The sequence below is a fragment of the Micromonospora hortensis genome, from assembly GCF_022230935.1.
GTDB classification, from domain to species: domain Bacteria; phylum Actinomycetota; class Actinomycetes; order Mycobacteriales; family Micromonosporaceae; genus Micromonospora; species Micromonospora hortensis.
In genome coordinates, this window is sequence record NZ_JAKKFE010000012.1 from 115344 (window position 1) to 230686 (window position 115343).

Below are 115343 nucleotides of genomic sequence, written 5' to 3' on the forward strand. Positions count from 1 at the left end.
CGCGGCGTCGGCTACCGCACCCGGGTGGCACGGGTCGGCGCGCACCGGTTCCGGGTCGGCATCGAGACCGGCCCCGTCGTGCGCACCGCCGACGTCGAGCTCGACCGCTTCGACCGGCACACCGGTCAGATCGTCGTCAACGGCATCCGCTACCGCCTGCTCACCGGCACGTACGGGCCGACCCACCTGGTCGAGGTCGATGGAGTGACGCACCGGGTCAGCCGGGACGAGGGTGGCGTCCTGCGCTCCCCGATGCCCGCGCTGGTCGTCGCCACGCCGCTGGAGGTCGGCGCGGAGGTCGAGGCGGGCGCGCCGGTGCTGGTGCTCGAAGCGATGAAGATGGAGACGGTGTTGCGGGCGCCGTTCAAGGCGCGGCTCAAGGAGTGCGCCGTGTCGGTGGGAAGCCAGGTGGAGGCCGGTTCGCCGCTGCTGCGCCTGGAGCCGCTCGCCGACGACGCCGAGGAGACCCCTGACGACCCGAGCACCGAAACCGTCGAACTGGACCTGCCCACCGCCGCCGCGGACATCCCGGCGTACGAGCGCAGCCGGCGCGGTCAGGAGGACCTGCGGGGTCTGCTGCTCGGCTTCGACGTCGACCCCCACGACGACCGCCGGGTGCTCGACGACTACCTCACTGCGCGACGGACGGCCACCGAAGCCGGCCAGCGGCCCCTGGCCGCCGAACTCGACCTCATCGAGGTGTTCGCCGATCTCGCCGAACTGAGCCGCAACCGGCCGACGGGCGAGGACGGCGGCGCCGCGCACGTGCACAGCGCCCGGGAGTACTTCCACACCTACCTGCAGAGCCTCGACGTCGAGCGGGCCGGGCTGCCGGACGCCTTCCAGACGAGGCTCGGCAAGGCCCTCGGCCGGTACGGCGTCACCGACCTGGACCGCACCCCCGCCCTCGAAGCCGCCGTCTTCCGGATCTTCCTCGCCCAGCAGCGCGCCTCCGCTGACGCGCAGGTCATCGCGGCGCTGCTGCGCGCGTGGCTGCGCGAGACCCCGCCGGACGAGACGCTGCGCGAGCCGGCCGGCCTCGCGCTGGAGCGGCTGATCGCCGCGACGCAGGTCCGCTTCCCGGTGGTCGCGGACCTCGCCCGCGGCGTGGTGTTCGCCTGGTTCGCCCAGCCGCTGCTGCGCCGCAACCGCGCCCGCGTCTACGCCGAGGTCCGTGGGCACCTGCGGCACCTCGACGCGCACCCGGACGCGCCGGACCGCGCCGAGCGCATCGCCGAGATGGTACGCAGCACCGAGCCGCTGGTCCGGCTGCTCGGTCAGCGGCTCGTCCGCGACCACCTCGACAACGCGGTCATGTTGGAGGTGCTGACCCGGCGCTACTACGGCAACCGGTCGCTCACCAGCGTGCGCACCCGCGAGGTCGCGGGCTGCACGTTCGTGGTCGCCGAGCGCGCCGACTCCAGCGTGGTCTCCGCCGCGGTCAGCTTCGACGCGCTGGGCAGCGCCCTGCGCGGGCTGGCCGAGCTGGCCACCGGCGAGGAGGCCGTGGACGCCGACATCTACCTCGGCTGGGAGAACCAGCCGGAGGACTTCGACGCGATGGCTGCCGCGCTGGCCGAGGTCATCGCCGCGCACCCGCTGCCGCCCCAGGTCCGAAGGGTCACCACCACCGTCGCGGGTCGCGGCGGGGCGGTCATGCACCACCACTTCACCTTCCGCCCGTCGGGCGCCCAGTTGACCGAGGACCGTCTGATCCGTGGGCTGCACCCGTACATCGCGCAGCGGATGCAGCTGGAGCGGCTGCACAAGTTCGACCTGACCCGGCTGCCGTCGTCGGACGAGGAGGTCTACCTCTTCCAGTGCGTGGCGCGGGAGAACCGGGCCGACGAGCGCCTCGTCGCGTTCGCGCAGGTGCGTGACCTGACCGAGCTTCGCGAGCAGGACGGCCGCCTGGTCGCGCTGCCGACGGCCGAGGACGCCATCGCCACCTGCCTCGACTCGATCCGCCGCGCCCAGTCGCGGCGGCCGTCGAAGACGCGCTTCAACACCAACCGCATCGTGGTCTACGTGTGGCCGCCGAGCGAGCTGACCCGCGAGGAGATGGAGATGATCGCCGGGCGGGTCCGCCCGACGACCGCGGGCGCCGGCCTGGAGGAGATCCTGTTCATCGCGCGCCAGCGCGACCGCCGGACCGGCGAGCTGACCAAGATCGCCGTACGGATCTCGTTCGACGCCGCGGGCGGCGCCGAACTGGCCGTCGGGGAGCCGCCGGTCGAGCCGATCGAGCCGCTCGACGAGTACCGGCTCAAGGTGCTGCGGGCCAGCAGCCGCAACACCGTGTATCCGTACGAGCTGACCGGCCGCCTCGGTGACTTCGTCGAGCACGACCTCGACGACGACCACGTGTTGGTGCCGGTGGACCGGCCGAAGGGGCGCAACAGCGCCGCCATCGTCGCCGGGGTCGTGACGACGCCGACCGAGCGCTACCCGCAGGGTGTCACCCGGGTGGTGTTGCTCGGCGACCCGACGAAGTCGCTGGGCGCCCTGTCGGAGCCGGAGTGCCGGCGCGTGATCGCCGCACTGGACCTGGCCGAGCGGATGCAGGTGCCGCTGGAGTGGTGGGCGTTGTCCGCCGGGGCCCGGATCTCGATGACCTCCGGCACGGAGAACATGGACTGGGTGGCCGCCGCACTCAAGCGGATCGTCGAGTTCACCCAGGCCGGCGGTGAGATCAACATCGTGGTCGCGGGCATCAACGTCGGCGCGCAGCCGTACTGGAACGCCGAGGCGACGATGCTCATGCACACCAAGGGCATCCTGGTGATGACGCCCGACTCGGCGATGGTGCTCACCGGCAAGCAGTCGCTCGACTTCTCCGGTGGCGTGTCGGCTGAGGACAACTTCGGCATCGGCGGCTACGACCGGGTGATGGGGCCGAACGGGCAGGCGCAGTACTGGGCGCCGAACCTGACGGCCGCACGGGACGTGGTGATGGCGCACTACGACCACACGTACGTCGCGCCCGGCGAGGACGCGCCCCGGCGGGCGGTCACCACCGACCCGGCCGACCGCGACATCTCCGGCTTCCCGCACGACGTCGCGGGCAGCTCCTTCGCCACCGTCGGGGAGATCTTCTCCGTCGAGTCCAACCCGGACCGCAAGAAGCCGTTCGACATCCGAACGGTGATGCGGGCCCTCTCCGACCAGGACCACCCGGTGCTGGAGCGCTGGGCCGGCATGGCGGACGCTGACACCGCTGTCGTGCAGGACGTCCACCTCGGTGGCATCCCGGTCTGCCTGCTCGGCATCGAGTCCCGGTCGGTGCCCCGGCACGGCTTCCCGCCCACCGACGGTCCCGACACCTACACGGCGGGCACGCTGTTCCCCCGCTCGTCGAAGAAGGCCGCGCGGGCGATCAACGCGGCCAGCGGCAACCGGCCGCTCGTCGTGCTGGCGAACCTGTCCGGCTTCGACGGCTCACCGGAGTCGATGCGCAAGCTGCAACTCGAGTACGGTGCCGAGATCGGCCGGGCGATCGTGAACTTCCGGGGGCCCATCGTCTTCTGCGTGATCTCGCGCTACCACGGTGGTGCGTTCGTGGTGTTCTCGAAGGCGCTGAACCCGAACATGACGGTGCTGGCGTTGGAGGGCTCGTTCGCCTCGGTGCTCGGTGGCGCACCCGCCGCCGCTGTGGTGTTCTCCGCCGACGTCAACGCTCGTACTGCTGCCGACCCGCGGGTGCGGGACCTGGAGGCCCGCACCGCCGCCTCGGCCGGCACCGAACGCGCCGCGCTGACAGCGGAACTCGACGAGCTGCGCTCGTCGGTGCGCGCGGAGAAACTCAGCGAGGTGGCCGCGGAGTTCGACCGGGTGCACAACATCCACCGCGCCGTCGAGGTCGGCTCGGTGGACGCCGTCATCCGCGCCGCCGAGTTGCGTCCGCGCATCATCGAGACCATCGAGGCCCGCCTGGGATGACATCAGGGTGGCGCTGACCAGGGACCAGCCTAATCAGGCGTCGCACGTACCGCTGAACGGGAACCCAATACGCCCAGAGTTGAGCCGTCAGTTCCGCTAGTTCCGGTTGAGGGGAGCATGCACAACGTCAGCAACACCATTCGGTAGAACGGTGGTGCAGACCGTACGAGGGTTATGTGCTGCGCGCTCTCAGCTGAGCGCTGCGTTCAGCACGACAGCGACGGCGAGCCAGACGATGACAGTGCCGATACCGACGCCGACCATGGCGAGCGCCTTGACGGCGGTTGTCATCCGGGTGTGGGCAACCGTCAGGTTCGCCCAGACGCCCAACGCCCCTACCAGCGCGCCCAGGATGCCGCCGACGGTGAACAGCAGGATCGGCAGCATAACCAGGATGCGCAGGAAGATCGGCATGGAGGGCCCGGTCCGGTGCTTGACACCGTTGACCTCAACGGTCGGGTACGGGTCGGCGAGAACGTTGCGGACCGTGGCCTGGACGAGACCACCGTCCACAGCGGGCAACGAGTAACGTCTGCCCGTCCTGGGGGCCTGCACTCCGCCGACGGTGACGGCAGGGTGGCCAAAGAATGCCTTGGTGGCGATGACTATCGGGCCAGCCACGCCGGCGACGTTGAGGGGTTCGGTGTTCACCGGCGTGATCTTAGGAAGCCCGGTACGCCCCGTCCATTCCGCTGACCTAACGGGGAGGGCCGCCCGCAGACGAGCACCGGTCCGGAGCCGGCGCGGAGCGTACGCGGCCGAACAGCTTCACCCCGTCGGCGGCGAGCAGGGCGTCGGCGGCCCGCATCGCGGCGTCCGGGCCGGTGGGAAGGTGGACGTGGAACAGGGGCGTCTGTGGTGGGTCAGGGAGGGCGCGGGCCACCCCACCGACGCCCTGAAGTCCCCTTGTAGAACGGGGCGTACCCAATGTCGAACAGCGCGGCGATCCACCCTCAGCCGGTTCGTCGCCCGTGGCCCGGGTCGCTGTCGGCCTGCCAGGCGCCGACGAGATCCTCGCGCGCTCGGGCGACCCGGGAACGAATCGTGCCGACGGGGCACTGGCAGACGTCCGCCGCCTCGGCGTAGGACAGGCCGAGCACCTGGGTGGCGACGAACGCCTCACGGCGCTCCGGGGTCAGTCCGGCGATCAACTGGTGCAGGGTCACGCCCTCGTCGGCACCGGCGGTGATCGCGCCGGCGGCCTCGGCCGCCGCCTGCCAGTCCGGAACCGACGCCAGCCTCGGCCGGGCCACCGCCGTCCGGACGTGATCCACGGCAACACGCCGGGCGATGGTGAAGACCCAGGTACGGGCCGACGAGCGGCCGGCGAAGCCGGGCAGGTTGCGAATTGCCCGCAGGAACGTCTCCTGGGTCAGGTCGTCGGCCTCGCCCGGCCCGGCCAGGTGCGACAGGAACCGCCAGACCTGGTCCTGCAGTGCCCTGACGAACGCCGTGGCGGCCTGCCGGTCGCCCCGGCCCGCCTCCCGCGCCCACCGGGTCACCTGGTCGTCGTCAGCGACGCCGTTCCGCACAGACCACCGTCCTGTGTGCCACGGGCGCTCCTTCATGCCGAGATGCCGTCGTCGGAACGCCGCCGGTCGGCCGCGCACTCTGGTGGTCGCCGGCCGGTCCGGAAAAGTTCCCGAGGTTCCCCCGTTCGACTGATCTCGCGCATGTTCGAGGTGACGGGAACCGGTGCCGCTCAGCTCGGCACGGGCTGGTCCGCGCACTCGCGTTCTCGCGGGACCACGGGGTCGGGCATGCTCCACGAGCGCCACAGCTGGCTGTACCCGCCCCCGGCACCGAGCAGTTCGGCGTGCGTGCCGTGTTCGGCGACGCGTCCCTGGTCGAGGACGACGATGCGGTCCGCGGTGGCCGCCTGGCTGAGTCGGTGGGCGACGATCAGCGTGGTACGACCCTCGGTGGCCGCCACGGCGGCGCGGTCGAGGTCGCGTGCGCCGGCGCTGCCCGCCTCGGCGGTGGCCTCGTCGAGGACCGCGACGGCCGGATCGGCGAGGATGAGGCGGGCCAGTGCGAGCTGCTGGGCCTGGGCCGAGGTGAGTTGTCGCCCACCCTCCCCCACCGCCGTGGCGAGGCCGTCCGGCAGGGTCCGCACCCACTCGGTGGCGCCGACGAGGTCGAGGGCGGTGGCGATCTCGGCGTCGGTGGCGTCCGGGTCGGCGAGGCGCAGATCGTCGGCGAGCGGGCCGGCGAAGACGTGCACCTCCTGACTGATCAGGGCGATCTCCCGACGGAGGCGGTGCTCGCCGAGTTGGGTCAGCGGCACGCCGCGCAGGGTCACCGCACCGTCGGTGGGCGCGATGATGCCGGCGATGATGCCGGCGAGGGTGCTCTTGCCCGCACCGCTCGCGCCGACCAGGGCGACGCGCTCCCCGGGGGCGAGACGCAGGCTGATGTTCCGCAGCACCACCGGCCCGTCGTCGTAGCGGTGCTGCCCGACGGTCACCTCCAGTGCCGCCGGTACGCCCCGATCGTGGCGGGTGGGCTCGGTGCCGGAGGGGGCCGCGGTGTCCGGCAGGGTGGTGACCCCGACGAGTCGAGCCAGACTTGCCCCGGCCTGCAACACCGAGTCCGACTCGAACAGCAGCAGGCCGATGGGGTTGAAGAGGCGGTGGAAGTAGAGGGCGGCAGTGGTGGCGGCGCCGACGGTGGCCAGGTCACCGCGTACCAGCAGGAAGCCGGCGAGCAGCACGGCGGCGAGCCCCACGAACTCGGAGCGGTTGATGCGCAGCCCGAAGCGGGTGTAGAGACCGAAGATCTCCAGCGACAGGTCGCGGGCGACGCCGGAGCGCTCCGCGATCCGTGCGACGTGGGCGTCCTCCATCCGGTAGGCGCGCACTGTCGCCGCGCCCCGCAGCGCCTCGGCCGTCGCCTGCGCGCGCTCGCCCGTCGCTACCCGCTCGCGGGCGTAGTACGGCACCGACCGCTTCAGGTACCAGCGCAGCGCCACCGCGTACGCCGGGGCCGCGACCAACCCGGCGATGCCGAGCCGCCAGTCGAGAGCGAAGAGCCCCGCCGCGGTCAGCACGACGGACAGCAGCGCGCCGAGGAAGGCGGGGCCGCTGGTGGCGATCACATTCGTCACCACTGCCACGTCGTCGCCGGCACGGGCCACCAGGTCCCCGGTCCCGGCCCGCTCCAGAGTGGCCGAGGGCAGGTGCAGGGCCCGGTCGAGGACCCGCTCCCGGAGTCGGGCCAGCACCGTCTCGCCGAGACGCGCGGCGACCGCCGCTCCGACCGCGGTGAGGAGCCCCGCGAGCACGGCGGCGCCCGCGATCACGGCGGCCCAGGCCACCACCCGAGGTGTGTCGGTCCCGGCGATGACGTCGTCGACGAGGCGCCCGAGGACCCAGGGGGCGACCAGCCCGGTCGCGGCGGCGGCGATCAGCAACGTGCCGGCGACGGCGCTGAGCCCCGGCAGGAGCGCCAGCTCGGTACGGAGGGCGGCCCAGGTCTGCCGGCCGGTGGCCGTCGGCAGCAGGTGCCGGGTGATCGGCTCGGACGTCATCGCAGGGTTTCCTCCCGGTAGCGGGCGTCGCTGGCGAGCAACCGCTCGTGCGGACCCTCGGCGACGACCCGTCCCCGGTCGATCACCGCGACCCTGTCGGTGACCCGCAGCAGTGCCGGGCTGGTGGTGATCAGCACCGTGCCGCGAGAGCCCGTCCCGCGAGCCTCGGCCAGCCTGGTGGCGAGCAACCCCTCGGTCACCGCGTCGACAGCCGTGGTGGGGTTGTGCAGCACCAGCACCGGCGGGTCGGCGACCAGCGCCCTCGCCAGCCCGATCCGCTGCCGCTGGCCACCGGAGAGGTTCGCGCCGCGTTCGGTGAGCAGACGGTCGAACCCGTGCGGGTGCGCGGCGAGCACGTCCTCGGCCGCGGCAGCCCGTACGGCGGCACGCAGCACCTCGTCGTCGACGGAGGCGCCGGCGCTGAGGTTGGCGCGCAGCGTCCCCTCGAACAGCGCCACGTCGTGCTGTTCGACCAGGACCACGGCACGCGCGGCGTCGATGTGCAGCTCGTCGGCGGACACGCCGTCGATGCGGACCGTGCCCCGATGGTCCGCGCGCGGCACGCGGCCGGCCAGCAGAGCGACCAGCGCCTCGCCCTCGCTCGGGTCGTAGGCGAGCACGCCCAGGATCTCACCGGCGCGAACGCGCAGGCTGACGTCGTCGAGGCCCGCGTACGAGACGCCGTCGAGGGCGAGCCGGGACGGGCTCGGTGCGGGCGGCCCGGCGTCGCCCGGCTGGACTATCGGCGCGGCGCCGAGGACCCGGGCGACCCGCCCGGCGGAGGCTCGGGCCATGGCGAACAACTGGACGCAGTACCCGAGCGTCTGCACCGGCTCGGCGATGAACTGGGCCAGCCCGACCACTGCGACGAGCTCGCCGATGGTGAGCCGGCCCTGAAGCGCGAGCCACCCGGCGACTCCGGCGACCGTCGCGAGGAAGAGGCCGTTGACAGTGGTGGTGAGTCCGAGGTGCAGACCCTTTGTGGTGGCGGCGCGCAGGGTGACGTCGAGCGCGTGGCGGCTGGCTCTCGCGTACCGGCGGGCGGCGTGGTCCTGCGCGCCGATGCCGCGCAGCACGCGCAGGCCGCTGACGAGGTCGACGGCGAGGGCGGTCGTGGCGGCGAGCGCCTCCTGCTGCGACGTGCTGCGCCGGGTGAGCAGCGGCGCCATCCGTTGGAGGGCGACGACCAGCAGGGGTACGCCGATGAGCACCCCGAGGCCGAGAGGGACGTCGACGACGAGCAGCGCGACGGCCGCGACCACGATGGCGGTGAGTGCCGCGGCGGTGAGTCCCGCGACCCGCACGACGAGCGCGGACAGCTCGGCGTCGGAGGCCGTCACCGACAGCAGTTCGCCGTCGCGCATGCCCGACCGGCGTCCGCGCGGGTCGAGGGCGCTGCGGACGATCTCGACCCGCGTGGCGTGCGCCTCGTGTTCGACGGCGGCGAACGCCAGTCGTGCGCCGGCCCGGTAGGCGAAGGCGAGCACTGTGAACAGGGCGGCCAGGCCGGCCAGCGAGAGCAGCAGGGCGCTGACGTCCCCGGTGGCCACCGCACGGTCGATGACCACGCCGATGGCCACCGGGACGAGGGCTTCGGTGGCCTGGTGGGTGCAGAGCAGCGCGATGCCGGCGGCCACCCGGGCGCGCTGTCGACGCAGCGCGCGACGGAGCACCACACCACCGGTGGTCTCGGCGACTGTCATGCTCGGATCGATGAGGGCACGGCGACGGACTCCACTACGATTAGGGCAGGCTAACCTAACATGCCCCCGAAGTGGGATTGGACGCGCGGTCCCGGTGCTCCCCGACCGGCACCGAGGCGGGCAGACCGAGACCCTTCATGGCCGCCGCGACCAGGGCCTCCGGGGGCAGTGAGACATCGAGTACGAGCACCGACTCGTCCGGCTCGGCCGGTTCCAGCGTGGCGAGCTGCGACTCCAGCAGGCTGGCCGGCATGTAGTGGCCTTCGCGCCGGGCCAATCGGGCTCGGATGACCTCCGTCGGCCCGTCCAGGTGCACGAAGTCCACACGGAACGGACCCTGGCGGAGCACGTCCCGGTACGACCGCTTCAACGCCGAGCAGGCCAGCACCGTCGAGCGGCCCTCCGCGCCGCGATCGGCGATCCACCCGGCGATGTCGCGCAGCCAGGGCCACCGGGTGGTGTCGTCCAGCGGTACGCCGGAGCGCATCCGCGCCACGTTCTGCGGGGAGTGGAACTCGTCGGCCTCGGCGAACGTCAGCCCCGCCGCCGTGGCGATCCCGCGCGCCACTGTCGTCTTGCCGGCTCCGGAGACGCCCATCACCACGACATGCCGGGTGGGCCGGGCGCCACGCCGCTCACCAGTCATGAACCGTGCCGTCCTTGAGCCGGTTGAACGGCAGGTACGCCGGCTCGTACGGGAACCGGGCCGCCGCCTCCTCGTCGAGCTCCACCCCGAGCCCCGGTTGGTCGCCCGGGTGCAGGTAGCCGTCGGTGAAGGTGAACGACTGCCGGAACACCTCGTTGGCCAGCGGGGTGTGCTTCATGTACTCCTGGATCCCGAAGTTGTGGATGGCCAGGTCCAGGTGCAGCGCCGCGGCCATGCCCACCGGGGAGATGTCGGTGGGGCCGTGGATGCCGGACTTGATCTGGTACTGGGCGGCGAAGTCGAGCAGCTTGCGCATCGCCGTGATGCCGCCGGTGTGGGTGACAGCGGACCGGACGTAGTCGATCAGCTGTTCGCGGATCAGGGTCTGGTAGTCCCAGACCGTGTTGAAGACCTCACCGATGGCCAGCGGGGTGGTGGTGTGCTGGCGGACCAGCCGCAGCGCCTCCTGGTTCTCGGCCGGGGTGCAGTCCTCCAGCCAGAACAGGTCGTACGGTTCGAGGGCCTTGCCGAGCTTGGCGGCCTGGATCGGGGTCATCCGGTGGTGACCGTCGTGCAGCAGCGGCAACTCCGGGCCGAACTCGCCGCGCACCGCCTCGAAGACCGACGGCAGGTGGCGCAGGTACGCGCGGGTGTCCCAGTCCTCCTCGGCGGGCAGCGGGGTGCGCTGCGCGGGCTCGTAGTCGTAGCGCTGGCCGGTGGCGCTGGGCTGCGCGGCCACGCCGTAGACCGCGTTGATCCCCGGCACCGCGGTCTGCACCCGGATCGACTTGAAGCCCTCGTCGAGGTGGCGACGGATCGAGTCGAACAGCTCGGGGATGTCCCGCCCCGACGCGTGCCCGTACGCCATGATGCCGGTGCGCGACGCGCCGCCCAGCAGTTGGTACAGCGGCATGCCGGCGGCCTTGGCCTTGATGTCCCACAGCGCGACGTCCACCGCGGCGATGGCCGCCATGGTGACCGGGCCGCGCCGCCAGTACGCCGAGCGGTACAGGAACTGCCAGGTGTCCTCGATCCGGTGCGGGTCCCGGCCCATCAGCAGCGGGGCGACGTGGTCACGCAGGTACGAGGCGACGGAGAGCTCGCGGCCGTTGAGCGTGGCGTCGCCCAGACCGGTGATGCCCTCATCAGTTGTGATCTTGAGGGTGACGAAGTTCCGGTCGGGGCTGGTCACGATGATGTCTGCTGCGACGATCTTCACGGGGTGCCTTTCGTTCTCGACGGTCGGGGTCTCACCACTCCGCGTAGGAGCCGTCGGGGTGCCGCCAGGTCGGGCTGCGCCAGGCGTGCCCGCGCTTGTCAGCGGTCCGCACGGCGTGTTCGTCGATCTCGATGCCGAGGCCGGGCGCCGTCAACCGCCGCACGTACCCGTCGACGAAGGTCAGCGGGGTCTGGTCGAGGCAGTAGTCGAGCACCTCGGCGCCCAGGTTGTAGTGGATGCCGATGCTCTGCTCCTGGATCAGGAAGTTGGGTGTGGCGAAGCCGACCTGGAGGCAGGCGGCGAGGGCGATCGGCCCGAGCGGGCAGTGCGGGGCGAGCTGCACGTCGTACACCTCGGCCAACGTGGCGATCTTGCGAACCTCGGTGATGCCGCCGGCGTGCGCGAGGTCCGGCTGGGCCACGGCGATGCCGGCCTGCAACACGGGCAAGAACTCCTGCCGGCTGTAGAGCCGCTCCCCCGTCGAGACGGGGGTGGTGGTGCAGCGGACGACCTCACCGATCAGGTGCGAGTTCTCCGGCACCACCGGCTCTTCCAGGAAGAACGGCCGGTACGGCTCCAGCAGCGGGGCGACCCTCCGGACGTTGGCGAGGGTGAACCGACCGTGGAAGTCGACAGCGACGTCGCGGTCGTCGCCGAGGACCTCGCGGGCGACGGCCACCCGCTGCACGACCGCGTCGAGTTCGGCAACCGAGGCGAGCGCGCCCATCCGCCCCGACGCGTTCATCTTCACGGCGGTCAGGCCCGCCTCGACCTGGGCGCTGATCTGGTCGCGGATCTCGGCGGGCTCGTCACCACCGACCCAGCCGTAGACCCGGATCCGGTCCCGGACCGGCCCGCCGAGCAGTTGGTGCACGGGGGCGCCGTAGTGCTTACCGGCGATGTCCCAGAGCGCCTGGTCCAGACCGGACACCGCGCTGGCCAGGATCGGGCCACCCCGGTAGAAGGAGCCCTTGGTCATCACCTGCCAGTGGTCCTCGATGCGCAACGCGTCCCGACCGGTCAGCAGCTCGCTGAGCTGGTGGACGGCCGTGCGTACGGTCTCGGACCGGCCCTCGCAGGTCGCCTCGCCCCAGCCGACGATGCCGGACTCCGTCTCGACCCGGACGAACAGCCAGCGCGGCGCGACCAGGAACGTCTCCACCTTCGCGATAGTCGTCATGTCCCGGTCAGCCCTTCGTGGCACCGGCGGTGAGGCCGGAGACGACGTACTTCTGCACGAACAGGGCGATCAGCATGATCGGCAGGGTGACCACTGTCGCGGCGGCCATCAGGCCACCCCAGTCGATGCTGGCGTACCCGACGAAGTCGAAGATCGCCACGGGCAGCGTCTTCGTGTCGGAGCCGGAGAGCACCAGGGCGAACATGAAGTTGTTCCAGGAGAAGATGAAGGAGAGGATACCGGCGGTCGCGACGCCGGGCACCGACAGCGGGAGGGTGATCCGCCGGAACGCGCCGATGTGGGTCAGCCCGTCGACCAGCGCGGCCTCTTCCAACTCGGTCGGCAGGCCGTCGAAGTACCCCATCATGATGTAGACGATCAGCGGCAGCGACACGAACATGTGGCTGAGGATCAGCACCGTGAAGCCGCCGACCATCTTCAGGTTCGAGAAGACGTAGTACCAGGGCACCAGGAGCGAGACGCCGGGGATGACCCGGGCCATGAGCACGACGAGCGCGGACTTCTTCATGCTGAACCGGCTCATCGAGTACGCGGCGGGCACCCCGAGCAGGAGCGACAGCGTGGTGGCCGCGAACGCCACCCAGAGACTGTTGCCGATGAACTCGAGGTAGTTCGCCTGCTGGAGGACGGTCTCGTAGTTCTTCAGGCTGGGCGAGAAGACGAACGCCTTGGCCGTGTCGTAGATGTCCACGTTGGTCTTGAAGGACGCGGCGATCATCCAGAGCAGGGGTGCCATCAGCGCGAACACCACGACGACGAGAGCCGAGTTGCGGAACACCCGGTACGGCTTGCTCGGCTTCATCGGCCCAGCCCCTTCTTGCGATAGGTGAGGGCCCACATCACCCCGATGATGATCAGGAAGAAGATGATGAGGACTGTGGACGAGACGCCGTAGTCGTTGTAGTCGAAGCTGAGCCCGTACGCGTACACGTTGAGGGTCTCGACCTCGTGGAAGGAACCGCCGCCGCGCCCCTTGGTGGCGTAGAGGATGTCGAACGTCTTCAGCGCGTCGATGCCGCGCAGCAGGATGGCGACGATCACCGTGGGCATCAGCAGCGGGAGGGTGACGTGCCGGAACCGCTGCCAGCTGCTGGCGCCGTCGATCCGGGCCGCCTCCTGGGGCTCGTCGGAGAGCGAGGTGAGCCCGGCGAGCAGGATCAGCACGACCATCGGCGTCCACTGCCAGATGTCGATGAACATCGTCGTCGGCAGGGCCGAGTGCTGCCCGGCCAGCCAGGGTTGGGGGCCGATCCCGATCCAGCCGAGCAGTTGGTTCGCCATCCCGATGTTGGGGTCGAAGATCAGGCGCCACATCATGCCGACGGCCACCGGAGTGGCCACCAGCGGCAGGAGGATCGCGACGCGGACCCACTTCTCACCGCGGAAGGGCCGCCACAGCAGCAGGGCGATCGCCATGCCGAGAATGACCTCGAAGAACAGCACGACGCCGGTGAAGAGGACAGTGCGCCAGACCGCCGGCCAGAACCGGTCGGTGTCGGTGAGCACGTCGAGGTAGTTCTGGAAGCCGATGAACTCGGACTCGGCGCGTACCGAACCCTCGGCGTCGGTCAGGCTCAGGTAACCGGTCCACGCCACCGGAAAGATGATCAGCACGGCGACGAACGCCATGGCGGGTGCCGCGAAGAGCCACTTGCGGTGTTCGTTGGCCCAACGCGACCAGGCCGACGTCGTGTCCGCTGACGCCGCGGGGGCCTCGGGCGAATCGGTACGGGGGGTGAGTACGGCTGACATTGAGATCTCCGGGTTGGAGGGGTCAGGTCCCGGCGAGGCGGCGGAGCCGGTCGGCCCCGCCGCCCTGCGCGTGGGTTACTTCGCCTCGTCGTCGAGGAACTTCTGGAACGCCGCGTTCGCCGCGTCCGCCGAACTGGCGGCGTCCTTGCCGGTGATCGCGTCGACGATCGGCTGGCCGACGATTTCCCGCGCCTGGGCCACCTTGACCACCAGCGGACGGTCGTGCCCGACCCCATTGGCGGTGCTGACCGTGTTGGCCTCGGCGAGGTCCTTCGGGTAGGAGGCGGTACCCGCCGGGTTCGCCCAGACCGAGGCGCGCGCGCCGGGCACGCCGGCCGTCTGCTGCGCCAGCGCCTGCTCCTTGCCGGCGGCCCACTGGATGAACTTCCAGGCGTTGTCCTTGTTCTCCGAGCTGTCGTTCACACCGAGGGCCCAGGACGGGATGTTGTACGGCTTCGATCCAGCCGGGCCGGCCGGGAAGGCGGCGAAGCCGACGGAGTCGACGACCTTGGACTTGGTCGGGTCGGTGGCGTTCTTGTAGAGCGAGTTGGCCTCTGTGTAGAAGGCGGCCTTGCCCTGCGTGAAGATCGCCATCGCCTCCGACCAGCTCATGTCGGTGCTGATGTTCTCCGGGCCGTGGTCCTTGAGCAGACCGCCGTAGTAGGCGTACGCCTGCTTGGCCTGCGCGGTGTTGACAGTGGCCTTCCCGCTGGCGTCCACGAAGTCGCCGCCGAAGCTGAAGAGGAAGCTGGAGAACTGAGTGACGGCGGCGGCCTTGCCGGTACGAGCGACGAAGCCGGCGACGCCCGGGTTGTCGGCCTCGATCTTCGCGGCCTGCGCCTTGAGCTCGTCGAGGGTCTTGGGCGGGGCGGTGAAGCCGGACTTCGTCAGCAGGTCCTTGCGGTAGTAGAGGACCTCCTGCTCGGTGATGATCGGCAGCCCGACGACCTTGTCCTCGTAGGTCGTCGCCTGCACCGGCCCGGCCTGGAAGTCACCGAACTCGAAGGCGCTGTCGGACTTGACCTTCTCGCTCAGGTCGGCGAGGTACTTGTTCTTGCCGAACAGCTTCCCCTCCTGAAGGGGCCGGTACATCATCACGTCGAGGTCGTCGGACCCGGCGTTCAGCTTGACGTTGTACTGGTCGGAGAGCTGGTCCTCACCGAGCTGGGTAACTTCGACAGTCAGGCCGGACTGCTTCTCGAACTCCGGCAGGACCTTCTTGATGTTCTCTGTCCACACGTGGTTGACCAGTGTCACGCGAACGGTCTTCGAGCCCTCGCCGCCGTCGTCGCCGCCGCAGGCGGTCAGGCCCATGGCGGCAACCACAGCCAGAGAAGTGCCGATTATCGATCGACGTCGCACGCTTGTCTCTCCTTCTGTCGTGGCCGCCGCCCCCGAGAGAGCCGCTACCTCGGCGTTACATCCGCTTAACATCCGGATGCTAGGCCGAAAAAGCTGATTATCTCAAGAGGTAGATGTAAATGATATGATCTTTGAGTGGAACCGTCCTCATCAGAGGTTGCAGCCGCTCCGGCCCGCCCCGCCGAGTCCGGGCTGCACGCGCGCGTCCTCGAACACCTCGGCACCGCCATCTGCGGCGGCGAGCTGGCACCCGGATCGGTCCTCAACATCGACGAGCTGGTCGACCGGTACGCCGTGTCCCGCTCGGTCGTCCGGGAGGTGCTACGGGTGCTGGCCTCGATCGGATTCATCGAGGCGCGCCGACGGGTAGGTGTGATGATCCGGCCGGCGAGCGCGTGGAACGTCTTCGATCCGCAGGTGATCCGTTGGCGTCTCGCCTCGGCCGGCCGGATGGCCCAGCTCCGCTCGATCACCGAGCTGCGCACCGCCGTCGAGCCGCACGCCGCCTACCTGGCCGCCAGCCGGATCGGCCGTGACGAGGCGAGCGACCTCGTCGGGTTGGCGGCGAAGATGTGGGCCGCCGGCGAGGCCGGCGACGAGGAGCGCTTCCTGCACCTCGACATCGAGTTTCACCGGCGCGTCCTGCTCGCCTCCGGAAACGAGATGTTCGTCCGGCTGCAGGAGCTGGTCGCGGAGGTGCTCACCGGCCGGCACAAGCACCACCTCATGCCGCACCACCCGCACGAGCAGGCTCTCCAGATGCACGCCGACGTCGCCCAGGCGATCCAGCGGCGCGACGGGGAGCGTGCCCGGCAGGCGATGGTGCAGCTGATGGAGCAGGCGTTCGACGAGATGAAGTCGCTGTGGGAGCAGACCGGCGAGCCCGACGGCGGGGCGATCAGACGCTGACCGGGCCCCTCGATCGTCTCAGCGGACCACGCCGATACCCGTGAACGACCTGTCGTACTCGGTGAACGACCGGTTCGTGTACGGCGCGTAGATCCAGGTCCGCAGCGAGTTGGCGGCGGTGTCGACCTCGACCAGGCGTACCGGGTTGGTGCTGTTGGAGTGGAACGTCTGGAGGAACGAGTAGATCTTGTTTCCGTTGACCCCGGTGTCGACCCGGTTGGCGGCGATGCCCGTGTGACCGGAGAAGACGAACCGGATGTTGGCGTACTGCTTGACCAGGTTGTCGAAGAGGTACTGCGGGCTCGTCGCGCCGTACCCGGCACTCTGCTCGATGGCGCCGTTACCGTCGATGTAGTCGTGGGTGACCACTATGACGTTGTGCCGGGGGTTGGCGGCGACGACGCTTCTGGCCCAGTTCACGGCCGCGACCCGGGGCCAGAGTTCCAGGGTCAGCACCATCCACTGCACGCCACCGGCCGTGAAGGTCGAGTACGAGTTGTCGACCTTGCCGGCCTCGAACTGCCCAGTGACCGCGCGGTACTGGCTGACTGTGAAGTACTGGTTGAACACGCTGGTGTCGCGGATGAGTTCACGGGTGCGGGCGGGGTCGCGGGCGGAGCCGCCGACGCCGGTGGCCTGGGTGTCATGGTTGCCGAGAGCCAGCGCGTACGGGATTGCGGCGTTCTCGATCGGCCGCATCGCGTTACGGGCGATGACGTACTGCGCGTGGTCCGGGGTGTCCCAGTTGACCACGTCTCCGGAGGATGTCACGAAGCGCAGGTCCAACGCGGACCGGTTCTGCACCAACCAGTTCGTGCGGTTGAGGAACCGGGGGTCCGAGCTGCCCAGCACCTCCTGCTGGGTGTCCGGCAGGACGGCGAAGCTGAACTTCGGGTCGGTGGTGCCCGCGGTCTCCATCCGCGCGGACGCGATGTGGACGTTGCGGTCGCAGGAGTCGGCCCGGAAGTCGTTGACGAGCTGGATCCGCACTGTGTGCTGGCCGGCGCCGACCGCCGCGCCGACCGGATAGGTGCCGTAACTGGTCGCGCTGACGATCGTGGTCTGGCCGACGTTGACGCCGTCGACCGTCACCTGGACGGTGGGCCAGCCCTGACAGTTGTCACCGATGGCCCCGATCACCACTCGCCCGGAGCCGCTGATGCTGGTGCTGGCGTAGCTGGAGTTGCCCCAGAGCGAGGCGTGCGTGCCGGACGCGGGTACCGGGGTGCCGGTCGCCGTACGGATCGCACCGTCCACGACGGTGAACGGGGAAGCCTCGGCGGCGCTCGCCGTGCTGCCGACGAACGCTCCCCCCGCGATGACGACCACGGTCGCCACGGCCATCGCCACGATCGTGGACCCTGATCTCCTGATTCGCACCGCTGATCCTCCCTTGTCGACGTACGCCCAGAAGCTGGGCATTCGTAGCCTAGGACGAATCGGGACGACACATGTGAATGCTTAACGGCCATCCTGCGTACCCGAGTTGTACTGCATCAGTCGGTCCGGGCACGGAGGCTCCGTACCAGGACGGGGATCATCACCGCCGCGGCGACGAGGTGCAGCCCGAGGAGGGCGGTGATGGTGGCCGCGTTCGCCCCGGAGATGAGGGGCGGGACCAGCGAGAGCGCTGTCAGCGCCAGCGCCGTCCACCCGAACCGGTCGGCGGGCCGGGCACTCCACCGCGGCAGGGCCGCGGCGATGACGACGCCCACGAACGAGAAGAAGCCGGTCACCACCGTGACACCGGACAGCGGAATCGTCTCGCCATCATCGGGGATCTCGAAGTCGACGCCAGCGGACCGGGCCAGCGCGGCGGCGAGGGTGGTGCCCGCCATCGCCGCGAGCGTGGCAGTCACGCCGGCGCCGGCGAGCCCGCGGAATCGGTGGATGTGACTGGGTCGGCCCGATGCCGGGCCGGCGACGAGCTCGGTGTCCTTCGTGCTGTTCATGTCGTCTCCCTCGTCTGGAGGCTGACGTACCGGATGTGTCGACTGGCGTGTGACACTCCGCCGTCACCACGGCGGCACGCGCGCCACGGCGCAGCGTGAGCGTCCACACCGGACTACTCCGTGCCGTCCGCCGGCAGGCGCTCCGGCAGCCCGAGCCGCGGGAACTGGTCGTCGTGGAAGGTGAATATCTCAGTGATTCTGCCGCCGGTGACGCGCAGGACGTCGATCGTCAGCGGCAGGTACGCGCCCTCCTGCTTGCGCCAGTGGTAGAAGGCGACGGCGGGCTGGCGGTTCACCGAGGTGGGGACCGCGCGCAGGCCCGTCATGCCATCGAAGCCGTCCTCGACCCAGCTGTCCACCACGGCGTCGCGGCCGACGTGGAGGCCCGGCGTGGGCGGCATCGAGCAGCGGACGTCGTCCCGCAGCAGGCCGGCGAGCACCTCGACGTTCGTGGCGACGCTGGCGTCGGTGAAGCGGCGCACCAGCTCGCGCGTGCCGGCGTCCTCCTCGCCGCCGGTCCAGTCCTGCCGCTCGGAGGGCAGGTGCTCCCGCATCCCGGCGCGCGCCCGCTGCAGGGCGCTGTTGACCGAGTTGACCGAGTCTCCGAGCAGCTCCGCGACGTCCTTCGCCGGCCAGCCGAGCACGTCCCGCAGGATCAGCACGGCCCGCGGACGCGGCGCGAGATGCTGGACCGCTACCAGGTACGCCAGCTCGATCGTCTCTCGCGCGACGGCGACGGTCTCCGGCTCGTCCGCGTCGCCCGCTGGCAGCTCGTCGAGCAGCCGGTCCGGGTAGGGCTGCAACCACAGCACCTCGCCGCCGGTCGCCGGCTCCGGGCGGCGCCTGGCGAGCAGATCGAGGCAGGCGTTGGTGGCGATCCGGTACAGCCAGGCCCGGAACGTCGACCGCCCCTCGAACGTCTCCCGCCGCCGCCAGGCACGCAGGAACGTCTCCTGCACGGTGTCCTCGGCGTCCTCGAACGACCCGAGCATCCGGTAGCAGTGCACGTGCAATTCCCGCCGATGCCGCTGCGCCAGCCCCGAGAACGCCGGCTCGTCGACCTCGCTCAGACCGCTCACGCCCAGCTCCTCCAGCCGCGTGTTCGCACTCATCGCGTCATCCTTCCGCCTCGTCATGTCCTGTCGTAGGTATGACGGGCGCGGCCGCGACAACTCATCACTCGGGCCTGAATCGAGATGGTGAGCGGTGCTGGAATCATGCTCGGCGGAGCGAGGGTCCTACTGGGCGGTGCCGCCACCCGATCGGCCCGCGCCGGCGGAGGGCCGGTGCGCGATGCGGGGCGCCCGCACGGCGGAGGCGTTGCCGGCGCCGGGGCGGTAGTCCCGTGCCGCGCTGGCCACCATCTCGTCGGCGTCGCGAGCGAGCGCCTGCCGGATGTGCGGCGGAACGAACTCGGACGTCGCCATCGCCAGTCGGACCTGCACCGAACGGTCGTCGACCAGGCGGGCCAGATCCTTCTCGCTCAGCTCGACGGCCCGCACCAGCGCGGCACGGACGTCGACCACGGGGTCCGCGGCGAGCGCGCTGCGTTGTTCGGCGGTGGTCCGCGGGTTGCGGGCAACCCCCTTGCGTACGCGTGCGGTGCGATCTGCCAGCAAAGCGGTGATCACGTCGGGGTCGTGGGTGTGCGTGGCGAGTCGTTCCCGTACCTCGGGTGACACGTCGTCGATCAGTCTGGCGGCCAGCTCCGGCTCCAGCTCACGGCTCTCCGCGAGGAGACCGCGAAGCTCCTTGTCCGAGGTCTGCGACATGACCTGGCGGATCGACTCGTCACAGGCCGGGTTGCCGGCGACCGCCCAGCGGACCCAGCGGTCGGCGTCCTTCACCAGGCGCATGAGGTTGGCGATCGAGGTGGAGGGGTTCCGCGCCACGGCCTCCCGGACCTGACGATCATGGTCGCGGGTGAGCGGCCGCAGGGCCTGCGCTGGTGCGTCGGCCCGGGAGGCGACCGCCTTGCGGACCAGCTCCGACGGGTCGGACGCCAGGTCGATGAGGGTCATTTGTGGCGTTGTGGGGTCCTGAGCGAGGGCGAGCCGAGCGTCAGCGCTGCCACCGATCGGACGGTGGGCGGTGGTGCCGGACCCGCTGTGACGGTCGGCCTCGCCGACGTCCTGCTGTTTCCCCATGGCGCAATCATGTCACGCGCCCGGTTCGGCAGTACCAGCCGCGGGCGGCACCGGGGCGGGCAGGCGCAGGCCGGACATGCCGCCGTCGACGGCCAGCGAGGTACCGGTCACCGACCTGGTCACGGGCGAGGCGAGGTAGACGACGGCGGCGGCCACCTCGTCGGCTGTCACCAGGCGGCCGGTCGGCTGGCGGGCGGCCAACTGCCGCTTCTCGGCCGTCGGGTCGGCCGCGCCGGCGAGCAGGCGGGCCACCCAGGGCGTGTCGACGGTGCCGGGGGCGACACAGTTGACCCGGACGCCCTCCGTCACCAGGTCGGCTGCCATGGCGAGGGTGAGGGCGTGCACGGCACCCTTCGACGCCGAGTACAGGGCGCGTCGGGGCAGGCCGACTGTCGCCGCGATCGAGGAGATGTTGACGATCGCCGCTGACGACGACCGGCGCAGGTACGGCAGGGCGACGGCGCTGGTTCGGGCCACGCCGGAGACGTTGACGTCGAGGACCCGGCTCCACTGCTCGTCGTCGTCCTCCTCCACAGTGCCCACGGCCGAGATGGCGGCGTTGTTCACCAGGATGTCGATGCCGCCGAACGCTGCCGCGACCGAGGCGACGGCCGCGCTGAGGGAGGACCGGTCGGCCACGTCCGCCCGAACGCCGAGTACGCCGGGATCCTCCGGCAGGCCGGACAGCTCCAGGTCCAGGACACCCACCCGGGCGCCGGCGGCGGCGAACGCCCGCACGCAGGCAAGACCGATCCCCGATCCGCCTCCGGTCACCACCGCCACGAGACCGTCACACCGCATCAGGCGTCCCGGAGCGTGTTGCGCTGCCGGCCGAGGCCGTCGATCTCGACCTCCATCACGTCGCCCGCGGCCAGGTACGGGAACCGGCCGGAGAGCGCCACTCCCTGCGGGGTGCCGGTGTTGATGACGTCGCCCGGGTCCAGGACGGTGAACTGGGACAGGTGCCAGACCAGGTACGCCACGTCGAAGATCATGTCTTTGGTGCTGGAGTCCTGGCGGGGCTCGCCGTTGACCCAGGAGCGCAGCCGCAGCGCCTGCGGGTCGCCGATCTCGTCGGCGGTGACCAGCCATGGGCCGAACGGTTGGAACGTCTCGCAGGACTTGCCCTTCGACCACTGGCCGCCGGAGACGGCGAGTTGGAAGTCCCGTTCGGAGACGTCGTTGGAGAGCACGTACCCGGCGATGTGCCCGAGGGCTTCGGCCGGTGAGGCGAGGTAGCGGGCCGGTCGGCCGATCACCACCGCCAGCTCCACCTCCCAGTCGGTCTTCGTCGATCCGCGCGGGATCAGGACCTCGTCGTACGGGCCGACGACGGTGTTGGGCGCCTTATAGAAGATGATCGGGTCGGTCGGTGGCGCGGCGCCCGACTCGGCGGCGTGCGCGGCGTAGTTCTGCCCCACGCAGAGCACCACCCCGGGCCGGGCGATCGGTGCGCCGACCCGCTGACCGGTGACGTCGATCTCGGGCAGGTCGGTGGCCTCGCGGACCCGCCGGACGCCGTCGCTGGCGAGGAACTCGCCGTCGATGTCGGCGGTGAGTGACGAGAGGTTGAAGTGCCGACCGTCGACGTACAGCACGGGGCGTTCCCGCCCCACCGGCCCGACGCGCATGAATCTCACGAACCCGACCTCCAGTGCATAGGACGCAAAGCCCCTATTTCCTATAGGATGTTGCCTTGCTAGTGTGTACTCGCTCACACCGGCACAGTCAAGGGGTGGCTGAGGAGACGAGATGGCCCAGCAGGAACCTCGCGAGGGTCGACTCCGTCCCGCCCGTCGACTCACCCTCACCGAGGACGTCTACGAGTCGATAAAGACGCTGGTGATGGACCACATCCTTCCCCCCGGCGAGCGGGTCAACATCGACGCGCTGGCCCGGGAGCTGGACGTCTCCCCCACCCCGGTCCGCGAGGCCCTCGCCCGGCTGGAGGCCGACGGCCTGGTCCGTAAACGCCCGCTCTCCGGCTACACCACCACGCCGCTGCTCAGTCGCGCCGAGTTCGACGACCTGTTCGACGTCCGTCAACTGCTGGAGGGCGCCACCGCCGGACGCGCCGCCACGCACGCCTCCGCCGAAGCCCGCCAACGGATCAGCGTCGAGGCGGCGGCGAGCATCGACGTGGAGGCCGGCGACGGCTATCGCCGACACGCCGCCTTCACCGCGCTGGACGCGAAGTTCCACGACCTGATCGCCGAAGTCTCCGGCAGCCCGCTGCTGCGGGACACCATCACCCGGCTGCACTCACACCTGCACCTGCACCGCCTCTACTTCCCGGTCGCCGGCGCACCGGACACCAACACCGAGCACCAGCGCATCGCCGCCGCCATCGTCGCCGGCGACGCGGCAGCCGCCACCGAGGCGATGCGCGCCCACCTCAGCGCCGCCCGGGAGCGTCACCTGCCCGCCTTCGACCAGCTCGCCACCCCCGGAACACCGCGCGACTCGGCGTGACCCACCCCCACACCTCCGAGGAGCCGCCATGCGGATCGCCCTCTTCATCACCTGCGTCAACGACCTCGCGTTCCCGGCCACCGGCATCGCTGTCACCCGCATCCTGCGGCGACTCGGCCACACCGTCGACTTCCCCGCCGACCAGACCTGCTGCGGGCAGATGCACGCGAACACGGGCTACCGGGCCGAGGCCCTGCCGATGGTGCGCAACTACGTCGACGTCTTCGACTCCTACGACGCCATCGTCGCGCCATCCGGCTCGTGCACCGCGATGATCCGCGACCAGTACCCGCACCTGCACCCGCCCGCCACCTCGGTGGCCGCCCGCACGTACGAGCTGTCCGAGTTGCTCGTCGACGTTCTCGGCGTCACCGACGTCGGCGCCGAGTTCCCGGAGACTGTCACCTACCACCCGACCTGCCACGGCCTGCGCATGCTGCGCCTCGGCGACCGGCCGCTGACCCTGCTGCGTCAGGTCCGCGGGATCAAGCTGGTCGAGCTGGGCGACGCCGAGGAGTGCTGTGGTTTCGGCGGCACCTTCGCCCTGAAGAACCCGGACGTCTCCACCGCGATGCTCACCGACAAGTGCGCCCGGGTCCGCGACACCGGCGCACGGGTGCTCGCCGCCGCCGACAACTCCTGCCTGGCGCACATCGGCGGGGGCCTCGACCGCCACCGCTCGGGCGTACGGGCCGTGCACTACGCCGAGATTCTCGCCGAGACGGGAGCCACCTCATGAACCCACCGGTCGCACCCGCCACCGGGGGCGGGCGAATCCGCACGCCGCTGCCGTTCCCCACCGCCGCCAAGCCGGCCGTCGCCGACACGCAACTCCGGGCCAACCTGCATCGGGCCACCCGCACCATCCGGGCCAAGCGAGCACGCGTCGTCGACGAGGTACCCGACTGGGAGGCCCTGCGCGACGCCGGCTCGGCGATCAAGGCGGACGTCCAACGTCGCCTGCCGGAGCTGCTGGAGCAGTTCGAGGCGTCCGCCACCACTGCCGGCGCCACAGTGCACTGGGCCCGCGACGCGGCCGAGGCGTGCCGGATCGTCGTCGCGTTGACCCGGGCCACCGGGGCCGACGAGGTCGTGAAGGTCAAGTCGATGGCGACCCAGGAGATCGAACTCAACGAGGCGCTGGAGGCCGCCGGGATCGCCGCGTACGAGACCGACCTGGCGGAACTGATCGTGCAGCTCGGCGACGACACCCCCTCGCACATCCTGGTGCCGGCGATCCACTACAACCGGGCCCAGATCCGGGAGATCTTCCAGCGTCGCATGGCCGACGCGCCGGCCGACCTGAGCGACGAACCGGCCGCGCTGGCCGAGGCGGCCCGCGCCCACCTGCGACGGCGTTTCCTCTCGGCCCGGGTCGCCGTCTCCGGCGCCAACTTCGCCGTCGCCGACACCGGCACGCTCGTGGTGGTGGAGTCCGAGGGCAACGGCCGGATGTGCCTCACCCTCCCCGAGACGCTGATCAGCGTCGTCGGCGTCGAGAAGCTGCTGCCGACCTTCACCGACCTGGAAGTCTTCCTGCAACTGCTGCCGCGATCCTCGACCGGCGAGCGGATGAACCCGTACACCTCGATGTGGACCGGCGTCACCCCCGGCGACGGCCCGCAGGACGTGCACATCGTGCTCGTCGACAACGGCCGGTCCGCGGTGCTCGCCGACCCGGTCGGGCGGCCGGCGTTGTCGTGCATCCGCTGCTCCGCGTGCCTCAACGTCTGCCCGGTGTACGAACGGGCCGGCGGGCACGCGTACGGCTCGGTGTACCCGGGGCCGATCGGGGCGATCCTGTCGCCGCAGCTGACCGGCGTGGCCGACAACGCCTCGTTGCCGTACGCGTCGACCCTCTGCGGCGCCTGCTACGACGTGTGCCCCGTGAAGATCAATATTCCGGAGATCCTGGTCCATCTCCGCCAGCAGGCACCGCACCCACCGGTCGAACGGGCCACCATGCGCGTCCTGTCCTGGGCGATGCGCAGCCCTCGACGGTGGGCCGCCGCCCTGCGCCTGGCCCGGGCCGGCGCGGGGCCGCTCGGGGCGTACCGTGAGCGGCGCACCGGCGCTCGGACGCTGCGGCGACTGCCCTGGCCCGCCTCGGCGTGGACCCGGTCGCGCGACCTGCCGCTGCCCGCGCCGCAGACCTTCCGGGAATGGTGGGGTAAGCAGTGAGCGCACGTGACGAGATCCTGGCGCGGCTCCGGACGGCGCTGGCCGACAGCCCGCCGCCGGTGCAGGTGCCCCGCGGGTACCGCCGGGTCGACGACCGCTCCGACGTGATCGAAACCCTTGTCGATCGCCTGGAGGATTACCGGGCCATCGTCCACATTGGCATCGACGCCCTCCCCCGACTGCTCGATGGGGTCGACCGGCTCGCCGTCCCCACCGACGTCCCCGCCGACTGGCTGGCCGGCTACGCCGGAGAGCTGCACCGCGACGCTCCCCCGCTGTCACCGGCCGCGCTCGACGAGTTGGACGCGGTCCTGACCGGCTGCGCCGTCGTGGTCGCCGACACCGGCACCATCATCCTGGACGCCGGCCCGGCGCAGGGGCGGCGCGCGCTCACCCTGGTGCCCGATCGGCACATCTGCGTCGTGCGCACCGACCAGGTCGTCGGTCTGCTGCCGGAGGCGCTCACCCGACTGGACCCGCGCGCCCCGCTGACCTGGATCTCCGGCCCGTCCGCCACCAGCGACATCGAGCTCAACCGCGTCGAGGGAGTGCACGGTCCACGCCGGCTGGAGGTCGTCCTGATCAGCCCGCCGGGCGGCTCAAGAGCCTGACGACGGCACCTGCTCGTCGCTGCGGGGCTCGCTCGCCGTCGCGCGCAGCGGAACGCCGCGCACGTTGAGCAGCATGACGATGCCCACGCCGACCACCAGGGCGATGTCGGCGACGTTGCCGACGAAGAACCCGGCGTAGTCGATGAAGTCCACCACGTGCCCGCGAGCGAACCCCGGCTCCCGGAAGAGGCGGTCCAGCAGGTGCGTCGTCGCGCCGCCGAGCACCAGGCCCAACGCCACCGCCCAGGCGCGCGACGTGACCCGCCACGCGACGACAGTCACCGCGACCACCGCCGCCGCCGCGAACACCGCGAAGATCCAGGTGTACGCGGAGCCGATCGAGAAGGCGGCGCCCGGGTTGTACAAGAGCCGCAGTTGCAGCAGGTCGCCGACGACGGTGATGGTCTGCCCGCCGGCGAGCGCGGACTCTGCCCAGTACTTGGTGAGCTGATCCGCGGCGAGCACCACAGCAGCGATCAACACGACGGCGCGGAACATCAGGGAACCCTAGCCGGTCACCGGTGACCGTCACCACCGACGGACGACTCCTGATCAACCACATGATGCATAGCTCTGGTAATTGCCAAAGACTTGCAACTGTGCCACCGTGTTGATCAACGGTTGCGGCGCTGCGCCCACCCGAACAACGATCCTCCCCACACCACAGGAGCCCTCTGTGACCCGGATGCGTCCGACCTTCCGACGCCTCGTGGCGTCGACCGCGGCGGCGGGGATGCTCGTCCTCGTCGGGTGCTCGGCCCCGGCCGACCCCGACGGCTCAGCCGGCGGCGCGACGCTTGTCGTCGCCACCTCCGACGAGCCGGACGCGTTGAACCCGGTGCTCAACTACGGCGTCGACGGCGCCTCGCTGATCTTCGACGGCCTCGTCAGCCGGGACGCCGACAACCGCCTCGTCGCCGGTCTGGCCACGGCGTTGCCGGAGCTGTCCCCCGACGGACGCACAGTGACCGCGAAGCTCCGCGACGGCGTGCAGTTCCACGACGGCACCGCGCTGACCGCCCAGGACGTCGTCTTCACGTACCAGGCCGTGCTCGATCCGACTGTCGACTCGACGCTCCGCTCCGACCTGGACATGGTCGAGTCGGTGACCGCGCCCGACGCGGCCACTGTGGTGTTCCGGCTGCGCTACCCGTACGCGCCGTTCCTGCAGAGGCTCACCCTCGGCATCGTGCCGGCGAAGCTGCTCAGCGGGCAGGACATCAACACCGCCGGGTTCAACCGCAAGCCGATCGGGACCGGGCCGTACCGGGTCGACTCCTGGACGCCGGGCGACCGACTGGTGCTCACCGCCAACGAGCGCTACTTCGGTGGTCGGCCGAAGAACAACCGGGTGGTGGTCGCGTTCGTCGCCGACGACAACGTCCGCGCCCAGCGGATGCGGGCCGGCGAGTTCGACGCCGCCGAGTTGCCGCCGAAGCTGGCCTCCGGTTTCGACGCCGACGCCACGTACCGGGTGCAGCGGGTGCCGACCGCCGACTACCGCGGCGTGATGCTGCCGACGGGCAACGCCGTCCTCGCCGACCCGGCGGTCCGTCGGGCGCTCAACCTGGCCGTCGACCGGGCCGCGATGGTGACCGGGCTCCTCGGTGGCGCCGGCGAACCGGCGTTCGGGCCGATTCCGCCGACCTCCGAGTTCGCCGACCCGTCGATCGTCGGCAAGCCGACCGCCGACCCGACGGCGGCGGGAGCGCTGCTCGACGCGGCCGGCTGGGCCCCCGGCCCCGGCGGAGTACGCGTCAAGGACGGCCGACCGGCCCGGTTCACGCTGATGTACCCGGCGAGCGACACGCTGCGCAAGGACCTGGCCCTCGCCGTCACCGCCGACGCGAAGAAGGTCGGCATCGCTGTCACCCCGGCGGGGCTGACCTGGGACGCCATCGACCCCCGGATGAAGTCCGACGCCCTGCTGATGGGCTACGGCACCCCGTACGACCCGGACTTCGTCTCGTACAAGCTGTTCGGCTCGTCGTTCGCGGGGCAGGGCTACTTCAACCCCGGCTCGTACCGCTCCGAGGTGACCGACCGGGCCCTGCAGGAGGGTCGCGACCAGATCGACCCTGCCCTTCGCACTGCCGCGTACGCGCAGTTCCAGAAGCAGTTGGCCGCCGACGTACCGTGGCTGTTCCTCACCTACCTACGGCACACCTACGTGCTGAAGTCCTCGGTGCGGGGCGTGGCGCCTCGGGTCGAGGCGCACGAGCACGGGGTGGCGAACAGCCTCTGGTGGAACATCGACACCTGGACCCGGTCGTGAGCCGCTCCGGTCGCCTGGCCGGGGCCGGTGCGGTGGTCCGGCGTCGGCTCCTCGTCGCCGTGCCGGTGCTCGCCGCGACCAGCGTCGGGATGTTCGCCCTCGGTGCCGCCTCGCCGGTCGACCCCGCCAAGCAGTACGCGGGCGCGGCGGCCTTCACCGCCAGCGAGGAGAACCTGGCCCAGCTGCGCGCGAACTGGGGCGTCGACGACCCCCTGCCGGTGCAGTACCTGCGCTGGATCAGCAACCTGGTCCAGGGCGACCTGGGGTGGTCGACCAGCCGCCACGAGCCGGTCGCCTCGGTGCTCGCCGCCCGGGCCGGCTGGACGTTGCTCCTGATCGGTGTGGCCCTCGCCCTGGTCCTGGTCGCGAGCCTGCTGCTGGGCGCGCTGGCGGCGTACCGTCGGGGTGGGTTGTTCGACCGCGCGTTGCGGGCGGCCGCGTACGCGGTGCAGTCGATGCCGGTGTTCTGGCTGGGCCTGGCCGCGATCGCCGTGTTCGCGCTGGCCCTGGGCTGGTTGCCGGCGGGCGGGCTCACCGACGTCACAGCGACCAGCACGTCCTGGTCCGATGTGGCGCACCACCTGATCCTGCCGGTCGCGGTGTTGGCCGTGTCCCAGGCGCCGTGGTTCGTGCTGTTCGTCAGGGACGCGGTGGCGGAGAGCATGCGCGACGACCACGTTCTCGCGGCGCGCGCACGCGGGTTGCCCGGTCGGACGGTGCTGTTCGGGCACGCGCTGCGGACCGCGCTGCTGCCGTTCCTCACCCTTGTCGGCACCCACCTGCCCGAACTGGTCGGCGGGGCGGTGCTGGTCGAGACGGTCTTCTCGCTGCCGGGCCTCGGCGCCGTCACTGTCGCGGCCGCGCTGGGCAGCGACTTCCCGCTGCTGGCGGCGATCACGCTGGTCACCACGGCAGTGGTGCTGGCCGCGAACCTCGCGACCGACCTCGCCTACGCCGCCGCCGACCCGAGGGTACGACTCGATGGCTGACCTCGCTGCCCGACCGCCGCTGCTGCGGGTGGCCCGGTCACGGCTGCGGCTACGGCCCGGCCGCGCCGGTGCCCTCGCGGCCGGCCTGGTCCTGCTCGTGGCCATCGCCGGCTCGCTGCTCGCTCCGCTGGTCTGGCCGCTGGACCAGAGCGCTGTAGCGCTGGACCAGACCCGGTTGGCGCCGTCCTGGACCCACCTCGCCGGCACCGACGACCTGGGCCGCGACGTGGCCCACCGCGCGGTCTACGGGCTGCGGGTCTCGCTGCTCGTCGGCGCGGTCGCCGCGCTCGTCGCCACAGTCCTCGGCGGCGTGGTCGGTGGGATCGCCGGCACGCTCGGCGGCCGGGTGGACCGGATCCTGATGCGGATCGTGGACACCATCGCCGCGATGCCGCACCTGCTGCTGGGCATCTTCATCGTCGCCATGCTGCGTCCCAGCCTCGGTGCCGTGATCGCCTCCGTCGGGCTCACCCACTGGCTCTCCACCGCCCGCATCGTCCGATCCGAGTTGTTGAGCCTCCGGACCCGACCGTTCATCGACGCCGCCATCAGCGGCGGAGCCGGTCGACTCCGGGTCCTCACCCGGCACCTGCTTCCGCACGTCCTGCCACGGCTGGCCCTGGCGACCACCCTGATGATCCCGCACGCGGTGTGGCACGAGACCGCCCTGTCGTTCCTCGGTCTGGGTCTGCCGCCGCACCTCGCCTCGCTGGGCAACATGATCAACGACGGCCAGGGGTCGCTGTTGACCGGTGCCTGGTGGGCCAGCCTGGCACCGGGCGCGGTCATCGTCGTCGTCACCCTCGCCATCGCGGTCCTCGCCGCCCGCTGGCGCGACCGCCTCGATCCCCGCGTCCGAGCGGAGCTGCACCTGTGACCACCACCGAACGCCTCACCGCGCCGGCACCCGGCCGCAGGGCCGTGCGTCGGCCGCTGCTCACCGTGGACGGTCTCGGCGTCCAGTTCCGGCTCCGGGACACGAGCGTGCACGCCGTCACCGACCTCAACCTCACAGTACGGGCCGGCGAACTCCTGGCCGTCGTCGGCGAGTCCGGCTGCGGCAAGTCCGTGCTCGCCCACGCCCTGCTCGGCCTGTTGCCGGGCAACGCCACGATCACCGGCCACGCCGTCCTGCACCACCCGGACGCCGACCCGGTCGACCTGGTCACCTGCGGTCAGCGCCACCTGGCCCGCCGGGTACGCGGTCGCCGGGTCGGCCTGGTCCCGCAGAGCCCGGCCACCGCGCTCAACCCGGTCCGCACCGGGCGACGACTGCTCACCGAGACGCTGCGGGCGCACGGCCGGGGCCGCGAGGACGGCGATCGGCTCGCGGTCGACGTCGGGCTCGACCCGGCCGACCTGGACCGCTACCCGCACGAACTCTCCGGCGGCATGGCGCAGCGCCTGGTCACCGCGCTCGCGCTGGCACCGGACCCGTCGCTGCTCATCGCCGACGAGCCCACCACCGGCCTCGACCGCCCGCTGGTGGACCACACCCTCGACCTGCTGCGCCGCCGCTGCGACGAGGGCTCGGCCGTCGTGCTCATCACGCACGACCTAGCCGCCGCGCAGCGGGTCGCCGACACCGTCGCCGTCATGTACGCCAGTCGCATCGTGGAGCACCGGGACGCCGACCAACTCTTCACCGCACCAACCCACCCGTACGCGGCGGCGCTGCTCGACGCCCTGCCGGACCGCGCCTTCCGACCGGTGCCGGGCGACCCGCCGATGCTCACCGCGCTGCCCCCCGGGTGTGCGTTCGCGCCCCGCTGCCCACGCCGCACCGACATCTGCGCGAGCCAGCCACCGCCGACACCGGTCACCGGCGGCGGCACGGTCGCCTGCCACCACCCGATCACCACCGGAGCCGTCACGTGACCAGCTCGCCGCATCTGCTCGCCGACGACGTGACCGTCGGGTACGGCCGGCAGGTCGTGCTCGACGGCGTCACTCTGCGCATCGACCAGGGCGAGACGGTCGGCCTTCGCGGCCCGTCCGGCTGCGGCAAGTCGACACTGGTCCGGGTCCTGGCGCTCCTGCACCGCCCCGACCGCGGACGGGTCAGCATCGACGGCACCCCTGTCGACGGCGTGCGCTACGCCGTGCCGGTCGGCCTGCGGACCCGCGTCGCCGTGCTCTTCCAGAGCCCACGCGCCGCCGCCGACCCTCGACTGAGCCTCACCGATCTGATCGCCGAACCGCTGCGCGCCACCCGGACGCCCGAGTCGGTTGTCCGGGAACGGGTGGCCGAACTCGCCGACCTCGTCGGCCTCACCGCGGACCTGCGCAGCCGTCGTCCGCACGCGGTGTCCGACGGGCAACTGCAACGCGCCTGCCTCGCCCGGGCCCTCGTCCACCGCCCCGACTACCTGCTTTGCGACGAGGCCACCGCGATGCTCGACGCCTCGACCCAGGCGCACGTCGCCGCCGTCATCCGCGACTACCAGCGAACCCAGCGTGCCGGTGTCCTGGTCATCACTCACGACCAGACCCTGCTGGACCGCTGGAGCGACCGGATCGTCGACCTGGCCGCCACAGCGGGGGTACGCGCCTGACCCTCGATGCGGTGCGGTGCGCCTGCCGGGGGCAACCGACGATCGGCATCGGAGGTCCGCCGCCGCCACTCGGGCGCGGCAGCGTCAGCCGACGTCGAGGGGCACCCGCCGAGCGCGGGAGTCGGGGCGGCCGGCGAGGATGCCGGCGAGGATCTCCGCGCCGTCGACGACCCTCGGGCCGGGACGGTTGAAGTAGGCAGGCCCGTCGACCACCCACACCTGCCCGGCACGCACCGCGGGCAGGTCCGCCCAACCGGGTTGCGCGGTCGCCACGGACAACTCGTCGACGGTTCGCTCGGGCGTGAACCCGCACGGCCCGAACACCACCACGTCGGGGGCCAGGTCGGCGACCACCGACCACAGGTGCGGGGTGCTGTGCGCGCCCGGCCCGAGCAGCAGCGACCGCCCGCCCGCGTAGGCGATCTGCTCCGGCACCCAGTGCCCGCCGGGCATCAACGGGTCGAGCCACTCGACGAACAGCACCGTCGGCGCGCCGGGCACCGACCCCGGCAACGCGGCGAGGCGACGCTCGGCGTCAGCTCGGATCTCCGCCGCCCTGCCTTCGGCGCCGGTCAGCGCGGCCACGGCATCGACAGTGTCCAGGATCCCGTCGATGGTCCTCGCCTCCAGGGACATCACACTGGTGTCGAGATCGATCAGACCAACCGCGTCGTTGACCCGCTCGTAGGAGACCGCACACACGTCGCACAGATCCTGGGTCAGGATCAGATCCGGCTTCAACCCCTCCAGCATGGCGACGTCGAGCTGGTACACCGACGAGCCTCGGTGCGCGTCACCGGCGATCGCCGCCGAGATCTCCCGGCTCGTCAACGTCTCCGGCAGGGACGTCGCGGTCACCGCCGGGATGTCGGCCAGGGCCCCCGACGGCCAGTCACACTCGTGGGTACGGCCGACCAGGTGCCCGGTCAGGCCGAGCATGGCCACGATGTCCGTGGCCGCCGGCAGCAGGGAGACGATTCGCACGTCCGCCTGCCTACCAGGCGCGACCGAGCCACGTCCACTCACAGATGACCCCACCGGCCAGGCAGTCTTCGTCAGGCCAGTCGTGTCCATGACGATGCGTTCGAGTACCTCGCCCTGTCACATTGGCTCGTCGTCTGGGCTCATAAGCACGAGTGCAAACACACGAGGAGGACACAGTGCAGTTTGAAGAAGCCGCCGAGGCCGCCGACGAAGCGACGATGCGGTCGATGCTGTCCGCCGACCCTGGGCTGTGCGATCGGCATGCAGACCTGGTTACGCGGATGGCCGAGGCGCGCAACTGGCCAACGGTCCGGCTGCTCATCGATCTTGGCTTCGGCGTCAACGGTGTCACCGCCGTCGGCGCCACCGCCTTGCACCATGCGGCGGCAGCGGGTGAGCTGTCGATCGCGCGCCTGCTGGTCGAGCACGGTGCCGACCACACCGCCCGCGAACCGGGGTTCAACGCGCAGCCGGCGGGCTGGGCGCAGTACTTCAAGAAGCGGGAAACCCAGAGATATCTCGAGTCGTTGGCCTGATGCTGCGCCGTCCGGTCACGCGGCATCAGACCCACCGCTCGTGGAAGTGGGGCTCGGCATTCACCCCATTGGTCGCTCCGCCTGATTCAGGAGGGCGGACGCGAGGCGGTGGACGCGGTCGGGGTCGCGGACAACGTCGATCCTGACGATCTTGTCACCCGCGACAGTGAAGGCCATGACAGAAAACGGCTGCCCGTCGCGGGTGATCAACGTTCCGATCGCGCCGTTGACCAGGGCGGGGCGCAGTTGGCCACCGCGTGGGGCGCGGGCCTGCTTGGCCACGGCCGCCGCGCCGCGAACGACGGTCGCCGGCCTGGCAGTGCCGAAGTCGGTGCGCAGGACGACGTCGGGGTCGAGGACCTGCACGAGGGCGTCGAAGTCACCGGTCCACGCAGCCGCGTAGAAAGCACGGACGACCCGCCGCTGGCGCGCTAGATCCGGACCGGGTGACGGGATCTCGGCACCGTGCAGCCGGCGCCGTGCCCGGCTGGCGAGTTGTCGCGCGGCGGCCGGGGTGCGGCCCGCGATGCCGGCGATCTCCTCGAAGGGCAGGTCGAACATGTCGTGCAGCACGAACGCCAACCGCTCAGCAGGAGTGAGCTGGTCGAGCACGACGAGCAGGGCCAAGCTCACCGAGTCGGCCAGCAACGCCTCCTGCTCGGGGTCGGGGTCCCCGTCCGGGATGACAACCAGGTCGGGCAGGTGCGTGGCGAACGGATCCTCCCGGCGGCGTCGGCGAGAGCGCAACATGTGCAGGCACTCCCGGGCGACGACAGTGGTCAACCATCCGCCGAGGTTGTCGATCTGATTCGCGTCGGACCGGCTCAGCCGTAGCCAGGCATCCTGAACAGCGTCGTCCGCGTCAGCCAGCGAGCCGAGCATTCGATAAGCCACCGCCCGCAGCCGGGGTCGGTGCTGCTCGAAGCGCGCGGCCAACCAGTCATTCTCGTCCATCGGTCACACCATCCCATCGCCAAGGCTCACAGAGATGAACCCTCAGACACAGCGAACGTGACACCGCCGAACCCGGGACGCGGCACCCCGACGACGCCTGCGAGCGAGCAACACCTGGTCCATCGCCTCGATCCAGGGCACCCCTTCGTCGACCTCAACATCCACAACATCTGGGCATTGCTGGCCGCACGACGCGGTCTCGCTCTCGACAATCCCGCCGCGACTCAAGCGATGAACGTCATCTTCGAGGCTGGCGTCCTCAAGCGCGCCGCCCGGACATTGCCGCCCGTGACGCCGACAAGCTGGAATGCCTCGTCCAAGCCGTCGAGTACCGCCACCAGGGCGTCGACACCGTGCAGCGCTGGATCGACAGCTCACGAGCGGCACTCAAGACCGCCAGCGCCCACCGCCTTGCCGACGCCGCCCTCAGCGGGCAACCCCCTGGCCTGGCTCACTCACCCGCCGCAGGAGTAAGCGTCATCACTTGGCGTGGTATTGATCTCGGTGATGGGCGTAGTCGATCAAACTGGACGAGACGCCCTACGACCTGGGCTTAAGAGGTCATAGACGGTCATCGGTGGTCACTGCTAGTTGACCTCAGACAGCCTGGAGGCGGCCTGATCTTGACGCCATCTCCAGGGTCTCCGCCGAGGGATGCGGAGGCGAGCTGCCGGCTCTTGCCACCTTGATGCCTGACGTCTCGCGCACAAGTCCTGTGCACGTTATCCGGTTGCTCAAGCGCGTTACCGTGTCCCGTGATCGTATGGCTCAACGGCACCCACGGCGTGGGCAAGACGACGACCAGCGCGCTCGTGCAGCATCTGATACCGGATTCACGGGTGTTCGACGCCGAGAAGGTCGGCGAAACACTCATGGACATCACACCCGGGCTACCCGCCACGGACAACTTCCAGCACTGGCCGCCATGGCGGCAACTCGTCGTCGAGACCGCCCGCCGCGTGCTCGACTACACCGGCGGCACTCTGGTGATGCCCATGACCGTCCTGGTCGAGCAGTACTGGCGCGAAATCAGCACAGGCCTTGACCACCATGCCATCCCGGTACGGCACTTCGTTCTCCACGCTGACGAAGCCACCCTCCGCGGGCGTATCGAGGGGGAACACCCCGTCCCCTCCCCGTTCCGCCTCAAGTACCTCAAGCCCTACGCCGAGGCGGCCCGCACGTGGCTACATGCCGAGGCCGAGGTCGTCGACACTACGAACCTGACTCCCGCCCAGGCCGCCGTGCAGATCGTCCGAGCCACCACGGAAGGCTCACACGTCTAACCTGAGGAATGCGGTTGAGTCAGGGCGGACGAGCTTAGCGCCTGCTGGCGGTGGAGCGGCAGACGACCGAGTCAACTGGCGGGGCGGGCCACTGCTGGCCGATGTTGACCGCCGCATCGGCTCGGCTCGCCCCCGGGTCGCTACCGTCAGCGGCGGCCCCGGACTTCCCGCTCTCCGCGCCAGCCGCCGGGTGTTCTGCATGGCCGGAGTCGGAGCGCCAGCGGAGCAACGGACGCGTGCCGAGGCGGCGGCGCTTGCGGCCCGTTCAGGGCCGCCTGAAGACGTACAGAAACTGCTGTACGCGACCAGAAAGGCCGCCTCCCGAACTCGGGAAACGGCCTCTGACTCGCGGAACTGAGAGTGGGTGATGCTGGTATCCGAACCAGGGACCTCTTCGGTGCGACACACGACGGATGGCAGACCGGCGACCACCGCTACCTTGCCGAAGGCACCATGGCACTGATCGCCACGCCCGCCCTCACCATCGCAACGACCGAACTGGCAGCAGCATGACCACCATCGCCTGGCCCGACCGCAGGGCCGACATCATCAACGCCCTGTCCATCCTCGCGGCGCTGCGCCCACATGAGCCCATCCCCTGGCCCGGCCTGACCGAAGCCGTCCACTGGCTCATCGACGACACCTTCTGGGACCAGCGTCATCCCCGCGACGACATCGGCACCATCCTCGCCAGCACCAGCGAGGCCAACGCGATCCGCGCAACACTCGAACCCTTGACGGCCATCCTCGACGAACTCGGACCCACCGCCCCCGACGACGACTACTTCACCCACCCGCGATGGCATGAAGTCACCAACGCCGCAACCAACACCCTCCACCTCATGCCCGGCAAAACCCCAACTCGACCCCGAGACTGAACGGGCGAGCAGAGACTCACGGCTCTACACCACTCCGCGGGGGACGTGGCCGTCACCGCATGCAATTGATACCGACTCGACGGCTCCTGCCCCCGCCGCACGAGAGGCCACGTCCGTCCCTCTGGCCAAGCAGCGCGACCGCCGCCGAACGCCTCCTCGACAACGAGCCCTGGCCGTCCGATCTTGGGCGTCCCGGTCGGCGAAGCTAACGACTCAGCTATAGCGAGTTGCCACAGCCGAACGCCAGCGGCGTCGCGGACGCCCGCGCTATGCCTTGACGGTGACCTGGTGGTTCCCGCAGGCAGCGATCATCGCCGGAATGGCTTGACCCAACCGGGAACGCAGGAAGTCCCCTCCCGGACCCGCACTGCGAGGATCTTGCACACGCTGCACCATTCCCACCGCTGTCACGCCCGCAGACTTCAGGTCCTCGTAAGCCGACCGTTGGAACAGCTCACCCATCCGCCGCAGCTCGTCAGCGGGCGCTATCTCCCCCTGCTCGGCGCGAACCAACATCCCCGCCGACCGGCATCCCGTCACTCCCGGGTCTTCATCCCCACGGTCGGCTAGCTGCCAGTACACCGCGGCGCCACCCACCAGAGCGAGCAGGACAACCGACGCCGCCGCCAGGCCGATCCACCGACGCCGAAGTCTCGAACCAGCAGAGGGACCGAGGGCGGCCTGGGAGTCATGCATTCTTAAGTCTCACTCTTCCTGATCAAGGGAGCCGTAAGCTAACACCCCATACGCGCAGGCTGCGAACAAGCCCACGTGAGCGGACGGGATCGGCACGAGACATCCGGCGCGGCGGTAGTGCCTCAGCAGCCCTCAACGTTTGCTCCCATAACGGCGCTCCCGTCTGGGGGTCCAGTCGAACCAGACGCGAGTGTCGCTCCGCTACAAGAAGGGCACCGGACGCCGCCGCCAACGCCGCCGCGCTCGAACGCAGGTGCAGAAGCCGTGACCACAGCACCTTCAGCCGGCAATACGCACTCCGAATCCGCTCGGATGTTCGACGCCCCCGGGGTCCTCCCGGAGCGTCGGTGCAGATTCAGCCCATGCCTTGGTCGTTGGTGCCTGCGTCATTCGGCTGGACGCGGGTGGTCGTCCAGACGATCAGCGACGCGATCAGCAGGAGGATCGAGCCGACCAGGAAGGCGTGGGTGACTCCTTCGGTGAAGGTCGCCTGCAACAGTGCCCGCCCCACGGCGTCGGGGTCGCCAGGAAGTGCTGTGGTGATCGGGCCGAGCACCTGCTCGGTGCGCTGCCCGGCGAAGTACAGGGACACGCTGCTGAGTACGGCGAGGCCGACTGATCCACCGAGTTGCTGGGCGGCGTTGAACAGGCCGGAGCCTACGCCAGTGTCCTGCGGTGCCAACCGGTAGAGCGAGGCCGGGGTGAGGCCGGCCAGCACCATTCCCATGCCCACGGCCATGGTGATCAGGTACGGGAACACCTGGCCCCAGTAGCTGACACTCCCGCCGACCGTGGTGCCGCCGGTGGCGGCCAGCGCCGCGGCGACCGGGCTGTCGTCCACCGAAAGCCGTGAGAACATCGCCATCGAGAAGGCAGCTAGCAGGCTGCCGATGCCGGCGATGATCCGCGGCTGGATCCGCGTCATCGCCCTGCCCGCCACGGTCGCCGTCACTACGATCCCGAGCGCGAACGGCAGAAAGGCAATGCCGGTCCGCAGCGGCGAGTAGCCGAGGATCTGCTGAACGAACAGGGTCAGGAAGTAGAACATGGCGAACATCGAAGCCATGGCCAGCGTCAGGGCCAGGTAGCCACCGGCCCGGACCCGGTTGCGGAAGATCCGCAGTGGCAGCAACGGATGGGCTGCGCGCCGCTCGATCAGCACGAAGATGACGAGCATGGCCACGCTGACGGCCAGGGTCCCTATCGTCGCCGGGTCGTCCCAGCCATGCCCCTCACCGGGCCTGGTGAGCCCGTAGACCAGACCGACGATGCCCAGCGAACCGGTGACGGTTCCCGGAACGTCGACGAGCCCGCGCTGGCGGGGCGACTCATGCAGCAGCTTCGGGGCCAACACGGCGATTGCCAGCGCGATCGGGACGTTCAGCAAGAAGGTCAGGCGCCAGCCGTCCAGCTCGATTCCCACGAAGCTGTCCATGCTGGTCAGCCAGCCGCCGATGATCAGGCCGATCCCGGCACCGGCGCCGGACATCGCGGCGTAGACGCCGAAGGCGCGGTTGCGCGCCGCACCCAGCGGGAAGGTGGTGGTGACCAGGGCCAGGGCGGCGGGGGCGATGAGCGCGGCGCTGCTTCCCTGCAGGATGCGCACGGCGAGCAGGAGTGGTCCGTTCGCGGCGAGACCGCCGAGCACCGATGCGACAGCGAAGCCCACCATGCCGGTGACGAGCATCCGCCGATAGCCGAACATGTCACCGAGCCGGCCACCGAGCAGGAGCAGCCCACCGAAGAACAGCGCGTAGCCGATGGTGAGCCAGGTGAGACTGGCGCCGGACATGTCGAGGTCCGCGCCGATGAAGGGCAGCGCGATGGTGACGATCGAGCCGTCCAGCACGATCAGCAGCTGGGTGACCGAGATGAGCGCGAGCGCCCAGCCAAGGTGCCGTGTCACCGGCACCTGCGGCGCCTCGGCGACCTCAGTGGGGTTCGTGTTGGCCATGGTTCCTTCCTTGTGGTGCCCGCCGAAGATTGGCCCTGCGCGGCGCGGCGAGGGCCGCCGGCTGCGCGCTGGGCCAACCCCGGCTTCGGGTCGGACAGTGGTGCCGACCTTCGGTCAGCTTCGGGTCGTGCTGGTCACGAGGCACCTGCGCTCACGGGGCGGTGGCGCTCGACCGCCGTGCGGGTGTCCTCCGCGACGAGGTCGGCGTTGAGGTGTTGACCGGCGGTCGCTCCGGCGGCCGCGGCCGCTCCGACCTGAGCGGTCAGGTCGGTGACGTTTCCGGCCAGCCACACTCCGGGCACCGGGCTGCGGCCGAACTGGTCGGCGGGCAGATGGTGCCCCATACCGCTGGGGTGTTCGACGGCGCGCAGTCCGAGTTCGCTGAGGAAGCCGGCGCGCGCTTCCATCCGGGTCGCGACCGCGATGACCTCTCGCGGTACCACGCGGCCGTCGGCCATCCGCAGCCCGGTCAGATTCCCATCGACGGCCTCGGCGGCCGCCACCTCCCCGGTCACCACGTCAATGCCGAGGGCAGCGAACTGCTCCTGCTGCTCCTCGGTGAGTTCGCTGCGGTGGGTGAAGTAGACCAGGTTGTCGCTGAGCTGGCGGAACAACAGGGCGTGGTGCACCGACGGCGCGCCGGTGGCCAGGATTCCGATGGCCCGTCCGCGTACCTCGTAGCCGTGGCAATAGGGGCAGTGCACGACGTCGTGCCCCCATTGCGGTGCCAGCCCGGCCACGTCGGGCAGCACGTCGACCAGGCCGGTCGCGACCAGCAGACGACGGGCATGCAACTGCGTTCCGTCGGCGAGGGTGACGGCGAACCTGTCGTCGTCACGACGGGCGCCACTGACCTCTCCGGTGAGAATCTCCCCGCCGTAGCCGCGGACCTCGTCGCGGCCCGCCGCCAGCAACTCGCCGGGCGCGGTGCCCTCCCTGGCGAGCAGTCCGTGCACTCCGGCCGCAGGGGCGTTGCGCGGCTGACCTGCGTCGATGACGACAACCGAGCGCAGGGAGCGGGCGAGAATCAGCGCTCCGCTCAGGCCGGCGGCACCACCACCGATGATCACAACATCAACCGCTCGCGCGGCCCGTTCTCCGTGGTTCTTCACGTCGATCACCTCCGGGCACGACAGTGCGCCGCAACCGGCGGAACGACAACTTCCTTCCCAGTTATGGCAACATCGGGGGATGTCCGATGAATTGGAAGAGGCCATCGCCGCCGCCGGCCCCCGGCTGCAACAGCTGCGGCGCAGCCACCGCCTCACCCTCACCGACGTGGCCGAGAGAACCGGCATCTCGAAGAGCACCCTGTCGCGGCTGGAATCGGGCCAACGACGTGCCAGCCTCGAACTGCTGCTCCCGCTCGCGAAGATCTACCAAGTCACGTTGGACGACCTCGTCAATGCCCCCGCGAGCGGCGACCCGCGGATCAACCTGCGTCCGGTCAGGCGCGACGGGGCGACCCTGCTCCCGCTCACACGCCGGCCGGGTGGCATCCAGGCGTTCAAGATTGTCCTCGGGGCAGGCGGATCGGACACGCCGGACCTCCGCACGCATGAGGGTTACGAGTGGCTCTACGTCCTTAACGGGCGCTTACGCCTCATGCTCGGCAGTCACGACCTCGTCCTCCTTCCCGGCGAGGCCGCCGAGTTCGACACCCGTACTCCTCACTGGTTCGGGACGCTCGAGGGTGCAGGGGCCGAGTTCCTCAGCCTGTTCGGCCAGCAGGGTGAGCAGGTCCACTTCCGGGCGAGACCGAAGACGCCACGACGCCAGGACAGCGCCGCCTAACGGAGGATGGCCAGCCTTCGGCCGCTACTGCCGCCGCCCTCCAGACGCCGCGTTGCTTGTGCAGGGCACCGGCTGAGCAACGCCGTGCGTAGGGGTACCCGCGCCAGCCGGAAGACCGACGCAACCGGGTGCGGTGGCCGTGCATGTCGTACATATGTACGATGTGCGACTTTTGAAATCTCCGCCTAGCCTGCGTGGTGACCGCCGCCGCGCCATTGGCCGTGGATTCGCGGCGGCGGTCTATTGCCCCACTCCAGGTATTCGAGAAGGAGCAACGTGACAATCCTAGTAACCGGAGCGACCGGAAACGTGGGTCGCCAGGTGGTGGCCCAACTGGTCCGGGCCGGGCAACCGGTGCGGGCGATGACCCGCCGGCCGCAGACAAGCCGGCTGCCGGACAGCGCCGAGGTAGTCCAGGGAGACTTCGAACGTCCCGACACCTGGCCGGCGGCGCTGGACGGAGTGCAGTCGGTGTACCTGTTCCCCTTCGTGTACGCCGCGCCCGACCATGGGTTCGTCGATGAGGCGGTCAAGGCCGGCGTCACCCGGTTCGTCGTGCACTCCGCAGCGGCGGCCGGGTTCCCAGCCGGAACCGGAGGCGACGGCGCCCTCGGCCGGCACCTGACCGAAGAGCGGGAAGCGCACCGCGGGTTGGAACTGCTGGTGGAGGCCTCCGGCGCTGAATGGACCCATGTGCGGCCGGGCCTGTTGGCCGCCAACGCTCTGCAGTGGGCCGACCAGATCCGGGCCGGACGGGTGGTGCGCGGGCCGTACGCGTCCGCTGGCTATCCGGTGGTCCACGAGGCCGACGTCGCCGATGTGGCGGTCGCGGCCTTGCTGACCGACGACCATGTCGGTGCCGCGTACACCGTCACCGGCCCGGTGAAGGTCTCGCAGGCGGAGCAGGTCACCGCGATCGGCGCCGCCATCGGCGTGCAGGTGCGATTCGAGGAGCTCGATCCGGCCGAGGCGCGCAGGCAATGGCTGCGCGACGGCTTCGATGAGGAGACCGTCGACTGGATGATTGCGCTGCTCGCCGACGCGGTCGACGGGACGGGAGCGTTGCCGCCGACGGACACCTACCTGCGGGTGACGGAGCGACCACCGCGCACGTTCGCCCGGTGGGCCAACGATCACGCCGCCGACTTCCGGCCGGAGGTGACACGATGACGATTCTGGTCACGGGTGCCACCGGCATGGTGGGCCGACACGTCGTCGCCGAACTGGTGAAGACCGGTCATCGGGTCCGCGCACTGACGCGGACGCCGTCGGCGTCGAGCCTTCCGGACGGGGTGGAGGTCGTCGGCGGCGATCTGACCGACCCGCCGTCCCTGGAGCCGTCGTTGAACGGTGTGGAGCGGATGTACCTGTTCCCGGTCGGACGGACAGCGCGTGACGTTGTTGCTGCTGCGAAGCGGGCCAGCGTGCGGCGCATCGTCGTGCTGTCCGGGGCGCTGGCCGACACCGATGACAGTGAGGACGGATACCTGGCGGTCGAGCGTGCGGTCGAGGATTCCGGTCTGGAGTGGACGCATGTGCGACCTGGAGAGCTCGCCGCGAACTGGCTGGACTGGGCTCCAACCATCAAGGAAGGTCGGGTGGTCCGCCGGCCGTACGGGGCTGCGGTGACCCAGCCCACCCATGAGGCGGACATCGCCGCGGTCGCCGCGAGGGTGCTCGTCGAGGACGGCCACACCGGCCGGACCTACACCGTTGCCGGCCCCGAGGCGCTCACCACCGTCTCGCAGGTCGACGCGATCGGCACTGCGATCGGTGCCACGGTGCGATTCGACGAACTCGATCCGGCCCAGGCCCGAGTCGAGTGGATCAGCAACGGCTATCCGGAGGCGTTCGTCGACTGGATCTTCGCCATGTGGGCGGAATCCGCGCGTGCCCCCGCCCGGACGAACCAGGAGTGGGCAGACATCGTCCCGCGCCTGACCGGCCGACCCGCGCGGACATTCGCGCAATGGGCCACCGACCACGCGACCGACTTCCGGTAGACCGTTCATAGTGGGGCATGGCGACCCTTCTGGGCCACCATGCCCCACACGACCGCCAACCCAGCACGACGCGCGACGAACGCTCCGCGCAAACATCCTCATCTCGGCATGAGCGGACACCGCCCTCGCCTCTACAGAGAACGCCGACGCCGACTCGTTCGGGTCCGCCGAAGAGGTCACCAGCCTGAAGTGGCTGGTGAGGGCCGTTGCCCGTGGGGTCGATGTCTCAGATGACGGAACCCCTGCGGATTCCTGATGCAAGCGATCGGATACCTTTCATCGATGTTCAGGGGCGAACGCGCCGAGGGCGACCTCGAGCGGGCGCTCGGACAATCTCGCCGTGCTGAGGGACTGCGCGAGCCGGTCAAACAGCCGAGCATCGTCTGGATGGCCGGCGACAGCACTCCCTACACCTATCCGACGCCCAGGGGCCAGGTCCTCGACTTCGTACTGGTGACCTCGTCGGGCCTGCTTGCCGAGGGCATCGGGGCGAACGTGCCCTACGAGAAGGTAGCGGGGGTGTTGCGTAGGTTCCAGACGTCCGTACGCAAAGCGACTCCATCGTTTCGCGCCTCTCACGATCTCGCAGAGCCCGACAAGGTCATCGCGACGGCCGTTGTCGCCGCCATCGTCGCCACGTCCGGCGAGCGAGGCTTCGCCGCACCGGCGGCTGAAGGGCTGTTGCTCCTCGACCGCGCCGTCGTCTGGACGCACAGACGAGCCTTCTACGCATACTTAGTGACAGGGCTAGGCGATCAATCCTTCTTTGCCGACGTCGTCGTGCCTTTGGAGGGCATCTCTGACACAGGCATTCAGACCAAGCTTTATACGAATATCTGAAACCTTGGGAATTCCAGTACGGTTTCACCTTCGATCGAATGCATCGTCATTGACATGTACGGACGTCGCCCTGCCGTCTCCGCGAGTCGCCGGGCAGATCCGGATGTCTTGAGGGGTGCTCATCCAACGAGCCGCCGGCACGCTCCGGCTACGCGGTAGTCCAGCCCGCTTGACGACGAGCCCGCACCTTCTGATCCGTAGCTTCGGCGAGGCGGTCCGAGCTCGTGCGTTGCAATGTCGGCACCGACCTTTCCTCGTCTATGGCTGGACGTCGTTGGAAAGGTTGATCCGGATCCCCGTGTTGCGGTATCCGGCGCGACCGAAAGCGGCCGCCATAGGCGTGTTGCCCATGTCGGTGGTGGCGGTGATGCGCGACTCGCCGTTGGTCGCGTGAAGGCGGGTGATCTCGGCGAGCACCTCGTCCACGTAGCCGCGCCCGCGGAACTCCGGCACCACCCCGAGATAGCCGACGTTCACGTTGTACGGGGTCGCGGAGGGAATCGCCATGCCCGCCACCTCGCCCTCGCGTGTGTAGGCGATCCGCCACCACTCCCGCTTGCCGGGCGCCCTGAGATAGAAGTCCATATCTTCGCGGGCGGTCGCGTCCACGCCCTTGGCGGCCAGGTTCGCACGGGTCTGGGCATCCAGGCTGCCCTCGGCGATTCTCCTGAACACCGCGAGGAACTCCTCGTCGGAGGCTTCGGTGAACCGTAGCCTGCCGGCTGCGGGGGGCACCCCGTCGGCGGGTGCCCACTCGAACTGCAGCCGCTCCACCTCGCGGGTGAGGCCCGCCGCGTGCGCCGCCGCCCGACGCCACTCCACGGCCGCCAAGGCGGCCGGATCGTCACGCCAGCCGCCGGTGACCTCGATGCTGTACTCCACCGGCTCTGGGAACCCGGCCAGCGCGGCCTTGATCAGCTCGGCGGCGACGGCGGCACGGTCGCCCAGGGCTGGATCCACGTCGAGGCAGTCGAGCGCGACCGGATGCGGGCTGCCCTTCGGCCCCCACCACAATGCCCGTCCCACGACCTGGCCGTCGTGCTCGGCGATCCATGTCCATTCCGGCCGGTACATGTCCTCGGCCAGATCGGCCAGGTAACGGTCGGCGGGTATCCACCCAACGGGCTCGGTCACGATCCACGGCGTCACGCGGTCGATGTCCGCGGGGGCGGTAGCGCGGTAGGAGATCACGTGCAGAGGCTAGCGAAGCTCAGAGGATGATTCGCGCGGACGGAAGGGCTCCTCTCGCTCGGCTAGAGCAAGGCTCCAGTGCCTGCGGCTCAAGTCCCTGCGGACTCAAGCGGATCTCCTCGTTGGGCAGTCGTAGACCGTCCAGCTCCTCCGGACGGAGACAAAAGGGAGCGCCCTACCGGACGAACGACCTTGTTCCCGTCTGGGCAAACGTTCCGACGGTGGCAGGTTCCTCACCTACCGGCTCAACGAGATGTGGTCATCGCAACCATCGGCCTGATGGGTTAGAGCAAGAGTTCGTTCCTGCACCGCCGCGGGTGGTTCCTTACAACCCTGCTTGGGGCCGGCGCCAGCCATCCCGGAACAACACGCCTGACCACTTCGCCAACCTGCACCCAATCTGCTCCCAGTTGCGGGGCCAGGCCCACCAACAGCTCCTTACCGCCTTGACCTGCGCACACTCCCCTGCAAGGCCACCTAGAACCTTGTCGACCGCTGGCAGAACCACAGAGCACTCCGCGGTGAACGAACGGCTCGGCTCAACCGGCGACGTCCACGACGACCTTGCCCTCGGCGGTGCCGCCGGCAACCAGGTCGTGGGCGTCCATGACCGTGTCGAGCGTGAACGCTCGCGGGTCCAGTCGCGGGCGCAACGCGCCGGCATCGGCCAGCGCCGCGATCTCGCGCAGGATGTCGCCGTGGTGTTCGCGGCCCCGGCCGGTGAGCATCGGCAAGAGAGTGAACACGCCGGAGTAGGTCGCGCCCCGGAACGACAGCGGAGCCAGCGAGTGTGAGCCCCAGCCCAGCGCGCTGACGACGTGCCCGTGATAGGTGCGTACCGCCGCGAACGACGCGTCGAGCGTCGCGCCGCCGACGTTGTCCACGATGATGTCGAACCCCTCGCCGCCGGTGTACCTCTCGACGTACTCCTCGACCTTGCTCGCCGTGTAGTCGATCGGCACCGCGCCCAGGCTCTCGATCACCCGCATGCTCGCCGGCCCGCCCGTGGCGTACGCCTCGGCGCCGCGCGCCTGGGCGAGTTGCACACCCACGTATCCGACCCCGCCGGCACCGCCGTGCACCAGCACCTTCTGGCCGGCGTGGACCCCAGCCCGGTCGACGAGCCCCTCCCAGGAGGTGATCGCCGCCAGGGGCAGCACGGCGGCCTCCCGCATCGAGAGGCTCCTCGGCTTGTGGGCAAGCAGCCGGGCGTCCACGGCGGCGTACTCGGCCAGCGAGCCCTGAAGGCCGCCGACGCCCCCGCACAACCCGTACACCTCGTCTCCCGGCGCGAAGCCGGTCACGTCCGCGCCGACCGCCGCGACGACACCGGCGAGGTCCAGGCCGAGCACCGCGGGCAGCTCGACACGCGCGTGCGCGGCCTTTCCAGCCTGGATCTTCGTGTCGAGCGGGTTGACCCCGCTGGCGACGATCCGCACCAGCACCTGCCCGCGCTCGGGGGTGGGTTGATCGATCTCCTCGACCGTCAGCGGAACGTCGAACTCCCGCAACACCGCAGCGCGCATAACCATCCACACTCTCCGTGATCGAGGCTTCACGTGGACGCTATCCGACCGGATAGGTGGCGGGGCGGGTTCCTCGGACCGCGCCAGCGCCGCCACGGGCGGGCCCGAGCGCGGGTCAGTCGTCTTCGGCACCGTCGAGCAACGCGCGTCGCAGCGCCAGTCGGTGCTTCCGGCGGATCTCCGCCTCCCGGTACCGACGCCGGTCCCCGTCGGTCTCCGGTAGCAGCGGCGGCACCGTCCGAGGCTGACCGTCGTCGTCGATGGCGACCATGACCAGGTGGGCGGTGGCCACGTCGGTGGGCGGCACCGCCCGGTCCCACCGGTCGGCGGTCACCTTGACGGCCACCTCCATCGAGCTGCGGCCGGCCCAGGTGATCCGGGCGTCGACGTGCACGACGTCGCCGACCCGCACCGCGCGGAGAAACGCCGTCTCGTCGATGGCGGCGGTCACCGCCGGTCCGTCGGAGTGCCGGGCGGCGACCACACCGGCGACGGAGTCGATGAGGTTGAGGATCCGGCCGCCGTGCACCGTACCCATCAGGTTGGTGTGGTGCTGGTCCATGATCTGCGAAAGGGTCAGGTGCGACGCCGACGGCGCTCGGCCGGCGATGGTGGTGGTGGTGGTGTCATGCACAGCGGCAGTCCGTCCCTCGGGAAACCACACCGCCGGGTCGCGGACACACGCTGACGAGGACCTGGCCGTGCACCACGCGCACGGCCCGTCACCCGCTCAGCCCACCCGCGAGGCCGACGGCAGCGCACACGGTTGTGTACGCGGCGCCGGCAGGTCTTCGGACTCGCGGGCCTGACCGGTCGCGCCGGTCCCCTACTGGCCGTCGCTTCCCAGGCCGTTGGCCCAGTGCTGATGACGGCGGTCGTTCCCACTCACCGCTGCGGGGCAGCCCCGGATTTTCACCGGGTTCCCTCTTACGACGCCCAGCCGGTCACGACGGGGCGAACCAGCGCCGTCGGCGAGCATAGCTGGCCAGGGAATGTGTCCACCCGGGGCGTCCCGCCGCGGCAACGGAGGGCCTGATCGTCAACTTTTGTCGTCTGAGGAAGAAGATCGCCAGCTATTGAAAAAAGTCTCGCGAGGGTGAGGATATCCAGATGCGTCGTCTCCCCCAGACTTGCGGGCGGGTGGTCTCGGGCCTCCTCGCGTTCCTCCTCGCCTCGGCGGTCGCCCTCCTCGCGTCCGCCCAACCCGCCGCCGCGCACGGGACCCTCGCCATGTCCACACCGGCGAGCGGCGCCACGGTGCGCGAGCCGTTGACGGAGGTGCGGCTGTACTTCACCGAGAAGGCCGCCGCCAACGCGTTCTTCACGATCACCGCCCCGGGCGGCGTCCGTGTCGACAACGGCTGGTCGTATGGGGAGCCGAAGCCACTGGACAAGCCGGTACGCGAGTATTTCCTGGTCAACGGTCAGTTCGAGCCACGGGAGTACACGACGGGGTTCCCCGCGGTGGTGTCCGTCGCCCACCTGCCCGCCAAGGGCCAGTACTCGGTGAGCTACCTGTCGGTCGCCTCGGACGGCGACACCGTGCGGGGCACCCTGACCTTCCGCTACGACGGTCGGGTGACGGCAGCGCCGAAGGGGTGGAGCCCGCCGTCGACCCAACCGGACCCGGCGCTGGTGGCCGCCACCGAGCAGCACAACTCGTCCGGGCAGGCCTCGGCGGTGCCGACCACCGCCGACGATCCGTCGACCCCGCCGGCTGCGGCGGCCCCGTCGACCGGGTCGACCGAGGAGAGCGGTCCCGGGGCACCGGCCTGGGCCGGCTGGGCGGCGGCGGTCGCGGCGGTCGGGGCGGCGGTCGGGTTCGTCGTCTGGCGTCGCCGATCCGCCGGCACACCCACCGGCCGGGGCCGTGCCTCGGCGGCGACCTCCGGTCGACGCGGCGGTGGCGCCCGTACCACGAATAGGGCCGGCACTGGCAATACCGTCGGCGGCAAGGCCGCCGGGGACAAAACCGCCGGGGGCAAGACCGTCGGCGGCAAGACCGCCGCTGGCAAGACCGTCGGGGGCAAGGCCGGTGCGGCGACCGGCGTCGTCGCGCGTACCGCGAGCGACAAACGGCGGCCCGCCACAGTGCCGGCGGCGCGCAAGGGCACCACGGTCGTCACGGCCCGCACGGGCGTTGCGGTCGATCCGACGCCTACCGATCAGGTGACCACGGCCCTCGCCAGCACGGACGACGAGCTGACGGTCGACACCGGACCACGGCCCGACACGGACCTCGCCGCCGCGACGCCTGGGTCCCGGTTGAGCAACACCCACCTGGCGCTGTTCGTCGGTGGCCTGGTGGCGGCCCTGTTGGCCGGGTTCGGGTTGGCCCGTATCGGCACCGCCGACGAGAGTCCGGCGACCAGCAACGCACGACCGTCAGCCGGCGGATCGCCCGCCTCGGGACAGGTGGGCTCCGCGACCGACGGGCACCAACACCCGGCGGGCACCGGGCCGCACACGCATCGGGGTGACGACGCGACAGGCGCGACGCTGGCGACCGGCACGACGGTCAGCGCCGGTGGGTACACCCTGCAACCGCTGGAGCGGTCCCAACCCCCTGGTGTACGCGCCGACTACCGGTTCCGCATCGTCGGGACCGACAGGCAGCCGGCAACGACCTTCGCTGTCGTCCACGACAAGCCATTGCACCTGATCGTGGTCGGCCGCGACCTGTCCGGCTACCAGCACCTGCACCCGACGATGGCACCCGACGGCACCTGGAGTGTCCCCCTGACGCTGGCCCGGCCCGGGGGCTACCGCGTCTACGCCGACTTCTCCGTCACCGCGGCCGACGGCAAGCAGCAGCCCCTCGTGCTCGGCGTCGACCACACGGTGCCCGGCGCGCACAACCCGACCGTGCTGCCGCCCGCGGCGGCACAGGCGACGGCTGGCCCGTACACGGTCTCGATGACCGGCGCCCCGACGGTGGGGGTGACGGCGCCGATGCACTTCCAGGTCAGCGCCGACCCGACCGTACCGGCGCAGTTGGAGCGGTACCTGGGCTCGTACGGGCACCTGGTCGTCGTCCGTGAGGGCGACCTCGGCTACGTGCACGTCCACCCCGAGCAGGAACTGGTCGACGGGACCGTCAAGTTCTGGCTGACCGCGCCGAGTTCAGGCCGGTACCGGGCCTTCTTCGACTTCCAGGTCGCCGGCACTGTGCACACCGGGGAGTTCACGATCAACGTTCCCTGAGTCCGGAACTTTCTCCGAGCTGCGGCCGACCAACCTCCCAGCAGCAACCATCGGAGGAAGAACACATGCGCACCACCAGCCCGAACGCTTCACGCCGCCGCTCGGCCGCCATCCTCGCCGCCGCGATCCTGACGGTGGGCGTCGCCGGTTGCGGCTCGTCCGACTCTCCGTCGACAGCGCAGGCGAGCCCGCCCGCGTCGGCCTCGGCCAACCCGGACGCTGGTGTGCTCGGCATTCGTGACCCGTGGGTGAAGGCCGCCGACAAGGGCATGACGGCGGCCTTCGGGACCCTGGTCAACGACGGCGACACCGATGTCACGGTGACGAGTGCCGCGACCTCGCTGTCGCCGATGGAGCTGCACGAGATGGCGATGAAGGACGGCAAGATGGTGATGCGGCAGAAGCAGGGCGGCATCGTGATCAAGGCCAAGAGCACGCACGCCTTGGAGCCCGGGGGCGACCACCTCATGCTGATGAACCTCGCCAAGCCCGTTCAGGCCGGCGACGAGTTGACAGTCACCCTCACCTTCGCCGACGGCAAGACCCAGCAGTTCCGCGCCGTGGCCAAGCCGTTCACCGGCGCGCAGGAGAGCTACGCCCCCGGGCACGGCGAGCCGATGCCCAGCATGAGCGCCACGCCGGAGATGAGCATGAGCCCGGCATCGTGACGCGGACACCACAGGTCCGGCCGGTGAGCAGGCGCGGCCTGCTCACCGGCGGAGCACTGGCCGCCGGCGGAGCCCTGGCCGGTGGTGCCGCGATCGCCGGCACCCGCGCGGGGAGAACCGCGCCGCCGACGGCGACCGCCGCCGACACGACGCCCGTGGCGACCGTCGGAAGGCTGGTCGAGCCGTTCCACGGCGCCCGGCAGGCCGGGGTGGCCACCGAACCGCAGGCGCACGCGTCGTTCGTGGCGCTCACACTGCGGGCCGGCGTCGACCGGGCCGCGCTGGGCCGAATGTTGCGGTTGCTCACCGACGACGCCGCGCGGCTCACCCAGGGCCGACCCGCGCTGGCCGACACCGAGGCCGAACTCGGGCTGCTGCCGGCACGGTTGACAGTGACCTTCGGCTTCGGGCCGGGCCTCTACCGGGCGGCCGCCGTCGACGACCGCCGGCCGGCATCGGTCACCGAACTGCCGTCGTTCCGCATCGACCGGCTTCAGCCGGCCTGGTCCGGCGGCGACCTGCTGCTGCAGATCTGCGCTGACGACGCGATCTCCGTCGCCCACGCCCAGCGGGTCCTGATCAAGGACAGCCGACCGTTCGCCACTGTGCGGTGGGTCCAGCAGGGCTTCCGGCGCAGCCCCGGTGTCGAGCCGGGCGGCCACACCCAACGCAACCTGTTCGGTCAGCTCGACGGCACCGCCAACCCTCGACCCGGCGCGCCCATGGACACCGCCCTCTGGGTCCCGGACGGCCCGGCGTGGCTGCGTGACAGCACGACAGTGGTCCTCCGGCGGATCAGCATGAACATGGAAACGTGGGACCTGCTCGGCCGGACCGACCGCGAACTCGCTGTCGGCCGACGGCTCGACACCGGCGCCCCGCTCACCGGCACCGCCGAACACGACGAACCCGACTTCGCCGCCACCGACGCCGACGGCCTCACCGTCATCCCCGACTTCTCGCACATGACCCGCGCTCACATCACCGACGACCGGCTGAAGATCCTGCGCCGGCCCTACAACTACGACGGGGTGCCGACGGTGGAGGGCCACGCGGACAGCGGCCTGATCTTCACCTCGTACCAGGCCGACATCGCCCGACAGTTCCTGCCCATCCAGCGCCGGCTGGCCGATCGGGACCTACTCAACGAGTGGACCACGCCGATCGGGTCCGCTGTCTTCGCCATCCCGCCCGGATGTCAACCGGGCGGGTGGATCGGCGAGCAGGTGCTCGGATGACCACGCCCACCGTCATGACCGTACCGTCGTCCCGCCCCACCGCCGTCCGGCTGGGCGCGGCGGTCCTCGCCGTCCTCGTGGCGGTGCTCATCCCGGCCGGCCCGGCCTGGGCGCACAACTCGCTCAAGACGGCCACGCCCGCCCGGGACGCGACGGTGCAGAGCGCACCGACCGAGGTCACGCTCGAATTCATGCAGCGACTCGACCCGGCGTTCACCACCATCGTGCTCACCGACGCCGGCAAGCGGAAGCTTCCTATCGGCGAACCGGTGGTCACCGGCGCGAAGAGCACGGTCCAGGTGACCGACACCCTGCCGAACGGGACCTACACGGTCGCCTACCGGGTCGTCTCCGTCGACGGGCACCCGGTGCAGGGGTCCTATCCGTTCACTGTGGCCGATCCGACCTCCAGCGCCGCGCCGGTTTCCAACGTCAGCGCGTCGGTACCCGCCCCGTCCGCCGCCGCCGCTAAGTCCGGCGGCGGTCCGAGCGCCGGCGTACTCGTCGCGGCTGCCGCGTTGGCCCTTCTCGTCCTGGTGACGGCTGGGCTGCTGTGGCGGCGGGCGGCCCGGCGCTGATCCGACCCTCCCTCGTGCGGTCGGCTCGCCCCATCACCTCACCAAGCAAGGTCATCACGTGTCCGACACAGAACCACGGCAGTCCTCCATCGACGATCCGAGCGGTGCCCGCACCGTCGCGGTAACCCCGACCGGTCCAGCCCCGTCCGCCGTCCGAGACAAAGGTCTTCCGGGATCCGGCTGGTTGGTCACTGTCGTCGCCGTCGCGTCGGGGGTCACAGTGTTGGTGCTCGGCCTGCGGGTCGGGGGTGCGCTCACGGCCGCGATTCCGGGCCTCCCTGACGCGGGACCGATCACGACCAGGGCGCTACCCGTGTTCCGGCTGCTGTCCGACGGTCTGGCCACCGTCACCGTCGGCATGCTGGTGACCGCCGCGTTCCTGCTGCCCGGCGACGGACGCAGCGTCTCGCCGCACGGCTACCTGCTGCTGCGGCGGGCCGGTGTCGCCGCGCTCGGTTGGTCGGCGGCGGCGCTGTCCCTGCTGGCACTGACCGCCTCGGACCTGCTCGGCCAACCACTGACGACACTCGGGCCCGCGACCGTCGTCAGTTTCGCCACCACCATCTCGCAGGGCCAGTCGCTCACACTCCAGGCCGCACTGGCAATGACCGTGGCTCTGCTGGCCAGATTCGGGGTGTCCCGTGGGCTCGCCGCTACCGTCGCGGTCCTGGCCCTGGTGGCGGTGCTGCCCCCGGCCTTCACCGGGCACTCCGCCGGGGCCGGTAACCACCAGATCGCCGTCACCAGCCTGGCCCTGCACATCCTCGCTGCCGCGGTGTGGATCGGCGCCCTCATCGCCCTGCTGGTGGTACGACGCAGTCGGCTGCTGGCCGACGCCGCCGCCCGGTACAGCCGCCTCGCCCTGGGCTGCTTCGTCGCCGTGACTGTCAGCGGGGCAGCCAACGCCGCGGTTCGCCTCGGTCCGGTCGACCAACTCTGGCACTCCCGCTACGGCTGGTTGGTGCTCGGCAAGCTCGCCGCCCTGCTGATCCTCGGCACGCTCGGCGCGGTACACCGCTCCCGCACCCTGCCGGCGTTGCGCGCTGGACGACGATGGGCGTTCGGCCGACTCGCCGCCGGTGAACTGATCGTGTTCGCCGCCACGGTGGGGCTGGCCGTGGCGCTCTCCCGCAGCCCCACCCCGGTCGCCGAAGCCGGCACCGACGCCGACGCGATCACCGAGCTGCTCGGCTTCCCGATGCCCACCGCACCCACCGCTGGCGACCTGCTCGGACAGCCGCTGCCGGACATGTTCTTCCTGACCCTCTGCGCTCTCGGCATCGGCGCTTACCTGGCCGGCGTGCGACGGATGCACGTCGGCGGACACCGCTGGCCGGTCGCCCGGACGGCAAGCTGGGTGGGCGGGCTGCTGCTGCTCGCCGCGACCACCAACCTCGGTGTCGCCCGCTACGCGTACGTGCTGTTCAGCGCGCACATGGCCCAGCACATGGCGCTGTCGATGCTGGTGCCGATCCTGCTGGTCGGCGGCGCGCCGATCACCCTCGCCCTCCGCACCCTGCGTCGACCAACCGACCCGGGGGTACGCGGTGCCCGGGAGTGGCTGCTGATCGCGGTGCACAGCCGGCTCACGAAACTGCTCACCCATCCGCTCGTCGCGCTGGGCATCTACACCGCCAGCCTGTTCGGCCTGTACTTCAGCGACCTGCTCGGTGTGCTGATGCGCTCCCACCTCGGTCACCTCGCGATGCTCACCCACTTCGTGGTCGCCGGCTATCTGCTGTTCTGGGTGCTCATCGGGGTCGACCCGGGCCGCCGACGCCTCCCCCATCCCCTGCTGGTGATCATCCACCTGGCGTCGATGATGGCGCACGGCATCTTCGGCCTGGTCCTCATGCAGACGACCACAGTCATCGCCCCCGACTGGTACCTCGCCGTGCACCCGAGCTGGGCGTCGTCGCTGCTGGCCGATCAGAAGCTCGGCGCCGGCATCGCCTGGGCGTTCGGCGAGCTGCCCGCCGTCGTCGTCATGATCGTCCTGATTCGCCAGTGGATCCGTGCCGACCGATCTTCGGGAACCGCCGACGGCTCTCCCCCGACTACCAGTCAGGGCCGGCGCGACACCCCACCGGGCGACCAGACCAGTACGGGAACAGCTTCGTGCTTCCCGACTCTTCCGATCGGATCACCATGTCTCTCACCGAACTGTCCGGCACGCCGACGGCGGAGCCCGCCACTACCACCGAGAAACCGGCCCGACCCGTCCGGCGCCCGTCAGCGTTCGGCGCGCTGCTGCTGCGGCTGCACTTCTACGCCGGCATCCTCGTCGCCCCGTTCCTGGTGGTCGCCGCACTGACCGGCCTGGCCTTCACCACCACCCCGCAACTCGACACCATCCTCTACGGCGACCAGCTGACCGTCGCCCAGGTGGGTGAGCGTCAACTGCCGCTGGCCGAGCAGATCGGGGCCGCGCGCAACGCGCACCCCGACGGCAGCATCGCCACTGTGCAACCCGGTGACGGCGACCGGACCACGAAGGTGGTGTTCTCCCTGCCCGAGCTCGGCGAGAACCAGCACACCGTCTACATCAACCCGTACACCGGCGAGTCCCAGGGGCAACTCACCACCTGGTTCGGGTCCACACCGGTCACCACCTGGCTGGACGACCTGCACCGCCACCTGCACCTGGGCGCCGTGGGCGAAAACTACTCCGAACTGGCCGCGAGCTGGCTGTGGGTGATGGCGCTCGGCGGGGTCATCCTCTGGTGGCGTCGACGCGGCGCCGCCCGAGCCGCCGCTCGGCACCTGCTCGTGCCGGACCTGTCCACCGGCAAGGGGGTCCGCCGTACCCGGGGATGGCACGCCACCACCGGCATCTGGCTCACCGTCGGACTGCTCTTCCTCTCGGTCACCGGCCTGACCTGGTCCCGCTACGCCGGCGCGAACTTCACCGCAGGCCTCGACGCGCTGAGCGCCCGCACCCCGGAGATCTCCACCAGCCTCACCGCCGGTCCCCCCGCCCCTGCCGAGACCGGCGGGGGCCACGAGCACGGCGCCGCCGGGGCGGGCGGCGTCGTCGAGTCGGCGGCCTTCGATCGGGTCCTGACGGTCGCTCGCGGCGCGGGCCTCTCCGGGCCGGTCGAGATCAGCCCCGCGCCGGAGCCGGGCTCCGCCTGGACCGTCACGCAGGTCGACAACACCTGGCCGGTCAAGAAGGACCGCATCGCCGTCGACCCGGCCTCCAACACGGTCACCGCCCGCAGCGACTTCGCCGACTGGCCCCTGCTGGCCAAACTGAGCGGTCTCGGCATCCAGGCCCACATGGGGATCCTCTTCGGTCTGGTCAACCAGATCCTGCTCGCCGCGCTCGCCCTCGGCCTGCTCTGTGTCATCTTCTGGGGCTACCGCATGTGGTGGCAACGCCGGCCCATCCGCGCCGACCGCCGTGCGATCGCCGGCACCCCGCCGGCCCGCGGCGGCGTACGCGGTCTGCCGTTCTGGGCGCTGCTGATCGGCGTTCCGGTGACAGTGGCGATCGGCTGGACGCTGCCCCTGTTCGGGCTCACCCTGCTCGCTTTCCTCGTCATCGACGTGGTGGTGGGTGCGGTGTCTCGACGCCGGCGACCTGCTGCGGCCCCCACCTCCCCGGCACCCGCGGGGAGCTGATCCACCGGACCGGCCGTCCGTCCTCCGACGGACGGCCGGACGCTTCGCTCAGATCACTACCTGTTTGGTGTTCGGCAGGCTGTCGACTATCGACTTCTGCACGTTGATCGTGTCGGCGATGACCTCGTGGGGCGTGTTGGCCATCCACTGCATCACCGAGATGTCCTCGAACCGGGGATGGCGGAACATCTCCAGGAACACCAGTGGCTCGTCGCCGGTGTTCTCGATGTAGTGGCCGTACGCGAACGGGACGTAGCCCACGTCGCCGGCCTGGAAGTCGAACGTCCGGGCCGCGGCCTGGGAGGCGAAGACGCCCATCCGCCCGGTGCCGGAGATGTAGTACTGCCACTCGTCGGTGGTGGGATGCCAGTGCAGTTCGCGCATCCCTCCCGGCTCGACCTCGACCAGGGCCGCGGCGGTGGTCACGGAGGCGGCGAAGTTGGTCGAGTCGGTGATCCGGACCGTTCCGCCCCGGAATCGCTGCGGGGTCTGCGCGAGCATCCGGTGCTTGAAGCTTCGTGGGATGTCACCGGTCGGGCTGACCACCCGATCCTGCTGCAGGGGCGGTGGGACGTCGCCCTGGAAGATGTACTTCTCCCGTTCGGGCAGGTTCTCCATCTGTTCCAGCGTCCAGCCGAAGTTCTTGGCCAGGACGTGTCGAGGGGTGTGGGCGAAGAAGTCGCTGAGGAGGAACGTGTTGTTCTCCGAGAACGCGCCGTCGTCGAAGACCAGCAGGAACTGCGCGCCGTCGTCCAACGCCTGGATGTTGTGCGGCACGCCCTGCGGAAAGAACCACAGATCGCCCGCCTTCACGTCCTCGATGAAGTTGCGGCCCTCGTGGTCGACGGCGCTGATCCGGCAGCTGCCGCTGAGCATGTACGCCCACTCCGACTGCTGGTGCCAGTGGATTTCCCGGTACGCGCCCGGCTCGAGACCGAATTGGACGCCGGACAACTGGCTGGCGATCGGGAGGTCTCGGTTGGTGACCTCGCGGGTCCAGCCACCCTTCTCCACGCGGGTGTGCGCCTGGGAGAACGAGAACTTGAGGTTGGGCACCAGCCGGCTGTCGGTCGTTGGTGGAACCAGGAGATCCGGGTTCTGCCGCTCGACCTCCACGTTGCGGCCTGCGAAGGGCGGGGCGCCCTGGTCGCCGCGCCGCGGCTCGGGATCGCTGTTCGCCATGATCGCTGTCTCCTCACTCGGGTTGGATCGGGTGGGGCGCGGAAACGGACCCGCCCCGCAGCCGTAGCCGGGACGAGATCCCCAGCAGCGCGCGCAGTCCGGGCCAGCCGTACTGGACCGCGATCGCGACCGGAATCGCCGCGGCGGTCGCCATCAGCACCAGGCGGGTCCACGCCGGAGCATGACCACCCGCCCCGGTGCCGGCGTAGAGGACGAACATCAGCAGTACGACCCGGAGCCGATGCAGACCGGGAAGTTCGGTGAGCTGGGCCATGATTCGATGATCGGCGCCGAACGCCGCCCGTCGCATCACGTGATCGCGCCATTACCGCAGGTCAAATCCCGGACGGCGGGGGCCATTCGGCGCAATCCCGCCGGTTCGTCGATCTGCTCGCCCGTACCTGCCACCATGGCTAGGCTCGGTCGCAGGACGGCCTTTCGACACGCCTGGTAACAACCGGGGAGAACGCCATTGTCCGAATCACCCTTCAACGCCGGAACGCTCCCGGCCGACGACATCACCAGCGACGCCGAGCAACGACGGCATCGGCTGTTCGCCACAGCGGATCAGCTCCGGCTGGCCGGACGCGGGATGGAGGCGCTGCACGTCCTGGCGGCGGAGATCGCCACGAGTCGCGACGGCGAGCGCCACCGCGCCCACCTGCTCGGGCGGGTGGCGCAGATCGTGGCACTGGAGCAGCCGACCATCGCCCTCGCCGGCCTGCGGGAGGCGTTGAACCTCCGACTGGACGCCCGCAGCCGCGGCACCCTGCTCGCCCTGATCGCCACGATCGCGGCCCGCACGGGACATCCGGACACCGATGCCCTGCTGCGCGACGCGGGCACGGCGCACGCCGCGTCGGGTGATCAGGCGTCCGCTCGCCAGCTCGCGCTCGGCCGGGCCGCCCGCTCGCTCGCGCACGGTGATCTGCCGGGCGCCCAGGCTGTGCTGGCGGCCCTCGACCCGGATTCCTGGACGGCACGCGCCGACGCCCCGTCCATCCGGGCGGAACGGATCCTCGTGCAGCTCGGCCTGGGCCGGCACCAGGACGCGCGCGCCGCGACCCGCCAGGCGCCCGACGTCTCCCTCACCGGGCTGACCGCGCTCGACTGCCTACGCATGGTGGCAGTGGGAGAGCTGCCCGAGGCGGCCGCGCTGGCCGTGACGACGCTCAGCTCCGGCACTGCGGACCTCAGCAGGGAGGTGCGTGCCCTGTTGGTAGCGGTGATCGGCGAGGTGCGCTACCGCCGGGGCGAGCACGACGACGCCCGCGCCATCCTCCGCGCCTGCCTCGCCGAGGACCGATGGCCCGACCGTACGATGTGGACATTCGCGTTCTGTGTGGCGGTACGCGATCCCGCCCTCAGCGCGCCGGCCGGCCTGCTCACCACTGTCGTCGCCGACCTGCACCGGTCGGTCCGGTCCCTCCTGCCCGTGCCGCACTTCGGCCCCCGACTGGTACGCGCGGCGGTGGCGGCCGACGACACCCGGGCCGCACACCGGGTCACCGAACTGGTCGAGATGGTCTCCACCCGCACCCCGGTGCCGCTGTGGCACGCGCTGGCCGACCAGAGCCGAGGGTTGCGCGACGGCGACCCGGACGCCCTCCGGTCGGCTGTCGACCGGCTGCGCACCACCGCCGCGCGGCCGGCGCTGGCCGACGCGTTGCTCGACCTGGCGAACAATCCCCGGGTACGGCCAGCCGAGGCGCAAGACGCCGCGCACGAGGCGGCTGCCCTCTACGCCCGGATCGGCGCTCCTGGTGACCAGGCGATCGCGGACCGGCGCTGCGCCGACCTCGCCACCGCCCCGCGCCACCGGCCGTCGATCGACGAGCTGCCAAGCCGGGGCATCGGCGCGCTCACCCCCGCCGAGGAGCGGGTGGCCGAGATGCTCGCCGCCGGCGCCACGAAGAAGGAGGCGGCCAGGAGCCTCTTCGTCTCCTTCCACACCGTGGACACCCAACTCCGCTCCATATATCACAAGCTGGGCATTCACAATCGGATGCAGTTGGTGCGGGCCTGGGAACGAACCAGACGATAATCAGCCGATGACCGCGCCAGCCGACCTGACCCCGCTCGCCGAGGCCGTGGAGTGCGAATTCATGCACTCCTACGAGTCGCAGGCGCCCGAGCCCGCGTACACCGATCTCGGGATCGCGACCACCCGCGTCGGCGGCGGTGTCGCCCTGGCCATGCGCAACGATCCCTCCGGCGGGTACTGGAACAAGGCCCTCGGCTTCGGCACCACCGAGCCGTTCACGGTGCGGACCCTGGACGCCGTCCTCGACTTCTACCGGGAGCAGGGCGTCGACCAGGCGGTCCTCCAGCTCGTTCCGTCGGTGCTGCCGGCGGGCTTCGACGAGGTCGCTGCCGCACGCGGGCTCGAGCCGGGCAGCACCTGGGTCAAGCTCGCCGCCCGACCCGGCGACGTCGCCGCGGCGCACACCCGTCTGCGCGTCGCCCCGGTGCCGGCCGCCGAGGCGCGTCGCTGGGCCGACGTGCTGCTCACCGGGTTCGGCATGCCGACCGGTGGGCTCACCGACATGCTGGCCGCGACCGTCGGCCGGCCGGCGTGGCGACCGTACGCGGCCTGGGACGACGAGGAACTCGTCGCGGGCGGCAACCTGTTCCTGCACGGCGAGGCCGCGTCGCTCAACGCCGCCGCGACGGCCTCCGGGCACCGCGGCCTCGGGGCGCAGTCGGCGCTGATCGCCGCCCGCGCCCGAGCCGCGGCCGAGGCGGGATGCCGGTGGCTGTTCGCCGAGACCGGCAAGCCCGCGCCCGGCCAGCAGAACCCGTCGCTGAACAACATGCGCCGGGCCGGTCTGGTGCCGCTCTACGAACGCCGCAACTGGGTCTGGCGGGCAACTGCCTGAGGTTCACTTCTCGCTGTCGAGCAGCGACATCATGGCGGTCGCGTACCGCTGGCCGGACGCGGCGCCGGCCGGCACGGCACGCTCGATCTCGTCCAGCGTGTCCTGGTCGAGCACCAGGTCGACAGCGGCCAGCGACTCGGTCAGCCGGTCGCGTCGCCGCGCCCCGACCAACGGCACGATCTGTTCGCCCTGTGCCGCCACCCAGGCGATCGCCACCTGGCTGGTGGTCGCCCCCAGCCGCTGTGCGACCCGGCCGAGCGCGTCCACCAGGCGCAGGTTGGCGGCCAGGTGCTCGCCCTGGAAGCGTGGGCTGTTGGCCCGGAAGTCCGTGCCGGTCAGCGCACGGTCGGCAGACCAGTGGCCGCTGAGCAGACCTCGGGACAGCACCCCGTAGGCGGTCAACCCGATGCCCAGCTCCCGCAGCGCCGGCAGGATGGTGGCCTCCGGGCCCCGGGAGAGCAGTGAGTACTCGATCTGGACGTCGCTGATCGGCGCCACCGCCGCGGCCCTGCGGATGCTGTCCGCGCCCACCTCGGAGAGCCCGATGTGCCGGATGTAGCCGGCCTGCCGCATCTCCAGCAGCGCGCCCACCGTCTCCTCGATCGGCACCTGCGGGTTCAGCCGCGACGGCCGGTAGATGTCGATGTGATCGGTGCCCAACCGGCGCAGCGAGTACGCGAGCCGGTCCTTCACGGCCGCCGCCGACACGTCGTACGGTGCCGCCTGGAAGCCGCCGTCGGGTGTCCGGCGTGCGCCGAACTTCACGCTGAGCACCACCTCGTCCCGGCGACGCTCCCGCAGCACGCGGCCGATCAGCATCTCGTTGTGACCCGACCCGTAGAAGTCCGCGGTGTCGATCAGGTTCACACCGGCGTCGATCGCCGCGTGCAGCGTCGCGACGCTCTCCGCCTCGTCGGCCGGCCCGTACAGGTCGGACATGCCCATCGCGCCGAGCCCGATGATCGACACCTCCGGCCCGGAGGCACCCAACCGTCGCCGTCGTAGACCCGTCATGTCCATCGTCTCCTTCGGTCGTCGTCGCGGTGCGTCGTGGTGTGCGGGCACCGCTGTGTACGCTGTGTCCATATAACCAGCCAGTAGACAGCGTGTCCATATAATCGGGAGGACCAGTGGCCGAGCTCACCCCGGATGCCCAGACGCCAGCGCGCCGTGGTCGCGGCCGTCGCCCCGCCGACCAGGTACGCGCGGAGATCCTCACGGCGGCCGGTGACCTCCTGCTGGCCGAGGGCATGGCCGGCTTCACCATCGAGAAGGTCGCGGCCCACGCCGGAGCCAGCCGGATGACCATCTACAAGTGGTGGCCCTCCAAGGGAGCGCTCGCCCTGGACGGCTACTTCACAGTCGTCGCGCCCACCCTGGCCTTCGCCGACACCGCCGACATCGTCGCCGACCTGACCAACCAGCTCGTGGCCTTCGTCCACCTGGTGCGGGACACCACCGCCGGGCGGGTCATCAGCCAACTCATCGGACAGGCGCAGACCGATCCGGAACTGGCCGCCGCCTACCGCGAGCGCTACTCCGCACCCCGCCGGGCCCTCGCCGTCGAAACCCTCAGCAGGGCAATGGCCCGGGGGCAGCTACGGCCCGACATCGACCCCGAATCGGTCGTCGACCAACTCTGGGGCGCCTGCTACCACCGGCTGCTCATCGCCGACCTGCCGCTCACCGAGGACTTCGCCCGCACCCTTGTCGACAACCTCATCCGTGGACTGCGCTGACCGACCAGCGGGCAGGCCACCACGCCACGCCACAGATCGAACCGGGCCCCGCGGGCGACCACCCGACCAACATGAAGATCATGTTCAATCGATGCTAACGTCATTGATCGATGCTCATACGATCGTCAGTCTCGCCCGGCCGGCACCGCAACCTGAGGTGAGGATGCCCCTCCACTTCGACCTGCTCGGGCCGCTGACAGTGTCACGGGACGGCCGGCCGGTCGCCCTCGGGTCGACGAAACAGCAGCTGGTGCTTGCCGCTCTGCTCCTACGCCCGGGTGAGGCGATCTCCGCCAACGAGCTGATGACGCTGGTGTGGGGCGACCAGCCCCCCGCCTCGGCCGCCGCGAACCTACGCACCTACCTGCGAGGGCTGCGCCAGGCACTCGACTGCGCCGCGGGCGAGCGCCGCCGGATCCTCACCACACCGGGCGGCTACCTGCTTCGCGTCGACGCGGACGAGCGGGACGTGGACCGGTTCGACGCGGCGGCGGCGCGCGGACGGGCAGCGCTGGCCGCCGGCGACCCGGCGGCGGCGCAGCCGGAGCTGGCCCTCGCGCTCGGCATGTGGCGGGGGCCCGCCCTCGCCGGGCTGCCGCTGCCCCGGCTCCTCACCGGCCGAGTCGCGCGGATCACGGAGCGGCGGCTGCTGACCGAGGAGGACCACGCCGCGGCGCGACTCGCGCTCGGCGAGGCAGCCCAGGTGATCCCCCGGTTGCGGGCGCTGCTCGATCGTCACCCACTGCGGCAACGGGCCTGGTCCCAACTCATGACCGGCCTCTACCAGATCGGCGACATCGCCGGGGCTCTGGCAGCCTTCCAGCAGGCCAGGCGCGCGCTGGCCGAGGAGACCGGGATGGACCCCGGCCCCGAGCTGACCCGGTTGCACGACGACATCCTGCACCACCGCCTCGGCCAGCAGGGCGCGACGACCGGGCCGGCGGACGACGCGTCGCCGGGCCGCCCTCAGCAGCTGCCACTGGCCCTGCCCGGTTTCGTCGGGCGCAACGCCGAACTCGACCTCCTCGACGCGACCCTCGGCGCCCGACCCGAACGGCCCGCCACAGTGGACATCGTCACCATCAGCGGCATGGCCGGCGTGGGGAAGACGACGCTCGCGCTGCACTGGGCCCATCGCGCCGCCGAACGCTTTCCCGACGGCCAGCTGTACGTCAACCTCCGGGGCTACGACGACGCGGACGCGGTGTCCCCCGCCGATGCCCTTGTCGACTTCCTCGAGGCGCTCGGCGTACCCGTCGGCCGCATCCCCAGCAGCGTCGACGCTCGGGCCGGGCTGTACCGCAGCCTGCTGGCCTCACGTCGGATGCTCGTCGTCCTCGACAACTCGCGCGACGCCGACCAGGTACGGCCGCTGCTGCCCGGCGTGGGTCGGTGCGCGGTCCTGGTGACCAGCCGCGACCAGCTCAGCAGCCTCGCCGTGGCCGAGGGCGCCCGACCGTTGACGCTGGAGGTGCTGACGGCCGCCGAGTCGACGAGGCTGCTCCGCAGCCGGCTGGGTGACGACCGGGTGGCGGCGGAACCGGCGGCGACCAGCGAGCTGATCGAGTCGACCGGCCGCCTCCCGCTCGCCCTGTCCATCGTGGCGGCCCGGCTGACCGCCCGGTCCACCTTCCCGATCGACGCCGTCGCGGCCCAACTACGCCCGTCAGAGTCCCGGCTGGAGCAGCTGGCCGACGGGGACGTCCGCCGGATCTTCTCCTGGTCCTACCGAGCACTGAGCACCGAGGCGGCCCGCCTGCTGCGCCTGCTGGGCCTGCACCCGGGCCCCGACCTGACCGGAGATGCCGCCGCCGCGCTGCTCGGCCGCCCCCGGGCGGCCGTCACCCCGCTGCTGAAGGAGCTGACCCGGCTGCACCTGCTGACCGAGCACCTACCCGAGCGGTACGCCCTGCACGACCTGCTCCGCTCGTACGCGGCCGAACTGGCCCAGGCATCCGACCTGGCCGAGGAGCGACAGGCCGCCGCGCGCCGGATGTACGACCACTACCTGCACAGCGCGCACCCCGGCGCGGTGTCGCTCCAGCCGACCTGGGCACCCATCGAGCTGGAAGCGCCGATGCCGGCGAACGTGCACGTGCCGATGCCCGATCGGGTCGTCGCGGCGGCCTGGTTCCACGCCGAGCACCCCGTCCTGCTGCGGGTGCTGCGTCAGGCCGCCGAGACCGGCTTCGAGCGGTACGCCTGCCAGCTCGCCTGGGCCCTGGCCGCGTACCTCGCGCCTCGGGGCATGTTCCAGGAGCAGCTCGCGGCCCAGCAGGCGGCGCTCGCGGCGGCGCAGCGGATCGGCGACGTCCGGGCGCAGGCGCAGGCCAGCCGGATGCTCGCGCGCGCGCTCATGCGGCTCGGCGACCAGCACGCGGCCGAGCACCACGTACAGCGGGCGCTCGAACTGTACGAGCAGCTTGAGGACCTGGACAGCCTGGCGCTGATCCTGCGCCAGTACACCGAGCACTGCACCCAGTACGGCCGACTGGACGAGGCTCTCAAGCACAGCGCCGAGGCGCTGCGGGTCTCGCAGCTCATCGGCAACCGGTACGCCGAGGCGCGCGCGCTGAACGTCAAGGGTTACCTGCACGCCCTGACCGGCGACTACCACCAGGCCGTCGTCGACTGCGCCGAGGCGTTGGCCCAGCAGGAGGCGATCGACGATCGCGTCGGGCAGGCCGCGACGTTGGACAGTCTGGGCTTCGCGTACCACCGGCTCGGTGACCCGGCCAGGGCGGCGGTCTGTTACGAGCAGTCCGTCCAACGCTTCCAGGAATCGGCCAACCGCTATCACGAAGGGCTGACCCTCGTCCGGCTCGGCGAGGCGCGCGAGGCGATGGCGGACCCTCCGGCCGCCGCAGAAGCATGGCAGCGGGCCATCCGGATCTACGACGACCTGGGCGACCCGGCCGCCGACGTGGTGCGGCAGCTGCTGGCACGCGTCGTACCCGGCCACTCCGGCCCGGTGACCCCGCCCGAGTGAGACGCCCGGCTACAGCGGCCGGGCCGTCTGGAGCTGGTCGCGGATCAGCGCCTCGTAGTAGCGCCCGTGCGCGATCAACTCGTCGTGCGTGCCCTGCTCCACCAGGGAACCCTCCTCCATCACACCGATCAGGTCCGCGTTGAGCACTGTGCTCAACCGGTGCGCGATGACGATCCTGGTGCACGACAGCGCCGAGAGGATGTCGTCCACCCGACGCTCGGTGACCACGTCCAGGTGGCTGGTCGCCTCGTCGAGCAGGAGCAGCGGCGGGTTGTGCACGAGGGCACGGGCGAGGGCCAGCCGTTGTCGTTGACCGCCGGAGAGCCCTCCACCGCCCTCGGTGAGTCGGGTCTCGTACGCCATCGGCATCGCCATGATCTCGTCGTGGATCTGCGCGCGCTCGGCGGCGAGGACGACCTCGTCGTAGCTCGCCGACGGGTGCCCGAGGGAGATGTTGTCGCGGACGGATCCGGCGAACAGGGCGGGCTCCTGGGTGACCATGCCACACCAACGGCGCAGCTCGCGGAAGTCGAGGTCCTGGAGGAGACGGCCGTCGAAGCGGACCTCGCCCTCACTGGGCACGTACAGTCCGATGATCGTCTTGGCGAGCGTCGTCTTACCCGAACCGGTCCGTCCGACCAGCGCCACCTTCGCGCCGGCCGGAATGGAGAGGTCGACCCCGCGTACGGCCCAGGCGGCGTTGGCGCTGTAGCGCATGCCGACTCCGCTGAGCGTCACCTGCCCGGAGATGCGGCCCGGTGGCTCAGACGTGGACCGGTCCTGCTCGGCGGCCTCGTCCATCACGTCCCGGATCCGTTCCAGGTGGGTGCCGACCGTCTGTAGTTGACGGGCCGTGTTGACCAGGCCCATCAGCGGGGTGAGCACGGCAGCGGCGAGAGCGTTGAGCGCCAGCATGGTGCCCAGCGACATCGCGCCGGCGACGACCTGGTGCGCGCCGACCCACAGCAGGAGCAGCGGCGAGCCCATGCGGAACACCCCGAGCGTCGCCTCCAACCCGGTCTCCAGCTGACGGCGGTGCAGCGAGGCGAACTGCCGGGTCTGGAACAGCCCGGACCAGCGGCCGAGGACCTGCTGCTCGGCGCCCATCGCCTTCACCGTCTCGGCGCCGGCCAGCACCTCGACCGCGTAGTTCTGCTCCTCGGCCTGGGCGGCGATGTCCCGATGTGTGCGTTCGCGCATGGCCCGGTACGTCGCCACGATCGCGCCGAGTTGCAGCAGACCCAGGCCGAGCACCAGCCAGGCGTAGAGCGGTGTGAACGCCAGGAGCATGCCGATGTAGACGACGACGAACAGTCCGTCGAGGACGAGCGACATCGTCTGGCTGGTCACCAGGTCGCGGATGACTGTGTTGCTGGACATCCGCATCAGCAGGTCGCCGCTGCTGCGCAGCTGGAAGTACGAGTACGGCAGGGCGAGCAGGTGGTCGAAGAAACGCCGCATCATGGTGTCGTCCATGCGGGCGTGCAGCACGTTGAGAGCGACACCTCGGGCGTAGGTACCGACGCCCTGGGTGGCCAACAACAGGAGCATGCCGAGGCCGAGGACGGTCAGGGCCTCGACCTGCCCCTTCCCGATCACCGTGTCGACAGCGAACTTGGTGATCAGTGCCGGCAGCAGCACCGCCAGTTGGAGCAGCAGCGAGACGACCAGGACCAGGCCGAGCAGCGGACGGGAGAAGGTCAGCATGCTGCGGGCGAACCGCAGCGAGGCCAGCCGTCCCGGGCTGGGACGGCGCTCGAACTCCTCACCGGGGGTCAGTTCGATGGCGATGCCGGTGAAGCCCTCGCCGAACTCCTCGCGGCTCATCCGCCGCCGGCCCATCCCCGGGTCGACGACGACGGCGCCGCGTCGGTCCCACCGCTCCAGCACCAGATAGTGCCGGAAGTTCCAGTGCACGATCGCGGGCAGCCGCAGCTGCGGCAGTCCCTCGAGGTCGACGCTGACACCTCGGGCCCGCATGCCCGTCCGGCGGGCGAGTTGGGTCATCTGCAACGCCGTGGCGCCGTCGCGGCCGATGCCCAACTGCTCGCGGCACTCGGCGACGGAGGTCCACCGCCGGTAGGAGCTGAAGACCATGGCCAGGCACGCGGCGCCGCATTCGGTGGCGCTCATCTGGAGCATGATCGGCACCCGGCGGCGCTGTCGCAGCCAGCTCGGCGTCATCGGAGGACCCTCCCAACGCCCGGCACCAACTCCAGCAGTGTGGGGTTGGCGACCACGAGACTGAGCCGGCCGAAGGTCTGCTGCGTCTCACCGGAGAGCAGGACGATGGTGACCGGCCGGGCCACCTCCGCCGGGATGTTCCAGCGCCGAGCTGCGGCGTCGTCGACGACGACCTCGGCCCGGACGACCCGCAGGGTCGCCCGTCCGCCCTCCTGGACCAGTGTGACCTCAGTGCCCTGCGCCGGCTCGGGGTCGAGGCGTCCGGCGAACATGGAGACCAGGTTCGACCCGTCGGCACCGATCGCCGCGCCGTCGACGGTGCGCGGCACCCGCATCACCGCCGCGAAGCCCAGGCCGACCAGGAGCAGCACGGCGAGCGCGACCAGCGGCCGTCCGGAGGACCGGATCGGGCTGCGTGCGGGGCCGTCGTGCACGCCATCGCGGTAGGTCGCCAACGCCTGCGGGCGGTACGGCCAGACCTGCTGCTCAGCCACGCCGGTCACCGCCCACCGCCGGGATCGGAGGCTCGACCAGCAGGATCGACGGGACCCGGTCCGGCAGGGCCAGGCGCAGCAGGTTGTAGCCGATGCCGGCGATGCCGCTCATCAGGCCGGGAGTCTCCGCGCCGAGTGGAACGCCACACAGCCAGCCGTCCCGGTCGATGTAGTCCAGGATGCTGGCGGCCACAAGCTCGGCCTGCCGGGCGGCGTCCTCGTCGCCGCGGACCCGTGCGGCGGCCAGCAGGGCCTCGACGTTACCGAGGTCGCCGTGGCAGATGCTGTGGTTGCCGGTGCCGGTGATGACCTCGCCGGTCAGGCCGAAGCGCAGCATGCCGGTGCTGGCGTCGGAGAGGTCGCGGTCGAGCAGTTCGTGGTCGTCGACGTAGCCGGCCAGGTCTGCGCGGGCGAGCGCGATGCCGGGCCCGCCGTGGCACCAGGCGACCATGGAATACCGCTCCGGCGTGGTGTCGCGCAGGTCGAGCCAGCACATGTGCTCCGGGTCGAAGGCCGAGCGTTCGTAGCGCATCGCTCCCTCGACCAGCGGTAGGTGGTCGCGGTTGCCGAGGGCGCGGTCCAACCGGGCCAGGGCGACAGCGATGCCGGACCCGCCGTGTGAGAAACCCGCAAGCGGCCGACTCGGGTTCACCGCGCCCGCCCAGCCGATGCCGTCGCCGGCCGGCTCGGCCTTGTCCGCCAGGATCCGGGCGAACGTGCGGGCCGCGTCGAGGACCGGCTCCGACGGCCGTGCCGCGTGCAGCGCCAGCAGCGCGAGGATCGCTCCGGCCGCGCCGCTGATCACGTCGTACGCCTCGTCCTGCGGCGCGAGGTGCAGCAGGACGGGAACGATGCGGCCGGCGGCGTCCAACAGGTCGTCGCGCTGCCACAGTGCGCCCAGGTGACTCAACGCGTACAGCGGTCCGCCCAACTCGTTGAAGGCGCCCACTGTGAAGTTCTCCAGGCTCTCCGTCGGCGTCTCGTCGAGCAGGTCGATCTGACGTACCAACATTCCGGCGGCTACCTCCGCCGCGCTGCGGAAGCGCTGCTCGCCGCTGACCTCGCCGAGGTAGCCGAGGAACAGCGCGATCCCGGACAGCCCGCTGTAGAGGTCGATCCCGACCGGGCCGAGCTGCCAGATCTTGTCGGCCACCAGGGTGTGCCCGAGCCAGGCGATCGAGTCCTCGCCGGTGTCGGCCGACAGCAGCAGCCGATCGCCGGCGGCAACCGCGGCGGCGATGAACCGGTCCACGTCGGCGGGAACGGTGGCGGCGCTGACCTGGTACTCCGACCACTGCCCCTGACTCTCCACGCCCATCGTCAGCGCCGCGAGCGAGCTGCGCAGGATCCAGGTCTGCTGGGCCAGGTGCGTTTCGGAGAGGGCGTCGATGCGCTGCCGCGACCGCTCCAGACCGCTGCTGGGCAGCACCCCGGCGACCACCGAGCCGTCTCCGGCGACGAAGTCGTGCGAGGCGGGCGTCGTGCTGAAGAAGGGGATGTCGCCGCGACTGAGCTGCGCCTGCTCGGCGGTGGCGATACGGGCCTCGGCGCCGGGCCACTCCTCCTGCAACCAGAGGAAGCTGAAGAACCGCTCCCGGTCCAGCGCGTTGCGCAGCAGGTCGGGGTGGCGGCTCTCCTGCAACAGCTTGCCGTAGGTGCGGGTGGCGCGCAGGATCACGCGTACCTCGTCACCGGCGAACGCGGCCACCGGCCCGTCGGGTGCCAGCAACTCGTCGCGGTGGCGGTGCAGCAGCCGGTAGGTCTGCTCGAACCCGGCCATGATGTCGGCGCTGAAGTCGAGGGTGTGGTGTGCCGTGTCGCTCAGGCTGGGCAGGTTCTGCCCGCCGCCCATCTCGATCCGCTTGCGGACCAGGCGCATCTCGTCGGTGCCGGATTCCTCCCAGGTGGCGACCGGGGTGGGCGTGAGCTGCCCGGCGGTGCCGGCCAGGCCGCTGAAGTCGACGCCGCCGACGCCGTCGTCGTCCTGGTAGATGATGGGCCGGGGCAGGAGCCCGACCTCCAGGACCGACTCCCGCATCGTCCGGAACGACTCCGCCGAGACGCCGATCTGCTGGTCCGTCTGCTCGCCCTGCGGATGGAAGAGGGCTTCCAGGTCGACGAGCATCGGGTGCTCGCCGGCGGCGATGATGTTCTCCAGGTGGAAGTCGACGGCCGCGAGGCTGTGCAGCAGCGCCAGGTAGCTGCCCTGCCGGGTGTAGAAGCGGCGCAGCGCGTCGTGATCGGCGCACGGCCCGGCGGTGACGAACTCCGACCAGCCGTAGTCACCGCGGTCGAGCACCCACATGGTGCGCAGCGACGGTTGCGCGCCGCGCGCGTTGAGCCAGTCCAGCAGTTGCTGGAAGTGCAGCTCGACCTGCAGCCCTCGGGGCTTGTAGACAGCGCGGGCGCCGTTGGCGAAGCGGACGAACCCGACCGAGCGACCACCGCGGTGGGAGTCACCGGCGCCGAACGACACCTCCGTCACGCTGCCCAGCTCCGCCGGGTCGCCCAGTCTGGCGGTCAGCGCGGTGGCGTCGGCGGTGAGGCGCTGGGCGAACTCGATGCGGGCGTCCACCCAGTTGTCGATGAGGATTGTCGCGTCCCGGGCCAGCACCGGGTACTCCATCAGGACGTCGAGCGTGTACTTCGGGTCGCGTAGCCGCCGGGCGAAGTCCTGGAAGCGCTGCTGCGAGGTCTCCCCCTCCAACTGCCCCTGCAACCGCAGGACGTTGAGCTCCAGCACGAGCACCCGGCCGACCAGCAGGTTGATCGCCCCGTAGGGCGGCTCGCAGAGTTGGTCGGCGAGCAGGTCGGCATCCAGGTGTGGTCCCGGCGTACCCGCGCAGGCCGCGTGCACCGCCTCGCGTACCCGGCGGACGCCGTCGTCCACCAGCGGGCGCACCAGCTCGACGAACGCGGCGTGCGGGTGCGGCTCGTGGTGGTGGTCATGGTCGTGGTCGTGGTGGTCGGCGTCAGCGGTCTCGCCCGGCCGGTGGTCGCGCCATGCGCGCTCGATGGTGCGCACGTAGTCCGGGATGTCGGCGAACCTGCTGCGGACCGTCTCCGGCGTCTCGCCGAGCACAGTGGCCAGCGTGGGCTCGTCGAGGTCGAGGGCGTCGAGCCAGCTCTCGAACAGGTCCGTGTCACCGGCGAAGACCGGTTCGTTCTTCCACCGATCGAGCCGGAGCCGTCCCCGGTCCTCGTCCACCGAGCCGGTCGGCGCCGCGCCGCCGAGCCTCTCCGGCAGGGAGTACGCCAGGTACCAGCAGGGGTTCGAAACGTCCACCGGGTCGTGGCCGGGCAGGTGCGACTGCGTCATCGGGGGTGCTCTCTCTCGCGCAGCGGTCGGGTCTCGCGGCCGGCGGTGCCCGGACACCTCAGGCGTCCGGGCACCGCCGGTCAAGCGGGTGGATCAGGCGGTGCACAGACCACAGGTCGACTGCGTCTGGCAGGTGCCACAGGTGGTTCCGCCGCACGTCGCGCCACAGGAACCGCACGGGGTCTCCCGGGCGGTGAAGCCGCCGCAGCAGCCGAGGGTCCACAGTCCCTCGGTACGCGCGCCGGCGATGTGCGCGAGGACGTCGTCACCGAGCTCGACGACGCCGCAGGGGTGCTCCGGCAGCGCCGCCAACTGCTCGGCGGAAAGGCTCGCCCGGTACTCGGGGTCCTTCCAGGCTTGCACGATGTTCATTAAGGGCTCTCCTCAGGGAATTCGGGGTGTGCCGGCGAGGAAACGCGTCCGTGCGGGACGGTTCGGGTTCGCCGCCGAGGTGGTTCGGTCAGCCGCAGCAGCCGGCGGTGAACGCCGCGCAGGTGCCGTTGCAGAAGGTGCCGTTGAAGGAGAAGCAGCCGGCGGCCCCGGTGACCACGGTGATCGTGGGAGTCGGGGTCCACGTGCCGCCGTCGGCGCCGTCGAGCTCCTGGTCGTTCAGCTCGACGAAGCCGGCCGGGTTCGCCGGCAGGCTGGCCCGGTCCTCGGCGCTGAGGGACGCCCGGTAGACCGGGTCCTTCCACGCCCTGATGTAGTCCATGTGAAACTCCGATCTATAGGTGGTGAAGCGCGATACGTGGATGGACCTCCACGGGCGGAACCGTAGGACCGCGCTATGGCAGATCGATGGCACCGCGATGGTCGGTCGGCGGCTCCAGCAGCAGCACCGACGGCACACCCGCCGGGTCGGCCCAGCGCAGGAGCGCGTAGCCGATGCCGGCCAGGCCGCTCATCAGCCCCGGTGTCTCCACTCCCCGGGGCACGCCGCACCGCCAGTCACGATTCTCGATGTCCACGACGGCGGTCGCCGCGATCGCGGCGGCGCGCCGGGCCGCCTCGTCGTCCCCGAGGGCTCGGGCGGCGGCCAGCGCCGCCTCGGCGTTGCCGAGGTCCCCGTGGCAGATCGAGTGGTTGTGCAGCAGGTTGCTCGGCTCCAGCGCCGCCGTCAGCGCACGCCGCAGGTCGTCGCGCACCAGCGCGTCGTCGGTGGCGTAGCCCAGGAGTTCGGCGCGGGCCATCGCGACCCCGGCCGCGCCGTGGCACCAGGCGACCATGGAGTCGCCTTCTGGCGTGTCCGGGCGTAGGTCGCGCCAGTTGCCGGTCGCCTCGTCGTATGCGGTGCGTTCGTAGCGCAGCGCCGCGTCGACCGCGTCGCGATGCTCGTGCGTCCCGGTGTACCGGTCCCATCGGGCCAGGGCGGTCGCGATACCGGACGCGCCGTGGGAGAAGCCGGCCAGCGGCGTGTCCGCGTAGAGGGTGCCGGACCAGCCGACCCCGTCGCCGACCGGCCGTGCACCGCTGAGCGTGTGCCGGGCCAGCGTCCGGGCGCCGTCGAGCAGGCTGGGGTCCGCGGTGACCCGGTGCAGCGACAGCAGGGCCAGCAGCCCGCCGGCGCTGCCGTTGATGATGTCGTACTCGCGGCTATCGGTGGCGTGCGTGACCATCGACGCGGCCAGGCCCACGGCGGTGTCGACCAGGTCGGCGCGGTCCAGGACAGCGGTGAGGTGGCTCAGGGCGTACACCGAACCGCCCAGGTGGTCGAAGCCACCGACGCCCGCGGTCGCGGTCGGGCCGGCGAGCCAGCTCCGCGCCTCGCGGAGCATCATCGTGGCGGCCCGGTCGGCGGCCTGTCGGTAGACAGTGTCGCCGGTGACGTCCGCCAGCCGGGCGAGGAACAGGGCGATGCCACTGATGCCGTTGTAGAGGTCCATCGCGCTCGGGCCGAGCATCCACACCTTGTCGGCGATCAGGCTCAGGCCCAGCCAGCAGATCCGGTCGTCCTCGGTGAGCGCGGTCGCCAGCAACCGATCCCCGATGATGCGCGCCGCGTCGACGAAGCGCTCAGGTGCGACCGTCGCGGGGGCAACAGGCGAGTGCACGACAGTCGCGGGTACGACCAGCGGCGGCAGGACCACCGCGCCCGGGCGGCTCGCTGGACGCCACCGTGACGGGTCTCCCATGATCAGCGCGGTGAGCGAGGCTTCGATGATCCAGCTCTGCTGGGCCAGGTGGTCTTCGGACATGCCCACCAGTCGGTCGCGGACCGCGTCCAGGCCGGTCTGGCGCAGTGCCCCCGGCACCACGGTGCCGTCGCCGCCGGTGAGGTCCGTCGACGACGGTGTGGTCACGAAGATCGGCACGTCGCCTGCGTACATCTGGGCCAGTTCCGCGGCGATGAGGAGGTCGCGGTCCTCGCGGTCCTCGTGCCCGGCCCACAGGTTCTCGAAGTACCGGTCCCGGTCCAACGCGTCCCGCAGCAGGTCCGGGTGCTGCGCCTCGGCGAGCAGCCGGACGTACGACTCGGTGGCGCGCAGGACCACCCGCACCTCGTCGTGCGCGAACGCGGCCAACGGGCCGGACGGCCCCAGCAACTCGTCCCGGTGTCGCAGCAGGATCCGGTAGAGCGTGCGGTATCCGTCGCCGATCTCGGGCGCGAACTCCGTCACGTCCAGACGCTGCTCGCCGAGGGTGGGCAGGTTCCCCGAACCGGGCAGCGGGACCCGCCGCCGGTCCAGGCGCATCTCGTCGGTGCCGAACCCGTCCCAGACCGTGACCGGCCGGGCGGTCAACTGCCCACCGGCCCCGGACATCCCGCTCATGTCGAACTGGTTGACCTGGTTGCCCTCGGTCCAGAGCACGGGTGCCGGCAGCAGCCCCACAGTGACGACGGACCTGCTCATCAACCCGACCCCGACGCTCTGCAGGTAGCCCGCCTGGTCACCGATCGGCCGCTCCCACTGCCAGTTGTGCAGCATCGCCTCCAGATCGATGAGCATCGGGTGCTCACCGGAGGCGATCACATTCTCCTGATGGAAATCCGTCGCGCCGAGGGCCTGCAACAGGGCCAGGAGCGCGCCCTGCCGCCGATGGAACCGGCCGAGGGCGTCGCGGTCGGCGCAGGGTCCGCTCTCGACGAACTCGGTCCACCCGTACACCTCGCGGTCGACGACCCAGAACGTCCGCAGCGCGGGGTGCGCGCCACGCTCGTTGAGCCAGGCCAACAGGTGTTGGAAGTGGCAGTCGACCTGGAGGCGCCGGGGCTTGTACATCACCCGCGCGCCGGTCGCGAAGCGGACGACCGCCACCGAGCGACCGCCCCGATGGTTGTCCCCCGCCCCGAAGCTCACCTCGGCCAGGTCGCCGAGCGAGTCCGGCCCGCCGCACCGGTCGGACAGCTCCGCGTGGTCGGCGACGACGCGCTCGGCGAACTCCAGCCGGCTGGCCTCCCAGTTGTCAACGACCCGCACCAGATCCCGGGCCAGCACCGGATATTCGCGCAGCAGGCGCAACGCGTGCTGCGGCTGCTCCAACCGGTGCAGGAAGTCGTGGAAGCGCTCGTGCGGGCTGCTCCCGGACAGCTCGCCCCGAATCCGCAGCACGTTGAGTTCCAGCGCCATCGTCCGGGCCACCAGCATGTTGACGGTGTCGACCGGCCCCGGGCCCAACCGCGTGGTCAGCGCCTCGGCGGACAGGTGCGGGTGGCCGTCGACGAGCGCCGCCACCCGCGCGCCCAACCGTTCGAGTGCGGCGGCGATCAGTGGCGCGACGAGCGCCGCGAATCCCGCGCTGTCATCGTGTCCGGCCGCGCCGTGGCCGGGCGCCACAGTGGCGGCCGGATGTCGCCGCGCGGCCTCGACCAGCCGCCGGGCGTAATCCGGTGCCGTGTCGAACCGGGCCCGAACGGTCTCGGGCTGCTCGCCCAGGACCCGGATCAGACCGGCCTCGTCGAGCCCGTGCTGGGCCAGCCGCTGCCGGATCAGGTCGGGCCGCCTCGCGTGCACCGGCTCGTCCAGCCACATCTTCAGCCGGATCCGGCCGAGATCCTCGTCGACGGGGCCGGTGGGCACCGCGCCGGTCAGCCGCTCCCGCAGGGAGTGACCCAGAAACCATCCGGCGTCCCCCGGCTGCACCGGGGCAAGGCCGTCGTCCATCTGCTCCGCCTCACCGCGCGGCATCGCCGCGCATCACGTGGTGGTGGCCGCCCGTGCCCGGGCGGGTCCTTCGGGAAAACGGCCCGACACCCAGGGCGGGCCCAGGTCGCCGCGCAACATCGAGGTGTACGCCGCGAGCAGCGCCGGGGTCGGCTCGACGCCCAACTCGGTCGCGAGGCGGGTACGGAAGGCGCCGAACACATCCATCGCCTCGCCCTGCCTGCCGGTCTGGTACAGGGCGGTCATCAGCATGATCGCCAGCCGTTCCCGCAGGGGATACTCCGCCTGCAAGGCGATGAGCGCGGGGATCGCCCGGTGGCAGTCGCCCAGCCGCAGGTGCAGTTCCAGCCGGTGTTCCAAACAGACGACGCGGCGTTCGAGCAGGTGTTGCCGACGGCTCTCCGCGTACGGACCGGTCAGGCCCGCCAACGGCTCGCCCGCCCAGCTCTGCTCGGCCTCGGCCAGTAGCGCCGCGGCCCCGGCGAGGTCGCCGGCCGTCTCGGCGGCAGCCGCCCGCTCAACCGCGTCGTCGAAGTCCGCGACGTCGGTGCGGGCCGACCCGAGACGCAGCCGGTAGCCGATCCGGGAACTGTCGATCGCGGGACCGTCGCTGCCGACGCACGCCGCCTGGAGCGTGCGCCGCAGCCGGTAGATGTACGGCGGGATCAGCTTCGTGCCGGTCGCCGGGGCCTGGCCGCCCCAGACTCCCTGCAGGATCGACGCCGGTGTGACAACGCGGTTCGCGTTGAACAGCAGGATCGCGAAGACCGCCTGTTGCCGGACGGGCCCGAGGTCGAGCCACTCTCTGCCGACCTCGGCGTGCAGCGGGCCGAGGGCGAGAAACCGTACCCGCGTCACGGCATCGCACCGCCCGCACCAGGACTCGTCATCGAGGTCTCCTCCCTACCGGCGGCCGGGGGACCGCACACAGGCGACGAGGCACGGCACCCACCCGGTCAGCTCTGAATCCGGCGGTGCCGCTGGATCGAAGATCATCGTGTCCAGGGGATGGTAGGACGGTCGGCGTACAACTCGCGTACATCGCCCGTACGAACAGCGCGCAGCGAGGAGCGGTGCTGCCGGTGAGTCATCAGGTGACTCACCGGCAGCACCGCGATCAGCAGGTCTTACGCGTGGACGTCGCTCACTCGGGCGGCTTGGCCCCCGACTGCTCGCTGACCATGTACGCCGCGTACCAGTCGGGCCAGTTGTCGTCGTGCTCGCCGGTACGTTCCTCGTGCTCACCGTGCGCGGCCGCCGCGCGCCGAAGCGCGCTCGCCAGGTCGCTCGTGGAGCCGAACGACGTGAGGCCACCCTCGATGCGTCCGGGAAGCCTGGTCGTGATCTCCTGCATCAGCCAGGTGTTGCCGTCCGGGTCGCGCAGCGTGGCGCGCGAGAAGTAACTGCGCCGCTGCGGGTCCGGCCCGTCGACCGGGCCGTCCGGGGTGACGTGGAAGACGTCGCCGACCTCGACACCGGCGGCGGCGAGTGTGTCGTGGGCAGCCTCGATGTCGGACACGATCAGGTACGCCATGGCCGAGCCGGGTGCCGCCGACGTGAGCCCGGGGCCGAACTGTACGGAACACGGGGAGCCGTGTGGCGTCAACTGGACGATGCCGGGCGGGGTCTGGTCGAGCCGCCACCCGAGCCGTTCGTAGAACGCCTTCGCCCGGTCGACATCCGAGACCGGGATGACGATCACCTCAAGCTTGACGTCCAGGCTCTCGATGCGCGACGTCGCAGTCGCCTCGCCCTGGGTCACTTTCGGGCTCATCGCCCCTCCCTTTCTGATCATGACGCTGCTGGATGCGTCAGTGCTCGGCGCCGGCCTCCCGGCATCAGCCCGGCGCCATCCTGGTGGCCCTGCGCACGCCCAACAGGGCGACCAGGGCGAGGAGGATGACGGCGACGGAGTACTCGTCGGCGGTCCTCGGCAGGCCGCCGGCGTAGACCACGAGGAAGCCGGCGATCACCGTGGGGAGACCGAAGCCGACGTAGCAGACGACGTAGAGCACTGACAGCACGCTGGCGCGTTGGTGTGCCTCGACCAGCGGCATGACCGTCTTGAGGCTGCCCTGGAAGCCGCTGCCGAAGCCGACGCCCCCGAGCGCGAGGCCGACGAAGAAGACCGGGATGGACTGCGCCATGACGGCCACCAATGTGACGATCATGCCCAGGATGAGCGCGACGATCCCGGTCAGGATCACGGTCCGCGCGGCGGTGTTGCGCTGGACCAGCACGGCGATCGACCCGAAGACGGCGAAGACGAAGAGAACCAGACCGCCGACCACGATCGACGTGTTCATGAGGCTGCGGATCAGCGCCGGGCCGAGCGCGCCGAAGAACCCGGCCAGCGCCCAGACCGCGAAGAGCACCGGGATGACGACCAGGACCGGTTGGCGCACCGAGCGGGGCAGCGTGATGTCCGGCCGGAGGCTGCCTCGGGCCCCGGCCATCGGGGTGACCGTCTCCGGCATCAGCGCGACCCCGACGGCCTGGATCAGCAGGATCACGAGCAGCACGACGTACACCAGTCGCGTCGGCGCGGGCAGGAACTGGATGAGGAGCGCCGAGAGCAGGGCGCCGCTTCCGGTTCCGATGCCGGGGGCGATCGAGTTCGCGAGCGTGCCCCGGGCCCGGTCGATGTCGAGCATGGCGGCGCCCACCGCGCCGGTGGCGGCGCCGGCTGCCAGGCCCTGCACGAGGCGGGCGACCAGCAGGGCCGCAACGCCGTTGGCGACGATGAAGACGACAAGCGCGAGCATCTGCACAGCGATCGCGACGGCCAGCACCGGCCGCCGACCGACGTGGTCGGACAACCTGCCGAACGTGAGCAGCGACGCCAGCACCGCCAGGGCGTAGACGGCGAACACCACAGTGGTGGTGACCGGCGAGAAGTGCCAGCGTTCCTGGTACACACCGTAGAGCGGGGTCGGGGCCGCCGACGCGGCCAGGAACGACACCAGGACCGACGCCAGCAGCACCAGGGAGACCGTCGGTGTGAGTCGGGCCCGCCCCGCGATAGGCATGTCGGTGCTCCTCGGCTGCGTGGAAGGCGGTCAGCCCGGGGCGGTCCGCCGGCCCCGGGGGGCCACGGCGGCGTACCCGGTTGACGCCGGCACATGCCAGCTCAGCCCTCGGTGTCCGGGCCGGTCGCCGGGAGGCTCGCCACGCCGCGGGCCAGCGCGTCTCGGAAGTCGCGGTACCGGTCGGGGCCGAGCGTGTCGGCGAGTTTCTGCTCGATCAGGTGCACGAAGCCGTCGGAGGCCGCGATGAAGCGGAGACCCCGATCCGTCGGCACGATCAACTTTGCCCGGCGGTCGGCTGGGTCGGGCGTACGCCGGACGTAGCCCAGCCGTTCCAACTCGTCGAGGATCGCGCCCATCGTCTGCTTGTTGCGGCCGGCCAGCCGGGCCAGTTCGCCGGGGCGGGTGCCCTCGGCGTCCAGGTACGCGAGGACCGCGCCGTGGCGGGGCCGGACGTCGTCGAACCCCTGCTCCGCCGAGCGTCGGAAGATCTCCCGCTGGACACGCGCGGAGAGCTGCACGGCCAGGATCCCGAGGTCGGGGTCCTGCTCCTTCAGTGTGCTGCGCTTCATAATTTGGTCCAATCATTGGACGGTACAAGTTTTGGACTATATCGTCGGTGCCGGCGACCGGTGGTCCGACCTCGGTCCGCCTGACCGAGGAGGATGACCATGACCATTCTGATAACCGGGGCAAACGGCACCGTGTCGCGGGAGGTACTGCGGGAGTTGGCCGGCAAGCAGCCGCTGCGCGCCCTCGTCCGGGACGCGTCGCGCACGCCAGGGCTCGATGGGGTCGAGTACGTCGTCGGCGACCTGGACCGCCCCACCACACTGACCGCCGCTTTCGAGGGCGTGACGACGCTCTGGCTGCTGATGCCGATGGGCCCACTGGCACCGAGCCAGAGCATGAACGCGGTGTGGGCGGCCCGGCAGGCCGGCGTCCGGCACGTCGTCCGGCTCTCCGCGATCGGCGCCGCGCACGACGCGCCCACCCGCAACGGCCGCCTGCACGCGCTCTCCGACGCGGAGCTACAGGAGTCCGGTATCCCCTGGACCATCCTGCGCCCGAGTCACTTCATGCAGAACCTGCTCGGCGCCAAGGCCGGTGAGCACCTCTACGGTCTCTTCGGTGACGCGCGGGTCGGCCTGATCGACGCCCGGGACATCGCCGCCACAGGGGCAGCGATTCTCGCCGCGCCGGAGCAGCACCAGGGCAAGATCTACACTCCCACCGGCCCGGAGAGCATCACTCTCGACCAGGCGGCCGACGAGATCGCCCGCACCCTCGGCGAGCCGGTGCGCTACGTGCCGCAGAGCCCGGAGCAGGCACGCGACGGCCTGCTCCAGGCCGGCCTCGACCAGTGGTCGGCCGAGGTCCTCGCCGAGTACCGGGTCGCCTACGGTTCCGGGTGGGGCGACTTCACCAACGACCACGTCGAGCGGATCGTCGGCCGGCAGCCGCGGAGCTTCGCAGAGTTCGTTCGCGATCACCGCGAGCACTTCGCCAGCGTCTGATCCGTCGACAGCTCGGCACGGTGCCCTCCGGCGCGATTCCACCGGAGGGCACCGCCGTGCGTGCCCGGCCGGTTCCCCTACAGCTCGGGGTGGCCGAAGAGCCCCGGCAGCCCGCCGGTGTGCACAAAGACGACCCGGTCGCCGTGCGGAAAGCTGCCGGCCAGAAGCGCCGCCATCGCCCGACCGGTGTACGTCGGATCCAGGAAGACCCCCTCCGTACGCGCGGTCACCTCCAGCGCCGTCCGGACGGCGTCGGTCAGCGTGCGGTATCCCGCACCCACCTGGGTGCCGTCGATCCGCAGCGCGTCCGGTTCGACCTCGTCGGCGAGCAGCCCGGCGACAGTCGCCCGTGGGTCGGGCACGGCGCCGACATCCACGCCGATCACCCGCTGCGCGCCCAACTCCCGCACCAGGCCGGCCATCGTCCCGCCGGAACCGAGCGCCGCCACCACCTCGACCCCGTCGGCGTCCGGCAACTGGGCCCGCAACTCCCGACCGCAGTCCACATAGCCCTGGATCGACGCGGGTGAGGTGCCGCCGAACGGGATGACGTACGCCGATCGTCGCTCCGCCTCGACCGCCACCACCTCGGCGAGCGGACTGTCTCCGGCCCAGACGATCTCCGCGCCGGCGAGCCCGTCGAGCAGCAGGTTGCCTCGTCGACGCTCCGGGGGCGGGCCGGCGAGCACCAGCACACAGGAGAGGCCAAGCCGCGCGGCAGCGGCAGCGGTGAGCCGGGCGTGGTTGCTCTGCGGCGCCCCCGAGGTGATCAGCGTGCTGGCGCCGTCGGCGATCGCCTGCGCGCAGGTGTACCCGAGCTTGCGGATCTTGTTGCCGCCCCCGCCGAGGCCGTTGAGATCGTCGCGCTTGAACCAGAGCTCGGCCAGCCCCAGCCGGGCGGCGAGCCGGGGTGCGGCCTCCAGCGGCGTCGGCCACGTACCGAGGGGAACGGGTGTGATCATCCGTGCAGCTAAACACTCCCCGGCCGCGCACGCAGCTTCCTGGCCGTGGGCGCTCTTCCGGGGGCTAGGCCCGGCGTGCTGCTGCCCGGGGCAGCGGACCGACGTCCGAGTGGCGACCGGGACGCAGCGCCGCGTGCCGCTGCCCGGGACCCGCTCCGTCGCGGGCGGCGAGCGCGTCGGCCACCGCTCCGGTGGCGAACGCGTAGATGGACTTGTGCAACACGTCGATGGCGAGTTCGGGGCGGGGCCAGGTCAGTGGGGGCGCTCCCACGCCGGTGGCGTTCTCCAGGATCTGGTCGTTGGTCAGGCGCACCGCCGTGAACATCGTCGAAGCCCAGGTGCCCCGCAGCCCGGCCTGCGCCATGACACTGCGCAGGACGCCGACCAGCGCGCCCTGGCCGTAGTGCATCGCCAGGTTCTGCCAGCGGGGCTGCTGCCCTGAGGATTCCGGCAGGCCGGTCAGCCTGACCAGAACCCGGGCCGGCACGTAGGAGTCGGGCCGACCGGTCAGCCGCTGTTCGATCTTCTCGGCGGCTGTCATCACCGCAGCCCCGGCCAGGCCCGCCACCAGCCCCTGCCACACCGCTCGCTTCAACATGGTTCAGCCCTACCCACGGCCCAGGCACCCACACCCACGAAGTTCAAGACCCTTGGGAGGTTCCCACTGCCTGGGCGACCAGGGCCTCCGCGACCTCGCGCACCTTTCGGTTGGTGTCCTGGGAGATCTTCGACAGCAGCGCGAACGCCTCCTCCGACGAGCACCGCCGGCTGCCCATGATGATCCCCTTGGCCTGCTCGATCACGGCTCGATTCCGCATCGCCTCCTGCATCTGCGCGGCCAGCGTGGCGGCGTTCTCGTACAGGTGCGCGTTGGCCAGTGCCACCGCCGCATAGGCGGCGAAGCCCTCCGCACTGGCGATCGAGGACGGATCGAACGCGTTCGGCGAATCGCTGTAGACGTTGAGCGCGCCGACAACCGAGCCCTGGATGGGAAGCCCGATGGAGAGGGAACTCTGCACGCCGGCGGCGCGAGCCCTCTCCGCCCATGCTGGCCAGCGCTCTTCGGTGTCCATGTCCGGCACGGAGATGGTGTCACCACTGGCGGAGGCATCCAGGCAGGGGCCCCGGTGCTGCTCGTACTGCCACTCGTCCAGCTGACGGGCCAACTCGCCGGTGAATGCCCCGGTCCAACCGACCCGACCCCGCACCAGGGTGACAGTCACCTCTCTCGTCCCGGCAATGCTTCCCTTGGCGAGTTCGGCGATCCGGAGCAGCATGTCGTCCAGGCTGATCTCGTCGAGCCTGACCCGGCCCAGCTCGGCCAACGCGTCGGTGGGATCCATCCTCGGCTGCGTCATCGCAGCGTCCTACCCCCTGAATCAGCCGCTCACACCCTGCCGAGGGTTTGGCGGCCCGCGTTCCCACAGATCAGCTTCAGCGGGTCGGGGCCGCGTGTGGCGGGCCAGCGCTCGGACGCCTACGCCGCGCGGGCTGACCCCCGGTAGCGTCGACGGTCATGGCCACCAACGTCGACGTGCGTCGGGAACTCGCCAGCCTCGCCGATCCACGTCGAGCCGAGGCGTCGAGCCGGTTCCTCCGGATGGTCCCTGGTGGGTACGGCGAGGGCGACCGGGCCCTCGGTGTCTCCGTGCCGGACCAGCGCACTGTGGCCGCCCGGTTCTGGCGCGACCTCTCGCTGGCCGAGACGACGAAGCTGCTCATCGACGGCGCGCACGAGGAGCGGTTGACCGCGCTGTTCATCCTGGTACGGAAGTTCGCCCGGGGCGACGAGCAGGAGCGGGGTCTTATCTTCGACACCGTCCTGGCCAACACCGACCGCATCGACAACTGGGACCTGGTGGACTCGTCCGCGCCGTACATCGTCGGCCCCTGGCTACTCGACAGGGACCGGAGCGTCTTGGACCGGTTGGCCGATTCGAGCCTCGTGTGGGAGCGGCGCATCGCCATCATGGCGACCTTCGCCTTCATCAGGGCCGGTGACTTCGCGTGGACCTTCCGACTCGGCGACCGGCTCCTGCACGACCCGCACGACCTCGTCCGCAAGGCGGTGGGCTGGATGCTGCGCGAGGTGGGCAACCGGGACAGGGCGGCGGAGGAGGAGTTCCTCGCCCGCCGCTACCGGGTCATGCCACGGGTCATGCTGCGGTACGCGGTCGAGAAGTTCGAACCGCAGCGTCGCCACGACTACCTGTCCGGCGCCGTCTGATCGACCGGCCCGGCCGGTGGGATGGGAAAGTTCCGGTTGAAGACGTTGTCCGGGTCGTAGCTGGCCTTGATGGCACGCAGCCGACCGAGGGTGGGCTCGGGCCAGGCGTCCAGCAGTCGAGCCGGATCGGTGTCGCTCTCGAAGCTGAGATACAGGCCGTCGAGGTGCGGGTACAGCTCGGCCCACAGTTTGTCGAGTTGGGGCCGGCGGTCCGGGACCGTGGCGGCGAGTACCGAGAAGTTCTGCTTCCGGTGCGGGTAGGCGGTCGCGTCGCGGGCGACGTCGTTGACCGCCCCACCGACGGATCGCAACTGCATGATCATCACATCGCCGGAATGGATCATGTTTTCCATCAGGTCGGCCGCCTGCGGGGTGACGTGGTGCAACAGACCGCTGCGGGTGTCCCTCAGCCCCTGCCCCCGATGCTGGTTGCCCGGCGGCACGACGATCGCCGGGTACGGCACGAGCTGCGCCTGCTGGTCGAGGATCGGCCCGATCTCCAGGAACGGGCTCAGGGCGAACTGCGCCGCCTCGACGTCGTCACCGGCGTAGACGAGGGTGACCTGGGCAGCCGGGGGGTTGCCACGGCGGCCGGGAAAGAGGGAGAGGAAGCTCGTCAACTCCCGTGGCGCGTCCTCGACCAGTTGGCCCCATCGGCGCAGCAGTCTGGCGCTGTCCGTCGCGTCCGCGACGAGCTGGGCGTGGACGACCGTGTCGACCTCGTACGCCTCCAGCTCCAGCGCGGTGACCACACCGAAGTTTCCCCCGGCCCCGCGGATGGCCCAGAACAGGTCGGGGTGATGCTCGTCGTCGGCGCGGAGCAGACGGCCGTCCGCGGTGACGATCTCGGCGGCGACGACGTGGTCGATGGTCAGGCCGTGCTTGCGCGCCAAGTACCCGACGCCAGCGGTGGTGGCGAGACCACCGACGCCCACGTCTCCGTAGTCGCCCGAGCTCATGGCCAGGCCGTACGGGGCCAGCGTCTGGGCCACGTCGCCCCACCGGGCACCCGGCTCCAGGCGCACTCGACGGGTCGCCCGGTCGAGAACCTCGACCTTGTTCATCCTCGACATGTCGATGACGACTCCCCCGTCGTTCGTCGACCGGCCGCTGATGCCGTGCCCGCCGCTGCGCACCGACAGCGGGACATCCTGCGTCCGGGCGTACGACACGGCGTCGATCACCTCGGCGGCGTTGCGCGGACGGATCACCAGGGCCGGCGAGCCGTGCCAGCTGTAGGTGTGGCGTACCCGCTCGTACTCCTGGTCACCGGGCTCGACGGACCTGGCGGCCAGCGACGGCGGCAGCGCGTCGTAGTCGAGGCCGGGGTGCCGCTCGGCCAGCGCGACGGTAGTGCGGACCGGCCCGCTGCCGACCTCACCCCCGGCGCGCTCCCTGGCGACGGCCTCCCGCAGCGCGGGGGCGATCTCCTGCCCGAGGGTCTGGATGAGGCGTGGGTCGTCGCGCCCGATCAGGAACGTGCTGAACCCCTCCTCGATGACCAGCGGAAGGAGTTGGTCGACCCACTGCTCCACGGGCCCCTGGAGGAAGCCGCGGCTGCGCGACGAGACGTCGACAGTGAACAGGTTGAGCAGCCGCCGGATCTCCCGGGGCTCGCGGCCCGCGGCGATGGCCGCGTCGTCGATGAGCCGGTTGGCGGTCACCCGGTCCGGAGATCGCAGGTATTCGAGCGTCGGCAGCCAGCCGTTGGCCTTCTGGCCGGTCAGTGCCAGCATCTTCGGCTGGTACGCGCCGAGCCAGATGTCGATGTCGTGTGCCGGCTTCGGGCCGCGCTGCATGCCGGGCACGGGGTAGTACTCCCCGTCCAGCCGCAGCGGCCCGGTGGCGGTGTCGTCCCAGACGCCGCGCAGGACGTCGATCGCCTCCCGCAGCGCCGCGACTCCCTGCCCCGCTGTCAGCCGACGTGCCCCCATGCCCGCGATACCGTCCCAGAACGCGCCGGCGCCGAGGCCCAGTTCGAATCGGCCGTGCGACAACCGGTCCAGGCTCGCCGCGGCCCGGGCCAGCACGGCCGGCGGGCGCAGCGGCAGGCTGAGGACGTTCCCGGAGATCCGGAGCCGCTCCGTGCGGGCGGCGACCCAACTCAGCAGGGTCCAGGTGTCGAGGAACTCCGCGTTGTACGGGTGGTCCTGGAAGGTGACCAGGTCCAGTCCCGCGGCCTCGGTCAACTCGGCCAGCGCTACCACCTGATCCGGGTCGTGCACGCTGGGTGTCAGGAACGACCCAAACCGGAGTTCGTGCCCGTAGTCCGACATTGCTTCCCCATCCACGCGATCGTTTGATCAACTTATCATGTTTAGAATCTATCGTTTGTTGAACAACCTATCTTCGCCGCCAATCATTCCTGGGTGCGGTGATGTCGGATGATGATCAACGCGCCGGCCACTAGCATCGGGACATGTCCGCGAGCGATCCGTGCGAGCTGCCGGCCGACCGCAAGCGCGGTTCGAACTTCGGTTGGTCGCTGGGCATGGTGCTGCGCAACTGGCACGAGCGCGTCGAGGAGCTGCTGAAGGACCTGCCGCACGGCAGTCGCGGCTATCACATCCTGGCCGTCGTCGTGCACGAAGAGGTGCCCACGCAGGCCGCCCTGGCCGCTCGTCTGGCCATCGACCGCAGCGTGCTGACCTACGTCATCGACGACCTGGCGAACGCCGGTCTCATCGAGCGCAGGCCCGACCCCCAGGACCGGCGGGCCCGACGGGTGGTGGCCACCGAACGCGGACGCCAGACGCTCGCCGAGGCCGAGCGGCGGGTCGCCCACGCCGAGGACCACGTGCTGGGTGGGTTACCCGAGGAGCAGCGCGAGGTCTTTCGCGACCTCGCCGCCCGGGCCGCCGAAGCGATCCATGCCGCCGCACCCGCCACGGACCCCTGCGTGGCGGTGCGGAGCGTCCTTCCTCCCACCGACCAGTCCGGCTGACCGTCAGTGACCGGGCGGCGGCGTAGCCACCAGGGACGACCCACCCCGGCGCCGACCGCCGCCGCACGACAGCGTCAGCGCTTGCGGCCCACCCCGCCGAAGGCGTCGATGTCGGCCGGCGTGTCGACCGCGTCGTCCGGTCGCCACTGCGGGCACGGCACGACGCCGGGCTCGACCAGCTCCAGACCGTCGAAGAAGCCGGCGATCTCGCTGGGAGAGCGCAGGGTGTACGGAGTCGCGCCGCTGTCGTTGTAGTCGTCCTGCGCCTGCTGTATCTCGGCGCTGATCAGGCTCGTGCCGTCGTTCAGCGAGAGGTAACTGCCGCTCGGCAGCGCCGTCACCAACTGCCGGGTGATCGAGCGGGCCGCCTCGTAGTCGGGCACGTGGCCCATGACGCCACTGAGGATGAGGCCGATCGGCTGCGTGAAGTCGAGCGTCTGACCGGCCTCGGCGATGACCGCGGCCGGATCGTGCAGGTCGCCGTCGATGTAGGCGGTCCTGCCCTCGGGCGTGCCCACCAGCAACGCGCGCGCGTGCACCAGCACCAGCGGGTCGCTGTCGACGTAGACGATCCGCGCGTCCGGGGCGATCCGTTGGGCCACCTCGTGCGTGTTGTTGGCGGTCGGCAGCCCGGTGCCGACGTCGAGGAACTGGCGGATGCCCGCGTCGGCGGCGAGGAACATGATCGAGCGAACCAGGAACTGCCGAGAGGCGCGGGCCACATCGACGACGCCGGGGAAGACCTGGCGGTACTGGTCCCCGGCCTCGCGGTCCACGGCGAAGTTGTCCTTGCCACCGAGCCAGTAGTTCCAGATCCGCGCCGAATGCGGCACCGACGTGTCGATCTTCTGCTGCACGTCGGCCTCACCAGCCTCGGGCCGGCCGGTCGTCGGCGATTCCATGGTCACGACGAAACCCCCATGTCGAACGCGTACGCGACGTCGTCGCGGGACGGCCCAGTCGAGGAAGTGGCCACCCGTGACCGTGCCACGGTATAGAAGGCCGAGGATTCGCACCACACCCGGTCGCTCCACAGCAGACCCGACCCCGCCGATCCCTCGCGCGAGGGAGTGACGTCCCCTCCCAGCGGGGCCTGCCCACCCTGGGACGACGGCAGGATCGGTCCATGACGACATCGACACGAATCGTCGGGCGGAGCGTCCATGGCCTGACGTACGCAGTGCTCGGCTGGGCCGTGGCATACGGGGGCGTGCGTCTGGCCTGGACGGTCGGCGAGGCTCCGGAGTTCGGGCGGCTCGGGCTGGACCTGCTCGGCCTCACCGGCTGGTGGTCCGTCGCGTTGTGTGCGGCCGCGGGCGGGCTGGCGGTTGCCCTGGACCAGGTGGCGACCTGGCGACCGGCGATCGCGGGGCTCGCCTGGACGGTCGCCGGAGCGCTGGTCGCGGCAGCCGCGATCCTGCTGCCGGAGTTGGTGGGCTTCCTGCTGTTCACCGTCGGCCCGTTCTTCGACCCGCTGGCGTTCGTCAGCCGGCTGGCCTGTGTCACCGGAGCGGTACTGCTCGCCCTGAGCACCGCGCGTTATCAGCGGCGCACCCGTGGCGACTGCCCAGCCTGCTGCCGGACGGTCCGACCGGGTACGCGGCGCTCGGCACCCGCGCGGTGGGCGCGCTGGGCGGCGTGGGCCGCTGTGGGCGGTCTCGTGACCCGCTTCGCGGCCCAGTTCGTGGTGGGGTTCGACCGCGTCGACCAGAGCGCCTCGCTGCTCGGGCTGGAGATCGGCCTGGTGCTGGCCGGAGTGCTGTTGCCACTGGCGCTGGTGTACCACTGGGGTGAGGTCTGGCCGGGGTGGGTTCCGCTGCTCGCCGGGCGCACCATTGCTCGTCTGCTGCTACTGGTGCCCGGCTTCGGGCTCGGCGCGGGCATCGTGGCCTACTTCGGCATGGGGATGGTGCAGGTGACGTCGGGCTCGCACAGCGAGTTCTCCGACGCGTTCCTGTGGGTGGCGATGTCGGCGTACCTCGTCATGGGGGTGGGCCTGGTGATCGCGTCCACGGACTACCACCTGCGCACTCGCAGGCAGTGCGGTGCCTGTGGCCGGTGACGGCACCATCGCACCCGGGCCGATTGCATTGACAGGAATCGTTGGACGAATTAGCTTTCTGGAATCGACACCTGGGAGCGCTCCCAATTCTTCGCCGCCCACACCATCGCTGAATCTCGCCCGCAGACGAGCCCTCCCGAGGCGTGGAAGCCACCACCACTTTCAGGAGGAGTTTCATGAGAAAGAGAAGAGTGACCAACGCCGCCCTGGTATCGGCCGGCGCCGTCCTGCTGGCCTCGGCAGCGGTCGCCGTGGCGATGCCAGCGGGGGCCGCAGCCGCCGGCTGTTCGGTCACGTACAGCGTGTCGTCGCAGTGGCAGGGCGGCTTCGGCGCCAACGTCGCCATCACCAATCTCGGTGACGCGGTGACGAGTTGGACCCTGACCTGGAACTACAACGCCGGACAGACCGTCACGCAGGCGTGGAACACGACGCTGACGCAGAGCGGCACCGCCGTCACCGCCAAGAACGTCAGCTACAACGGGGCCATCCCGACCAACGGGACCGTCTCGTTCGGCTTCAACGGCTCGTGGACCGGCAGCAACCCCGATCCGACGACCTTCGCGTTGAACGGGGTGGGCTGCACCGGTGGCACCGAGCCGACCCCACCGCCGACCGACCCACCGCCGACGGACCCGCCGCCGACCGGGCCGGCGGACATCACCGTGAACAGCGCGACCAAATACCAGACGGTCGACGGGTTCGGGGCCGCGCATTCCATCTGGGGTAGCGCCTGGTCGACGGCGGACACGCAGACGCTGGTCGGGATGGGCGCCAACCAGTTGGGGCTGTCCATAGTGCGGACCGGCCTGTCGCCGGAATCCAGCGAGTGGGCGACGCACGTGAACTCGTTGAAGACGGCGAAGTCGTACGGATCCAACGTGAAGATCCTCGCCTCACCGTGGACCGCGCCGGCGGCGTGGAAGACCAACAACAGCCGGGTCAACGGCGGCAAGCTGAGGACCGACTACTACGACGACTACGCCAACCACCTGAACAGCTACGTGCAGTACATGCGCGGCCAGGGCGTACCCATCGACGTCACGTCGGTGCAGAACGAGCCGGACTGGCACCCGGACTACGACTCGATGGACTGGAGCGGCACCGAGCTGCGCACCTTCGTGCGCGACCAGGGCACCAAGGTGCAGAACACCAAGCTGATGGTGGCCGAGGCGGTGAACATGAACTACAACTTCACCGACCCGACCCTCAACGACGCGACCGCCCGCAACAACATCGGCTACGTCGGCGGGCACCTGTACGGCACCGAGGAGTCGGGCCGACTGCGGCCGTACTCGCTGGCGCAGCAGCACAACAAGCCGGTGTGGATGACCGAGTGGAACCTGCACGCCGCCGACGGTGGCGGCTCCAACATCTGGGGCAACCCCGCCAACGCGGCGGTCTGGAACGAGACCCTCGACGACATCATGCGCACGGTGCACAAGTCGATGGAGGCCAACTGGAACGCCTACATCTGGTGGTACGGCAAGCGGTACTACTCCTTCATCGGTGACGGCGAGTCGGCGTTCGGGACCGTCGCGGGTGCTCCGCTCAAGCGCGGGTACGCCTTCTCGCAGTACGCCAAGTACGTCCGCCCCGGCTACCAGCGGGTCGCCCTGTCGAAGAGCTCGAAGGCCTCGCCGCTGGAGGTCACGGCCTACCAGGGGGACGGGAAGATCACCCTGGTGATCCTCAACCGCTCGAACAGCGCGGTCAACAACGCCGTGGTCCAGGCCCCGCAGAACGTCAGCCGAGCCGAGCACTACCTCACCTCGCAGAACGCCAACGCGGCCAGCCAGCCGACCAGCGTGAACGGCGGTCAGGCCACCATCAACGTCGGCGCCCGCAGCATCTCGACGCTCGTCTTCACCCTCTGAACACCTCTGCACCCGAACACCGTCGACGTCGCGGGAGCCCCGGCCACACGCCGGGGCTCCCGCCCGTCGGCGGGTAGCCGGTCCAGATCGTCGGCTGTTCAGGGAGCGGTCGGCGCCGCCGTGCTCTGCCGCACCACGAGCTTGGGGACGACCAGCGGCAGACGCTGCGGCACCGTGTCGTCGATGGCCTGGGTGACGGCGGTGATGGCACGCCGACCGACAGCGTCGAAATCCTGCTGGATCGTCGTCAGCGGCGGGATGAGGAAGGGCGCCTCGGGGACATCGTCGAATCCGACGACGGAGACGTCGTGTGGCACCCGCCGCCCCCGCTCGTGCAACGCGCGCAGCACGCCGATGGCCATCTGGTCGTTGGCGGCGAACACCGCAGTGGTTGCGCGCATCGCACCGATCCGCAGCCCGGCGGCGTAGCCGCTGTGCGCTCTCCAGTCCCCCTCGACCGGCTCCGGCGGGCGTAGGCCCGCGGAACTCATCGCCTGACGCCAACCTTCGAGCCGAGCGCGGGCCTCCGCCCAGTTGAGCGGGCCGCTCACATGCACGATCTCTCGATGCCCGAGGTCGAGGAGGTGCTCGGTGGCCATCCGGGCGCCGAGCACCTGGTCGACGCCGACGGTCACGCTGGCCCGGGACAGATCGCCCTCCACGACGACGAAGGGAACACCCGAGCGCGTCATCCGCACCACCTCGAGGGCCTCGTCGTTGCCGGCGATCATCACGACGCCCTCCACGCCGACGCGCATGAGGTGTTCGGTGGCGTCGCTGAGCGCCCGCACCGTCACCTCGGAGAGGCTCACCGAGGTGGCGAAGTAGCCGGCCGCGCGGGCGGCGTCCTCGACGCTGCGATGGATGCTCGTCGGGCCGAACAGCGTCCTGGCCGTGCCGATGATGCCGATCATCCCGGACCGTCCGCGCACCAGCGCGCGGGCTGCCGTGTTGGGACGGTAGTCGAGCCGTCGGATGGCCTCGAGGACCCGCTCCCGCGTCTCGCGCCTGATGCTGGGTGCCCCGTTGATGACCCGGGACACCGTCTGGTGTGACACGCCCGCCAGGCGAGCGACGTCGGCCATGACCGGGGGCCGGTCGGCCGCTGTCACAGCGGCCTTTGCGTGAACTCGCACTGGCGGGCCGTCCGTTCTTCCATGGAATCAGTTCCTCGTGGGCCTCGTCCGTTCGTGGCCGTCAGTGTGAGTGACGGGGCACCGCGCTGCCGCTGCCACCGACGAGGAAGTCGAGGTCCGCGCCGCTGTCAGCCTGCAGGACGTGCTCGCTGTAGAGCCGTACCCAGCCCCGGTCGGCCACCGGCTTCGGAGGCTGCCAGGCGGTGCGCCGTTGGGCCAGTTCGGCGTCGTCGACGAGGAGTTCCAGGCGGCGCGTCGAGACGTCGACGGAGACCAGGTCACCGGTGCGAACCAGCGCGAGCGGGCCACCCACTGACGCTTCCGGTGCCACGTGCAGGATGCAGGTGCCGTAGCCGGTGCCGCTCATCCGAGCGTCGGAGATCCGCACCATGTCCGTGATGCCGTCCGCGAGCAACCGTCGGGGCATGGGCACGTTGCCCACCTCCGGGAAGCCGGGGTAGCCCCGTGGTCCGGCGTTGCGGACGACGATCACCGTGTCGGGGGTGACGTCGAGGTCCGGGTCGTCGGCGGCGACGACGTACTCCTCGATCCGGTCGAAGACGAGCGCCGGGCCGGTGTGCGTGAGGAGGTGGGCGGAGGCGGCGGAGACCTTCAGCACCGCCCCGGACGGCGCGAGCGAACCGCGCAGCACCACGGTGCCCGAGCCGGCGGGCTGGAACGGCTCCTCCATGCTGCCGATCACGTCCCGGTTCCAGCACTGGGCGCCGTCGACGTTCTCCGCCACGCTCCTGCCGCTGACGGTGATGTGGTCCATGTGCAGCAGCGGGGCGAGTTCCTTCATCACCACCGGGAGGCCGCCGGCGTAGAAGAAGTCCTCCATCAGGTACGTCCCGGACGGCATGAGGTTGACGAGCATGGGCACGTCGGCGGTGAGGGTGTCGAAGTCCTCCAGCGACAGGGGGACGCCGAGGCGTCCGGCGATCGCGAGCAGATGTACGACGGCGTTGGTGGAGCCACCGATGGCGGCGTTGACCCGGACGGCGTTCTCGAACGCCTTCCTGGTCAGCACCGAGGACAACCGCTGGTCCTGTTCGACCATGGCGACGATGCGGCGTCCGGCGCCGTGCGCGAGCGCGTACCGCCGGGAGTCGACCGCCGGGACGGCGGCCGACCCCGGCAGCTGCACACCCAGCGCCTCGGTCACACAGGCCATCGTGGACGCCGTACCCATTGTCATGCAGTGGCCTCGGCTGCGGGACATGCCGACCTCCGCCTCGGAGCAGTCGGCCGCGGTCATCCGACCGGCCCGCATCTCCTCGGTGAAGCGCCAGACGACAGTGCCCGAGCCGATGTCCTGGCCGCGGAACTTGCCGTTGAGCATCGGGCCGCCGGTCAGCATCAGGGTCGGCAGGTCGACGCTCGCCGCTCCCATCAGCAGGCCGGGGGTGGTCTTGTCACAGCCGGACAGCAGCACCACCCCGTCGAGCGGGTTGGCGCGGACCGACTCCTCCAACTCCATTGCCAGCAGGTTGCGGTAGAGCATGGTCGTGGGTCGCATCAGCGGCTCGCCCAGGCTCATCGCCGGGAACTCCAGCGGCAGGCCCCCGCTCTCCCACACGCCCCGCTTCACCGACTCGGCGAGGTCGCGCAGGTGCGCGTTGCAGGGTGTCAGCTCCGACCAGGTGGTGGCGATGCCGATCACCGGGCGACCGTCGAAGACGTCGTCCGCGAAACCCTGGTTGCGCATCCAGGACCGATGGATGAACCCGTTGCGGCCTTCCGCACCGAACCACTCCCCGCTGCGCAGCGGTCGATTCGTCGTCGACATCAGCACACCTCTCTGTCATCCGTCCGGCCGCGTCCTGCGCGGCGATCAATCGCGTGTGGTGGGTTGGCTGGTGGCGTTGGCGCGGCCTACCGCAGCCCTCCGACGGAGAGGCCGCCGCGCCAGTGTCGTTGCAGGCTGAAGAACGCGATGATCAGTGGGATCACGGACACCAGGGAGCCCAGGATGATGAGGCTCCACAGCGAGGTGGTTCCCGCGTTGTTCGCGGACGCGATTCCCTGCCAGAGGCCGAGACCGACGGTGACCGGGAAGAGCCGGTTGTCGGAGAGCATGGCCAGCGGCAGGAAGTAGTTGTTCCAGGACGCCACGGCCGACAGGAGCAGCACGGTGACCACCGCGGGACGCATCAGCGGGAGGGCGATCTGAAGGAACGTCCGCACCTCTCCCGCGCCGTCGACCCGCGCCGCGTCCAGGAGTTCGTCGGGCACCGCGTCGCGCGCGTACACGTGCATCAGGTAGACGCCGAACGGGTTGAGCAGCGACGGGAGGATCACCGCCCAGACCGTGTTCGTCAGGCCGAGCCGGGAGAACATGATGAAGGTCGGGATGACCAGAGCGGTGGCGGGCACCATCAACGCGCCGAGCACGATGGCGAAGCTGAAGCGTCGGGCGGCGAACCGGTACTTGGCGAACCCGTAGCCGGCCATGACCGCCAGGACGGTGGCGCCGACGCCGCCGGCGATGGCGTAGAGCGTGGAGTTGAGCATCCACCGCAGGTAGATGCCACCGTCGTAGGTGAAGAGCTGCCGCAGGTTCCCGATGTAGTCGATCTGGTCGGTGAACCAGAGGGTGTTGCCGCCGCCGAACAGGCCGGGTGCGTCCTTGGAGCTGTTGACGATGACCCACCAGAACGGTACGAGGAAGTAGATCACCAGGAAGCCGAGGAGGATCTGAAGCGGGAGATAGCGCTGCGGTCGGCGGGCGCCGGCGCGGACGCTGGTGTGGTCGGTCATCAGAGGAAGCTCCTCCGCTTGCGGGTGAAGAACAGGAAGGCGTACACGCAGATGAACACGAGCCCGCCGAGGGCGAAGGAGATCGCGGACCCGTAATTGAAGTTGGCGAGCGAGAACGCCTGTTGGTACGCGTACATGTTCGGGGTGAAGTCCGAGCCGATCGTGCCCGCGGCGAGGTATCGCAGGATCTGCGGTTCGTTGAAGAACTGCAGGGTGCCGATGAGCGAGAAGACCAGGATGAGGATCAGGGCGGGCGCGATCAGCGGGATCTTGATCCGCGTCGCGATCTGCCACCGCCCGGCGCCGTCCATCCGAGCCGCCTCGTAGAGCGTCGGGTCGACGCCCTGCAACGCCGCGTACAGGATGATCATGTAGTAGCCGGCCCACTGCCAGGTGACGACGTTGAGCAGCCCGTAGAAGATCAGGTCACTGCTCAGGAAGTCGGGTGCGGTGGCGCCGAACAACCCGAAGATGTCGGTGAGCGGGCCGAAGCCCCGGCTGTAGAGGAACCCCCACATCACGGCCCCGATCACGGTGGGGATCGCGTACGGCAGAAAGATCATGAGGCGGGAGAAGCGGGCGAACAGTGTGGTCACCGAGTCCAGGATGAGGGCCAGCGCGAGCGCGATGACGATCTGCAGCGGGATCGAGACCAGCGAGAAGCGGATGACGAACCACGCCCCGGACAGGAAGCTCGGGTCGGTGAACGCCTTCACGTAGTTGTCGAAGAGAACGAAGCTGGTGCCGCCGATCAGCTTCTTCTGAAAGAGACTGAGGTACAGCGCGTACCCCAGTGGCGCGATGAGGAACGCCAGGAACACGATCCCGAACGGCCCGACGAAGAGCCACCCCATCAGGTGTTCGCGGAGGTGCACCTTGCCACGGATCTTGCGCGTCTCAGGCTGAGTACGCGGTGCGCGCTTCTCGGTCAGGGATGTCATCTTGGTCTCCGGGACGTGGACGCTGAGGGGGGCGGGTGGGCCGGCCGGCCAGTGCCGGCGCGGCCCACCCATCCGGTCACTGAACGGTGAAGCCTTGTTCCTTGGCGTACTTCGCCACGTCCTCCTGGAGCCGGTCGGCAGCCTGCGAACCGGTGACGGAGCCCTTGATGATCTCGCTGACCTGTTTGGTCATGGCGTCGAGGTAGTACTGACCGAAGGGGGCGTACGCGACACCCTTGTAGGCCTCGGCGGCGGGAAGGTAGACCTCCTTGTTCGCCTGCTGGCCGTTGAAGAACGCCACCTTCAGGTCGACGAACGCGGGGTCCTTGAGCGCCGTGAGGTTCAGCGGGAAGATGATCTGGTTGGTCCAGCCGTCGGTGAGCGACTCCTTGTCGGCGTAGAGCCCGTAGGCGACCTTCGCGGCCAGCTCCGGCTTCTTCGCCTGCTTGGTCACCGAGAAGGCCGACCCACCCCAGTTCACCTGCACCGGGTTGGCCGGATCCCACTGCGGCAGCGGCGCCACCGCGAACTTGCCGGTGTCCTGACCCTTACCGACGCCCGCGCCGGTGAGGTAGCCGGGCGCCCACGCCGCCGAGATGTACGTCGCGTAGTTGCCGTTGATCACGCCGGAGATGTACTCCGGGGTGAACTGGTCCTGCGTACCGACCAGGCCCTTCTTGGCGAGGCCACCCCAGTAGTCCAGCACGTCCTTGGAGGCCTGGTCGTTGAGCTTCACGCCGATCGCCTTCGGCTGCGCGGGGTCGTAGGTGAAGGGCGCGGCGCCCTTCTGGATCTGCAGCGCCATGGTGAGCGCCGGGACGTTCGCGCCGAGGTCACCGAACAGCGGCCCGCCGGCGTCCTTCACCTTCTGCGCGGCCTGCTCGTACTCGGCCCAGGTCTTCGGCGGCGTGATCTTGTACTTGTCGAAGACGTCCTTCCGGTAGATCATCGCCGCCGGACCGCCGTCGACCGGGACGCCGTAGACCTTGTCGCCGACCGACACGTCCTTCCAGGCGCCCTCGCCGTAGTTGGCCTTGACCGCGTCGAAGCCGTACTGCTTGATGTCGACGAGCGCGCCCTGGATCTGGAACGTCGGGATCCGGTCCGCCTCGACCATGATCACGTCAGGTGCGCCGGTGCCCGCCGAGATGGCGGTCTGGAACTTGTCGTACTCGTCGCTGCCCTGGCCGACGTTGGTCCAGCAGACCTGCACGTCGTCGTGCTGCTTGTTGAAGTTGTCGACGACGAGTTGGGTGTTGGGGTACCAGCCCCACATCGTCACGACCGGCACGTTCTGCTTGGTGATGGTGTTCGTGCAATTGCTCGCGTCGCTGCCGCCCTCGTCGGAGGAGCAGGCGACGAGGCCGGTCCCCGCCGCGAGCATGGCTACTGTGGCGAGTATTCGTCTTCTCTTCATTGAGATGGTTCCCTTCGGCGATGGCGGTGCACTGCATCCATGCGCTGGCGGGCGCCACCGGAAGCAGGAAGCCCTGCTCCCGGTGGCGTCGCCGGCGAAGGCTCCTAGCGCTTGAACAGACGGGGCGCCAGGTCGATGAGGTTCTTCTGCCACACGTCCCAGCCGTGCGGCCCGGGGGTGACCCCGTCGAACTCGTAGCGGATACCGAGGTTGTTCAACGTGGTCAGCGACGTCATGAAGCTCGGGTACACGAAGTCGGTCTGGTCACCGACGTAGAGGCGCAGCATCTTGGTGCCGTTGTTGATCGCCGCCACGTCGACGCCGGCGCCGCTTCCGAAACCGGCCGAGAACGCGGCGACGTAGGCGAATTCGCCCGGGTAGGCCCGCAGCACCCCGAACGCCTGCCCGCCGCCCATCGACAGGCCGGCGAGGGCCTGCTGCGACGGATCGCTGGAGATGTGGTAGCGGGCACGGGCCGTCGGAACGATGTTCTCCCGCAGTTCCCGGTTGAAGTTCGACGAGTTGCCGTTGCCCATCACGACGACCATCGGCGTGAGGTCGCCGTCGAGGAACTGATTGTCGAGGATCTGCTTGGCGCGGCCCATCTCGACCCAGTCCGTGTAGTTCTGGCCACCGCCGTGCTGGAGGTAGAGGACGGGGTACGGCTGCGTCCGGTTCGGGTCGTACCCGGGTGGGGTCCACACCAGCGCGGTCCGGTCCTGGCCGGCCACCGTGCTGGCGTAGGTCATGTTCTCGACCTTCCCGCCACGACCCGCGGGTACGTCCGACAGCAGTCGGGCGCCCGGCCCGGGGATGAAGAAGGTGCTCCACATCGGCTCGGTGGTGACGGTCGTCGGGTTGGAGGTGTCCTTGACCGCGACCCGGTCCACGATCAGCCGGTAGTAGTAGAACCAGGGCTTCAGTGGGCCCACCGTTGCCCGCCACCGGTCACCGTCACGGCTCAGTGGCAGTCGCAGCCAACTGCCGCCCGGCGCCACGTTCGCCCAGACCGTGACGTGCTGAGCGTCAGCGAAGTCCGTGGTGGTCTCGAAGGTGACGAACCCGTCCTCGGTGACGAAGGGCGTCGGGGTGGTGCCGGCCGGCGGCGGGGTGAACTCCCGCTTGAGCGGCTGGTGACCAGGGCTCGGCCCGTGGTCGGCCACGTGCCGGAACAACCGCGGCACGAAGTCGACGAGGTTCTCCTGCCAGGTGGTCCAGGTCCCGCCGCCGTCGGGGTTGACCCCGTCGAACTCGAACCGGACGTCGGCTCGACTCAACGCCTTCGTCAGCCGGTAGGTGGTGTTGTACGCGGGATCGGTGACGTTACCGGTGTACAGGCGCAGCAGCTTGACGCCGCGGTTGATCGATTTAGCGTCCTTGCGGTCGATCTCCGGAGCCGAGGTGCCCGAGAACGAACCGACGTAGCCGAACCGACCCGGCGTGGTGAGCGCTGCCCGCAACGCCTGCGTGCCGCCGTCGGACACGCCCGCGATCGCCTGGTGCGCCGGGTCGCGAAGGACCCGGTAGTTGTCGGTGACCGCCTTCCGGAGGTCCTTCAACTCCTTGTCGTCCGAGGCGTCGGCGTTGTTGATCACCACGACCATCGGGCTCATGGCGCCAGCGGCGGAGAGGTTGTCGAGGATCTGCTGGGATCGTCCAAGGTCGAGCCAGTCGGTCGCGGCCACACCGCCACCCGACTGCAGGAAGAGCGCCGGGTACCCCTTCGGGCCCTTGGCCGCGTAACCCGGTGGCGTCCAGACCAGGGCGGAGCGCTGCGCGTTGCTGCTCCGATAGGTCAACGTCTCGATCTTTCCACCGGTGCCGGCCGGCGCGTCGAGCAGCCACCGCGCCGAGTCACCCGCGACGAGGAAGGTGCTCAGGAGCGGGTTGGACGCGACACTGGTGCTGTTCGTCGGGTCCTTGATGCTCTTGGTGTCGTCGGCGGTGAGCTGGTAGTTGTACAGCCCGGGCTCCAGCGCGCCGAGAACGCCCGACCACACGTCACCCCGGCGGGTCAGACCGAACTCCGCCCAACTGGCCGACGGACCGAAGTTTCCCTCCACGACGACCTGCGAGACGGTGCCCAGGTTCTCCTGGACGTACGCCGCCGGGACGGCGAACGTGGCGTAGCGGTCCGCGGAGACGTCGAGCCACGGCGTGTCCGCCGCTGCTGCTTGCGGCGCGATGAGCACCGCCGCGGTGGCGATGACCCCGGCGGTGAACGCCGCCGAGAGCCGCCGGCGTACGCCCAGACGGCGTAAGCGCCCATGATACTGTTCGGTAGTCACACTCCACTCCTTTCATGTGCCGGCAGCGGATGCGACCCGACTGACCGGCTCAACTCAACTGTGGATCTGGCCGTGTGTGCTGGTGCACCTCCTTCACGCTGATGTCATGGTCGTGCCGCGCTCTTCGGTGGTGCCGTCGAGTCGCGTACGACGAGGCTGGTCGGAAGCACGATCTGGCTCGGCTCGTCCCACTCGCCGGTCACCAGTGACTTCAGCATCCGCGCGGCTTCGTACCCGAGCTGATACATCGACTGGTCCACGGTGGTCAGACCCGGCTGGGTCAACGCCGACTCGGGGATGTTGTCGAACCCCACGACGGACAGGTCCCCCGGCACCGAGAACCCCAACTCCCTGGCGACCTCCAGAACCTTGAGGGCCATCCCGTCGCTCGCCGCGAAGATCGCCGACGGCGGGTCCGGTCGCTGCAGCAGAACGCGCGCCAGCGGAGTCGCCGACTCGGGGTTGAAATCTCCTCGGCCGATCAGTGTCGGGTCGACCGGAACCCCGGCGGTGCTCAGCGCGGCCCGGTATCCCTCCTCCCGCGACCAGGCCGAGGCCAGGCTGTCGCGGCCGGCGATGAACCCGATGCGCCGATGGCCCAGGCCGAGCAGGTGCTCGACGGCTGTGGTGGCGCCAGCGAGGTTGTCGGATATCACCGAGGGCGTCGTCGAGCCCCGCACCGGGTCGATGGCCACGACCGGCGTCCGGGTCCGGAAGTCACCCCAGGGCGTGACGACGATGCAGCCGTCGGTGAGAGTGCCCGACAGTCGGGTCAGGTGCCGCTGCTCCCAACCCTCCGAATACGACCCGTAGAGGTCGCTGTTGGCGTAGATGATCAGATCGAAGCCCGAGCGGCTCAGCGCCTTCATCACGCCCTTGAGCACTTCCGCGGTGTACGACTGGAAGCTGTGCGCCACGAGGCCCAGAACGTTGGTGCGGCTGCGCCGAAGGCTGGTGGCCACCAGACTCGACTCGTAGCCGAGCTGCTCGATGGCGGAGCGCACCTGAGCGACTGTGCGAGCGCTGACGCCGTAATGCCCGTTGACGACGCGCGAGACGGTGGCGGTGGAAACGCCAGCAGCTCGGGCGACATCACTCATTGTTACCGGCGCATTGACTTCAATCATGCCGCTCTTCTCTGGACTGCAATCGTTATCGGTTACGTTTCCAGGATGTTGCCAACGTAACTGAGGACGATTACGAACACAAGACCTCTTCGTCCTTAACCGACCGTCGAGAACAGGGTCCTAACTGGACGCCCACGAGGGGTGCGATTGACCTTCGGACGCCGTTGCGAATAACGCAATCGCATCGTCTCCCGGGTCGACGTGGAGCCTGATTTTGGCGTTGGTGCCACCCGTTGACAACAGGACGACACACTCCGTCAAGAACCATTCACCGTCCCCTGGTGAGCGATCACAGTTGCCGAACTTCGACGGCCCCGGTAAAGACCTTCGACGCCGGCCGGTCCGGGTCCGCACTGATGACAAACGTGCCGGCATGGGTGTGGTCGGCAGCCGAGAAGCCGACGTACACCTCGATCTGCCCGGCCTCCACCGCGTAGGCCATGCTCCGGTCGTAGAAACCGAGCTGGCCGGTGGGGAGCGCGAACCGCACCGCCACCCGCTGGCCGGCGGCGGCCTCGACGCGGGCGAAGGCCTTCAGCTCCAGCACCGGCCGCGTGATCGTGGCCTGCGGGTCACGGACGTAGAGCTGCACCACCTGCTCCCCCGCCCGGTGTCCGGTGTTGGCGAGTGTGACCTCGACACCGACGCTGTCCCCGGCGCGGACCTCGGCGCTCTCCAGCGTGGCCTCCTCGATCACGAACGAGGTGTACCCGAGGCCGTGGCCGAAGACGTAGCGCGGGGCGACCGGCGAATCCACGTAGTCGCCGTGCCAGTGTGACCGCCCCCCGGACACCTTGTGGCCGTAGAAGACGGGGATCTGGCCCACGCCGCGGGGGTACGAGATCGGCAGCTTTCCGCTCGGGTCGACCTCACCGAGAAGCACCTCGGCGATCGCCTGCGCCCCGGTCTCCCCCGGCAACCAGGCCATCAGCACCGCGGCGCACTCCTCGTGCAGGAAGTCGCTGCCGACCGGTCGGCCTGCGACGAGCACTGCCACGACGGGTGTGCCGGTGGCGACGACGGCCCTGACGAGTTCCTCCTGCACGCCCGGCAGGTCCAGACTGGACCGGTCCCGCGACTCGCCAGTGGTGGCCCCGGGTGTCAGCCCCGAGCGGTCACCCAGGACCAGCACCGCGACGTCGGCCGCCGCGGCTGCCGCGACCGCCTCGGCGAACCCCTCGGTCGACGGGTCGAGCACGTCGCAGCCCGGGGCGAAGCGCAGCCGGTCGCCCAGCCGCGCCGCGAGTTCGTCCCGCACCGTGGGCACACCGTCGATGCTCTCGTCGATCTCCAGATCGTCGGGGATCGTCATCATCTCGCCGAGCAGGCCGCGCCGCTTGCGTGCCGCGACCAACGCCTCGATGTGGGCCGCGAACGAGTAGTCACCGAGCAGGTGTCGGGCGTCGTCGGCGTTCGGGCCGATGAGAGCGACAGTTCCGGCGCCCGCGAGCAGCGGCAGCGCTCCGTCGTTCTTGAGTAGGACGAGGCTGCGGCGGGCGATCTCCAGCGCCACGTCCCGGTGCCGCTCGGCGTTCGCCGAGGTCGCGGCCGCGTCCTCGTCGACGTACGGGTTCTCGAAGAGCCCGAGTTCGACCTTGTGCCGAAGGATCCGTGCGACCGCCTCGTCGAGCTGGGCCTCGCTGACCTCGCCGGTGTCCAGGGCGCGGGTGAGGGCGTCCGCGTACGCGTCCGTCGCTGGAAGCTCGACGTCCACGCCCGCACCGAGGCCCACCGTCGCGGCCTGCTGTTTGTCCTGCGCGAAGTGGTGGTACGAGTGGAGGTCGTTGACGGCGAAGTAGTCGGAGACCACGCTGCCCGTGAAGCCCCACTGCCCACGCAGGACGTCGGCGAGGAGTTCCTGGTTGGCATGGCACGGAACGCCGTCGAGCTCGTGGTAGCCGGCCATCACCGACTGGAGCCCGCCGTCGCGGACCGCCGCCTCGAACGGATACAGGTACACCTCGCGCAGCAGACGCGGCGGCAGGTGGGCCGGCGCCCAGTTCAACCCACCCTCGGACGCCCCGTAGCCGACGAAGTGCTTGGCGGTGGCGAGGACGCCGTCGGTCAGGTCGATGCCTTGCAGGCCCCTGACGAACGCCACGCCCATCCGGGACACCAGGTACGGGTCCTCGCCGTAGGTCTCCTCCGTCCGGCCCCACCGCGGGTCGCGCACCACGTCCAACACCGGCGAGAGCCCCTGATGACTTCCCATGGCGCGCATCTGTGCGCGAACGACGTCCGCCAGCTGTCGGTTCAGCTCCGGCGCCCAGGTGCTCGCGACGCCGATCGCCTGGGGGAAGATGGTCGCCTCGCGGGCCATCACCCCCGAGCAGACCTCCTCGTGCACGATCGCCGGGATCCCCAACCGGGTCTCGCTGACCAGGAAGCGCTGGATCGCGTTGGCGGCCCGCGCCACCTGCGCCGCCTTCAGGCTGGTCGCGCCCGCGACGCGGGTGACGTGCCCGAGGCCGTGTCGAAGGATCGGCCGGGCCCGCTCGGCCGCGAACCGTCCGCCCTCCAGCAGTGTGAACGCCCACGTGCTGCCCAGTTGCGCGAGCTTCTCCTCGCGGGTCATCCGGGCCAACAGATCCGACACCCGTTCGTCGACGGGCGCAGTCGCATCCGCGTAGGTCGCCTCGGTCTCCGGCTCAACAGTGGTCACCCGGTCACCCCAATCACCGCGACAAGCTGGTCTTTCGCCCGGGGCGGCAGGACCCGCGGGGGATGCCGGCGAGACATTGGTCCAGGCGTCGTGTTCCCTTACGTAAACGTAATCGGTAACGTTTACATAGATCGACAACGTAATCGAAGTCGATCACGTTGTCCAGAGCTCACAGTGCCTCCACCACCCCTCGGTCCCGGCGCTCGGGCAGTGCTGCCGGCGTCGGACCTGCACGAAGGGAGCCAGCCCTGAACACCCACCCCGACAGCGCGCCGGAGAACGGCGTGCACACGGCCCGTCTGACCCTGGACCCTCGCCGACGCGTCGCGCCGGTGCCGCGGCGGCTCTTCGGCTCGTTCGTCGAGCACCTGGGTCGCTGCGTCTACAACGGAATCTACGAGCCGGGGCACCCGACGGCCGACGCCGACGGCTTCCGGGGCGACGTCCTCGCGCTGGTGCGTGAGTTGGGCGTCACCACGGTGCGCTACCCGGGCGGCAACTTCGTCTCGTCCTACCGCTGGGAGGACGGCGTCGGCCCGGTCGACAAACGGCCGGCGAGGCTCGACCTCGCCTGGCACAGCCTGGAGACCAACGCGTTCGGGCTCGACGAGTTCATGCGCTGGGTCGGCAAGGCCGGCGTCGATCCGATCATGGCGGTCAACCTGGGCACCCGTGGCACCGCCGAGGCCGTCGACCTGCTCGAGTACGCCAATCACCACGGTGGGAGCCACCTCGCCGACCAGCGCCGCGACAACGGCGCCGTCGATCCGTACGGGATCAAGCTGTGGTGCCTGGGCAACGAGATGGACGGCCCGTGGCAGGTGGGTCAGCGCAGCGCGACCGAGTACGGGCGACTAGCGGCGCAGACCGCGAAGGCCATGCGCCGCTTCGACCCCGATCTCGAACTCGTCGCCTGCGGCTCCTCACACCTCGGTATGCCGACCTTCGGCAGCTGGGAGCGCGACGTGCTGACCGAGGCGTACGACGACGTGGACCTGATCTCGCTGCACGCCTACTACCAGCCGGTCGACGACGACCTGGCCAGCTTCCTCGCCTCGGCCGAGGACATGGACAGGTACATCGACGCCGTCACCGCCATCGCCGACTCGGTCGGAGCGATCCGCCGGTCGACCAAGAAGATCATGATCGCGTTCGACGAGTGGAACGTCTGGTACCAGTCCGCCGCCCCGTCCACGCCCCCGAGTGGCGAGGACTGGCCGGTCGCGCCACCCCTGCTGGAGGACCACTACAGCGTGGCCGACGCGGTAGTCGTCGGCGGCCTGCTCATCAGCCTGCTGCGGCACAGCGACCGGGTGAGCGCTGCCTGCCAGGCCCAACTGGTAAACGTCATCGCACCGATCATGACCGAGACGGGCGGCTCGGCCTGGCGGCAGACCATCTTCCACCCCTTCGCCCGCACCGCCCGGCACGCCCAGGGCACCGTGTTGGACGTGCTGCGCGAGGGCAGCATGACGACCACCGACCGCTACGGCGAGATCGACGCGGTCGACGCGGTCTCCACCTGGGACGACACCACCGGGGAGATGACCGTCTTCCTCGTCAACCGCGCCCTCGACACCCCGGCCGAGGTGACCATCGACGTCGCCGGCGCCCAGGTCGGCGACATCATCGAGTGCGTCAGCGTCGGCGGCACGGACCTGCAGGCCAAGAACACCGCCGACGGTCCGGACCACGCCGCGCCGCGCCCCAACGAGACGGCACGCGGCGCCGACGCCAGCGTCCAGCTGACTCTTCCGCCCGCGTCCTGGTCCATGTTGCGCCTGCGCGCCACAGACACGACCCCGTGATCGGCTGACGAGCAGTCCCGGACGTGCCCCGGCCGCGCACCCCTGGCAATCACCAGGGGTGCGCGGCCGGGGGCTTCCCCACCACAGGGAGTACGGGGTCCAGCCTGTCGTTACCGGGCGTCGACCGGGGAGCTGTGGGAGTCGTTGAAGAGCTTGTCGCCCTGGTAGCGGGCGACCACCGGCGCGCTCAGCGCACCATTGACGGTCTTCTTCAGCCGGGCGACGCCGTGGTGCACCGGGGCCGACCCCAGGTGCGTGTCACCCGCGGAGAAGTCGACCGTGCCGGAGGGTGTCGACGTGCTGGTGCTGACCGTGCCGACCGTCGCGGTGGCGGTGACCCTCGTGTGGTGCGACAGGCCCGCCGGTGACGTGGCGACGTCGAGATCGGTGGTGGTGGCCCGGAACGTCAGGGTGCGCAGGTAGTGGTTCAGCAGCGGACGCCACACGTGCCAGGTGTGCACGCCCGGCACGTTGTACTCGTCCAGCTCGACACCGGCGGCCAGCAGGGCGGCGGCGTTACGCTGCGAGTTCTCGGCGATGTTGCCCAGCCGGTCCTGGAGCCCGGTGCCGATCATGATGCCGCCGGCCACCGCCTTCATGCTGTCGACCTGGGCCTGGGTGGCTGCCGGGCCACCCGCGCTCCAGGCCGCGTGGTAGCCGAACAGGTCGGTGTGGTTGTACATGATGGTGTACGCCCGGCTGCCGCCGGCGGAGAAGCCGGCGAACGCGCGGTCCTGAGCCCGGGTCGAGACGCGGTAGTTCTGCTCGACGAACGGGAAGATGTTGTTGCGTAGTTCGTTGACGTAGCCCTCGTTGCCACCGGGGAGGCCGTTGAAGTCGGTGGACACGATCACCATGGGCTGCGCCGCACGGTCCTTGATCGCGTTCTCCAGGATGAGGTGGGCCACGCCCTGCATCGTCCAGGCCGTCGAGTGGTCGCCGCTGCCGTGGCTCAGGTAGAGCGTCGGGTACGGCGTGACGCGGTTGGGGTCGTAGCCGTGCGGCAGGTAGACGACGATGTCGTGGACTCCCGCCGGGTTTGTCGACAGCGGCGAGGTGTACCGCCGGGACTCCAGCCGGCCGACCCTGGCGACCGGCGCCTGGTAACCGGTGTCGTACGTCGGGAACTTCCGACTGGCCGGGACGTAGATCGTGCTGCGTACCGCGCCGGGAGCTCCCGGGTACTGCGGCTGGATCTGCCACCGGTTGGCGGGGTCGTCGTGCAGGGCACAGCCGGTGGCGAGCTCGTTGGCGCAGTCGTGGGTGAACGCGTACCGGAACGTGCCCGCCGGCAGCGGGGTGGTGAAGGTCCAGACCCCGTCGGGGCCCTTCCGCATGGCCTGGATGTGCCACGGGGTGGCCGCGACGTCGCCGGGTTGCCACTCGGCGGGCGGCCGCGCGTCGCCGCAGTCCTGGCAGGCGATGTTCTCCGGTCGGGAGTAGAACCAGTCGCCGTAGACGTGGACCTGCTGAACGTCCTCGGGCGCCCGGTACCGGAAGGTGACTGTGTACCCGGTCGGGGGCTTGTCGGTGCGGGTGACGGTCGGGCCCAGCGGCGCGGGCGGTGCCGCCGAGGCCGCCGGGGCGGCGAGCGTTCCGGCCGTCACTGTGACGGCGGCGAGCAGCGCGAGCATCAGCCGGCGTGTCGGTGCCGGCATCAGGGGACGGGGAGGTGCGACGGGCATGGTCCTGCTCCCTCTTCGGCGTGTGGTCAGACCGCACCGAGCGGCCGACCGACCATTCGATGGTGAGGTGAAGGGATACCAGTAACGAGCGATGCAGCTATTGCGAGCGCTAACATCGTTCCCTGTCGAAAACACAACCATGAATTGCATTGACGGTCAAGACGGAAATCGGAGCGGAGAATCGCGTCCAAACAATTCGGGCGCGCGTCATCGGCACCAGGACGACTGGCGCGCGAATTCTCTGTCCGGTCGATGTCGTCGAGAAATTCGCGCGCCAGTCACAGGTGGCCCGGAAACGCGCCCGGTAGAGACTGGCGGACGCGGTCATTGGACCGCTGGCTGCAACCTTCCGTCGACTCGCCGGGAAATGGTGGTGTACTCGTCGCGCAACTCCTCGGGGAGGACCCAGGCCGGGGCGTCCTGCCACGCCAGCGGGCGGAGGAACCGTCGGATCGACGTGGCGCCCACCGACGTGTGCACGGCGTTTGTCGACGGCCACGGGCCACCGTGGTGCTGGGCCCACGACACCCGGACACCGGTGGGGTAGCCGTCGAAGACGATGCGACCCGCGCGGGCGGCGAGCACGTCGACCAGTCGGCGTACGACCTCGGCGTCGTCGCCCGGTCCGCTGTGGAGCGAGCCGGTCAGCGACGGCGGGACGGAGGCCAGCGCGGCGTCGAGGTCAGCGGCGTCGTCGTAGCGGACCACGATCAGGAGCGGGCCGAAGCACTCGTCGGCGATCTCGGCGGTCAGGCCGGCGAGGCCGACCTCCAGGAGGGTCGGTGCCACTGTGAAGCCCGCACCGGGTTCGACAGTGGGCCGCGCCGACACCCGGGCGCCGGCCCGCTCGAACTCCGTGGACCGGTTCTCGTACGCGTCCCGGATGCGCTCGTTGAGCAGGACCGTGCCACCCGACGCGTCGACTCTGGTCCGCAGCGCGTCGACCAGGCCGTCACCACACGGATCCGACGGAACGAACGCCAGGCCGGGCTTGGTGCACAACTGACCGCCCGAGTTCGTGAAGGAGCCGAACAGTCCCTCGGCGATCTGGTCTGCTCGGGCGGCGGCCGCGTCGGGCAGGACGACGATCGGGTTCACACTGCTCAGTTCGGCGTACAGGGGAATGGGGTCGGGCCGCTCGTCGATGGCCGCCTGGATGGCGCGGGCGGCGTTGACCGAGCCGGTCAGGGCGGCCGCACGGATCGTCGGGTGGCGCACCAGCGCGCGACCGGCCTGCTCCCCGTACACGGTCGCGACGACACCCTCGGGCCCGCCGAGGTCGCGGACTGCCGACTCGATCGCGGCGGCGGAGGCGTGCGAGGTCAGCGGGTGCGACGGGTGGGCCTTCAGGATCGTCGGACACCCGGCGGCGAGCGCCGCGGCCGTGTCACCGCCGGCGACCGAGAAGGCGAACGGGAAGTTGCTGGCCCCGAAGACCGCCACCGGCCCGAGGGGTACCAGCATCCGCCGCAGGTCCGGTCCACGGCCGAGCGGTGTGTCGGCGGCGTGGTCGATGGTGGCCTCGACGTACGCTCCGTCGCGCAGCACCTCGCCGAACATCCGGAACTGGAGCGCCGCCCGGGTGAGTTCCCCGTCGAGTCGCGCGTGGCCCAGCCCGGTCTCCGCCTCGGCGGCAGCGACCAGATCCACCCGACGGGACTCCAGCGACGCGGCGATCGCGTCCAGCAGCTCCGCGCGGCCGAGCCTCCCGCGCGCGGCCAGCCATTGCGCCGCCGGGGCCGTCTGACCGGCGATCACCTCCAGTCGAGACTCGTCGGTCTCGGTGAGCTCCGTCGCACGACGCTGACCGTCGCGCGGATCGACAGTGCTGACCACGTTCACAGCAGTCCTCTCCTTACCAGATTGCCCATGAGATCGCGGACGCCGAAGTGCCAGGGCTCGCACTCCTCCGCGTGCCGCACCCGGTTGACCAGGGTGCCGAGCGCCGGGCAGCTGATCCGTACCACGTCGTCGACCTTGTGGGTGAAGCCCTCACCGGGGCGGTCCCGGTCCTGGATGGGCGCGAACATGGTGCCGAGCATCAGCGCGGCCCCGTCGGGATAGTGGTGGTGCGGCCCGATCAGCTGCCGGACCAGCTCCTCAGGATCGCGCGACATCTGGGTCATCTCCGAGACCGCCTCCAGGTGGAAGTCGTCCTCGCCGAGAACCTCCAGGCGCACCTCGAGTTCGCGGACCCGGTTCATGCCGAACCGGTCGTCGAAGAGCCGGATCAGGGGGCCGAGGGCGCAGGAGGCGTTGTTGTCCTTCGCCAGGGGAAGAAGGAGCGCCGAGCGGCCCTCGATGTCGCGCAGGTTCACGTCGTTGCCGAGGGTGGCGCCGACGATCCGGCCACTGGACTGGACGATGAGCGTGACCTCGGGCTCCGGATTGTTCCAGGTCGACGCGGCGAGCACGCCGACCGGAACGGCGGTGCCGACCGCGGAGAGGATCTGTCCCTTGGTGAAGATCTCGGCGTCCGGGCCGATGCCCACCTCCAGGTACTGGCTCCACATGCCCTCGGCGACCAGCATGCTCTTGAGCCGATCCGCCTCCGGCGAGCCCGCCTCCAGGTTGTGCAGGTCGACACCGACGTCGGCGAGCATGCGGTGCCGGATGTCCGCCGCCAGCGCCAGGTCTCCCCGCGCCCGTTCCTCGATCACCCGCTCGATCATGGAGATCGGGAACGTCACGCCAGCGGCCTTGAGCGCCTGGAGGTCGACCGGGGCGAGCAACCAGGGCCGGCCACGGTCCCGGGTAGCGGCCCCCGTGTTGGCCAGTATCTCCCCGAAGTCGCCCACCCTCGGCCCGTCGAGCCCAACCACCGTCGCGGCGGGATCGGGCAGCTCGCAGATGTCGCGGACGGTCGGGAACCGGTGACTGAGGTCGATGACCTCGCCGTCGCGGACGGTCACCGGTGAGGGGCCGCCGCCGGACGGGTCCCAGATCCGGCCGATGAGGACGCTGTCGGCATCGTCCGGCAACGCCTCGGCGGCGGTGCCGACCCAGTCCGCGGCCGCGACCGACCCCCGGGGCCGTGGCAACGTCATGAGTCGCTCTCCAGGTTGAAGAAGGACCGCTCGTCGCGGGGACGGATGTCGAAGACGGCGTCCTGGAACATCCGCAGCGGATGCGGTGTGAACGGATGCTGCTCGATGGCGGTGAGATCCACCTCGATGCCCAGGCCGATCCCGGTCGGGACGAGGATGTCGCCGTCGTCGGTCAGCACCAGCCGCTCGTTGGTGATCTCGGGACGCCAGGGCACGTCGGTCGCCATGATCTCCAGGTACCGGAAGTTGGGCAACGTCGCCCCGAGTTGCAGCGTCGCGGCGGTGCTGATTGGACCACTCGGGTTGTGCGGCGCGAAGCCCACGTAGCTGGTCGCGGCAAGCGTGGAGATGAAGGCCAACTCGGCGATCCCGCCGGCGTGCGTCACGTCGGGCTGGACGAAGTCGACCGCCTGGCGGGCCAGCGCCGGCGCGAAGCCCTGCCGCCCGTACCACCGCTCCCCCGCCGCGATCGGCACCGGCGACGCGCGACGGATGTCGACGAGCGCATCGAGGTTGTCCGGTGGGCAGGGCTCCTCGAACCACACCGGGTCGAACTGGGCGATCTCGGTGGCGACCTTGATGGCGTGGCGGACGTCGAATCGGCCGTGCCCCTCGACGAACAGCTCCACCTCGCGGCCCACCGCCTGACGGACGGCGTCGATCTGGGCCAGCACCCGGTCCAACTGCGCGGTGGTGATGGTCAGGTCGTAGTTCTCGAACGGGTCCCACTTGAGGCCCCGGAAGCCCGACTCCACCGTCCGACGCGCGGCGGCCGCGTAGTCCTCCGGCGTGACGGCACCGGAGAACCAACCATTGGCGTACGCGCGGACCCGGTCGCGGGTCGCGCCGCCGAGAAGCCGGGAGACCGGTACGCCAAGCTCGCGCGCCGAGATGTCCCAGAGGGCCATCTCCAGCGAGCTCAACGCCGTCATGATCACCGGACCGCCGCGCCAGTACCAGTCCCGCGCGGTCTCGTAGAGGATCTTCGAGATGCTTGTGGGATCCAGGCCCACCACCGCCTCGGCCAGCTCGGCGATGGCCCCCTGGACGGCACGTTCCTTGCCCTCCAGGGTGGCCTCACCGAGCCCGACGATCCCCTCGTCGGTGTGGACCCGCACGATGACGAGGTTCGTACGGTAGAAGTCGACGACCAGTGTGTCGACAGAGACGATCTTCATCTTTCGGCTCAACCCTTCACCGCACCGGCGGTCATGCCGGACACCACGTACTTCTGCACCAACAGGTAGAAGGCGACGGCGGGCAACGTGAACAGGAAGGCGACAGCCATCACCGTCTGGATCGGTGTACCCAGTTCGCCGATGAAGTTCGCGATGCCGACGGAGGCGGGTTGCAGGTCGGGGTTGAAGATGAACGTCACCGCGAACACGTACTCGTTCCAGGCGTGGAAGAAGGCGATGACCGCTGTGGCCGCGATCGACGGCGCGATGAGCGGCACGTTGATGCGGGTCAGGGTGGTGAAGGGCCGGGCGCCGTCGGCGCGCGCGGCCTCCTCCAGCTCCTTCGGGATTCCGTCGATCGCGCCCTTGAGGATCAGCGCGACGATCGGCAGGACGAAGGCGGAGTTCACCAGGACGAGGCCGGTCAGCGAGTCGAGCAGTTCGAAGCGGCGGAACAGCGCGAACAGCGGGACGACCATGAGCGCCTCGGGAAGCATCTGCGTGAACAGCAGCACAACGGTCAGCACGGCCTTGCCCCAGAACGAGAACCGGGACAGTGCGTAGCCGAGCGGGATGCCCAGGCCGACGGAGAGAACCATCGTGCCGACGGCGATGATCAGGCTGTTGAGCAGCCACCCGGCCGCCTTGCCCTCGGCGAGCGCGTCCACGAAGACCCCGAACTGACCGAGGTCGGGCGTGAGCCGGGGCTGATCGGCGAAGAGGTCGCTGTTGCTGGTTAGCGCGGTGACGAACATCCAGTACAGCGGGAACACCGCGACACCCAGCACGACGAGCACGGCGACGATCCGTGCGGTGACACCGAATCGGAAGCGCCTCATCGGACGTCCCCCTTCTCCACGGCACGGGCGACCAGGCGGCTGCCGATGATGACGATGAGCGAGATGACGACGCCGACCATTCCGATGGCCGCCGCCGATCCGAGTTCCTTCGAGTCGAACGCCTGCGAGTAGAGGTCGATGACGAGCGTCTCGGTGGCACCGACCGGTCCGCCCTTGGTCATCAGCCAGATCAGCTCGAACCGCCGCAGCGACCAGATCGTCATCAGCAGGGCCAGCAGGCCCACCGTCGGCTTGATGACCTGCCAGGTGACCGCCCGGAAGGTGGCCCATCGTCCGGCGCCGTCCACTGTCGCGGCCTCGTTGAGGTCCTGCGGGACGGACTGCAGGGCGGAGAGCAGCACCACCGAGGTGAACGGGAACAGCTGCCAGATGGTCGTGGCGAGCACCGCCGGCAGCGCGTAGCGCGAGCTGTCCAGGATGGCCCCACCCGGGACGCCGAGCCCGACCGCGTCGAGGAAGCGGTTCACGATGCCGTACTGCGCGTTGAGCATCCAGGTGGCGATGAGCGCGACCGCGATGCCCGGGGCGGCCCAGGGGACGGTCACCAGCGCCCGTGCCACGCCCCGGCCGCGAAACTTCTTGTTGAGCAGGAGCGCGACGGCGAGCCCGGCGCCGATCGCGACGACCACACAGGTGATCACGTAGACACAGGTGATCAGCAGGGTGCGGTGGAATTCGGGGTCACCGAAGATCCGGTTGTAGTTGTCGAGCCCGACCCACTCGCTGCGGGTGGGATTGAGCAGCCTCGTCCTGGTGAAGCTGAGGTACACCTCCTGAATGAGGGGCACCGCCTGGAAGACGAGGATGAACAGGGCGGCGGGTGCCAGGAACAGGTAGGGCGTCCACTTGCTGCCCAGCGGGCTGGGCCGACGCCGGCCTGAGGGTGTTGTCTTCGGTGCTCCGGTCTGCTCGACCACAGTCATCGGGTTCGGTCCTTCTGGGGGAAGGACGCTGCCGGCGCACGGATCGTCGCGCCGGCAGCGTCGCCGTGTCGAGCGGTCAGCGCACCAGTTCGGTCGCCTGCTGCTGGGCGCGATCCAGTGCCGACTTGAGGTCGGCCTTGCCCTGCAGTGCCGCGACCACGTTCTGCACAACCACCTTGCGGATGTCCGGCGTCTTCGCCTCGAACCCCAGCACGATCTGCGGCAGGCTGGACTCGGTGAGCCCGTCGAAGACGGGGAGGAACGGGGTCGCCTTGAGCGCCTCCGCGCTGCGCTGCGTGGTGGTGGCGACGCTGCTCGCGCCGAGGATCTCCTGCAGCTTCACCTGGTTCTGCGGCTCCAGCGCCCACTTGATGAAGGTGCCGGCCTCGTCCTTACCCTCGCTCGCCTCGTTGATGACGATCGGTGCGAGGATCGCGCCCTGCTTGCGGACCGGGAACGGGATGGGCGCGACGGTGAAGTTCAGCTTGGCGTTCTGGCCGCGGGTGGCGGTCACGTAGCCGCCGTTGTTGAGCTCCATCCCGACCTTGCCCTCGGCGAACATCCGCCGGAACGTCGCCGCGTCCGCGCCGCGCGGGATCACGTTCGCGTCGTACAGGTCCTTGAACGCCTGGAGACCCTTGAGGTTCTCGGGCGAGTTGATCGTCAGGTTCTTCCCGTCGGACCACGCCCCGCCGAAGCCGTAGACGTAGTTGAAGATGTCCTGCCAGACACCGGCCTCCTCTGCCTCCGTCTGGCGGAACGCCAGGCCGAAGACGTCACCCTTGGTCAGCGACTTCGCGGTGGAGGCGAACTGCTCGTAGGTGGTCGGGGGCGTCGGGATCAGGTCCGCGTTGTAGAACATCGCGTAGTTCGACGCTTCGAAGATGACGCCGTGCCGGACGCCGTCGTGGACCATGAACTGGTCCGGCTGCTTGAGCAGGTCGTACTTGCTGGCGTCGATCATCTTGTCCAGCGGCGCGACGAGGCCGGCGTCGGAGGCCGCCTCGAACTCGGGCATGTCGAAGCGAATCAGGTCGGGGCCCTTGCCGCTGCCCATCTGCGTGAGCACGGTCTGGCCGAAGGTCGGGTACGGCACCGCGGCGGCGGACACCTGGACCTTGGTCTGGCTCTGGTTGAACTCGTCGAGCCACTTCGTCAACAGGGGCCCGCGGCCCGGGTCGCCGAAGGTCGAGGCGGCGAAGGTCAGTTTGGTGACGCCGTCGCCGGAGTCGCCGTCCGAGCCGCAACCGGTCAGGAGGGTGGCGACCAGGCCGAGGGCGCATGTCGCCCTGGCGATGCCGAAATGAGCGCGCTTATTACCCATCGTTACTCCACTGTTACGTGTTGGCATCGAACCGATTAAATTGCAACGATCGTAGCGTCATGTGCAACGGTGTCAAGTGGCGATTGCGCATAGCGTCATCTATATTGCATAATGTGCAATGAGAGCGACGGCGTTGCCCGTCGCGCGAGGGGAGACACAGCCTTGGCGCAATCAATCCGCCGCGCGATCGACCTCATCCGTCGATCCGCGGAGCACCCGCTGTCCCTCACGGAGGCTGCGGACGTGCTCGGCGTCCACAAGTCCACAGCCCTGCGCATCCTGCAGACACTGGAGTCCGCGCGCTTCGTCCGCCGTACCGGCGCGGGCACCTATGTGCTCGGCAGCGGCCTGATCGAGCTGTCCGAGCTCGCGCTCGGCTCGATGGACCTCCGCCAGCCCGCTGCCGCGCACCTGCGGGCGCTGCAACGCGCGACCGGCCACACCGTACACCTGGCGCAACTGACCGGCGACGAGATCATCTATATCGACAAGGTGGACAGCCCGGCGTTCGACGCCGTCAAGCTGCCCTCGCGGGTGGGACGCGCGGTGTCCATCTACGCAAGCGCTGTGGGCAAGACGATCCTGGCCTACCTTCCCCGGCAGGAACGCGACCGCCTTCTCTCCCACGTCGTCTTCGAGAAATTCACCGACACCACGTTCACCGACCACGGCGCCCTGGAGGCCGAACTTGCCCGCATCCACGACTGCGGCTGGGCAGTGGACAACGGCGAGCACGACGCGTACGTGATGTGCGTGGCCGCGCCGATCAGGGACTCTCGGGGACAGGTCATCGCCGCCGCCTCGATCACGGCGATCGAGGTCATCGCAAGCCTCGACCAACTCAAGAGCAACCTTCCGCTGCTCCTAAAGACCGCCAACGAGATCTCGTACGAGCTCGGCTACGCGCCGCCCGCCTTGGCGAGCCAGGACGGTGAGATCCGCTCCGCGACCTGAGCGCGCACGTCCCGGGCGATCACCGCGTTGTCGGCGCCGACCCGCCGGTGACGCGGTGGTGCTCGTCGGTCTCCATATCGATGAAGGCCTGGATCATTGCCCGGTAGATCTGTTCGATCAGATCCGGGTCGGCGCCGGCCTCGCTGGCCACCGTGCGGACCCGGGCCACCACCTGCGCCACCCGGTCCGGCGCACGGACCGCCTGAGCATCGCTCTTGAGCGGGGCTGCCTGCCGGACCAGTGCCTCCCGCCTGGCGAGCAGCCCAACCAGTTCTCGATCCAACTCGTCGATCCGCGCACGGATCTCGGTCAACGTCGCCGCAGTCTCTGCCACGCCGGAAATCGTCGCACGACGCCGACACGATCAGGCGACCCGTTCGCCCGCCCGTCCTCGGCGGCTCGACAGGGCGGCACGGGCACCGTCGACTTCCTGCTCGCGGACGCCTGAGCCGTTCACTCAGCGCAGCAGCGCCATCCGGTCGATGATGGAGTCGAGCAGCCCCGGCGGCCACGGGAACAACGGCGCCGCCACCTGGAGCTGGGCGAATCCGTGCAGCCCGACCCAGAGGGCCGTCGCGTCGGCGAAGAGGTCCGCGCTGGTCGATCGTTCCGCCGCGACGCAGTCGGCGAGCGTACGCCGGAAGACCTCGAAGGCTCCCATGCCGAGCACGGCGAGCTCGTCCGCCATTGCCGGGGCCCGCTCAAGCGCCTGCCCCGCATCCCAGACGGCACCGAACATCACCCGGTACTGATGGGGCCGGCGTTCGGCGAAGGTCAGGTAGGCCACGCAGATCGCGCGCAGGCGCTCGACCGGATCCGCGTCATCCAGTGCGCCCAACTCCTGCTCGAGGATGCCGAACGCGCGTTGCGCGACAGCGAGCAGGATCGAATCCAGGTCCGGAAAGTGCGGATAGATCGACGGTGCGGAGATGCCGGCCCGCCGGGCGACCCCCCGCAGGGTCACGTTCTGCGGCGGGTCGTCCTCCAGGAGCGCCATGGCGGCGTCGAGGATCTCGTCGCGCAGCTGGGCACCTTCGCCGCGCTTGTTGCGGGCCCGCGTTCTCGGTGTGGTCACACTCTGACTTTACAGGCGTTAGGCGAGGGCGTAAGTTAACGGCTGTAAGTTCACAGGCGTTACCTAAGGATGGAGCCTCTCATGACCACCGCTACCGCTACCCAAATCGACACCGCCGGCCCCGCGCACCGCGCGGACCTCGTCGGCCGTGGGCTGGCGGCCCTCGCATCCCTCGCCACCGGCGTCGCGTTCGTCAACGGCGTACTACTGACACTCAACGCCAGCGACGATCGCCTGTTCATCGAAGGCTGGCGAGTCTCCAGCTTCGGCATCTTCGCCGCGCTCTTCGCCCTGCTCGCGGTCAGGCCCCGACAAGCGGCCGGTGTCTGGGAGATCGTTCTCGTCGGCAAGGCCGCGCTCGTCGTGTTCGGCGCGCTGATCGGAGACGTCCCCGAGGCACGCCTGTCGGCCATCATCGACTTCGGGCTCGTCGCCGTCGTCGCGGCCGCCTACCTGCTGTGCCGTGGCTGGTTGGCGTGGCGTCCCGCGACCACCAACCCGACCCGATGACGGAGACGACAATGCCCCCCATCTCGCCTTCCCGGCGCGTCGACCGTACCGTCATCATCTCGATCTGGACGGTCCCGGTCCTGGTCGTCGGCCAGTTCGCCATGCTGGCCATCGTCCCGGTCGTCCTTGCGCTGACCGTCAGCCTGCGGCACGCCCACCTACACGGACTACGCCGCTGGACGGGAGCACTCGCCACCGCCTACGCCGTCCCGCTGATCCTCTGGGCCATCGGGCCCGACCGCGCCCCGAGCCTGTCCAAGGACATGCACCCGGTCTTCGCCGCACTCATCGTCGTGGCCGCGCTGGCCGCGGCAACTGCCTTCCACCTCGGCCGTCGTCGACCGAGCAGGCCCGACGGCTCGTCGAGCGAGCAGCAGCACTTCCGACCCGCGCCGTGACCGATCCGCCTCTCCCCCGCCTGCACGGAAGCGTCGGGTCGCCCGTCGCCGTCATCGGACGGCGACGGGCGACCCGAGCGCTCAGTATCGAGGGAGCGGACCCCACTGATTGACGGGGTCGTCCAAGGAGTGACGGGTCAGCGGAGCGGCAGGGTGGCCAGCGCGAGGTTGGGGTCGATGCCGGTGCTGTACGCGGCACTGAGCACGTAGACGGTGCGGCCACGCACAGCCACCGAGGTCGGGTTCTGCAACCCGTCGGCGGCGGTCATCAACGTTCGGGAACGGCCGGCCGCGTCGACGCCCACCACAGTGTTCGGTCCGTTCAGCGTCGCGATGACCTGGTGGTCACC

General features: G+C 70.3%; 97 protein-coding genes, 2 pseudogenes and 1 riboswitch (2 of these 100 cut by a window edge). Of the genes and pseudogenes, 39 read left to right on the top strand and 60 right to left on the bottom strand.

The window, feature by feature from the left end; genetic code table 11:
* Nucleotides 1-3939: the 3' portion of an ATP-binding protein gene (locus tag NIE111_RS09090; protein WP_238683948.1), read on the top strand. The gene continues 1524 nt to the left of window position 1, outside the view; the window shows 3939 of its 5463 coding nt (coding positions 1525-5463); the start codon falls outside the window, past its left edge; its stop codon occupies nucleotides 3937-3939.
* 189 nt (nucleotides 3940-4128) lie between these two features.
* Here the strand turns inward: NIE111_RS09090 and NIE111_RS09095 are convergent, their stop codons facing one another.
* The 10 genes from NIE111_RS09095 to NIE111_RS09140 all read right to left on the bottom strand — a co-directional run bounded on the left by NIE111_RS09095 (nucleotide 4129) and on the right by NIE111_RS09140 (nucleotide 15303).
* Nucleotides 4129-4590 carry a hypothetical protein gene (locus NIE111_RS09095; protein ID WP_238683949.1) on the bottom strand — a complete coding sequence of 154 codons (462 nt, stop codon included), beginning with the start codon at nucleotides 4588-4590 and terminating at the stop codon, nucleotides 4129-4131.
* Nucleotides 4591-4892: 302 nt separating this feature from the next.
* Nucleotides 4893-5471 (bottom strand): sigma-70 family RNA polymerase sigma factor, encoded by a 579-nt coding sequence (locus tag NIE111_RS09100; protein WP_238683950.1) that lies wholly within the window; start codon nucleotides 5469-5471, stop codon nucleotides 4893-4895.
* Nucleotides 5472-5641: 170 nt separating this feature from the next.
* Nucleotides 5642-7468 (bottom strand): ABC transporter ATP-binding protein, encoded by a 1827-nt coding sequence (locus tag NIE111_RS09105; RefSeq protein ID WP_238683951.1) that lies wholly within the window; start codon nucleotides 7466-7468, stop codon nucleotides 5642-5644.
* Nucleotides 7465-9171, bottom strand: a complete 1707-nt coding sequence (locus tag NIE111_RS09110) for an ABC transporter transmembrane domain-containing protein (protein ID WP_238683952.1) — start codon at nucleotides 9169-9171, stop codon at nucleotides 7465-7467. Before NIE111_RS09110 ends, NIE111_RS09105 begins: the two co-directional genes overlap by 4 nt.
* A 55-nt stretch (nucleotides 9172-9226) precedes the next feature.
* The gene (locus NIE111_RS09115) at nucleotides 9227-9817 is read right to left on the bottom strand and encodes a gluconokinase (RefSeq protein ID WP_238683953.1); all 591 of its coding nucleotides are present in this window, start codon (nucleotides 9815-9817) and stop codon (nucleotides 9227-9229) included.
* Nucleotides 9807-11036, bottom strand: coding sequence for a D-mannonate dehydratase ManD (manD, locus tag NIE111_RS09120; protein WP_238683954.1), 1230 nt, complete (start codon nucleotides 11034-11036; stop codon nucleotides 9807-9809). The genes NIE111_RS09115 and manD overlap by 11 nt, the downstream gene beginning before the upstream one ends.
* A gap of 31 nt (nucleotides 11037-11067) precedes the next feature.
* The gene (dgoD, locus tag NIE111_RS09125) at nucleotides 11068-12216 is read right to left on the bottom strand and encodes a galactonate dehydratase (protein ID WP_238683955.1); all 1149 of its coding nucleotides are present in this window, start codon (nucleotides 12214-12216) and stop codon (nucleotides 11068-11070) included.
* Between the two features lie 7 nt (nucleotides 12217-12223).
* A complete protein-coding gene (locus NIE111_RS09130) occupies nucleotides 12224-13039 on the bottom strand; it encodes a carbohydrate ABC transporter permease (protein ID WP_238683956.1) in 816 nt (271 codons plus the stop codon).
* Nucleotides 13036-13989: a carbohydrate ABC transporter permease gene (locus NIE111_RS09135; RefSeq protein WP_238683957.1), complete on the bottom strand. Its 954-nt coding sequence runs from the start codon at nucleotides 13987-13989 to the stop codon at nucleotides 13036-13038. The genes NIE111_RS09130 and NIE111_RS09135 overlap by 4 nt, the downstream gene beginning before the upstream one ends.
* Nucleotides 13990-14064: 75 nt before the next feature.
* The gene (locus tag NIE111_RS09140) at nucleotides 14065-15303 is read right to left on the bottom strand and encodes an ABC transporter substrate-binding protein (RefSeq protein WP_238683958.1); all 1239 of its coding nucleotides are present in this window, start codon (nucleotides 15301-15303) and stop codon (nucleotides 14065-14067) included.
* Between the two features lie 183 nt (nucleotides 15304-15486).
* Between NIE111_RS09140 and NIE111_RS09145 the strand changes: the two genes are divergently transcribed.
* Complete coding sequence (locus NIE111_RS09145) at nucleotides 15487-16260, top strand: FadR/GntR family transcriptional regulator (RefSeq protein ID WP_238683959.1); 774 nt, start codon at nucleotides 15487-15489, stop codon at nucleotides 16258-16260.
* Nucleotides 16261-16278: 18 nt separating this feature from the next.
* On the opposite strand, the gene NIE111_RS09150 is transcribed toward NIE111_RS09145, so the two are convergent.
* The 6 genes from NIE111_RS09150 to NIE111_RS09175 form a co-directional block, all read right to left on the bottom strand.
* A complete protein-coding gene (locus tag NIE111_RS09150; protein WP_238683960.1) occupies nucleotides 16279-17604 on the bottom strand; it encodes a carbohydrate-binding domain-containing protein in 1326 nt (441 codons plus the stop codon).
* Between the two features lie 152 nt (nucleotides 17605-17756).
* Nucleotides 17757-18212, bottom strand: coding sequence for a DUF6069 family protein (locus NIE111_RS09155; protein ID WP_238683961.1), 456 nt, complete (start codon nucleotides 18210-18212; stop codon nucleotides 17757-17759).
* 113 nt (nucleotides 18213-18325) lie between these two features.
* Nucleotides 18326-19324 (bottom strand): RNA polymerase subunit sigma-70, encoded by a 999-nt coding sequence (locus NIE111_RS09160; RefSeq protein WP_238683962.1) that lies wholly within the window; start codon nucleotides 19322-19324, stop codon nucleotides 18326-18328.
* A 126-nt stretch (nucleotides 19325-19450) separates the two neighbouring features.
* A complete protein-coding gene (locus tag NIE111_RS09165; RefSeq protein WP_238683963.1) occupies nucleotides 19451-20359 on the bottom strand; it encodes a hypothetical protein in 909 nt (302 codons plus the stop codon).
* A gap of 12 nt (nucleotides 20360-20371) precedes the next feature.
* Nucleotides 20372-21133: an SDR family NAD(P)-dependent oxidoreductase gene (locus NIE111_RS09170; protein WP_308193648.1), complete on the bottom strand. Its 762-nt coding sequence runs from the start codon at nucleotides 21131-21133 to the stop codon at nucleotides 20372-20374.
* 26 nt (nucleotides 21134-21159) lie between these two features.
* Nucleotides 21160-21999 carry a fumarylacetoacetate hydrolase family protein gene (locus tag NIE111_RS09175; protein WP_238683965.1) on the bottom strand — a complete coding sequence of 280 codons (840 nt, stop codon included), beginning with the start codon at nucleotides 21997-21999 and terminating at the stop codon, nucleotides 21160-21162.
* A gap of 112 nt (nucleotides 22000-22111) precedes the next feature.
* On the opposite strand from NIE111_RS09175, the gene NIE111_RS09180 reads away from it, so the two are divergent.
* From NIE111_RS09180 to NIE111_RS09195, 4 genes are read left to right on the top strand one after another with little or no spacing between them, the layout of a single operon-like run.
* Complete coding sequence (locus NIE111_RS09180; RefSeq protein ID WP_238683966.1) at nucleotides 22112-22831, top strand: GntR family transcriptional regulator; 720 nt, start codon at nucleotides 22112-22114, stop codon at nucleotides 22829-22831.
* A 28-nt stretch (nucleotides 22832-22859) separates the two neighbouring features.
* The gene (locus tag NIE111_RS09185) at nucleotides 22860-23570 is read left to right on the top strand and encodes a (Fe-S)-binding protein (RefSeq protein WP_238659206.1); all 711 of its coding nucleotides are present in this window, start codon (nucleotides 22860-22862) and stop codon (nucleotides 23568-23570) included.
* On the top strand, nucleotides 23567-25012 hold the full coding sequence (locus NIE111_RS09190) for a LutB/LldF family L-lactate oxidation iron-sulfur protein (RefSeq protein ID WP_238683967.1): 1446 nt from the start codon (nucleotides 23567-23569) through the stop codon (nucleotides 25010-25012). Before NIE111_RS09185 ends, NIE111_RS09190 begins: the two co-directional genes overlap by 4 nt.
* Nucleotides 25009-25623 carry a LutC/YkgG family protein gene (locus tag NIE111_RS09195; protein ID WP_238683968.1) on the top strand — a complete coding sequence of 205 codons (615 nt, stop codon included), beginning with the start codon at nucleotides 25009-25011 and terminating at the stop codon, nucleotides 25621-25623. The genes NIE111_RS09190 and NIE111_RS09195 overlap by 4 nt, the downstream gene beginning before the upstream one ends.
* On the opposite strand, the gene NIE111_RS09200 is transcribed toward NIE111_RS09195, so the two are convergent.
* The gene (locus NIE111_RS09200) at nucleotides 25612-26121 is read right to left on the bottom strand and encodes a signal peptidase II (protein WP_238683969.1); all 510 of its coding nucleotides are present in this window, start codon (nucleotides 26119-26121) and stop codon (nucleotides 25612-25614) included. The genes NIE111_RS09195 and NIE111_RS09200 overlap by 12 nt on opposite strands.
* A 187-nt stretch (nucleotides 26122-26308) precedes the next feature.
* On the opposite strand from NIE111_RS09200, the gene NIE111_RS09205 reads away from it, so the two are divergent.
* Genes NIE111_RS09205 through NIE111_RS09225 form a run of 5 tightly spaced genes read left to right on the top strand, consistent with a single transcriptional unit; the run spans nucleotide 26309 to nucleotide 31442 of the window.
* Nucleotides 26309-27898 carry an ABC transporter substrate-binding protein gene (locus tag NIE111_RS09205; protein WP_238684379.1) on the top strand — a complete coding sequence of 530 codons (1590 nt, stop codon included), beginning with the start codon at nucleotides 26309-26311 and terminating at the stop codon, nucleotides 27896-27898.
* A complete protein-coding gene (locus NIE111_RS09210) occupies nucleotides 27868-28887 on the top strand; it encodes an ABC transporter permease (protein WP_238683970.1) in 1020 nt (339 codons plus the stop codon). Before NIE111_RS09205 ends, NIE111_RS09210 begins: the two co-directional genes overlap by 31 nt.
* Entirely contained in the window at nucleotides 28880-29764 is an 885-nt protein-coding gene (locus tag NIE111_RS09215; RefSeq protein ID WP_238683971.1) for an ABC transporter permease, read from the top strand. The genes NIE111_RS09210 and NIE111_RS09215 overlap by 8 nt, the downstream gene beginning before the upstream one ends.
* Complete coding sequence (locus NIE111_RS09220) at nucleotides 29761-30765, top strand: ABC transporter ATP-binding protein (RefSeq protein ID WP_238683972.1); 1005 nt, start codon at nucleotides 29761-29763, stop codon at nucleotides 30763-30765. Before NIE111_RS09215 ends, NIE111_RS09220 begins: the two co-directional genes overlap by 4 nt.
* The gene (locus NIE111_RS09225) at nucleotides 30762-31442 is read left to right on the top strand and encodes an ABC transporter ATP-binding protein (protein ID WP_238683973.1); all 681 of its coding nucleotides are present in this window, start codon (nucleotides 30762-30764) and stop codon (nucleotides 31440-31442) included. Before NIE111_RS09220 ends, NIE111_RS09225 begins: the two co-directional genes overlap by 4 nt.
* 84 nt (nucleotides 31443-31526) lie before the next feature.
* Here the strand turns inward: NIE111_RS09225 and NIE111_RS09230 are convergent, their stop codons facing one another.
* On the bottom strand, nucleotides 31527-32426 hold the full coding sequence (locus NIE111_RS09230) for an ABC transporter substrate-binding protein (RefSeq protein ID WP_238683974.1): 900 nt from the start codon (nucleotides 32424-32426) through the stop codon (nucleotides 31527-31529).
* Nucleotides 32427-32578: 152 nt separating this feature from the next.
* Between NIE111_RS09230 and NIE111_RS09235 the strand changes: the two genes are divergently transcribed.
* Nucleotides 32579-32962 carry an ankyrin repeat domain-containing protein gene (locus NIE111_RS09235; protein WP_238683975.1) on the top strand — a complete coding sequence of 128 codons (384 nt, stop codon included), beginning with the start codon at nucleotides 32579-32581 and terminating at the stop codon, nucleotides 32960-32962.
* A 60-nt stretch (nucleotides 32963-33022) separates the two neighbouring features.
* Here the strand turns inward: NIE111_RS09235 and NIE111_RS09240 are convergent, their stop codons facing one another.
* Nucleotides 33023-33916 (bottom strand): sigma-70 family RNA polymerase sigma factor, encoded by an 894-nt coding sequence (locus NIE111_RS09240; protein ID WP_238683976.1) that lies wholly within the window; start codon nucleotides 33914-33916, stop codon nucleotides 33023-33025.
* A 108-nt stretch (nucleotides 33917-34024) separates the two neighbouring features.
* Here NIE111_RS09240 and NIE111_RS09245 point away from each other — a divergent pair.
* The 4 genes and pseudogenes from NIE111_RS09245 to NIE111_RS09260 all read left to right on the top strand — a co-directional run.
* Nucleotides 34025-34135, top strand: a pseudogene (locus NIE111_RS09245) (transcriptional regulator); the annotation flags it as partial.
* 59 nt (nucleotides 34136-34194) lie between these two features.
* Nucleotides 34195-34390, top strand: a pseudogene (locus tag NIE111_RS09250) (HD domain-containing protein); the annotation flags it as partial.
* Nucleotides 34391-34671: 281 nt separating this feature from the next.
* Entirely contained in the window at nucleotides 34672-35202 is a 531-nt protein-coding gene (locus NIE111_RS09255) for an AAA family ATPase (RefSeq protein WP_238683977.1), read from the top strand.
* Nucleotides 35203-35711: 509 nt separating this feature from the next.
* Nucleotides 35712-36080 (top strand): SCO4402 family protein, encoded by a 369-nt coding sequence (locus NIE111_RS09260; protein ID WP_238683978.1) that lies wholly within the window; start codon nucleotides 35712-35714, stop codon nucleotides 36078-36080.
* Between the two features lie 1051 nt (nucleotides 36081-37131).
* Here NIE111_RS09260 and NIE111_RS09265 read toward each other — a convergent pair.
* Nucleotides 37132-38730 (bottom strand): MFS transporter, encoded by a 1599-nt coding sequence (locus NIE111_RS09265; RefSeq protein ID WP_238683979.1) that lies wholly within the window; start codon nucleotides 38728-38730, stop codon nucleotides 37132-37134.
* A 134-nt stretch (nucleotides 38731-38864) separates the two neighbouring features.
* The gene (locus tag NIE111_RS09270) at nucleotides 38865-39842 is read right to left on the bottom strand and encodes an NAD(P)/FAD-dependent oxidoreductase (RefSeq protein WP_238683980.1); all 978 of its coding nucleotides are present in this window, start codon (nucleotides 39840-39842) and stop codon (nucleotides 38865-38867) included.
* 79 nt (nucleotides 39843-39921) lie between these two features.
* Between NIE111_RS09270 and NIE111_RS09275 the strand changes: the two genes are divergently transcribed.
* From NIE111_RS09275 to NIE111_RS09290, 4 genes are all read left to right on the top strand, one after another.
* Nucleotides 39922-40524 (top strand): helix-turn-helix domain-containing protein, encoded by a 603-nt coding sequence (locus NIE111_RS09275; protein WP_238683981.1) that lies wholly within the window; start codon nucleotides 39922-39924, stop codon nucleotides 40522-40524.
* 276 nt (nucleotides 40525-40800) lie between these two features.
* Nucleotides 40801-41694 (top strand): NAD(P)H-binding protein, encoded by an 894-nt coding sequence (locus NIE111_RS09280; protein WP_238683982.1) that lies wholly within the window; start codon nucleotides 40801-40803, stop codon nucleotides 41692-41694.
* The gene (locus NIE111_RS09285) at nucleotides 41691-42527 is read left to right on the top strand and encodes an NAD(P)H-binding protein (RefSeq protein WP_238683983.1); all 837 of its coding nucleotides are present in this window, start codon (nucleotides 41691-41693) and stop codon (nucleotides 42525-42527) included. The genes NIE111_RS09280 and NIE111_RS09285 overlap by 4 nt, the downstream gene beginning before the upstream one ends.
* Nucleotides 42528-42809: 282 nt before the next feature.
* Nucleotides 42810-43367, top strand: a complete 558-nt coding sequence (locus NIE111_RS09290) for a hypothetical protein (RefSeq protein ID WP_238683984.1) — start codon at nucleotides 42810-42812, stop codon at nucleotides 43365-43367.
* Nucleotides 43368-43625: 258 nt separating this feature from the next.
* Here the strand turns inward: NIE111_RS09290 and NIE111_RS32215 are convergent, their stop codons facing one another.
* The 3 genes from NIE111_RS32215 to NIE111_RS09305 all read right to left on the bottom strand — a co-directional run bounded on the left by NIE111_RS32215 (nucleotide 43626) and on the right by NIE111_RS09305 (nucleotide 46646).
* Nucleotides 43626-44558 (bottom strand): GNAT family N-acetyltransferase, encoded by a 933-nt coding sequence (locus NIE111_RS32215; protein ID WP_238683985.1) that lies wholly within the window; start codon nucleotides 44556-44558, stop codon nucleotides 43626-43628.
* A gap of 539 nt (nucleotides 44559-45097) precedes the next feature.
* Nucleotides 45098-46090: a zinc-dependent alcohol dehydrogenase family protein gene (locus NIE111_RS09300; protein ID WP_238683986.1), complete on the bottom strand. Its 993-nt coding sequence runs from the start codon at nucleotides 46088-46090 to the stop codon at nucleotides 45098-45100.
* Nucleotides 46091-46199: 109 nt separating this feature from the next.
* On the bottom strand, nucleotides 46200-46646 hold the full coding sequence (locus NIE111_RS09305) for an acyl-CoA thioesterase (RefSeq protein WP_238684380.1): 447 nt from the start codon (nucleotides 46644-46646) through the stop codon (nucleotides 46200-46202).
* 203 nt (nucleotides 46647-46849) lie between these two features.
* A riboswitch (cobalamin riboswitch) is annotated at nucleotides 46850-47063 on the bottom strand.
* A gap of 131 nt (nucleotides 47064-47194) precedes the next feature.
* On the opposite strand from NIE111_RS09305, the gene NIE111_RS09310 reads away from it, so the two are divergent.
* The 6 genes from NIE111_RS09310 to NIE111_RS09335 all read left to right on the top strand — a co-directional run bounded on the left by NIE111_RS09310 (nucleotide 47195) and on the right by NIE111_RS09335 (nucleotide 55396).
* Nucleotides 47195-49288, top strand: a complete 2094-nt coding sequence (locus NIE111_RS09310) for a DUF8832 domain-containing protein (protein WP_238683987.1) — start codon at nucleotides 47195-47197, stop codon at nucleotides 49286-49288.
* Between the two features lie 65 nt (nucleotides 49289-49353).
* A complete protein-coding gene (locus NIE111_RS09315; protein ID WP_238683988.1) occupies nucleotides 49354-49956 on the top strand; it encodes a copper chaperone PCu(A)C in 603 nt (200 codons plus the stop codon).
* 23 nt (nucleotides 49957-49979) lie between these two features.
* A complete protein-coding gene (locus NIE111_RS09320) occupies nucleotides 49980-51194 on the top strand; it encodes a Dyp-type peroxidase (RefSeq protein ID WP_238683989.1) in 1215 nt (404 codons plus the stop codon).
* The gene (locus NIE111_RS09325; RefSeq protein WP_238683990.1) at nucleotides 51191-51772 is read left to right on the top strand and encodes a copper resistance CopC family protein; all 582 of its coding nucleotides are present in this window, start codon (nucleotides 51191-51193) and stop codon (nucleotides 51770-51772) included. Before NIE111_RS09320 ends, NIE111_RS09325 begins: the two co-directional genes overlap by 4 nt.
* A gap of 313 nt (nucleotides 51773-52085) precedes the next feature.
* Nucleotides 52086-54086 carry a bifunctional copper resistance protein CopD/cytochrome c oxidase assembly protein gene (locus NIE111_RS09330; RefSeq protein WP_238683991.1) on the top strand — a complete coding sequence of 667 codons (2001 nt, stop codon included), beginning with the start codon at nucleotides 52086-52088 and terminating at the stop codon, nucleotides 54084-54086.
* Entirely contained in the window at nucleotides 54020-55396 is a 1377-nt protein-coding gene (locus NIE111_RS09335) for a PepSY-associated TM helix domain-containing protein (protein WP_238684381.1), read from the top strand. The genes NIE111_RS09330 and NIE111_RS09335 overlap by 67 nt, the downstream gene beginning before the upstream one ends.
* A 48-nt stretch (nucleotides 55397-55444) precedes the next feature.
* Here the strand turns inward: NIE111_RS09335 and NIE111_RS09340 are convergent, their stop codons facing one another.
* Nucleotides 55445-56578, bottom strand: a complete 1134-nt coding sequence (locus NIE111_RS09340; RefSeq protein WP_238683992.1) for an oxalate decarboxylase family bicupin — start codon at nucleotides 56576-56578, stop codon at nucleotides 55445-55447.
* Nucleotides 56579-56591: 13 nt separating this feature from the next.
* Nucleotides 56592-56852, bottom strand: coding sequence for a hypothetical protein (locus NIE111_RS09345; RefSeq protein WP_238683993.1), 261 nt, complete (start codon nucleotides 56850-56852; stop codon nucleotides 56592-56594).
* 198 nt (nucleotides 56853-57050) lie between these two features.
* On the opposite strand from NIE111_RS09345, the gene NIE111_RS09350 reads away from it, so the two are divergent.
* On the top strand, nucleotides 57051-58622 hold the full coding sequence (locus NIE111_RS09350) for a helix-turn-helix transcriptional regulator (RefSeq protein ID WP_238683994.1): 1572 nt from the start codon (nucleotides 57051-57053) through the stop codon (nucleotides 58620-58622).
* Between the two features lie 7 nt (nucleotides 58623-58629).
* Entirely contained in the window at nucleotides 58630-59457 is an 828-nt protein-coding gene (locus NIE111_RS09355; RefSeq protein WP_238683995.1) for a hypothetical protein, read from the top strand.
* A gap of 3 nt (nucleotides 59458-59460) precedes the next feature.
* Here the strand turns inward: NIE111_RS09355 and NIE111_RS09360 are convergent, their stop codons facing one another.
* The gene (locus NIE111_RS09360; RefSeq protein WP_238683996.1) at nucleotides 59461-60471 is read right to left on the bottom strand and encodes an aldo/keto reductase; all 1011 of its coding nucleotides are present in this window, start codon (nucleotides 60469-60471) and stop codon (nucleotides 59461-59463) included.
* Between the two features lie 116 nt (nucleotides 60472-60587).
* Here NIE111_RS09360 and NIE111_RS32220 point away from each other — a divergent pair, with 116 nt between their 5' ends.
* Nucleotides 60588-61196, top strand: a complete 609-nt coding sequence (locus tag NIE111_RS32220) for a TetR/AcrR family transcriptional regulator (protein WP_238683997.1) — start codon at nucleotides 60588-60590, stop codon at nucleotides 61194-61196.
* Nucleotides 61197-61359: 163 nt separating this feature from the next.
* Nucleotides 61360-64185, top strand: coding sequence for an AfsR/SARP family transcriptional regulator (locus NIE111_RS09370; protein ID WP_238683998.1), 2826 nt, complete (start codon nucleotides 61360-61362; stop codon nucleotides 64183-64185).
* Nucleotides 64186-64194: 9 nt separating this feature from the next.
* Here the strand turns inward: NIE111_RS09370 and NIE111_RS09375 are convergent, their stop codons facing one another.
* The 10 genes from NIE111_RS09375 to NIE111_RS09420 all read right to left on the bottom strand — a co-directional run bounded on the left by NIE111_RS09375 (nucleotide 64195) and on the right by NIE111_RS09420 (nucleotide 77883).
* Nucleotides 64195-66369 (bottom strand): peptidase domain-containing ABC transporter, encoded by a 2175-nt coding sequence (locus NIE111_RS09375; protein WP_238683999.1) that lies wholly within the window; start codon nucleotides 66367-66369, stop codon nucleotides 64195-64197.
* Nucleotides 66366-66863 (bottom strand): hypothetical protein, encoded by a 498-nt coding sequence (locus NIE111_RS09380; protein WP_238684000.1) that lies wholly within the window; start codon nucleotides 66861-66863, stop codon nucleotides 66366-66368. Before NIE111_RS09380 ends, NIE111_RS09375 begins: the two co-directional genes overlap by 4 nt.
* A complete protein-coding gene (locus tag NIE111_RS09385) occupies nucleotides 66856-70182 on the bottom strand; it encodes a type 2 lanthipeptide synthetase LanM family protein (RefSeq protein WP_238684001.1) in 3327 nt (1108 codons plus the stop codon). The genes NIE111_RS09380 and NIE111_RS09385 overlap by 8 nt, the downstream gene beginning before the upstream one ends.
* 93 nt (nucleotides 70183-70275) lie before the next feature.
* Nucleotides 70276-70554 (bottom strand): mersacidin/lichenicidin family type 2 lantibiotic, encoded by a 279-nt coding sequence (locus tag NIE111_RS09390; RefSeq protein ID WP_091399738.1) that lies wholly within the window; start codon nucleotides 70552-70554, stop codon nucleotides 70276-70278.
* An 88-nt stretch (nucleotides 70555-70642) separates the two neighbouring features.
* The gene (locus tag NIE111_RS09395) at nucleotides 70643-70894 is read right to left on the bottom strand and encodes a mersacidin/lichenicidin family type 2 lantibiotic (RefSeq protein ID WP_112603060.1); all 252 of its coding nucleotides are present in this window, start codon (nucleotides 70892-70894) and stop codon (nucleotides 70643-70645) included.
* 73 nt (nucleotides 70895-70967) lie between these two features.
* A complete protein-coding gene (locus tag NIE111_RS09400) occupies nucleotides 70968-74285 on the bottom strand; it encodes a type 2 lanthipeptide synthetase LanM family protein (RefSeq protein WP_238684002.1) in 3318 nt (1105 codons plus the stop codon).
* A gap of 33 nt (nucleotides 74286-74318) precedes the next feature.
* Nucleotides 74319-75143 (bottom strand): AfsR/SARP family transcriptional regulator, encoded by an 825-nt coding sequence (locus tag NIE111_RS09405; RefSeq protein WP_238684003.1) that lies wholly within the window; start codon nucleotides 75141-75143, stop codon nucleotides 74319-74321.
* Between the two features lie 286 nt (nucleotides 75144-75429).
* Nucleotides 75430-76059 carry a VOC family protein gene (locus NIE111_RS09410; protein WP_238684004.1) on the bottom strand — a complete coding sequence of 210 codons (630 nt, stop codon included), beginning with the start codon at nucleotides 76057-76059 and terminating at the stop codon, nucleotides 75430-75432.
* Nucleotides 76060-76123: 64 nt separating this feature from the next.
* Nucleotides 76124-77314 carry an MFS transporter gene (locus NIE111_RS09415; protein ID WP_238684005.1) on the bottom strand — a complete coding sequence of 397 codons (1191 nt, stop codon included), beginning with the start codon at nucleotides 77312-77314 and terminating at the stop codon, nucleotides 76124-76126.
* 101 nt (nucleotides 77315-77415) lie between these two features.
* Entirely contained in the window at nucleotides 77416-77883 is a 468-nt protein-coding gene (locus tag NIE111_RS09420; RefSeq protein ID WP_238684006.1) for a MarR family winged helix-turn-helix transcriptional regulator, read from the bottom strand.
* Between the two features lie 99 nt (nucleotides 77884-77982).
* On the opposite strand from NIE111_RS09420, the gene NIE111_RS09425 reads away from it, so the two are divergent.
* A complete protein-coding gene (locus NIE111_RS09425) occupies nucleotides 77983-78828 on the top strand; it encodes an SDR family oxidoreductase (RefSeq protein WP_238684007.1) in 846 nt (281 codons plus the stop codon).
* Nucleotides 78829-78905: 77 nt separating this feature from the next.
* Here the strand turns inward: NIE111_RS09425 and NIE111_RS09430 are convergent, their stop codons facing one another.
* The 3 genes from NIE111_RS09430 to NIE111_RS09440 form a co-directional block, all read right to left on the bottom strand.
* Nucleotides 78906-79790: a pyridoxal-phosphate dependent enzyme gene (locus NIE111_RS09430; protein WP_238684008.1), complete on the bottom strand. Its 885-nt coding sequence runs from the start codon at nucleotides 79788-79790 to the stop codon at nucleotides 78906-78908.
* 64 nt (nucleotides 79791-79854) lie between these two features.
* Complete coding sequence (locus NIE111_RS09435; RefSeq protein WP_238684009.1) at nucleotides 79855-80388, bottom strand: hypothetical protein; 534 nt, start codon at nucleotides 80386-80388, stop codon at nucleotides 79855-79857.
* A 43-nt stretch (nucleotides 80389-80431) separates the two neighbouring features.
* Nucleotides 80432-81148, bottom strand: a complete 717-nt coding sequence (locus NIE111_RS09440) for a GAF and ANTAR domain-containing protein (RefSeq protein ID WP_238684010.1) — start codon at nucleotides 81146-81148, stop codon at nucleotides 80432-80434.
* A 158-nt stretch (nucleotides 81149-81306) separates the two neighbouring features.
* Between NIE111_RS09440 and NIE111_RS09445 the strand changes: the two genes are divergently transcribed.
* Nucleotides 81307-82017 carry a DNA alkylation repair protein gene (locus tag NIE111_RS09445; protein WP_238684011.1) on the top strand — a complete coding sequence of 237 codons (711 nt, stop codon included), beginning with the start codon at nucleotides 81307-81309 and terminating at the stop codon, nucleotides 82015-82017.
* Here the strand turns inward: NIE111_RS09445 and NIE111_RS09450 are convergent.
* On the bottom strand, nucleotides 81996-84293 hold the full coding sequence (locus NIE111_RS09450) for an LLM class flavin-dependent oxidoreductase (RefSeq protein ID WP_238684012.1): 2298 nt from the start codon (nucleotides 84291-84293) through the stop codon (nucleotides 81996-81998). The two genes, NIE111_RS09445 and NIE111_RS09450, sit on opposite strands and share 22 nt — an antisense overlap.
* A 143-nt stretch (nucleotides 84294-84436) precedes the next feature.
* Between NIE111_RS09450 and NIE111_RS09455 the strand changes: the two genes are divergently transcribed.
* The gene (locus NIE111_RS09455; RefSeq protein WP_238684013.1) at nucleotides 84437-84961 is read left to right on the top strand and encodes a MarR family winged helix-turn-helix transcriptional regulator; all 525 of its coding nucleotides are present in this window, start codon (nucleotides 84437-84439) and stop codon (nucleotides 84959-84961) included.
* A gap of 74 nt (nucleotides 84962-85035) precedes the next feature.
* Here the strand turns inward: NIE111_RS09455 and NIE111_RS09460 are convergent, their stop codons facing one another.
* The gene (locus tag NIE111_RS09460; RefSeq protein WP_238684382.1) at nucleotides 85036-85863 is read right to left on the bottom strand and encodes an SAM-dependent methyltransferase; all 828 of its coding nucleotides are present in this window, start codon (nucleotides 85861-85863) and stop codon (nucleotides 85036-85038) included.
* Between the two features lie 224 nt (nucleotides 85864-86087).
* On the opposite strand from NIE111_RS09460, the gene NIE111_RS09465 reads away from it, so the two are divergent.
* Both NIE111_RS09465 and NIE111_RS09470 read left to right on the top strand, forming a co-directional pair.
* Nucleotides 86088-87023: a hypothetical protein gene (locus NIE111_RS09465; protein ID WP_238684014.1), complete on the top strand. Its 936-nt coding sequence runs from the start codon at nucleotides 86088-86090 to the stop codon at nucleotides 87021-87023.
* Nucleotides 87024-87199: 176 nt separating this feature from the next.
* On the top strand, nucleotides 87200-88900 hold the full coding sequence (locus tag NIE111_RS09470; protein WP_274530867.1) for a cellulose binding domain-containing protein: 1701 nt from the start codon (nucleotides 87200-87202) through the stop codon (nucleotides 88898-88900).
* Between the two features lie 98 nt (nucleotides 88901-88998).
* Here the strand turns inward: NIE111_RS09470 and NIE111_RS09475 are convergent, their stop codons facing one another.
* The 8 genes from NIE111_RS09475 to NIE111_RS09510 all read right to left on the bottom strand — a co-directional run bounded on the left by NIE111_RS09475 (nucleotide 88999) and on the right by NIE111_RS09510 (nucleotide 101231).
* A complete protein-coding gene (locus tag NIE111_RS09475) occupies nucleotides 88999-89985 on the bottom strand; it encodes a LacI family DNA-binding transcriptional regulator (RefSeq protein WP_274530913.1) in 987 nt (328 codons plus the stop codon).
* A gap of 112 nt (nucleotides 89986-90097) precedes the next feature.
* Nucleotides 90098-91825 carry an IlvD/Edd family dehydratase gene (locus NIE111_RS09480; RefSeq protein ID WP_238684016.1) on the bottom strand — a complete coding sequence of 576 codons (1728 nt, stop codon included), beginning with the start codon at nucleotides 91823-91825 and terminating at the stop codon, nucleotides 90098-90100.
* A gap of 86 nt (nucleotides 91826-91911) precedes the next feature.
* A complete protein-coding gene (locus NIE111_RS09485; RefSeq protein WP_238684017.1) occupies nucleotides 91912-92796 on the bottom strand; it encodes a carbohydrate ABC transporter permease in 885 nt (294 codons plus the stop codon).
* Nucleotides 92796-93737 (bottom strand): carbohydrate ABC transporter permease, encoded by a 942-nt coding sequence (locus NIE111_RS09490; RefSeq protein ID WP_112589083.1) that lies wholly within the window; start codon nucleotides 93735-93737, stop codon nucleotides 92796-92798. The genes NIE111_RS09485 and NIE111_RS09490 overlap by 1 nt, the downstream gene beginning before the upstream one ends.
* Before the next feature lie 76 nt (nucleotides 93738-93813).
* Nucleotides 93814-95154 (bottom strand): ABC transporter substrate-binding protein, encoded by a 1341-nt coding sequence (locus NIE111_RS09495; protein WP_238684018.1) that lies wholly within the window; start codon nucleotides 95152-95154, stop codon nucleotides 93814-93816.
* Nucleotides 95155-95258: 104 nt separating this feature from the next.
* A complete protein-coding gene (locus NIE111_RS09500) occupies nucleotides 95259-97442 on the bottom strand; it encodes an alpha/beta hydrolase (protein ID WP_238684019.1) in 2184 nt (727 codons plus the stop codon).
* Between the two features lie 104 nt (nucleotides 97443-97546).
* The gene (locus tag NIE111_RS09505) at nucleotides 97547-98569 is read right to left on the bottom strand and encodes a LacI family DNA-binding transcriptional regulator (protein WP_238684020.1); all 1023 of its coding nucleotides are present in this window, start codon (nucleotides 98567-98569) and stop codon (nucleotides 97547-97549) included.
* A 289-nt stretch (nucleotides 98570-98858) separates the two neighbouring features.
* Entirely contained in the window at nucleotides 98859-101231 is a 2373-nt protein-coding gene (locus NIE111_RS09510; protein WP_238684021.1) for a glycoside hydrolase family 3 N-terminal domain-containing protein, read from the bottom strand.
* Between the two features lie 284 nt (nucleotides 101232-101515).
* Between NIE111_RS09510 and arfA the strand changes: the two genes are divergently transcribed.
* A complete protein-coding gene (gene arfA, locus NIE111_RS09515; RefSeq protein WP_238684022.1) occupies nucleotides 101516-103039 on the top strand; it encodes an arabinosylfuranosidase ArfA in 1524 nt (507 codons plus the stop codon).
* A gap of 110 nt (nucleotides 103040-103149) precedes the next feature.
* Here arfA and NIE111_RS09520 read toward each other — a convergent pair whose 3' ends face one another.
* The 7 genes from NIE111_RS09520 to NIE111_RS09550 form a co-directional block, all read right to left on the bottom strand.
* Nucleotides 103150-104697, bottom strand: coding sequence for an alpha/beta hydrolase-fold protein (locus NIE111_RS09520; protein ID WP_238684023.1), 1548 nt, complete (start codon nucleotides 104695-104697; stop codon nucleotides 103150-103152).
* A 351-nt stretch (nucleotides 104698-105048) separates the two neighbouring features.
* Entirely contained in the window at nucleotides 105049-106566 is a 1518-nt protein-coding gene (locus tag NIE111_RS09525) for an aldehyde dehydrogenase family protein (protein WP_238684024.1), read from the bottom strand.
* A complete protein-coding gene (locus tag NIE111_RS09530) occupies nucleotides 106563-107771 on the bottom strand; it encodes a fumarylacetoacetate hydrolase family protein (protein WP_238684025.1) in 1209 nt (402 codons plus the stop codon). The genes NIE111_RS09525 and NIE111_RS09530 overlap by 4 nt, the downstream gene beginning before the upstream one ends.
* A complete protein-coding gene (locus tag NIE111_RS09535; RefSeq protein WP_238684026.1) occupies nucleotides 107768-108949 on the bottom strand; it encodes a mandelate racemase/muconate lactonizing enzyme family protein in 1182 nt (393 codons plus the stop codon). The genes NIE111_RS09530 and NIE111_RS09535 overlap by 4 nt, the downstream gene beginning before the upstream one ends.
* 8 nt (nucleotides 108950-108957) lie before the next feature.
* Complete coding sequence (locus NIE111_RS09540; protein ID WP_238684027.1) at nucleotides 108958-109788, bottom strand: carbohydrate ABC transporter permease; 831 nt, start codon at nucleotides 109786-109788, stop codon at nucleotides 108958-108960.
* Complete coding sequence (locus NIE111_RS09545; protein ID WP_238684028.1) at nucleotides 109785-110732, bottom strand: carbohydrate ABC transporter permease; 948 nt, start codon at nucleotides 110730-110732, stop codon at nucleotides 109785-109787. Before NIE111_RS09545 ends, NIE111_RS09540 begins: the two co-directional genes overlap by 4 nt.
* Nucleotides 110733-110808: 76 nt before the next feature.
* Nucleotides 110809-112056 (bottom strand): ABC transporter substrate-binding protein, encoded by a 1248-nt coding sequence (locus NIE111_RS09550; RefSeq protein WP_238684029.1) that lies wholly within the window; start codon nucleotides 112054-112056, stop codon nucleotides 110809-110811.
* Nucleotides 112057-112167: 111 nt separating this feature from the next.
* On the opposite strand from NIE111_RS09550, the gene NIE111_RS09555 reads away from it, so the two are divergent.
* Nucleotides 112168-113010, top strand: a complete 843-nt coding sequence (locus NIE111_RS09555; RefSeq protein ID WP_238684030.1) for an IclR family transcriptional regulator — start codon at nucleotides 112168-112170, stop codon at nucleotides 113008-113010.
* Nucleotides 113011-113029: 19 nt separating this feature from the next.
* On the opposite strand, the gene NIE111_RS09560 is transcribed toward NIE111_RS09555, so the two are convergent.
* The gene (locus NIE111_RS09560; RefSeq protein ID WP_238684031.1) at nucleotides 113030-113344 is read right to left on the bottom strand and encodes a chorismate mutase; all 315 of its coding nucleotides are present in this window, start codon (nucleotides 113342-113344) and stop codon (nucleotides 113030-113032) included.
* A 123-nt stretch (nucleotides 113345-113467) separates the two neighbouring features.
* Nucleotides 113468-114085 (bottom strand): TetR/AcrR family transcriptional regulator, encoded by a 618-nt coding sequence (locus tag NIE111_RS09565; protein WP_238684032.1) that lies wholly within the window; start codon nucleotides 114083-114085, stop codon nucleotides 113468-113470.
* An 81-nt stretch (nucleotides 114086-114166) separates the two neighbouring features.
* On the opposite strand from NIE111_RS09565, the gene NIE111_RS09570 reads away from it, so the two are divergent.
* Nucleotides 114167-114595 carry a hypothetical protein gene (locus tag NIE111_RS09570; RefSeq protein WP_238684033.1) on the top strand — a complete coding sequence of 143 codons (429 nt, stop codon included), beginning with the start codon at nucleotides 114167-114169 and terminating at the stop codon, nucleotides 114593-114595.
* An 11-nt stretch (nucleotides 114596-114606) separates the two neighbouring features.
* A complete protein-coding gene (locus tag NIE111_RS09575) occupies nucleotides 114607-114993 on the top strand; it encodes a hypothetical protein (RefSeq protein ID WP_238684034.1) in 387 nt (128 codons plus the stop codon).
* A 137-nt stretch (nucleotides 114994-115130) separates the two neighbouring features.
* Here NIE111_RS09575 and NIE111_RS09580 read toward each other — a convergent pair whose 3' ends face one another.
* Nucleotides 115131-115343, bottom strand: the 3' portion of a protein-coding gene (locus NIE111_RS09580; RefSeq protein WP_238684035.1) for a hypothetical protein. Its footprint extends 39 nt past the window's final position; only the last 213 of its 252 coding nucleotides appear in the window; the start codon falls outside the window, past its right edge; its stop codon occupies nucleotides 115131-115133.

Bases quoted from the DNA above. Each gene is read 5' to 3' on its own strand.
- NIE111_RS09105 (WP_238683951.1), bottom strand. From the start codon at position 7,468: ATGACGTCCGAGCCGATCACCCGGCACCTGCTGCCGACGGCCACCGGC.
- NIE111_RS09110 (WP_238683952.1), bottom strand. From the start codon at position 9,171: ATGACAGTCGCCGAGACCACCGGTGGTGTGGTGCTCCGTCGCGCGCTG.
- NIE111_RS09115 (WP_238683953.1), bottom strand. From the start codon at position 9,817: ATGACTGGTGAGCGGCGTGGCGCCCGGCCCACCCGGCATGTCGTGGTG.
- dgoD (WP_238683955.1), bottom strand. From the start codon at position 12,216: ATGACGACTATCGCGAAGGTGGAGACGTTCCTGGTCGCGCCGCGCTGG.
- NIE111_RS09130 (WP_238683956.1), bottom strand. From the start codon at position 13,039: ATGAAGCCGAGCAAGCCGTACCGGGTGTTCCGCAACTCGGCTCTCGTC.
- NIE111_RS09135 (WP_238683957.1), bottom strand. From the start codon at position 13,989: ATGTCAGCCGTACTCACCCCCCGTACCGATTCGCCCGAGGCCCCCGCG.
- NIE111_RS09140 (WP_238683958.1), bottom strand. From the start codon at position 15,303: ATGGGCCTGACCGCCTGCGGCGGCGACGACGGCGGCGAGGGCTCGAAG.
- NIE111_RS09150 (WP_238683960.1), bottom strand. From the start codon at position 17,604: ATGGCCGTGGCGACCGTGGTCGTCATCGCGGGGGGAGCGTTCGTCGGC.
- NIE111_RS09155 (WP_238683961.1), bottom strand. From the start codon at position 18,212: ATGAACAGCACGAAGGACACCGAGCTCGTCGCCGGCCCGGCATCGGGC.
- NIE111_RS09160 (WP_238683962.1), bottom strand. From the start codon at position 19,324: ATGAGTGCGAACACGCGGCTGGAGGAGCTGGGCGTGAGCGGTCTGAGC.
- NIE111_RS09165 (WP_238683963.1), bottom strand. From the start codon at position 20,359: ATGGGGAAACAGCAGGACGTCGGCGAGGCCGACCGTCACAGCGGGTCC.
- NIE111_RS09180 (WP_238683966.1), top strand. From the start codon at position 22,112: ATGGCCCAGCAGGAACCTCGCGAGGGTCGACTCCGTCCCGCCCGTCGA.
- NIE111_RS09185 (WP_238659206.1), top strand. From the start codon at position 22,860: ATGCGGATCGCCCTCTTCATCACCTGCGTCAACGACCTCGCGTTCCCG.
- NIE111_RS09190 (WP_238683967.1), top strand. From the start codon at position 23,567: ATGAACCCACCGGTCGCACCCGCCACCGGGGGCGGGCGAATCCGCACG.
- NIE111_RS09200 (WP_238683969.1), bottom strand. From the start codon at position 26,121: ATGTTCCGCGCCGTCGTGTTGATCGCTGCTGTGGTGCTCGCCGCGGAT.
- NIE111_RS09205 (WP_238684379.1), top strand. From the start codon at position 26,309: ATGCGTCCGACCTTCCGACGCCTCGTGGCGTCGACCGCGGCGGCGGGG.
- NIE111_RS09215 (WP_238683971.1), top strand. From the start codon at position 28,880: ATGGCTGACCTCGCTGCCCGACCGCCGCTGCTGCGGGTGGCCCGGTCA.
- NIE111_RS09240 (WP_238683976.1), bottom strand. From the start codon at position 33,916: ATGGACGAGAATGACTGGTTGGCCGCGCGCTTCGAGCAGCACCGACCC.
- NIE111_RS09260 (WP_238683978.1), top strand. From the start codon at position 35,712: ATGACCACCATCGCCTGGCCCGACCGCAGGGCCGACATCATCAACGCC.
- NIE111_RS09265 (WP_238683979.1), bottom strand. From the start codon at position 38,730: ATGGCCAACACGAACCCCACTGAGGTCGCCGAGGCGCCGCAGGTGCCG.
- NIE111_RS09275 (WP_238683981.1), top strand. From the start codon at position 39,922: ATGTCCGATGAATTGGAAGAGGCCATCGCCGCCGCCGGCCCCCGGCTG.
- NIE111_RS09285 (WP_238683983.1), top strand. From the start codon at position 41,691: ATGACGATTCTGGTCACGGGTGCCACCGGCATGGTGGGCCGACACGTC.
- NIE111_RS09290 (WP_238683984.1), top strand. From the start codon at position 42,810: ATGTTCAGGGGCGAACGCGCCGAGGGCGACCTCGAGCGGGCGCTCGGA.
- NIE111_RS09300 (WP_238683986.1), bottom strand. From the start codon at position 46,090: ATGGTTATGCGCGCTGCGGTGTTGCGGGAGTTCGACGTTCCGCTGACG.
- NIE111_RS09305 (WP_238684380.1), bottom strand. From the start codon at position 46,646: ATGGACCAGCACCACACCAACCTGATGGGTACGGTGCACGGCGGCCGG.
- NIE111_RS09310 (WP_238683987.1), top strand. From the start codon at position 47,195: ATGCGTCGTCTCCCCCAGACTTGCGGGCGGGTGGTCTCGGGCCTCCTC.
- NIE111_RS09315 (WP_238683988.1), top strand. From the start codon at position 49,354: ATGCGCACCACCAGCCCGAACGCTTCACGCCGCCGCTCGGCCGCCATC.
- NIE111_RS09325 (WP_238683990.1), top strand. From the start codon at position 51,191: ATGACCACGCCCACCGTCATGACCGTACCGTCGTCCCGCCCCACCGCC.
- NIE111_RS09340 (WP_238683992.1), bottom strand. From the start codon at position 56,578: ATGGCGAACAGCGATCCCGAGCCGCGGCGCGGCGACCAGGGCGCCCCG.
- NIE111_RS09345 (WP_238683993.1), bottom strand. From the start codon at position 56,852: ATGGCCCAGCTCACCGAACTTCCCGGTCTGCATCGGCTCCGGGTCGTA.
- NIE111_RS09355 (WP_238683995.1), top strand. From the start codon at position 58,630: ATGACCGCGCCAGCCGACCTGACCCCGCTCGCCGAGGCCGTGGAGTGC.
- NIE111_RS09360 (WP_238683996.1), bottom strand. From the start codon at position 60,471: ATGACGGGTCTACGACGGCGACGGTTGGGTGCCTCCGGGCCGGAGGTG.
- NIE111_RS09370 (WP_238683998.1), top strand. From the start codon at position 61,360: ATGCCCCTCCACTTCGACCTGCTCGGGCCGCTGACAGTGTCACGGGAC.
- NIE111_RS09375 (WP_238683999.1), bottom strand. From the start codon at position 66,369: ATGACGCCGAGCTGGCTGCGACAGCGCCGCCGGGTGCCGATCATGCTC.
- NIE111_RS09385 (WP_238684001.1), bottom strand. From the start codon at position 70,182: ATGACGCAGTCGCACCTGCCCGGCCACGACCCGGTGGACGTTTCGAAC.
- NIE111_RS09390 (WP_091399738.1), bottom strand. From the start codon at position 70,554: ATGAACATCGTGCAAGCCTGGAAGGACCCCGAGTACCGGGCGAGCCTT.
- NIE111_RS09395 (WP_112603060.1), bottom strand. From the start codon at position 70,894: ATGGACTACATCAGGGCGTGGAAGGACCCGGTCTACCGGGCGTCCCTC.
- NIE111_RS09400 (WP_238684002.1), bottom strand. From the start codon at position 74,285: ATGGACGACGGCCTTGCCCCGGTGCAGCCGGGGGACGCCGGATGGTTT.
- NIE111_RS09410 (WP_238684004.1), bottom strand. From the start codon at position 76,059: ATGAGCCCGAAAGTGACCCAGGGCGAGGCGACTGCGACGTCGCGCATC.
- NIE111_RS09415 (WP_238684005.1), bottom strand. From the start codon at position 77,314: ATGCCTATCGCGGGGCGGGCCCGACTCACACCGACGGTCTCCCTGGTG.
- NIE111_RS09420 (WP_238684006.1), bottom strand. From the start codon at position 77,883: ATGAAGCGCAGCACACTGAAGGAGCAGGACCCCGACCTCGGGATCCTG.
- NIE111_RS09425 (WP_238684007.1), top strand. From the start codon at position 77,983: ATGACCATTCTGATAACCGGGGCAAACGGCACCGTGTCGCGGGAGGTA.
- NIE111_RS09430 (WP_238684008.1), bottom strand. From the start codon at position 79,790: ATGATCACACCCGTTCCCCTCGGTACGTGGCCGACGCCGCTGGAGGCC.
- NIE111_RS09435 (WP_238684009.1), bottom strand. From the start codon at position 80,388: ATGTTGAAGCGAGCGGTGTGGCAGGGGCTGGTGGCGGGCCTGGCCGGG.
- NIE111_RS09440 (WP_238684010.1), bottom strand. From the start codon at position 81,148: ATGACGCAGCCGAGGATGGATCCCACCGACGCGTTGGCCGAGCTGGGC.
- NIE111_RS09445 (WP_238684011.1), top strand. From the start codon at position 81,307: ATGGCCACCAACGTCGACGTGCGTCGGGAACTCGCCAGCCTCGCCGAT.
- NIE111_RS09450 (WP_238684012.1), bottom strand. From the start codon at position 84,293: ATGTCGGACTACGGGCACGAACTCCGGTTTGGGTCGTTCCTGACACCC.
- NIE111_RS09455 (WP_238684013.1), top strand. From the start codon at position 84,437: ATGTCCGCGAGCGATCCGTGCGAGCTGCCGGCCGACCGCAAGCGCGGT.
- NIE111_RS09460 (WP_238684382.1), bottom strand. From the start codon at position 85,863: ATGGAATCGCCGACGACCGGCCGGCCCGAGGCTGGTGAGGCCGACGTG.
- NIE111_RS09465 (WP_238684014.1), top strand. From the start codon at position 86,088: ATGACGACATCGACACGAATCGTCGGGCGGAGCGTCCATGGCCTGACG.
- NIE111_RS09470 (WP_274530867.1), top strand. From the start codon at position 87,200: ATGAGAAAGAGAAGAGTGACCAACGCCGCCCTGGTATCGGCCGGCGCC.
- NIE111_RS09475 (WP_274530913.1), bottom strand. From the start codon at position 89,985: ATGGCCGACGTCGCTCGCCTGGCGGGCGTGTCACACCAGACGGTGTCC.
- NIE111_RS09480 (WP_238684016.1), bottom strand. From the start codon at position 91,825: ATGTCGACGACGAATCGACCGCTGCGCAGCGGGGAGTGGTTCGGTGCG.
- NIE111_RS09485 (WP_238684017.1), bottom strand. From the start codon at position 92,796: ATGACCGACCACACCAGCGTCCGCGCCGGCGCCCGCCGACCGCAGCGC.
- NIE111_RS09490 (WP_112589083.1), bottom strand. From the start codon at position 93,737: ATGACATCCCTGACCGAGAAGCGCGCACCGCGTACTCAGCCTGAGACG.
- NIE111_RS09495 (WP_238684018.1), bottom strand. From the start codon at position 95,154: ATGAAGAGAAGACGAATACTCGCCACAGTAGCCATGCTCGCGGCGGGG.
- NIE111_RS09505 (WP_238684020.1), bottom strand. From the start codon at position 98,569: ATGATTGAAGTCAATGCGCCGGTAACAATGAGTGATGTCGCCCGAGCT.
- NIE111_RS09520 (WP_238684023.1), bottom strand. From the start codon at position 104,697: ATGCCGGCACCGACACGCCGGCTGATGCTCGCGCTGCTCGCCGCCGTC.
- NIE111_RS09530 (WP_238684025.1), bottom strand. From the start codon at position 107,771: ATGACGTTGCCACGGCCCCGGGGGTCGGTCGCGGCCGCGGACTGGGTC.
- NIE111_RS09535 (WP_238684026.1), bottom strand. From the start codon at position 108,949: ATGAAGATCGTCTCTGTCGACACACTGGTCGTCGACTTCTACCGTACG.
- NIE111_RS09540 (WP_238684027.1), bottom strand. From the start codon at position 109,788: ATGAGGCGCTTCCGATTCGGTGTCACCGCACGGATCGTCGCCGTGCTC.
- NIE111_RS09545 (WP_238684028.1), bottom strand. From the start codon at position 110,732: ATGACTGTGGTCGAGCAGACCGGAGCACCGAAGACAACACCCTCAGGC.
- NIE111_RS09550 (WP_238684029.1), bottom strand. From the start codon at position 112,056: ATGGGTAATAAGCGCGCTCATTTCGGCATCGCCAGGGCGACATGCGCC.
- NIE111_RS09555 (WP_238684030.1), top strand. From the start codon at position 112,168: ATGTGCAATGAGAGCGACGGCGTTGCCCGTCGCGCGAGGGGAGACACA.
- NIE111_RS09570 (WP_238684033.1), top strand. From the start codon at position 114,167: ATGACCACCGCTACCGCTACCCAAATCGACACCGCCGGCCCCGCGCAC.
- NIE111_RS09575 (WP_238684034.1), top strand. From the start codon at position 114,607: ATGCCCCCCATCTCGCCTTCCCGGCGCGTCGACCGTACCGTCATCATC.